107 protein-coding genes (1 of these 107 running past the window's edge) are annotated in these 103036 nt (G+C 70.9%); 20 read left to right on the top strand and 87 right to left on the bottom strand.

The window, feature by feature from the left end; translation table 11 throughout:
• Nucleotides 1-956: the 3' portion of a hypothetical protein gene (locus IT355_11485; protein ID MCC7053873.1), read on the top strand. It extends 229 nt beyond the left edge of the window; 956 of the gene's 1185 nt are visible here — the last part of the coding sequence; its start codon lies beyond the left edge, outside the window; the stop codon is at nucleotides 954-956.
• 1 nt (nucleotide 957) lies between these two features.
• On the opposite strand, the gene IT355_11490 is transcribed toward IT355_11485, so the two are convergent.
• From IT355_11490 to IT355_11505, 4 genes are read right to left on the bottom strand one after another with little or no spacing between them, the layout of a single operon-like run.
• Nucleotides 958-1581 (bottom strand): histidine phosphatase family protein, encoded by a 624-nt coding sequence (locus IT355_11490; GenBank protein MCC7053874.1) that lies wholly within the window; start codon nucleotides 1579-1581, stop codon nucleotides 958-960.
• Nucleotides 1578-2045, bottom strand: a complete 468-nt coding sequence (locus tag IT355_11495) for a DUF393 domain-containing protein (GenBank protein MCC7053875.1) — start codon at nucleotides 2043-2045, stop codon at nucleotides 1578-1580. The genes IT355_11490 and IT355_11495 overlap by 4 nt, the downstream gene beginning before the upstream one ends.
• On the bottom strand, nucleotides 2042-2572 hold the full coding sequence (locus tag IT355_11500) for a putative metal-dependent hydrolase (GenBank protein ID MCC7053876.1): 531 nt from the start codon (nucleotides 2570-2572) through the stop codon (nucleotides 2042-2044). The genes IT355_11495 and IT355_11500 overlap by 4 nt, the downstream gene beginning before the upstream one ends.
• A gap of 13 nt (nucleotides 2573-2585) precedes the next feature.
• The gene (locus IT355_11505) at nucleotides 2586-3131 is read right to left on the bottom strand and encodes a DinB family protein (GenBank protein ID MCC7053877.1); all 546 of its coding nucleotides are present in this window, start codon (nucleotides 3129-3131) and stop codon (nucleotides 2586-2588) included.
• Between the two features lie 89 nt (nucleotides 3132-3220).
• Here IT355_11505 and hrpB point away from each other — a divergent pair, with 89 nt between their 5' ends.
• On the top strand, nucleotides 3221-5770 hold the full coding sequence (hrpB, locus tag IT355_11510; protein ID MCC7053878.1) for an ATP-dependent helicase HrpB: 2550 nt from the start codon (nucleotides 3221-3223) through the stop codon (nucleotides 5768-5770).
• Between the two features lie 46 nt (nucleotides 5771-5816).
• On the opposite strand, the gene IT355_11515 is transcribed toward hrpB, so the two are convergent.
• The 6 genes from IT355_11515 to IT355_11540 all read right to left on the bottom strand — a co-directional run bounded on the left by IT355_11515 (nucleotide 5817) and on the right by IT355_11540 (nucleotide 9592).
• Nucleotides 5817-6404, bottom strand: a complete 588-nt coding sequence (locus tag IT355_11515) for a hypothetical protein (protein ID MCC7053879.1) — start codon at nucleotides 6402-6404, stop codon at nucleotides 5817-5819.
• A 22-nt stretch (nucleotides 6405-6426) separates the two neighbouring features.
• Nucleotides 6427-6873, bottom strand: a complete 447-nt coding sequence (locus IT355_11520; GenBank protein ID MCC7053880.1) for a hypothetical protein — start codon at nucleotides 6871-6873, stop codon at nucleotides 6427-6429.
• Between the two features lie 103 nt (nucleotides 6874-6976).
• The gene (locus IT355_11525; GenBank protein MCC7053881.1) at nucleotides 6977-7285 is read right to left on the bottom strand and encodes a hypothetical protein; all 309 of its coding nucleotides are present in this window, start codon (nucleotides 7283-7285) and stop codon (nucleotides 6977-6979) included.
• Nucleotides 7282-7956: a hypothetical protein gene (locus IT355_11530; protein ID MCC7053882.1), complete on the bottom strand. Its 675-nt coding sequence runs from the start codon at nucleotides 7954-7956 to the stop codon at nucleotides 7282-7284. Before IT355_11530 ends, IT355_11525 begins: the two co-directional genes overlap by 4 nt.
• Nucleotides 7957-8000: 44 nt before the next feature.
• Nucleotides 8001-8504: a hypothetical protein gene (locus IT355_11535; protein MCC7053883.1), complete on the bottom strand. Its 504-nt coding sequence runs from the start codon at nucleotides 8502-8504 to the stop codon at nucleotides 8001-8003.
• 332 nt (nucleotides 8505-8836) lie between these two features.
• Nucleotides 8837-9592, bottom strand: a complete 756-nt coding sequence (locus IT355_11540; GenBank protein ID MCC7053884.1) for an MBL fold metallo-hydrolase — start codon at nucleotides 9590-9592, stop codon at nucleotides 8837-8839.
• 568 nt (nucleotides 9593-10160) lie between these two features.
• On the opposite strand from IT355_11540, the gene IT355_11545 reads away from it, so the two are divergent.
• Entirely contained in the window at nucleotides 10161-10883 is a 723-nt protein-coding gene (locus tag IT355_11545; GenBank protein ID MCC7053885.1) for a hypothetical protein, read from the top strand.
• Nucleotides 10884-10893: 10 nt separating this feature from the next.
• On the opposite strand, the gene IT355_11550 is transcribed toward IT355_11545, so the two are convergent.
• Genes IT355_11550 through IT355_11560 form a run of 3 tightly spaced genes read right to left on the bottom strand, consistent with a single transcriptional unit; the run spans nucleotide 10894 to nucleotide 12455 of the window.
• Complete coding sequence (locus IT355_11550; GenBank protein ID MCC7053886.1) at nucleotides 10894-11478, bottom strand: hypothetical protein; 585 nt, start codon at nucleotides 11476-11478, stop codon at nucleotides 10894-10896.
• Nucleotides 11475-11849 carry a hypothetical protein gene (locus IT355_11555; protein ID MCC7053887.1) on the bottom strand — a complete coding sequence of 125 codons (375 nt, stop codon included), beginning with the start codon at nucleotides 11847-11849 and terminating at the stop codon, nucleotides 11475-11477. Before IT355_11555 ends, IT355_11550 begins: the two co-directional genes overlap by 4 nt.
• Nucleotides 11850-11906: 57 nt before the next feature.
• Nucleotides 11907-12455: a hypothetical protein gene (locus tag IT355_11560; GenBank protein ID MCC7053888.1), complete on the bottom strand. Its 549-nt coding sequence runs from the start codon at nucleotides 12453-12455 to the stop codon at nucleotides 11907-11909.
• Nucleotides 12456-12835: 380 nt separating this feature from the next.
• On the opposite strand from IT355_11560, the gene IT355_11565 reads away from it, so the two are divergent.
• Together IT355_11565 and infA are read left to right on the top strand one after the other, a co-directional pair.
• Nucleotides 12836-13048 (top strand): cold shock domain-containing protein, encoded by a 213-nt coding sequence (locus IT355_11565; GenBank protein ID MCC7053889.1) that lies wholly within the window; start codon nucleotides 12836-12838, stop codon nucleotides 13046-13048.
• 180 nt (nucleotides 13049-13228) lie between these two features.
• The gene (gene infA / locus IT355_11570) at nucleotides 13229-13450 is read left to right on the top strand and encodes a translation initiation factor IF-1 (protein MCC7053890.1); all 222 of its coding nucleotides are present in this window, start codon (nucleotides 13229-13231) and stop codon (nucleotides 13448-13450) included.
• A gap of 48 nt (nucleotides 13451-13498) precedes the next feature.
• Here infA and IT355_11575 read toward each other — a convergent pair whose 3' ends face one another.
• Genes IT355_11575 through IT355_11595 form a run of 5 tightly spaced genes read right to left on the bottom strand, consistent with a single transcriptional unit; the run spans nucleotide 13499 to nucleotide 18200 of the window.
• Nucleotides 13499-15517: a S9 family peptidase gene (locus IT355_11575; protein MCC7053891.1), complete on the bottom strand. Its 2019-nt coding sequence runs from the start codon at nucleotides 15515-15517 to the stop codon at nucleotides 13499-13501.
• A gap of 51 nt (nucleotides 15518-15568) precedes the next feature.
• Entirely contained in the window at nucleotides 15569-16180 is a 612-nt protein-coding gene (locus IT355_11580; protein ID MCC7053892.1) for a nicotinamide mononucleotide transporter, read from the bottom strand.
• The gene (locus tag IT355_11585; protein ID MCC7053893.1) at nucleotides 16177-16857 is read right to left on the bottom strand and encodes a class I SAM-dependent methyltransferase; all 681 of its coding nucleotides are present in this window, start codon (nucleotides 16855-16857) and stop codon (nucleotides 16177-16179) included. Before IT355_11585 ends, IT355_11580 begins: the two co-directional genes overlap by 4 nt.
• Entirely contained in the window at nucleotides 16857-17339 is a 483-nt protein-coding gene (locus IT355_11590; GenBank protein ID MCC7053894.1) for a DUF2721 domain-containing protein, read from the bottom strand. Before IT355_11590 ends, IT355_11585 begins: the two co-directional genes overlap by 1 nt.
• A gap of 42 nt (nucleotides 17340-17381) precedes the next feature.
• Nucleotides 17382-18200, bottom strand: coding sequence for an rRNA pseudouridine synthase (locus IT355_11595; GenBank protein MCC7053895.1), 819 nt, complete (start codon nucleotides 18198-18200; stop codon nucleotides 17382-17384).
• 177 nt (nucleotides 18201-18377) lie between these two features.
• Here IT355_11595 and IT355_11600 point away from each other — a divergent pair, with 177 nt between their 5' ends.
• Complete coding sequence (locus IT355_11600) at nucleotides 18378-19799, top strand: aspartate aminotransferase family protein (GenBank protein MCC7053896.1); 1422 nt, start codon at nucleotides 18378-18380, stop codon at nucleotides 19797-19799.
• Between the two features lie 134 nt (nucleotides 19800-19933).
• Complete coding sequence (locus tag IT355_11605; protein ID MCC7053897.1) at nucleotides 19934-20908, top strand: sel1 repeat family protein; 975 nt, start codon at nucleotides 19934-19936, stop codon at nucleotides 20906-20908.
• Between the two features lie 24 nt (nucleotides 20909-20932).
• Here the strand turns inward: IT355_11605 and IT355_11610 are convergent, their stop codons facing one another.
• Complete coding sequence (locus IT355_11610) at nucleotides 20933-21355, bottom strand: VOC family protein (GenBank protein ID MCC7053898.1); 423 nt, start codon at nucleotides 21353-21355, stop codon at nucleotides 20933-20935.
• 86 nt (nucleotides 21356-21441) lie between these two features.
• Nucleotides 21442-22323, bottom strand: coding sequence for a helix-turn-helix domain-containing protein (locus tag IT355_11615; GenBank protein MCC7053899.1), 882 nt, complete (start codon nucleotides 22321-22323; stop codon nucleotides 21442-21444).
• Nucleotides 22324-22622: 299 nt separating this feature from the next.
• Here IT355_11615 and msrB point away from each other — a divergent pair, with 299 nt between their 5' ends.
• Entirely contained in the window at nucleotides 22623-23093 is a 471-nt protein-coding gene (gene msrB, locus IT355_11620) for a peptide-methionine (R)-S-oxide reductase MsrB (protein MCC7053900.1), read from the top strand.
• A gap of 303 nt (nucleotides 23094-23396) precedes the next feature.
• Here msrB and IT355_11625 read toward each other — a convergent pair whose 3' ends face one another.
• From IT355_11625 to IT355_11650, 6 genes are all read right to left on the bottom strand, one after another.
• Complete coding sequence (locus tag IT355_11625) at nucleotides 23397-26780, bottom strand: glycosyl hydrolase (GenBank protein ID MCC7053901.1); 3384 nt, start codon at nucleotides 26778-26780, stop codon at nucleotides 23397-23399.
• Nucleotides 26781-26879: 99 nt separating this feature from the next.
• Nucleotides 26880-27626: a methyltransferase domain-containing protein gene (locus IT355_11630; protein MCC7053902.1), complete on the bottom strand. Its 747-nt coding sequence runs from the start codon at nucleotides 27624-27626 to the stop codon at nucleotides 26880-26882.
• Nucleotides 27627-27920: 294 nt separating this feature from the next.
• The gene (locus IT355_11635; GenBank protein MCC7053903.1) at nucleotides 27921-28754 is read right to left on the bottom strand and encodes a hypothetical protein; all 834 of its coding nucleotides are present in this window, start codon (nucleotides 28752-28754) and stop codon (nucleotides 27921-27923) included.
• A gap of 230 nt (nucleotides 28755-28984) precedes the next feature.
• Entirely contained in the window at nucleotides 28985-31393 is a 2409-nt protein-coding gene (locus IT355_11640) for a hypothetical protein (protein MCC7053904.1), read from the bottom strand.
• A 699-nt stretch (nucleotides 31394-32092) separates the two neighbouring features.
• The gene (locus IT355_11645; GenBank protein MCC7053905.1) at nucleotides 32093-32650 is read right to left on the bottom strand and encodes a gamma carbonic anhydrase family protein; all 558 of its coding nucleotides are present in this window, start codon (nucleotides 32648-32650) and stop codon (nucleotides 32093-32095) included.
• A gap of 5 nt (nucleotides 32651-32655) precedes the next feature.
• Entirely contained in the window at nucleotides 32656-34512 is a 1857-nt protein-coding gene (locus IT355_11650) for an N-acetylmuramoyl-L-alanine amidase (protein MCC7053906.1), read from the bottom strand.
• Nucleotides 34513-34661: 149 nt separating this feature from the next.
• Here IT355_11650 and IT355_11655 point away from each other — a divergent pair, with 149 nt between their 5' ends.
• The gene (locus IT355_11655) at nucleotides 34662-35801 is read left to right on the top strand and encodes a serine/threonine-protein phosphatase (GenBank protein MCC7053907.1); all 1140 of its coding nucleotides are present in this window, start codon (nucleotides 34662-34664) and stop codon (nucleotides 35799-35801) included.
• 10 nt (nucleotides 35802-35811) lie between these two features.
• Here the strand turns inward: IT355_11655 and IT355_11660 are convergent, their stop codons facing one another.
• From IT355_11660 to murQ, 3 genes are all read right to left on the bottom strand, one after another.
• A complete protein-coding gene (locus tag IT355_11660) occupies nucleotides 35812-37275 on the bottom strand; it encodes a hypothetical protein (protein MCC7053908.1) in 1464 nt (487 codons plus the stop codon).
• 81 nt (nucleotides 37276-37356) lie between these two features.
• A complete protein-coding gene (locus IT355_11665) occupies nucleotides 37357-38508 on the bottom strand; it encodes an anhydro-N-acetylmuramic acid kinase (GenBank protein MCC7053909.1) in 1152 nt (383 codons plus the stop codon).
• Nucleotides 38508-39461: an N-acetylmuramic acid 6-phosphate etherase gene (murQ, locus tag IT355_11670; GenBank protein MCC7053910.1), complete on the bottom strand. Its 954-nt coding sequence runs from the start codon at nucleotides 39459-39461 to the stop codon at nucleotides 38508-38510. The genes IT355_11665 and murQ overlap by 1 nt, the downstream gene beginning before the upstream one ends.
• Before the next feature lie 194 nt (nucleotides 39462-39655).
• Here murQ and ggt point away from each other — a divergent pair, with 194 nt between their 5' ends.
• On the top strand, nucleotides 39656-41458 hold the full coding sequence (gene ggt, locus IT355_11675; protein ID MCC7053911.1) for a gamma-glutamyltransferase: 1803 nt from the start codon (nucleotides 39656-39658) through the stop codon (nucleotides 41456-41458).
• Nucleotides 41459-41689: 231 nt separating this feature from the next.
• On the opposite strand, the gene IT355_11680 is transcribed toward ggt, so the two are convergent.
• The 3 genes from IT355_11680 to IT355_11690 all read right to left on the bottom strand — a co-directional run bounded on the left by IT355_11680 (nucleotide 41690) and on the right by IT355_11690 (nucleotide 48010).
• Nucleotides 41690-43045 carry a hypothetical protein gene (locus tag IT355_11680; GenBank protein ID MCC7053912.1) on the bottom strand — a complete coding sequence of 452 codons (1356 nt, stop codon included), beginning with the start codon at nucleotides 43043-43045 and terminating at the stop codon, nucleotides 41690-41692.
• A 31-nt stretch (nucleotides 43046-43076) separates the two neighbouring features.
• Nucleotides 43077-46805, bottom strand: a complete 3729-nt coding sequence (locus tag IT355_11685) for a carboxypeptidase regulatory-like domain-containing protein (protein ID MCC7053913.1) — start codon at nucleotides 46803-46805, stop codon at nucleotides 43077-43079.
• Between the two features lie 287 nt (nucleotides 46806-47092).
• Nucleotides 47093-48010 carry a hypothetical protein gene (locus tag IT355_11690; GenBank protein MCC7053914.1) on the bottom strand — a complete coding sequence of 306 codons (918 nt, stop codon included), beginning with the start codon at nucleotides 48008-48010 and terminating at the stop codon, nucleotides 47093-47095.
• 69 nt (nucleotides 48011-48079) lie between these two features.
• On the opposite strand from IT355_11690, the gene IT355_11695 reads away from it, so the two are divergent.
• On the top strand, nucleotides 48080-49867 hold the full coding sequence (locus IT355_11695) for an ABC transporter ATP-binding protein (protein ID MCC7053915.1): 1788 nt from the start codon (nucleotides 48080-48082) through the stop codon (nucleotides 49865-49867).
• Nucleotides 49868-49933: 66 nt separating this feature from the next.
• Here IT355_11695 and IT355_11700 read toward each other — a convergent pair whose 3' ends face one another.
• Nucleotides 49934-50383: a transcriptional repressor gene (locus tag IT355_11700; GenBank protein MCC7053916.1), complete on the bottom strand. Its 450-nt coding sequence runs from the start codon at nucleotides 50381-50383 to the stop codon at nucleotides 49934-49936.
• A 15-nt stretch (nucleotides 50384-50398) separates the two neighbouring features.
• Entirely contained in the window at nucleotides 50399-51346 is a 948-nt protein-coding gene (locus tag IT355_11705; GenBank protein MCC7053917.1) for a hypothetical protein, read from the bottom strand.
• Nucleotides 51347-51633: 287 nt separating this feature from the next.
• On the opposite strand from IT355_11705, the gene IT355_11710 reads away from it, so the two are divergent.
• Together IT355_11710 and IT355_11715 are read left to right on the top strand one after the other, a co-directional pair.
• Complete coding sequence (locus tag IT355_11710) at nucleotides 51634-52338, top strand: FadR family transcriptional regulator (protein ID MCC7053918.1); 705 nt, start codon at nucleotides 51634-51636, stop codon at nucleotides 52336-52338.
• Between the two features lie 5 nt (nucleotides 52339-52343).
• Nucleotides 52344-53558 (top strand): MFS transporter, encoded by a 1215-nt coding sequence (locus IT355_11715; GenBank protein ID MCC7053919.1) that lies wholly within the window; start codon nucleotides 52344-52346, stop codon nucleotides 53556-53558.
• On the opposite strand, the gene IT355_11720 is transcribed toward IT355_11715, so the two are convergent.
• Entirely contained in the window at nucleotides 53521-54630 is a 1110-nt protein-coding gene (locus tag IT355_11720; GenBank protein MCC7053920.1) for a carboxypeptidase regulatory-like domain-containing protein, read from the bottom strand. The genes IT355_11715 and IT355_11720 overlap by 38 nt on opposite strands.
• Nucleotides 54631-54720: 90 nt before the next feature.
• On the opposite strand from IT355_11720, the gene IT355_11725 reads away from it, so the two are divergent.
• Nucleotides 54721-55164, top strand: a complete 444-nt coding sequence (locus IT355_11725; protein MCC7053921.1) for an organic hydroperoxide resistance protein — start codon at nucleotides 54721-54723, stop codon at nucleotides 55162-55164.
• Nucleotides 55165-55192: 28 nt separating this feature from the next.
• Here the strand turns inward: IT355_11725 and priA are convergent, their stop codons facing one another.
• The 15 genes from priA to IT355_11800 all read right to left on the bottom strand — a co-directional run bounded on the left by priA (nucleotide 55193) and on the right by IT355_11800 (nucleotide 70523).
• Nucleotides 55193-57481 carry a primosomal protein N' gene (gene priA, locus IT355_11730; protein MCC7053922.1) on the bottom strand — a complete coding sequence of 763 codons (2289 nt, stop codon included), beginning with the start codon at nucleotides 57479-57481 and terminating at the stop codon, nucleotides 55193-55195.
• A 25-nt stretch (nucleotides 57482-57506) separates the two neighbouring features.
• A complete protein-coding gene (locus IT355_11735) occupies nucleotides 57507-58535 on the bottom strand; it encodes a dipeptide epimerase (GenBank protein MCC7053923.1) in 1029 nt (342 codons plus the stop codon).
• 10 nt (nucleotides 58536-58545) lie between these two features.
• Complete coding sequence (locus IT355_11740) at nucleotides 58546-59550, bottom strand: protein kinase (GenBank protein ID MCC7053924.1); 1005 nt, start codon at nucleotides 59548-59550, stop codon at nucleotides 58546-58548.
• Nucleotides 59551-59567: 17 nt separating this feature from the next.
• Nucleotides 59568-60233 carry a GvpL/GvpF family gas vesicle protein gene (locus IT355_11745; GenBank protein MCC7053925.1) on the bottom strand — a complete coding sequence of 222 codons (666 nt, stop codon included), beginning with the start codon at nucleotides 60231-60233 and terminating at the stop codon, nucleotides 59568-59570.
• Nucleotides 60233-61366 (bottom strand): magnesium/cobalt transporter CorA, encoded by a 1134-nt coding sequence (gene corA / locus IT355_11750; GenBank protein ID MCC7053926.1) that lies wholly within the window; start codon nucleotides 61364-61366, stop codon nucleotides 60233-60235. Before corA ends, IT355_11745 begins: the two co-directional genes overlap by 1 nt.
• 63 nt (nucleotides 61367-61429) lie before the next feature.
• Nucleotides 61430-62356 carry a histone deacetylase gene (locus tag IT355_11755; protein ID MCC7053927.1) on the bottom strand — a complete coding sequence of 309 codons (927 nt, stop codon included), beginning with the start codon at nucleotides 62354-62356 and terminating at the stop codon, nucleotides 61430-61432.
• A complete protein-coding gene (locus IT355_11760; protein MCC7053928.1) occupies nucleotides 62353-63729 on the bottom strand; it encodes a hypothetical protein in 1377 nt (458 codons plus the stop codon). The genes IT355_11755 and IT355_11760 overlap by 4 nt, the downstream gene beginning before the upstream one ends.
• Entirely contained in the window at nucleotides 63713-64321 is a 609-nt protein-coding gene (locus IT355_11765; GenBank protein ID MCC7053929.1) for a DUF4159 domain-containing protein, read from the bottom strand. Before IT355_11765 ends, IT355_11760 begins: the two co-directional genes overlap by 17 nt.
• On the bottom strand, nucleotides 64318-66444 hold the full coding sequence (locus IT355_11770) for a DUF4175 family protein (protein MCC7053930.1): 2127 nt from the start codon (nucleotides 66442-66444) through the stop codon (nucleotides 64318-64320). The genes IT355_11765 and IT355_11770 overlap by 4 nt, the downstream gene beginning before the upstream one ends.
• Nucleotides 66441-67658: a hypothetical protein gene (locus tag IT355_11775; protein ID MCC7053931.1), complete on the bottom strand. Its 1218-nt coding sequence runs from the start codon at nucleotides 67656-67658 to the stop codon at nucleotides 66441-66443. Before IT355_11775 ends, IT355_11770 begins: the two co-directional genes overlap by 4 nt.
• Complete coding sequence (locus IT355_11780; protein ID MCC7053932.1) at nucleotides 67655-68542, bottom strand: DUF58 domain-containing protein; 888 nt, start codon at nucleotides 68540-68542, stop codon at nucleotides 67655-67657. Before IT355_11780 ends, IT355_11775 begins: the two co-directional genes overlap by 4 nt.
• Before the next feature lie 14 nt (nucleotides 68543-68556).
• A complete protein-coding gene (locus IT355_11785; GenBank protein ID MCC7053933.1) occupies nucleotides 68557-69591 on the bottom strand; it encodes a MoxR family ATPase in 1035 nt (344 codons plus the stop codon).
• Complete coding sequence (locus tag IT355_11790; GenBank protein ID MCC7053934.1) at nucleotides 69591-69914, bottom strand: hypothetical protein; 324 nt, start codon at nucleotides 69912-69914, stop codon at nucleotides 69591-69593. Before IT355_11790 ends, IT355_11785 begins: the two co-directional genes overlap by 1 nt.
• A 71-nt stretch (nucleotides 69915-69985) precedes the next feature.
• Nucleotides 69986-70333, bottom strand: coding sequence for a hypothetical protein (locus tag IT355_11795; protein MCC7053935.1), 348 nt, complete (start codon nucleotides 70331-70333; stop codon nucleotides 69986-69988).
• A gap of 43 nt (nucleotides 70334-70376) precedes the next feature.
• Nucleotides 70377-70523, bottom strand: coding sequence for a CDGSH iron-sulfur domain-containing protein (locus tag IT355_11800; protein MCC7053936.1), 147 nt, complete (start codon nucleotides 70521-70523; stop codon nucleotides 70377-70379).
• Nucleotides 70524-70634: 111 nt separating this feature from the next.
• On the opposite strand from IT355_11800, the gene IT355_11805 reads away from it, so the two are divergent.
• On the top strand, nucleotides 70635-71114 hold the full coding sequence (locus tag IT355_11805; protein MCC7053937.1) for a DUF1269 domain-containing protein: 480 nt from the start codon (nucleotides 70635-70637) through the stop codon (nucleotides 71112-71114).
• A gap of 72 nt (nucleotides 71115-71186) precedes the next feature.
• Here the strand turns inward: IT355_11805 and IT355_11810 are convergent, their stop codons facing one another.
• A complete protein-coding gene (locus IT355_11810) occupies nucleotides 71187-72539 on the bottom strand; it encodes a glycine--tRNA ligase (GenBank protein MCC7053938.1) in 1353 nt (450 codons plus the stop codon).
• Nucleotides 72540-72740: 201 nt separating this feature from the next.
• Here IT355_11810 and IT355_11815 point away from each other — a divergent pair, with 201 nt between their 5' ends.
• From IT355_11815 to IT355_11825, 3 genes are all read left to right on the top strand, one after another.
• Complete coding sequence (locus IT355_11815) at nucleotides 72741-74201, top strand: carboxypeptidase regulatory-like domain-containing protein (protein MCC7053939.1); 1461 nt, start codon at nucleotides 72741-72743, stop codon at nucleotides 74199-74201.
• A gap of 175 nt (nucleotides 74202-74376) precedes the next feature.
• Entirely contained in the window at nucleotides 74377-75834 is a 1458-nt protein-coding gene (locus tag IT355_11820) for a carboxypeptidase regulatory-like domain-containing protein (GenBank protein ID MCC7053940.1), read from the top strand.
• A gap of 109 nt (nucleotides 75835-75943) precedes the next feature.
• Nucleotides 75944-77368, top strand: coding sequence for a carboxypeptidase regulatory-like domain-containing protein (locus IT355_11825; GenBank protein ID MCC7053941.1), 1425 nt, complete (start codon nucleotides 75944-75946; stop codon nucleotides 77366-77368).
• An 18-nt stretch (nucleotides 77369-77386) separates the two neighbouring features.
• Here the strand turns inward: IT355_11825 and IT355_11830 are convergent, their stop codons facing one another.
• The 9 genes from IT355_11830 to trpS form a co-directional block, all read right to left on the bottom strand.
• The gene (locus tag IT355_11830) at nucleotides 77387-78364 is read right to left on the bottom strand and encodes an MBL fold metallo-hydrolase (GenBank protein MCC7053942.1); all 978 of its coding nucleotides are present in this window, start codon (nucleotides 78362-78364) and stop codon (nucleotides 77387-77389) included.
• A complete protein-coding gene (locus IT355_11835; protein ID MCC7053943.1) occupies nucleotides 78357-79367 on the bottom strand; it encodes a YpdA family putative bacillithiol disulfide reductase in 1011 nt (336 codons plus the stop codon). The genes IT355_11830 and IT355_11835 overlap by 8 nt, the downstream gene beginning before the upstream one ends.
• Nucleotides 79367-80662: an adenylosuccinate synthase gene (locus IT355_11840; protein MCC7053944.1), complete on the bottom strand. Its 1296-nt coding sequence runs from the start codon at nucleotides 80660-80662 to the stop codon at nucleotides 79367-79369. The genes IT355_11835 and IT355_11840 overlap by 1 nt, the downstream gene beginning before the upstream one ends.
• A 175-nt stretch (nucleotides 80663-80837) precedes the next feature.
• Entirely contained in the window at nucleotides 80838-81011 is a 174-nt protein-coding gene (locus IT355_11845) for a hypothetical protein (GenBank protein ID MCC7053945.1), read from the bottom strand.
• A 92-nt stretch (nucleotides 81012-81103) separates the two neighbouring features.
• Complete coding sequence (locus IT355_11850; GenBank protein MCC7053946.1) at nucleotides 81104-81604, bottom strand: DUF456 domain-containing protein; 501 nt, start codon at nucleotides 81602-81604, stop codon at nucleotides 81104-81106.
• Nucleotides 81605-81664: 60 nt separating this feature from the next.
• Nucleotides 81665-82156 carry a TlpA family protein disulfide reductase gene (locus IT355_11855; protein ID MCC7053947.1) on the bottom strand — a complete coding sequence of 164 codons (492 nt, stop codon included), beginning with the start codon at nucleotides 82154-82156 and terminating at the stop codon, nucleotides 81665-81667.
• Between the two features lie 25 nt (nucleotides 82157-82181).
• Nucleotides 82182-84473 (bottom strand): TonB-dependent receptor, encoded by a 2292-nt coding sequence (locus IT355_11860; GenBank protein ID MCC7053948.1) that lies wholly within the window; start codon nucleotides 84471-84473, stop codon nucleotides 82182-82184.
• A 155-nt stretch (nucleotides 84474-84628) separates the two neighbouring features.
• Nucleotides 84629-85534, bottom strand: coding sequence for a dihydrodipicolinate synthase family protein (locus IT355_11865; protein MCC7053949.1), 906 nt, complete (start codon nucleotides 85532-85534; stop codon nucleotides 84629-84631).
• Nucleotides 85534-86520 carry a tryptophan--tRNA ligase gene (trpS, locus tag IT355_11870; protein ID MCC7053950.1) on the bottom strand — a complete coding sequence of 329 codons (987 nt, stop codon included), beginning with the start codon at nucleotides 86518-86520 and terminating at the stop codon, nucleotides 85534-85536. Before trpS ends, IT355_11865 begins: the two co-directional genes overlap by 1 nt.
• A gap of 25 nt (nucleotides 86521-86545) precedes the next feature.
• Between trpS and IT355_11875 the strand changes: the two genes are divergently transcribed.
• A complete protein-coding gene (locus IT355_11875) occupies nucleotides 86546-87367 on the top strand; it encodes an inositol monophosphatase (GenBank protein MCC7053951.1) in 822 nt (273 codons plus the stop codon).
• Nucleotides 87368-87371: 4 nt separating this feature from the next.
• A complete protein-coding gene (gene ftcD, locus IT355_11880) occupies nucleotides 87372-88889 on the top strand; it encodes a glutamate formimidoyltransferase (protein MCC7053952.1) in 1518 nt (505 codons plus the stop codon).
• A 5-nt stretch (nucleotides 88890-88894) separates the two neighbouring features.
• Here ftcD and IT355_11885 read toward each other — a convergent pair whose 3' ends face one another.
• The 27 genes from IT355_11885 to tuf all read right to left on the bottom strand — a co-directional run.
• A complete protein-coding gene (locus IT355_11885) occupies nucleotides 88895-89452 on the bottom strand; it encodes a hypothetical protein (GenBank protein ID MCC7053953.1) in 558 nt (185 codons plus the stop codon).
• A 21-nt stretch (nucleotides 89453-89473) separates the two neighbouring features.
• Nucleotides 89474-90016 carry a hypothetical protein gene (locus IT355_11890; protein ID MCC7053954.1) on the bottom strand — a complete coding sequence of 181 codons (543 nt, stop codon included), beginning with the start codon at nucleotides 90014-90016 and terminating at the stop codon, nucleotides 89474-89476.
• A 94-nt stretch (nucleotides 90017-90110) separates the two neighbouring features.
• Nucleotides 90111-90833 (bottom strand): type I methionyl aminopeptidase, encoded by a 723-nt coding sequence (gene map / locus IT355_11895; protein MCC7053955.1) that lies wholly within the window; start codon nucleotides 90831-90833, stop codon nucleotides 90111-90113.
• 32 nt (nucleotides 90834-90865) lie between these two features.
• Nucleotides 90866-91522: an adenylate kinase gene (locus IT355_11900; protein MCC7053956.1), complete on the bottom strand. Its 657-nt coding sequence runs from the start codon at nucleotides 91520-91522 to the stop codon at nucleotides 90866-90868.
• Nucleotides 91523-91589: 67 nt separating this feature from the next.
• Nucleotides 91590-92921 carry a preprotein translocase subunit SecY gene (gene secY, locus IT355_11905; protein ID MCC7053957.1) on the bottom strand — a complete coding sequence of 444 codons (1332 nt, stop codon included), beginning with the start codon at nucleotides 92919-92921 and terminating at the stop codon, nucleotides 91590-91592.
• Nucleotides 92922-92924: 3 nt separating this feature from the next.
• Nucleotides 92925-93371 (bottom strand): 50S ribosomal protein L15, encoded by a 447-nt coding sequence (rplO, locus tag IT355_11910; GenBank protein MCC7053958.1) that lies wholly within the window; start codon nucleotides 93369-93371, stop codon nucleotides 92925-92927.
• A 28-nt stretch (nucleotides 93372-93399) separates the two neighbouring features.
• A complete protein-coding gene (gene rpmD, locus IT355_11915; GenBank protein MCC7053959.1) occupies nucleotides 93400-93591 on the bottom strand; it encodes a 50S ribosomal protein L30 in 192 nt (63 codons plus the stop codon).
• Nucleotides 93592-93653: 62 nt separating this feature from the next.
• Nucleotides 93654-94406: a 30S ribosomal protein S5 gene (rpsE, locus tag IT355_11920; GenBank protein MCC7053960.1), complete on the bottom strand. Its 753-nt coding sequence runs from the start codon at nucleotides 94404-94406 to the stop codon at nucleotides 93654-93656.
• A 1-nt stretch (nucleotide 94407) separates the two neighbouring features.
• Nucleotides 94408-94758, bottom strand: coding sequence for a 50S ribosomal protein L18 (gene rplR, locus IT355_11925; protein ID MCC7053961.1), 351 nt, complete (start codon nucleotides 94756-94758; stop codon nucleotides 94408-94410).
• Between the two features lie 8 nt (nucleotides 94759-94766).
• A complete protein-coding gene (gene rplF, locus IT355_11930; protein MCC7053962.1) occupies nucleotides 94767-95306 on the bottom strand; it encodes a 50S ribosomal protein L6 in 540 nt (179 codons plus the stop codon).
• Nucleotides 95307-95318: 12 nt separating this feature from the next.
• The gene (rpsH, locus tag IT355_11935) at nucleotides 95319-95720 is read right to left on the bottom strand and encodes a 30S ribosomal protein S8 (GenBank protein ID MCC7053963.1); all 402 of its coding nucleotides are present in this window, start codon (nucleotides 95718-95720) and stop codon (nucleotides 95319-95321) included.
• A gap of 82 nt (nucleotides 95721-95802) precedes the next feature.
• Nucleotides 95803-96108, bottom strand: a complete 306-nt coding sequence (rpsN, locus tag IT355_11940; GenBank protein ID MCC7053964.1) for a 30S ribosomal protein S14 — start codon at nucleotides 96106-96108, stop codon at nucleotides 95803-95805.
• 10 nt (nucleotides 96109-96118) lie between these two features.
• Nucleotides 96119-96883 carry a 50S ribosomal protein L5 gene (gene rplE, locus IT355_11945; GenBank protein ID MCC7053965.1) on the bottom strand — a complete coding sequence of 255 codons (765 nt, stop codon included), beginning with the start codon at nucleotides 96881-96883 and terminating at the stop codon, nucleotides 96119-96121.
• 17 nt (nucleotides 96884-96900) lie between these two features.
• Nucleotides 96901-97299 (bottom strand): 50S ribosomal protein L24, encoded by a 399-nt coding sequence (gene rplX / locus IT355_11950; protein MCC7053966.1) that lies wholly within the window; start codon nucleotides 97297-97299, stop codon nucleotides 96901-96903.
• Between the two features lie 3 nt (nucleotides 97300-97302).
• Nucleotides 97303-97671 (bottom strand): 50S ribosomal protein L14, encoded by a 369-nt coding sequence (gene rplN, locus IT355_11955; GenBank protein ID MCC7053967.1) that lies wholly within the window; start codon nucleotides 97669-97671, stop codon nucleotides 97303-97305.
• A 15-nt stretch (nucleotides 97672-97686) separates the two neighbouring features.
• Nucleotides 97687-97971 carry a 30S ribosomal protein S17 gene (gene rpsQ / locus IT355_11960; GenBank protein ID MCC7053968.1) on the bottom strand — a complete coding sequence of 95 codons (285 nt, stop codon included), beginning with the start codon at nucleotides 97969-97971 and terminating at the stop codon, nucleotides 97687-97689.
• Between the two features lie 9 nt (nucleotides 97972-97980).
• Nucleotides 97981-98172 (bottom strand): 50S ribosomal protein L29, encoded by a 192-nt coding sequence (gene rpmC, locus IT355_11965; GenBank protein ID MCC7053969.1) that lies wholly within the window; start codon nucleotides 98170-98172, stop codon nucleotides 97981-97983.
• Nucleotides 98159-98590: a 50S ribosomal protein L16 gene (gene rplP / locus IT355_11970; GenBank protein MCC7053970.1), complete on the bottom strand. Its 432-nt coding sequence runs from the start codon at nucleotides 98588-98590 to the stop codon at nucleotides 98159-98161. Before rplP ends, rpmC begins: the two co-directional genes overlap by 14 nt.
• 13 nt (nucleotides 98591-98603) lie before the next feature.
• The gene (gene rpsC, locus IT355_11975; protein MCC7053971.1) at nucleotides 98604-99263 is read right to left on the bottom strand and encodes a 30S ribosomal protein S3; all 660 of its coding nucleotides are present in this window, start codon (nucleotides 99261-99263) and stop codon (nucleotides 98604-98606) included.
• Nucleotides 99263-99637: a 50S ribosomal protein L22 gene (rplV, locus tag IT355_11980; GenBank protein MCC7053972.1), complete on the bottom strand. Its 375-nt coding sequence runs from the start codon at nucleotides 99635-99637 to the stop codon at nucleotides 99263-99265. The genes rpsC and rplV overlap by 1 nt, the downstream gene beginning before the upstream one ends.
• A gap of 3 nt (nucleotides 99638-99640) precedes the next feature.
• Nucleotides 99641-99946 (bottom strand): 30S ribosomal protein S19, encoded by a 306-nt coding sequence (gene rpsS / locus IT355_11985; GenBank protein ID MCC7053973.1) that lies wholly within the window; start codon nucleotides 99944-99946, stop codon nucleotides 99641-99643.
• A 16-nt stretch (nucleotides 99947-99962) separates the two neighbouring features.
• Nucleotides 99963-100793 (bottom strand): 50S ribosomal protein L2, encoded by an 831-nt coding sequence (gene rplB / locus IT355_11990; protein ID MCC7053974.1) that lies wholly within the window; start codon nucleotides 100791-100793, stop codon nucleotides 99963-99965.
• A gap of 3 nt (nucleotides 100794-100796) precedes the next feature.
• Complete coding sequence (gene rplW / locus IT355_11995; protein ID MCC7053975.1) at nucleotides 100797-101084, bottom strand: 50S ribosomal protein L23; 288 nt, start codon at nucleotides 101082-101084, stop codon at nucleotides 100797-100799.
• Between the two features lie 2 nt (nucleotides 101085-101086).
• Nucleotides 101087-101740: a 50S ribosomal protein L4 gene (gene rplD / locus IT355_12000; GenBank protein MCC7053976.1), complete on the bottom strand. Its 654-nt coding sequence runs from the start codon at nucleotides 101738-101740 to the stop codon at nucleotides 101087-101089.
• A gap of 4 nt (nucleotides 101741-101744) precedes the next feature.
• Entirely contained in the window at nucleotides 101745-102428 is a 684-nt protein-coding gene (gene rplC / locus IT355_12005; protein MCC7053977.1) for a 50S ribosomal protein L3, read from the bottom strand.
• Between the two features lie 153 nt (nucleotides 102429-102581).
• Complete coding sequence (gene rpsJ, locus IT355_12010; GenBank protein ID MCC7053978.1) at nucleotides 102582-102890, bottom strand: 30S ribosomal protein S10; 309 nt, start codon at nucleotides 102888-102890, stop codon at nucleotides 102582-102584.
• A 15-nt stretch (nucleotides 102891-102905) separates the two neighbouring features.
• Nucleotides 102906-103036 (bottom strand): elongation factor Tu (gene tuf / locus IT355_12015; protein ID MCC7053979.1); only part of this gene is annotated, 131 nt, incomplete at its 5' end.

The following is a 103036-nucleotide window of genomic DNA, read 5'->3' on the forward strand; positions in this document are numbered from 1 at the left end:
CACGTCGCATGGCACTCGCGCACCGGCTCGCGCGGCCGTTCACGCGACACGCCTTCCAGGCGCTCGCCGCACGCCACGCCCCCGACGCGATCGTGAGCACGCACCCGCTGCTCACCACCCCGCTGCGGCGCGCCTTTCCGCAGGTGCCGATCGTGGTGGTGGTCACCGACCTCGTCTCGGGGCATGCCTCCTGGTACGACCAGGCTGCGGACCACCTCATCGTGCCGACGGCACACGCCCACGCGGCCGCCGTGCGATGCGGCATCCCGTCCGCCGCGCTGAGCCACCTCGGCGTGCCGGTGTCACGGGCGTTCGCGGCGGTGCCGGGTGAGCGCGCGGCGCTGCAGCGCAGCCTTGGCTGGGCCACCGACCGCGCCACCGTGCTGCTCGCCGGCGGCGCCGAAGGCGTGGGCACCCTCGAGGCACTCGCCGTGGCCATCGACCGTGCACAGCTGCCCTGCGACATCGCCGTGGTCACGGGTCGCAACACTGCACTCGCCGACCGGCTCGCCCGCCGGTCGTGGCAGGGCGTGGTGCACATCTACGGCTTCGTGGCGAACTTCGCCGACATGATGCGCGCCGCCGCGATGCTGGTCACGAAGGCCGGTCCGGGCACGATCAGCGAGGCCTGCGCCAGCGGCTGCCCGCTGATCCTGTCCGGCGCGATCCCGGGCCAGGAGACCGGCAACGTGGACTACGTGGTGGCGGGCCACGCGGGCATCTGGGCGCCGTCACCGCTCGCCGTGACGGCTGCCATGCATGCCTGGCTGGTGGGGCGCGATGCCCCCACCGCGCTGCGCATCGCCTCGATGGCGGCACTCCGGCTGGCCCGTCCGAACGCCGCCAGCGATGCGGCCGCGGTGATACGGCAGGTCGCCGAGGCGGCGCGGCACGACAGGGCTCCTGACACGCAGGCGGTGCACGACGATCCACGGCGTCGCACCGCCGCCGCCTGACTCAGCGCGGCGCCATCGCCCCGCAGGAGGCATCCACCGGATCGGCGGCACCGTACGTCGTGCGCGTGGCGACGACGCCGCCGCGCGCGTCGCCGCGCACCGTGAAGAGCTGGCTGTACTGGCTGTCGCAGAGCGCCGCCGATGGCGCACCGCCCAGCGCCTGCACGATGTCGGTGACCGTGTTGCTGTGGCCCACCACCAGCACCCCGGTGTGACCGGACAGCCGCGACAGCGCGCGCACGGTGTCGGCCACGGCCTTCACGTGCGCCGCCACCCCCGCGCTCCCGATCGGCACCACGTGCACCGGCACACCGGTGCGTGCGAGGAACGCCGATGCCGTGAGCCGCGTGCGCTGCAGGTGGCTTACCACCACATCGGTGATCGGCAATGACCGCACCGCGCCATCCAGCGCCGCCGCACGTGCCATCCCCGCCTCGCTCAGCACGGGATCGTTCGCCGGCAGCGGCGCCTTCTCGGCGTGCCGCACCACCACCACCAGCATCGGCGATACGGCCGGCGCCGCACTCGCCGCCACGGCACCCGCCGCCGGTACGTGGGCACACGCCGGCACGACCACCATCGTCAACAGGAGCATCGCCGCGAGCGGCAGCCGCCGGAACGTCATGGGAGGATCCTCGCGCGCCAGGCCGGCGGCCAGAGCTGGCACGCCTCCACGCGTCCAAAGAGTTGAAAGCGCCGCTTCGCGAACGCCTTGTATGCCGCATCGCGCAGCCAGCGCGGCACGACGTGGCCCAGCACACCGAGGACCCACCACGGCCCGCCCAGCAGCCGCAGCACCGACAGCGCCGCATCCGAGTGGACCTGCACCGACGCGCCGCGCGAGCCGGACGCAGGCAGGTAGAGCACCGTCGAGTCCACGCCGGTGAGCATCGCGGCGAACGGCGACAGCAGCGAGCGCGCCGTCTCCCCCGCCAGCGCCGCCGCGCGGATGCGGCCGTCGCGGTCATGCTCCATCGTGAAGCGCACTGCGCGATCGCAGAAGCCGCACTCGCCGTCGAAGAAGAGGATCGGCGACGTCGAGTCCGCCGCCGTCGTGAGGCCCGGGACCACGGCCGACACCGCGCTCACCACCCCATCCGTGAACGGAGCGACGTGATGTGCGCCACATGATGGCGCCCGTGCCAGTGGTACCGCAGCAGCGACAGTTCCACCGTCTGGGCGCCGAGTTCGGGGTGCACGAAGGTGCGTGCGAGCATCGAGGCATCCAGGCCGCGCAGGCACGCCACCCAGCGCGCGTGCAGCGCGTCGATCAGCGAGAGGCTCGTCGCCACCGGCACCGTCGAAACATCCGGCAGCAGCGCCCACGCGCCCTCGTCGTAGGGGCGGATCGTCGGGCCCTCTTCCGTGAAGGCGAACTTCACGCGCACGTAGGCGTGCATGTGGCTGTCGGCCACGTGGTGCACCACCTGTCGCACGCTCCAGCCGCCATCGCGGTACGGCGTCGCGAGCTGGGCCTCCGACAGCCCGTCCACCGCCGCGCGCATCGCCGACGGCAGTGCCGCGATCCCCTCGATCGACTCGGCGATAATCGACGCGGTGATGGTCGCCGGGATCTCGAACCGGCCGACGGGATACTGCAGTGACGTCTCGCGCATGCAGGCGGGCGGGTCAGGCGTTGGCGAAGTGGGCGGCGATCTCACGAAGCTGCGCGGCGTGCCGCAGCTCGTGGCCGCCGATGGTGTACACCCACTCGTAGAGATCGAGGTCGCCGAAGACGGGATGCGGGTGTGACACCGTGGAGAGTGCGAGCCCGTCCGCCTGGCGCAGCTGCGAGAGGAGCGAGCGGCGGTGCTCCAGCAGGGCGGCGCGCGCCTCGACGGCGGAGACTTCTCCGGTGGGCTGCACCCGGTCCGGCGCCATGATGCGGCTGCTGCGATCGGGCAGCCGCCGGAACCGTTCCACGTTCACGGGCACCATCTCCGGCCCCTCCATGGGCACCGCGGCCATCCCCCGCAACTCGGCGGCCTTGAGTTCCGTCAGCCGGGTCACGCCCTTCTCCACCCGGCAGAGATGCTCCAGCACCTCGGCCGCCGACCACGCGTCCTCCGATGGCCGCGCCTCCTGCAGCCCGGGCGGGATGGTGTCCAACGCCGCCAGCAGGTCGAGCCGCGCCCGGTCGGCATGCTCGATCACGGCCTCGAGTCGGGGATGCACGCGAAACACTCCTCCCGGCCTTGCCGGAGCCCTGCGGGGTCGATCCCAGCCTGGAACGTGGGGTGCCACCACCCGATAAAGTTAGCGCCGTGACCACGCCCACCGACCCTCGCGCCCCGGCTGCCACCTCGCTGCCGGTGCTCGCGGTGCTGCCGGAGCTGCTGGCCGCACTCGATGCCGGCACGGCGGCCGTCCTGGTGGCCCCACCAGGCGCGGGCAAGACGACCTGCGTGCCACCGGCCCTGCTCACCGTGCCATGGCTCGGCCGACACCGCGTGCTGCTCCTGGAGCCTCGACGGCTGGCGGCCCGTGCCGCCGCGAGCCGGATGGCGGCCCTGCGTGGCGAGACCGTGGGGCAGGTCGTGGGCTGGCGCATGCGCGGTGACACGCGTACGAGCGCTGCCACCCGCATCGAGGTCGTCACCGAAGGGGTGCTGACGCGGATGCTGCTGGACGACCCCACGCTCGACGGGGTGGGCGCAGTCTGCTTCGACGAGTTCCACGAGCGCTCGATCCATGGCGACACGGGACTGGCTCTCGCGCTGCACACGCAGGCGCTGCTCCGCCCCGACCTCCGGCTGCTCGTGATGTCGGCCACGATCGACGGCGCCCGCGTGGCCGCGATGCTGGGCGATGCCCCGGTGATCACGAGCAGTGGTCGCGCCTTTCCCGTCACCACGGCGTTCCATCCGCCGCGCCCGGGTCAACGCATGGAGGAGGCCGCCGCCAGCGCGGTGCGCGAGGCGCTGCAGGGGCACGACGGCGACGTGCTGGTGTTCCTGCCTGGGGCCCGCGAGATCCGGCGCGTGGCCTCGCTGCTGGACGCCGGCGTGGCCGACGGGGTGGATGTGCGTCCGCTGTTCGGCGCGATGGAGACGCGTGAGCAGGACGCCGCGATCGCCCCCTCGCCGCCCGGCCGGCGCAAGGTGGTGATCGCCAGTGCCATTGCCGAGACCTCTCTCACCATCGAGGGCGTGCGCGTGGTGGTCGATGCGGGATGGTCACGCGTCCCCCGCTATTCGGCGCGCACGGGCATGACGCGGCTCGAGACGGTGCGGGTGTCGCGCGCGAGCGCCGACCAGCGCCGCGGGCGCGCAGGCCGCGTTGCGCCGGGGCACTGCATCCGCTGCTGGCACGAATACGATGACGCGGGGCTCCGCGCGCACGGTGCGGCCGAGGTCCTCGATGCGGACCTGGCACCGCTGGCGCTGGACCTGGCCGGGGCAGGCGTGCGCGACCCGCACGAGTTGCGCTGGCTCGACACGCCGCCCGCGCCGGCGTTTGCCGAGGCGCGGGCGCTGCTGGCGGAACTGGGCGCGCTCGACGCGGAGGGCCGGCTCACCGCGCACGGCGCAGCGATGTCGGCCACGGGGGTGCATCCGCGCCTGGCGCACCTGTTGCTGATGGCACGCGAGCGAGGGTCGCTGGCGCTGGCCTGCGACCTGGCCGCCGTGCTCGAGGAGCGTGACCCGATTCGTGCGGCCGACATGCGGCTGGTGGACCCGGACCTGGGGTTGCGCATCGATGCGGTGCGCAACGGACGGCGCGCGCTGCCGGCGGGGCTGCACCTGGACGAGGCGGCGCTGGCGCGCTGCCGTGAGACGGCACGCACGTTGCGCGACCGGATGGATGTGCGCCGGAACGACGAGCGCGGCGTCGATGCGCCACTGGAGCTGGGGGCGCTCGTCGCGCTGGCGTATCCGGACCGTGTCGCCCGTCGCCGCGACGGCGCTGGTGCGCGGTACCTGCTGCGCAACGGCTCGGGTGCATTCGTGCGTGACCAGGGCTCGGTGCTGGCGCGTGAGGAGTGGATCGCCTGCGCCGGCCTGGATGACGCGGGGCGGGATGCGACGGTGCAACTCGCGGCGCCGCTGGACCTCGCGACGCTGCGGGCGCTCCATGCCGGCCAGGTCGCGCGTGTGCGGCGAGTGGTGGCCGAACCCGCCACGGGTCGTGTGCGCGGCACGGTCACGGAATCGCTGGGCGCGATCGTGCTGGTGGAGCGTGTTGCCGAGGACATCAGCGATGCCGAGCGTGGCGATGCGCTGTGCGCGCTGGTGCGCGAGGGGTGGCCGGCGGCGCTGCCCTGGACCGACGCGGCGATCCGGGTCCGGGAGCGGCTGGCGTTCCTGCACGCGCATGATGCGCGCTGGCCGGACGTGAGTGACGCGGCGCTGCTGGCGGCGCTCGACGGCTGGCTGGTGCCGGTGCTGCGGACGGTGCGGTCACTGGACGACCTGCGGCGAGCCGACCTTGGCGCGTTGCTGCTGGACGGGGTGGACTGGTCGTTGCGTGCGACGATGGACCGGCTCGCACCGACGCATGTCACGGTGCCGAGCGGGTCGCGGATTCCGGTGGACTACGGCGACGCGGCGGCGCCGGTGCTGGCCGTGCGGCTGCAGGAGTTGTTCGGCGCGCGTGAGACGCCGGCGGTGCTGGACGGTCGGGTGCCGCTGGTGGTGCACCTGCTGTCTCCGGCGCATCGCCCGGTGCAGGTCACGCGCGATTTGCCGGGGTTCTGGCGGACGAGTTACGCCGACGTGCGCAAGGACCTGCGCGGCCGATATCCGCGGCACTCGTGGCCGGAGGATCCGGCGACCGCGGTCCCGACGCACCGTGCAAAGCCGCGCGGGACATGACGGGGCTGCGCCGACGGTGTGCGACCACGCGGTGCGCCGCGGGTGGCTATCGGGCTGGCAGTCCGAGCTGGGTGCGGACGTAGCGCTGGATGCGGCGCTCGATCTCGCCGCGGGTGCTGCAGGTGACGTCGCTGCCGCTGGTGCTAGTGGCGCGACCGACGCCCGAGACGTTGGTGGTGAGTTCGGCGCCGCTGCCGGCGGCGGCGATGGTGCTTTCCACGGTGAGGCGGATTTCGTAGGTCTCCGCCTTCTCGCCCGTGAGGTCGCTGCCGCAGTCGAGCGCGGTGCGGAGCTGGAGCCCGTTGAGTGAGCGTCGCGCCTTGAGTGATTCGTTGCCGAGCCGGAACGAGGCCTCGTCCTTGTAGGTGAGGGGGATGCCGAGCGATGCGTAGGCGGCGGCGAGGTGGGGCCAGATCGCGTCGCGGGTGGCGGGCAGGGCGATGGTCTGGGCATTGCCGCCGACGACGAGCGTCATGCCGGGCATGCCCGTGTTGCCGCCGCCGCTCTGGACCGAAACCGGCACCGGCGCAGGCGTGGAGCCGGCGGGTGTGGCGCCGGTGGAGCTGCAGCCGGCCGAAAGGAGTGCGAGGGTGGCGAGGGGGGCGAGGGGGGCGAGGGCGAGGCCGTGGCGCACGCGGATCTCCGGGAGTGACGGGTCAGGTTGCGGCGACGGTGCGCGCCATTCCGGTACCTTTTCGGCGCAGCGTGCGTTCCCACGCGGCGACGCCGATGCCGGCGGCGACGGGCAGGAGCGCCCACGACACCACGTAGTACCACGCGGGCGCGGCGGCCCAGCGGACGGCGCCGATGAAGACGGCGGCGGCGAGGCCCAGCACGGCCATGGTGAGGGCGTGCCCCATGCGGTGATCCGGGGCGATGCGAGCCGTGACCCACCCGCCGAAGACGGCGAAGACGAGGGTGATGCTGAGCATCACGAAGAGTGCGACGCTGTTGGTGGTGTGTCCCTGTGCCGTATAGGCGGCTGGGAAGGCCATCGGCGTGGCGGCGGCGGCGCCGAAATTGCCAAGCCCCGTGAAGAGCAGACCGAGAGCGATCGCGGCCAGGTTGCGCATGGAGACCTCGGGAAGGGTGCGTCGTCGCAAGCTATCGTGGCACCGGGGGGCGGCAAGGATCGTCCGGCGCGGAAACGCGCGGGCATCATCGATCGTGCGCGGGGGCCTGCGTGCTGCGCCGCACTGGTGCTGGTCAGGTCGTGCGGACGAACCAGGCGCGCGGCCCGCCGAAGTCGTAGGTGAGCACGTCGGCGTCACCGCGCGTCACCGCCACCTGGACGGGGTTGGATCCATCCTCGTGTGCGGTGTGGAGGGTGGATCCGTGCACGGCCCAGCGCAGGATCACGTGCAGTGGTCCATTGGCGGTGGGAATCGAGTATGCGAGGCGGTGTGGGTGCTCGAACTGCATGCGGGTGCCGGGCTCGATGTCGAGGGGTGGTTCGCAGCGAAGCAGCTGCCAGGTGCCGAGGATCCAGTCGGCGTGCGAGGCGGTGTCGGTCATTGGCCGCGGAGTGGTGCCATGGCGGCCATCCACCGTCCGCCTTCGATGACATTGGCGGCGGCCTGTGCGACGAGTGCCGGATCGAGGGAGCCGCGCGCGAGGCGGACGGCGACCTGCACGAGGTCCAGCGGGCGTTCACTGACCAGCACCACGACGTGCGCGGACTTCACCGGTCCGCCGCCGGACATCACCGTCCGAGACGCGAGCCGGAACTCCCGTCGCGTCGAGTCGGGGTCGGTGTCGACAGGCAGCGGCACCGGATCGAATGCGGAGAGCCGGAGTGGTGCGAGCTGGGTGGCGCGGCCCATGCCGGACGGCGGGGAGGGAGACATCCCGGTGTACTGGCCCATGGCGATCGGGCTGGCGAGCCGGTCGAGGGGGTATCGATGGACGCCCTTGTCGGCGAAGCGGCTCTGCAGCTCGCCGCGACGGAATCGCACCGTGGCGCCGCGATCCGGATCGACGATGATGACGGTGACGTAGCCGGGTGCCTCGAGGGCCACGCGGAGGTCGCGTCCGGCGGGGGTGTACTCCACCGCCTCGATGAACGGGACGCCGACATCCTCGTAGCCGCTGGCGTCGTTCTCCGCGATCCGCAGCGGCAGACGATAGCAGGCGACAGCACCTGCCAGGAGGAGAATCGGCGAGACCAACCGGGTGAGGCGACCCATGCCTTCAGGTTACGTCATGGGTCGCCGCCGCGACATGCCCGGTGTCAGCGCCGTTCGGCGCTGGACATCATCGGGCGGGCGGGTGGATCGCTCTGTTCGTCGTGCTGCTCGTCGAAAGCCGAGTACGCCAGCTTCTTGATGGAGGAGCGGCGCTGGCGCTGGCGGCGCCGGCTTCGGGCAGCGAGGCCGGCCATGCCACCGATGATGGCGCCGATGATGCTGGTCAGTGCGAAGGTCAGGAGTACGAGCAGCGGCTCGGCTTCCGCCGGGAACTCGAAGCGACCCATGAGGACGAAGCTGCCGATTTCCCACGAAATGACACTCGTCAGTCCGAAGAGCAGGCCGCCGACGAAGGCGCCCCAGATCAGCGGCAGCCGGCTCACCGTGTCGAACCCTGCCAGAGCCACGAACCCGACCGACAGCGGCAGCCAGAAGAACCGGTTAATGCCGCTTTCCCGGTAGAAGACGAAGGTGATGTACTCGACGAAGAGCAGCATGAGCAGGATGCCGACCATGCGCATGCTGTAGCGGAAGAACCAGGGCATCATCAGCGAAGCCCTCCGGGGCAAGTGACGGGCGGCAGGTATTGCTGAGTTTGCTGCTGACCGTGGACAGACTGGGGCATGGCAGGACGTCGGGAAAGGATCGGGGAGCGGCGGCTGCCGTGGAGAATCCGACTGATGCATTCATCGCGCCAGAGCTCGCAACAAACAGACGAGTTCGCTCAATGCACCGATCGGTGTGGCCAGCGATCCCCTTCCCCTGCGGATGAGACGGATCGCGCGCGGTGTCGCAACGGCGTTCGGGTCGCGGCCGGGAGGAGGCGCGAGCGCGTTTCGGCACCATCCGGGTCAGGCGGTGGCCGGACCCGGTTTACTGTTCAGGCTGCTGAATGCAGCGCAGGATCCTGGCGGAGCCTGCGTTCGCGCACGCGGGCCGGAGCTGGCCCCGATGGCGCGTCGCCGGCGCGGGCGATGATGAGATCGCGCACGTCGTCCATCTGGAGCACATCGCCGGTGCCGGGGTGCAGCCGCTGCACGCCCAGCCGGTTGAGCAGCGCGAGGCTGCGAGCGACCCGCTGCGGCATTTCGGCCAGATAGTGGCGGGCCGGGCGTCGCGGCAGCAGCCGGCCGCCGAACCATCCACCCATCAGCAGGTCACCGACGATGGCATCCCCGGTGGGCAGCACGACCGAGGCGGAGCCGATCGTGTGGCCGGGGGTGTGGACCACGGTGCCCTCGGTGCCGAAGAGGTGCAGGGAGAGCGTGTGCCCGAAGACGACATCGGGGGGCGCCGCCTCGAACCGCGAGTCACCGAACCAGCGCATGAGCGAGCCCAGCGGCTTGGCGAATCCCACGGCACGATCGAGTCCGCTCGCGAGGATCGGCGCATCGGCGCCGTGCACGGCGAGTGGCACGTGGAACATGCGCTGCAGGTACGCGGCGTTGCCGACGGAGGTGGCGTGCGCATGGGTGGCGAGCACGAGCGAGAGGTCGTCCCCGCCGAGTCCGAGGCCGGCCAGCGCATCGAGGAGCTGCGTGCGCGATCGAGCTGGACCGGTGTCGACGAGCACGTGGTGCTCGCCGCTGATCACGTATGCGTTCGTTCCGTCGAGTGGCAGTCGGTGTACGCGCATGGTCGCTCTCCTCATAGGCCGGCGTCGGCCGTGACATCACACTGCAACGACACGCTACAGCACGCTGCGATTGCTATCCAGAGCCTGCAAGGACACCGCGCGGGAATCAGCACTCACTCAGGCCGTGCACTCCAAATCGCGCGCGACACGCTTCCGGACACATCCGCATCTCGTCGCACCGACCATATATGCAAATGACGTGCGAGCGTTCCTTCATTGGAACGCACACATCATCCATGCGCCGCGCTGCCCCGCACATCTGATGCGCCGAGTGACACGGCACGCGCACGCATGGCACCACGCCCGCGGAGAGGAGGCTCACACGAAAGCGCGCGCGGCGCAGCATGTGCATGCAGTCGGAGGCTGCACCCGATGGGATCGAGACCACTCCTGCCGAGGCGATCCCGGTCGCACCCGCCGTCATGGCGCAGACCTCGTGCTGTACAGTCTGCTCTGCCTGCCGATGCACGGATGGCGCAAACCGTGGAACCTGACCAGCCCGGTGGCCTATCTTCCCGGTGCGCCGCGGCGAACGCGGTGCATGCGCCACTTCACCCGGTCCTCCATCATGCCGTCGCTTTCATCCCGCAGGCTTGCCGTCCTGCTCGCCACCGCCGCGCTCCTGCCCGTCAGGATGCTCAGTGCGCAGCAGGGTCCCCCCGTTGCAACACCGGTGCCAGCGCCCGTGCCGACGCCGGCCCCGCCGGCCGCGCCATTCGTCATGCCGGCCTCGGCCGCCGATACGATCGAGGTCATCATCACCTCGCGCAGCGTCGACACCGTCCGGGCGGAGAAGGATCAGTTCCTGAGCGCACGGCGCGACATGGAAACGCAGTGGGCCGCCCTGCGCGACCAGACGCAGCGGCTCAAGTACAGCATCACCGAACTCGAGCGCGCAGTGGATGCGGCCAGCGAGCGCGAGAAGGTGGCGAAGAAGGAGAAACGCGACGCCGACCGCATCGCGGCCCAGGTCGAGAAGCGGCGCCTCGAACGCTCGCTCGAGATCGTCGAGGCGCGCGCGGCCCTGCGGCAGGCACAGTCCGAGCAGGCCCGGCTGGAGCGCGACCTGCTCGACGCCTCCATCCGCGCCGATGATGCCGAGCTCGCCATCGCCGAGCGTCGGACGCAGGTGCTGGCCGACGACCCGTCCCAGCGCGGGGCGTTCCAGGAGCTGACCAACCGCTGGCTGCAGGCGCTCCGTACCCGCGCCGCACGCGCCTACGACGTCGAGGATCGGCGGTTCAAGGTGGTCGAGGCGCAGCTCAACCTGCTCAAGCGCCAGCGCGACTGACGCGCGGGCGCTACGTCCCCGCCGGTCCCGCCAGCACGCGGGCGCGGAGGGCGCGGGCGCGGTCGGCGATCCGGTGGATGTCGGCGGCGGTGTCGAGAGGCACCGCCGCATCGTTCACGTTCTTCGACGTGGCCGACAGGCGCCCGGTGGAGTCGTAGCCGAAGGCAAGGCGCAGCCGGACCGGCACCTGGGTGCCTGAGGTCCGCAGCCGGTCGAGCGCCACGTAGTGCAGCCGGTCGCCCGTGAAGAGGTACCGTGCATTCTCCTCCACACCCACCGGCCCGCGCCGCGTCTCGTCCAGCACCACCAGCGTGTCGCCGGCGAAGAAGGCGAACCAGATCACGCTCGTGTCCCCGCTCATGTACCCGCGCGAATCACGCCGCAGCGACGGGAGCCGCGCCTCGGTCACCTCGGCCTCCTTCACGAGGTACTGCAGCATCATGCGGTCCTGCGCCGCCGCCGCGATCGCGGCCTTGTGCACGGCCCGCTGCTCCGGCGTGGGCGGGGGACCCTCCCGCTTCGCGCAGGAAGCCAGCACCAGCAGGCAGGTCACTCCGAGGCGGCCGAGGCCGGCGTGCGCACCGCGGTGGCTCATTGCGCCCCGTGTGTGACGGCGCCATCCAGCTCGAGCCAGCCACGCCAGCCGCCCGCCATCGAGATCACGTTCGTGTAGCCCATCTGCTGGATGGCATCGGCTGCCAGCGCCGAGCGGAAGCCGCCGCCGCAGTAGAGCACGATCGGCGCCGCCGGGTCGGGGACGGTCCGCTCGATGTCGCGCTCGATGACGCCCTTGCCCAGGTGCCGGGCGCCCGTCACGTGGCCGGCCGCCCACTCGCTCTCCTCGCGCACGTCGAACACCTGCGCCGTGCCGGCCGCGAGCATCGCCTGCACCTCGGCCGGGGACACTTCACGCACGCGGCGGCGGACGGCCTCGACGTGGGCGAGAAAACGCGGGGTGTGATCCATGCTGACGCTCGGGTGACGGGACGGCGCAGTGTACCCGTTCCGCCGCGGTGCGACCAGTCAGCGCGGCCCGGTGGGCGCACCGAGTGACAGGCGACGACCGCGTCCCGCCGCGAGACCCGAATGCCAGCCCGCATGAGCACCCCAGGCCAGGGCGGCGACCATGACGGCGGCACCGATGCGATGGGTGTCGAGCCCGATCTGCTCCGAGTGGGCGAGCAGGTTCCATTCGCCGAACAGGTAGCTCCAGTCATGCTCCCCGCCGCCGACCAGCGGGAGCTCCTGCACGACGGCGTCCGCCATGTAGCGGCCGATGTTCACGCCGTTCTGGCCCAGCCACCAGAGCATGACGCTGGCGGCGTGCCGGTCGCCCCGGGCGAGGAAGCTGCCGCCGAAGACGAGGGGGACGATGAGCTGGAAGAGGGTCCCGCCGAGCGCGGCGGTGTGCTCCCCGAACGGGCCGAAGACCAGGTGGCCGGTCTCGTGGATGGGCAGGTTGACGTTGTCGAGGGCAGACCACGTGTCCTGCGCCGAGAGAATGGCGACGGAGTACCAGGCGAGGGCGGCGGTGAGGAGCAGCCTGGGCCAGTTCGGTCGTGACGACGCCATCGCGATTCGGGGGCCGAGTCCGGGCGATCCGGACCGTTGCTCAGGGCACGGATCGCGGCGGTGCGTGCCTGCCCGGTCAGGTGACGACTGGCGGCGCGTGGGGGCACGAACGGGCGGGATCGCACGTCCGGCAGGACTGGTATATTTCGGCTGCCGGCCACTATTGACGGATTTGAATCTCGACTATACGGTTATGTCGCTGTGCTCCGCGCCGGGTGGCGCGGGCTGGGTTTCGGTCCACGGGTCCGCCTCCTACAGCGCGGGCCCGTCGTCGTTTTCCAGCACTCATTCGTGGGAGTAGTGTCTGTCCACGAGTCCCGTTGTCGGTCAGTACCGGATTGCCGGGCTCCGACGCGATCAATCCACAGGAGTCTGTAGCAATGCGTACGACCGGCACCGTGAAGTGGTTCAATGACGCCAAGGGTTTTGGTTTCATCACCCCGGCCTCTGGCGGAAAGGACTGCTTCGTCCACCACTCTGCCATCCAGATGAAGGGTTTCAAGACCCTCGCTGAAGGCGAGCAGGTTGAGTTCGACATCGTCGAGGGCGCGAAGGGCCCCGCGGCTGAGAACGTCACGAAGGCTTCGCGCTAAGCAACGCTTGTCGGCCTCCCTGTGAGGTCGTCGTACGAAGGGCTGGCCCGTTCGCGGGCCAGCCCTTCGCGCTTTCCGCCTCCGGATCGCTCCGCCGGCCCGGACAGTCGTTAGGTTTCCCGCATTCGTGCGGCTCCCCTCCCCGGGGGTCCGTCTTTCGTATCCCGTCTGACAGGGTGTATGGCCAAGGAAGAAGCACTGCAACTCGAGGGGACCGTGAGCGAGGTCCTGCCAAGCGCGATGTTCCGCGTCTCGCTCGACAATGGACACACCGTGCTGGCGACCATCGGCGGCAACCTCCGCCGTTTCCGCATCCGCGTCCTCGCGGGTGACCGCGTGACCCTCGAGGTCTCGCCCTACGACCTGACGCGCGGACGCATCGTCTACCGCCACAAGAACTGACTGGTTCCCGCGCGGCGGCAGCGACCACGCTGCGGTACCGCGCCGGTGTCAGGGCGCCGGCACCCCGGACACCTTCGTGAAGTCCGGGAGCGGGTCCCCGAAGACGTAGTGGTTGAACCAGCCCAGGTTGTGCTGCATCACCGCCCGCTGCGACTTCGGCTTCGTGATGCCATGCCCGTAGCCCTTGTACACGATCATCTCGACCGGCACGTTCCGGTCCTCCAGCGCCTGCCGCAACTGGTAGGCGTTCGCGATCGGCACCCGGCGATCGAGCTCTCCGTGCTGGATGAGCGTCGGCGTGCGGGCGTTGCGCACGTAGTCCACCGGTGACGTCTTCGCGTAGATCGCCGGGTCCGCCACCGGGTCGGCGCCGAGGTAGTTGATCGTGAACGGCGTGATGTCGGTGTTGTAGTAGTACGTGCGCCAGTCGGAGATGCCCGCGCCTACCGACGTCGCCACGAAGCGGCGGCTGCTGGTGGTGAGGAACGCGGAGATGTACCCGCCCTGGCTCCAGCCCATCGAGGCGACGAGGTCACGCTGCACCCAGCCGCGCTCGATCAGTGCGTCCACGCCGCTGATCACGTCCCACGCGTCGCCGACACCGAGGTTGCGGTAGTTCAGCGCGCGGAACCGCTCGCCGTAGCCGGCACTGCCGCGGTAGTTCACCTTCAGCACCAGTGCGCCGCGGTTCACCCACTGGTCCACCGGGTAGTACCGCGCGTCGGGCAGCGTGGGCCGGTCGATGCCGGTGGGACCGCCGTGGATCACGCAGAGCAGCGGGTAGCGGCGCGCCGGGTCGAAGTCGCGCGGCTTGATCAGGATTCCCTCGATCTCCGTGCCGTCGCGGCTCTTCCAGCGGAACACCTCGCGCGTGCCGAGCTTCCAGCCCGCGACCTGCGTGCTCATGTCGCTGACGACGCGCGGCGTGAACGACTCCAGCGGCGAGACCGCGAGCTCCGGCAGCGCCGTGGGCGACGAGGTGATGAAGGCGACCTGCGTGTGGCTGCGATCGAGGGAGAAGCCGGCATACATGCCGTCGTCCGGCCCCGTGAGCCGGATGATGGTGCCGCTGGACGGGTCGGCGACGTAGAGGTGGGAGGCCGTCTTCTGCAGTCCGCTGAAGTAGACCCCGCGCGGTCCCCAGGCCACATAGCCCGGCTGCTCGTCGAACGCCAGCGTGATCGGGCGGATCGCGCCTCCGCCGGCATCCACCACCGCCAGGCGCGTGTTGCGGAAGTAGTTCGTCCGCACCTCGCCCATCGCCGTGCTGAACACGAGCTGGCTCCCGTCCGGCGACCAGTGCGGATTGTCGTCGGCACCGGGCTGCGTGACCACGTCGCGCACGCTGTTGTCCGCCACGGTCAGCACGCGGATGTCGGCGGTGTTCGCATTCGGTGCATCGGGGCGCAGCGTCGTGCTGAAGGCGATGCGGGTGCCGTCGGGTGACCAGGCCGGGCTGCCCACGCTGTAGCGCGTGGCCGCCGGTGTGCGCAGCACGCCGGGCTGCGGGGCCTGCAGTGCGGCCGCCACGTCGATGGTGTAGAGCTGCTGCATGGCATGGTCCCGTCGCACCACCTCGAACCCGCCGAGAGTCGTGTCGCGCGCCTTGCGCTCGCCGGCGGAGGGGCTGGACGTGAAGGCGATTGCACCGGCATCCGGCCGCCAGTCGTAGGCACTCACCCCGCCGGCGGCGCTGGTGAGGCGCACCGGCTCTCCGCCGTCGATCGCGAGCGCGAAGAGCTGCGGCTTCTGGTCCACGCGCGTGCTGACGAACGAGAGCCACTTGCCGTCCGGTGACCACTGCACCTGCGAGACCCCGGCCTCGTGCCGGGTGAGCTGCCGCGTGCTGCCGCTGCGCAGGTCATGCAGGTGCAGCTGCGCCACGAACGCATCCTGCTGCCAGTCGGTGGTGGTGAGCAGGTACGCCACCCGGGCGCCGTCCGGCGACAGGCGCGGGCTCGCCACCGACTTCAGTGAGAGCAGCTCGTCGATCGCCGGCGTGCGGTCGGCCGCCTGCGCCTGCAGCGACGAGGCGAGGACGATGAGGGCGAGGGTGCGGCGCAGCATCGGGACTCCGTTCCGGTGGTCATCCGCACGGCGGTGCGGTACGGACAGCCGTCAGGCGGCGGCGACGCCCTGCCCCTGCTCCTCGCGGAGCCACTGTCGCCACCCCTGGACGGCCATGCCGAGCAGGATCAGGTAGATCAGCGACGAGACCCAGAGCTGCTGTCGCGGCAGCAGCCAGAACGCGTAGAGCGCGTTCACCAGCGTCCAGCAGGCCCAGTGCTCGATCTTCTTGTGTGTCTGAAGATACTGGCCGCTGACGCTCACTGCAGTGACCAGTGCGTCGGCCATCGACTGCTGCGCGCCGGTGAACGACATGACCCAGCCGAGGAGCGCGGCCAGCGGCAGGGTGGCGAGGGTCCAGAGGAGCCGGCCCCGCGTGGTGAGGCGGGTGATCGGCAGGTCGTCGTGGTGCGTGGGGCCGGCGCGGAGCCACACCCACCAGCCGTAGGCCTGCATCGGCAGGTAGTACAGCACCTGCAGCCCGGTGCTCGACCAGAGGTGTGCGCGCCAGAAGACGATGCCGTAGAGCACCACCGACGCCACGCCCCACGCCCAGGTCCAGATGTTGTTCTTCACCAGCAGCCAGACGTTCACCAGCGTCGCCACTGCCGCCGCCACCTCCAGCGGCGAGAGCTCGTGCACCACCCGTGGCCAGTCGATCACGCCGCCTCGCAGTGGAGCAGGAGCGAGAGCGGCATGCCGGTGGCGGGGTGCAGCGGCTCCTGCACCCGGGTCACGCGCAGCCCGGCGGTCGCGATCTCACCGAGCCACGAGGTCAGCGTGCGGTAGTACCACGGCATCGGCGTCGGGAACGGCACCGCGAAGGCGTCGAAGGCCTCGGTGCGCCAGCCGCTGGCGTAGGGGGCGTCGCCGCGCGCCGTCCAGGGATGCACGGTCTGGATCAGCAGCACGCCGCCGGCGTCGAGCCGTGCGCGCAATGCCGCCAGCAGCGGGTGCACGGGATCGGCGAGCAGCGAGAAGTTGCAGGCGATCACCGACCAGGGCCCCGCGGCCAGGCCGGCGTCGTGTTGCAGCGCCTCGTAGGTCGCCACCGCGAATTCGCCGCCGCCGAGGGCCGTGGCCTGCGCGATCAGCGGCGGGCTCACGTCCACTCCCGTCGCGCGCAGGCCGTGTGCCGCCACCGCCCGCACCAGCCACCCTTCCCCGCAGCCCACGTCCAGCAGCGTGCCGGTGCCGCAGGCCAGGCAGGCCTCCACGATCGCGGCGTCGGTCCCGGCCAGCCGGCTCGGCACCAGCCCCTCGCGCACGACCTTCGTCCAGGCGTCGGCGTTGTCGGTCCAGCTCTGCGCGATGCGCGCATCCGGCGACTCCGGGCGCATCAGCCGCCCGCTCCCGTGCCCTCGGCCGATACGCGGTCCCGCGGCGGGTCGATGCGCACGGTGCGGGTGGCGATGAAGATCTCCTGGAGGAAGGCGAGCAGGCCGCCGATCAGCGCCAGCATCGCGAGCACGAAGAGGCCGGCGATCCAGTACGCGCCGCTGACGTGCAGGACCGCGGACCCGAACAGCGCGATGATCACCAGGCAGACGAGGAGCGCACAGATGGTGCAGAGCGTGATCCCGCGGTTGGCGAGGCGGGCGCGGCCCGACAGGACAGCGAGGCGATCGCGCATCACCTGGCGTTCGTGCCCCACCGGGAGGTCGTGGTAGTCGATCTCGAACTGGCGCGCCCGGTCGATCACGCGCGCGAGCCGGTTCGTGAGCACGTTGAGCATCGCCGCCACGCCGGAGAGCAGGAACACCGGTGCCACGGCCTGCTGGATGACGTGCGCGATGTCGATCAGGGGAGCACTGGTCTGCATGCCACGAATCCTACTCGTCACGCAGGCGGCGGGCACCGGTGTTCAGCGATCGCCGCGGACCACGCCCCCTGCCGGCGGACGCACGGCCACGATCTCGTCCGGGAGCAGGTGGCGCCACGCCCCCTTGGCCAGCGTGCCGAGCGCCAGCGGACCGATCGCAACGCGCACGAGTCGCAGCACCGTGGTGTCACAGGCCTCCAGCATCCGTCGCACCTGCCGGTTGCGCCCCTCGTCGAGCTCGATCTCGAGCCACCCATGCCGCGCGCCGGCGCGCAGCACCGCCACCCGGACGGCACCGAGCCGCTCGCCGTCGTCGGTCGTCACGCCACGCTGCAGCGCCGCCACCAGCGCGGCATCCGGCACACGATCCACCTGCACGTGGTACGTCTTCACCACGTGCGAGGCCGGCGCCGTGATCGCATTCGCCCACTGCGTGTCGTTGGTGAAGAGCAACAGCCCCTCGCTGGCCTGGTCGAGGCGGCCCACCGGGCCGAGGAACGGCAGCGAGGGATCGTCGAGGCACTCGTAGACGGTGCCGCGCCCGCGTGGATCGCTGCGCGTGGTGAGCAACCCGCGCGGCTTGTTGAGCGCGATGTAGACGCGTGCCGTCGCCGCCGTGCGCGCGCCATCGAGCACGATCACATCCCGCTCCGGCACCACCCGTCGGCTGCTGTCGGTGACCCGCCGGCCGTTCACCGTCACGCGTCCGTCACGGACGGCGACCTCCGCCTGCGACCGGGAGCAGATGCCAAGCTTGGAGAGGGCGCGCGCGAGCGACACCGTGCCGCGTGCGGCGACGGTGTCGGTTCGTGCGACCGGCGTGGATCGAGCGGTCGGGGCGCGGCGGGGACGCGGGGGCATTCGGCGACGGCGACGGTGACGCTGACGGTGACCGTGACGGAGACGGTGATGGTGCGACAAAGATGGCACCGGGCGGCGTCCGGGCCGCAGGCGGTCATCTCCCCCGCCTCGCCACCCGATCGGCGCCCTGCCCGACAGGTATCTTGCGCCATCCCTCCACGCGAACCCCTCGGCAACGTGCGCTCCACCTCGCCCCGCGACGAACGCTTCCTGCTGCCCGTGTTGCTCGACACGGCGGCCGCGCTGTCACGGCAGTTCCTGGACGGCATCACGGACCGCCCCGTGCAGCCCGGTGCCGTGCCGCTCCCTGCCGTCGCGTTGCCCGAAACCGGCGAAGGCACGCAAGCCGTGCTCGAGCGGCTGCGCGACGACGTCCTCCCGCTGCTGACGGCGTCCGCCGGACCGCGCTACCTGGGCTTCGTGACCGGCGGGGGCACGCCCGCCGCACTGGCTGCGGACTGGATCACGAGTGCCGTGGACAACAACGCATCGGATGCGTCGAGCAGCGCGGTGGTGCAGCTCGAGGAGCAGGCGATCGCGATGCTCTGCGACCTGCTCTCGCTGCCGACGACGATGGCGGGGTGGTTCGTGAGCGGCGCCACGATGGCGAACATGGCCGGGCTGGCGACGGCGCGGCAGTGGCTTGGCGAGGCGCGTGGCGTGGATGTCGCCGCCGACGGCGCCGGCGTGCTGCCGGACCTCCGCATCCTGTCCGCCACGCCACACGCGAGCGTCGTGAAGGCGGCGGCGATCCTCGGCATCGGCCGGAATCACGTCAGGATCGTCGACACCGTCCCGGGCACGGAACGGGTGCACGTGCCGGCCATGGCGACGGCACTCGCGGCCAGCGACGTGCCGACGATCATCGTCGCGAACGCGGGCACCGTCACGACCACGGCGTTCGATGACATCGCGGCACTCGCGGCACTGGCGCGCGAGCACCGCGCCTGGCTGCACGTGGACGGAGCGTTCGGGCTCTTCGCGACGCTGCTGCCGGCGCACGCCGCGCAGCTCGCCGGACTGGCCGACGCCGACTCGATCTGCGGCGACGCACACAAGTGGCTCAACGTGCCGTACGACAGCGGGTTCGTGCTGACGCGGCATCCTGCGGTGCAGGCGCGCGTGTTCCGGAACGCGGCGTCGTACTTCATGCAGGCCGGCGCCCTGGCCGATCCCTTCCATCACACGCCGGAGAATTCGCGGCGATGGCGCGCGCTGGCGGTGTGGGCGACGCTGCTGGCCTACGGACGGTCGGGGGTCGCCGACGTGGTCGCGGAGTGTTGTGCCTGCGCGGCGAGCCTGGGGGCGTGGATCGAGGCGCACCCTGACCTGGAGCTGCTGGCGCCAGTCTCGCTGAACGTGGTGGCCTTCCGGCTCGGCGACCGGATCGTTGCGGGGCGAGACGGCGCGGCACTGACCCGCGTCTTTCTGGACGGGGTCGCGGCCAGCGGCGACACGTTCCTGACACCCGCCACGCTCTCCGGCCGGCCGGGCGTGCGGGCGGCGTTCAGCAACTGGCGCACCACGGCGGGTGACGACCTGCCCCGCATCCAGCGTGGTATTTCAGCGGGGGTGGCCGGGGTGTCGTCCGGCATCTGATGCTGAGTCCGTCACTTCCCGTCACGGATGGGCGTGACAGGGATGCGGACGGTGTGGTACATATTCATTAGCGTTCATTAGCGCGCGCGAATCGGCGCGCCCCCGCCCGCCTCCCTCCCGTACCCCGTCTTCCCATGCGACCCGCTTTCGGTCGAGTTCGCCAGAGCCGAACGGTCCTGCAGTTGCTGTTCGGCGTGACCCTGCTCGCGGCGTTCACCGTCACCGCCGACGCGCAGCAGCCGCGCACGCGACGTGCGCCCCGCGCCGCCCGGACCACGGCATCGGATACCACCGCGCTCCTCGCCAGCTGCGCTGCCGGCAAGAGTGCCGCCTGCCGCGCCATGTCCGGGATCTACTTCGCCGGCAAGCCCGCACCCGCCGACACCATCCGCGGCACCGAGCTCCTCGAGCGCGCCTGCCGCGCCGGTGACGCACGCGCCTGCGGACAGTCGGCCTGGCTCGTCCGTCAGGGCATCGGCCAGCGCGCCGACACCGCGCGCGCCTTTCGCCTCTTCGGCGCCGGCTGCACCGCCGGTGATGCCAAGTCGTGCACCTCGCTGGGCTTCATGCACGAGATGGGCGCCGGCACGGCGCGTGACATCGTGCAGGCTGCTGCCAACTACGATCGCGCCTGCCGTGCCGGTGACGCGCGTGGCTGCAGCAACCTCGCCACGCTCAGCGACTCGGTCACCGTGGTCGGCACCGATGCCGCACGCGCCACCTCGCTGCTCACCCGCGCCTGCGACGACAAGGACGCCATCGCCTGCAGCAACCTCGGCGCGCGCGTCGAGAGCGGGAACGGGGCGACGGCCAACCCGGTGCGCGCCGTGGCTCTCTACGCGCGCTCCTGCCGCGACAACGTGCTGGTGGCGTGCGTGAACCTCGGCACGCTCACCGCGCAGGGCCGCGGCACACGCGCCGACCCGGAGCGCGCCGCACGGCTCTTCACGCAGGCGTGTGACGGCAACGTCGCCGCGGGATGTGCGAACCTCGCCATCGCGCACCGTCGCGGCGCCGGCGTGCCGGTGGACAGCGCGCTCGCACGCACCCTGTTCGAGAAGGCCTGCCGGCTCGGTGACGCCGACGCCTGCCGCCGCGCGCAGCGCTGAGCGGGCTGCGCGACCGGTGATTCGTCACCCCGGCGTCTTGCCGTCCCACCAGGCGCCGGGCACGTAGGTCCCGAAGTACCAGCAGTTCCCCTCCGGGTCTCGCGCCTCGTAGCCGCGACTGCCATAGCTCGCGTCCTCCAGGCCCCGTTCGATGTACGCGCCCGCGGCCACCGCCTGCGCGTGGTGCGCGTCGGCATCCTCCACCGTGACACTCAGCGTCTGGTTCACGCCGGCCAGGTCCATCGGGCTCTGCCAGCCGCGCGCAGGCTTCGCGGTGCCCACCATGATCACCGAGTCGCGGAAGGTGAGCTCGGCATGTGCCACGCCGCCCTGTTCGTCCGGCACCTGCAGGCGCACGCGGAAGTCGAAGGCACGGACCAGGAACTCGATGGCGGCGTTCGCATCACGGTAGAAGAGGCAGGGTGCGATGAGTCCGATGGCATTCATGGGCAGGCTCCGGAGTGAGAGGTGTGGCCGTCAAGCTGCGGCGCCGTTCCCCCCGTGTCTTGAAGGATTGTTCACCCGCGCGGTCGTCAAGGTGCAGACACACCCGGCAGTATCGCGGACAGGCGCCGGTGGAACTCGGTGGGGGTGAGGCTGGCGAACTCGCGGAACTCGCGGACCAGGTGTGGCTGGTCTGCGTAGCCGCAGCCGAATGCGAGTCTCGACCAGACTGGTGACTCCCCAGGCGGCAGTGCCCGCACCTGCCGCACCACGCGGTCGAAGCGCACCACACGCGCCAGCGCCTTCGGCGTGAGCCCGACATGTTCGCGAAAGGTGGCCGCCAGCCTGCGCCGGCTCCACTGCAACTCGCGGGTGATGTCGTGCACCGGTGCCGCGCCGGGTTCACGCATCACCGCGCGCCAGGCCCACGCGACCGTCGCCGGCATCGCCCGCGCGCGCTCGAGTCGTCGCGCGAGGGCGACGTCCAGCAGGTCGAATCGCGCGTCCCACGTCGCCGCGTCGCGCAGCCGGCACTCGAGCTGCGTCGCGTCGCGGCCGAGCAGGTCCCCGAGGTGCACGGCACGGTTCACGAGCGCGTGCATTGGCACGCCCAGCAACCGCCAGGTGGCGAGGGGCGAGAGATTCAGCTCGATGCCTCGCGACCGGCCGGTGCTGGCCGTGACGGCCACGGTGTCGAACAGGCCGGCCACGAAACTCCCGAAACGCGCACCGGCCGGCTCCAGCGCGGGGGCATGCACGTCGAGCGGGTCGCCGAGGTTCACGATCACCGTCACGTTCGGGTGCGGCACCTCGAAGCGGCGTAACGGCGTGCGGGAGCATTCCTCGTAGCCGACGTAGGTCGCGACGCAATCGGCCACCGCCGGCGCGGCCGCCTGCGTCGCGAGTTCCCACCAGCCGTCGGCGTGCGCATGCCGCTGCAGGTGTGCCCGGGAGTGGTGCGACCTCAGCATGGCGCCGGGCTGGTGATGGAACCCCGGGCTCGGTTCCGGAATACGTCAGGCATGGGCGAGTCGGGGGGAATGCGGCGGGGGCGGTGCCGGGGGATGCGCGTCACGGCGCTGGCCCCGGGCCGGCGACAAGCTGGGCACGGGCGCGTCCACGTCACAAGGTGCGGCACGCCCTGCCCCGGTTGAAGTTTCCCGTACCGATGCCGCGCGAGCGGTCGGGCCCCCTGCGCACGGCGCGCCGTGCCGCTCTCCTCACCACCAGTCCCAGCGCGCCCACGGGCGCGGTGTACCCGATCCTTCCCATGACCACACCTTCCTTCGTGAAACCCACCGACGCCGAACTCCGCGCCCGCCTGACGGACGAGCAGTACCAGGTCACGCAGCAGGAGGGCACCGAGCGTGCCTTCCGCAACGCGTACTGGGACAACCACGAGGCGGGGATCTACGTCGACGTGGTGTCCGGCGAGGCGCTGTTCAGCTCCCTCGACAAGTTCGACTCGGGCACGGGGTGGCCGAGCTTCACGCGCCCGATCGAGCCCGCCAACGTGCGGACGAAGAGCGACCGGAAGTTCTTCATGACGCGGACCGAGGTGCGCAGCATGCAGGCCGACTCGCACCTCGGCCACCTCTTCGACGACGGCCCGAAGCCGACCGGCCAGCGCTACTGCATGAACTCTGCAGCCCTGCGCTTCATCCCGGTGGACCAGCTCGAGGCCGAGGGCTACGGGCAGTACGTCGCGCTCTTCCGTCCTTCAGCGGTCAAGCACGACTGAGCTGCAACGGGCAAAGCCAAGGAAAGTGCAACGGCGTTGACGCAATGGCGCCAAGGGACGCGAAGGACGCAAAGAGGTCGTTCCGCGTTGCGAGGCCTGGCCCGGACGATGATCGAAAGAATTGAAGGGAACTGCGGTGGCTGTTGCAGTTCCCCGCAAGAAACGAAGCCCCGGTGCGCATGGAGGATGACTCCGCACACCGGGGTTTCGCCGTCTGCAACTTCTTTGCGTCCTTCGCGCCCTTTGCGCCTTTGCGTCAAGGCTGTTGCACTTGCTGTTGACGCAAGGGACGCAGAGGATGGACTACATCGCGATCTTGGGCCGGTTCGGCTTGATCTCCTCGTTGCTCGGCACGAGCTCGGGGAGGCCATTCGCCTTGAGGATCGCGTTCAGGCGCGGCAGGTGGCCATCGAGCGACTTCTTGATGGCGCCGAGCTGCACCTCGAGCTTGCCGCTCAGCATCGTGAAGGCCTGTTGCGCCTGCACGGTGGGGCGGTACTCGCCGGAACCGACCGTGCCCGACAGTGCTGCGATCTGGTTGTTCAGCTTGATCGGGTAGTTGAGCGGGTCCTGGCTGCTCTGGTTCTTGGTCTGGTAGACCTCCTGCTCCGCGCCGGTGAGCTCGCCCATCATCTCGCCGGAGAGCTGCGTGAACTCCTGTGCCGCGGCGCCGGAGAGGCGCGGGGCGCGGTCGGACACCTGCCAGCGCATGTTGCGCACGGTGCGGACGGCCATGTTGGCGTCGGTCGTGCGGTCACGGATGGCCAGCAGGAGCTTGAACTGCGCGGCGATGTCGGCATCGGTCGCGTCGCTGCGCGGATCCTTGCGGATGCGGAACGGATAGGACTGCGTCACGCCGCCGGCCGTCATGCGGACGGCGTAGGTGCCCGGGGGCGCCATCGGGCCCGTGGTGGAGCCGGCCCACATGATCAGGCCGTCGAACCGGGCCGCGTCCGGGTAGCGCATGTTCCAGCCGAAGCTGTTCATGCCGGCCTTGTTCGGCACGCGCACCGGGCGCGGGCCGCGGGTGAACAGTTCCTCGAGGTCCACGGCACCGGGCCCCGACGTGCGTGCGGTCGCGACCTTCGTGGCCGAGTCGCGTGCGAGGCCGGCCTTGGTGACGAGCGAGTCGATCATCGCCGTCCGCATCGCGTCCATGCGGAGCGAGTCGGCCTGCGTGTCGGGATCCTGATCACTGGTGAAGCCCGTGATCACCTTGCCGGCGGCGTCGAGGAACTCGAAGCGCACCGTCTGGTTCGGGTCCTTGAGCCAGTACTGGAAGCGCGCGCCGCCCGGCGGGTTGCTGCCGATGCCCTCGGCGCCGCCCATCATCTGCGCGAAGAACCCGCCGCCCCAGTCCGTGCGCCAGGCGTCGGCCGGCGTGAAGAGGTGCGCGGTGGAGGCGAGGATCGCCGGCGTGACCTGCCGCAGCGCGCTGATGTTGTCCATCACCCAGAACGCGCGGCCGTGGGTGGCGGCGATCAGGTCGTTGTCCTTCACGCGCAGGTCGTGCACCGGCACCAGCGGCAGGTTGCGGCGCATCGAGCGCCAGTTCATGCCGTCGTCGAACGAGATGTAGACCCCGCGCTCGGTGCCGGCGTAGAGCAGGCCGCGGCGGACGGGATCCTCGCGCACCACGCGCACGAAGTGCTCACCGTCGATGCCGCTGATGATCTGCGTCCAGGTCTTGCCGAAGTCGGTGGTCTTGTAGATGATCGGGCGCTTGTCGCCGAGCTGGTAGCGGTTGGCGGCGACGTAGGCCGTGCCGGCCTCGTAGTGCGAGGGCTCGATGATGGAGATGCGGGTGAAGTCACCGATGCCGGGCGGGGTCACGTTCTCCCAGGTGCGGCCATCGTTCCGCGAGATGTGCACCAGGCCGTCGTCGGTGCCGACCCAGAGCACGCCCTGCTGCACCGGCGACTCGTCGAACGCGAAGATCAGCGCGTAGGTCTCGACGCCCGTCTGGTCCTTGGTGATCGGGCCGCCTGAGGCATCCATCGTCCGCGGGTCGCGGCGCGCGAGTTCCGGCGACACCTCGGCCCAGCTCTCACCCTCGTTGGTGCTGCGGAAAAGCCGCGACCCGGCGGCGTACAGCACGTTCGGGTTGTGGCGTGAGAAGACGATCGGGAAGGTCCACTGGAAGCGCACCGGGATGTCCTTGGACGACCAGCCCATGGGGTTCACCGGGTACACCGTGATGTTGCGCTCGAAGCCCGTGCGCATGTCCTTGCGCGTGAGCAGGCCGCCGTAGCTGCCGGCGAAGATGATCCACGGCTTGGTCGGGTGCGGCGTGACGTAGCCCGACTCGCCGCCGCCGGCGTCCTTCCAGTCGGCGAACTGCACGCGCCCGTCGCCGCGGCTCGGGCCGCAGAGGGTGGAGTTGTCCTGCTGGGCGCCGCAGATCGCGTACGGGTACTCGTTGGTCACGTCCACGTGGTACCACTGCGCGGTCGGGAAGTCCTCGTCGGTCCAGCTGCGGCCGCCGTCGGTGGTGACGGTGGCGCCGCCGTCATTCGCCTCGATCATGCGGTTCGGGTCGTTCGGCGCGATCCACAGGTCGTGGTTGTCGCCGTGCGGCACGCGGATGCCCTGCGGGAAGGTCTTCCCGCCGTCGCGCGAGCGGAAGAAGTTCACGTTCAGCGCATAGACGACGTTCGTGTCCTTTGGATCGGCCACGATGTTCGAGTAGTACCAGGCGCGCTGGCGCAGCTTGCGGTCGCGGTTGATGTAGCTCCAGGTGGCGCCGGCATCACTGGAGCGGTACACGCCGCCCGAGTCGTGCTCGATCACGGCCCAGATGAGGCTGGGCTTCACGGGGCTGACGGCGAGGCCGATCTTGCCCGTCACGCCGCGCGGCAGGCCGGCGGCGGTGGTGCTGAGGTTCGTCCACGTCATCCCGCCGTCGGTGGACTTGTGGATGCCGCTGCCCGGGCCACCCGAGGAAAGCGACCACGACGTGCGGTACGCCTGCCAGGTGGCGGCGTACATGATGTCGGGGTTGGACGGGTCGAGCTGGAGGTCGATGGCGCCGGTGGAGTCGTTCACGAAGAGCACCTTGGCGAACGTCTTGCCGCCATCGGTGGTCTTGAAGATGCCCCGGGTCTCGCCGGCCTTGAACGGGTTGCCGAACACGGCCAGCCAGGCGATGTCCTTGTTGGTCGGGTGAACGCGGATGGCGGCGATGTGTTCGTCGCGGAAGCCGAGGCGCGTCCAGGTCTTGCCGCCGTCGAGGGTCTTCCAGAGTCCGTCGCCGCCGGCGGTGTTGCCGCGGATGTCGGTCTCGCCGCCGCCGACCCAGACGATGTCCGGGTTCTGCGGATCGACGGTGATGGCGCCGATGGTGCCGCCGAAGTAGTTGTCGCTGGCCGCGGCCCAGTTCTGTCCGCCGTCGGTGGTCTTGAAGACGCCGCCGCCGGTGGTGCCCATCCAGTATTCGTTCGGGCGCTGGACGGAGCCGGTGGCAGCGACGGAGCGTCCGCCGCGGGCGGGGCCGATCTCGCGCCAGCGGAGTCCGCCGAAGGCGGTGGAGTCGAAGGTCAGCGGGCCCGACGGTGCCGGCTGCACGACGCGGCGCACGGCGGGCCGGGTGGCGGGCCGCGTCGCCTGCGCCTGCAGCGCCAGCGGGAGCAGGCCGGCCAGTACGAATGCACCGGTGCGCCAGGCACCGGAACGGGAAAGCGTGACCATCACGCGGGTCTCCTTGGGTGGGCAGAACGCGGGAGGGCGGCGTCGACGCCGCCATCTCATGCGCAGAAGAACGACCCGTATGCTACGCGGCGCAAGCGGTCAACGCTGCCCGCGGCCGGCGAGGACGGTGAGTGGCCACGTGACCGTCCGGTCCACGGCGTCCGGCCACACCGCCGCCAGCGCCGGCTCGAGCGCCAGGACGGGGTCGACGCCCTCGCGCCGGAGGTACTGGCCGACGGCGCTCCATGTCCGCAGGTAGGCCACCAGCTGCGCACGCGACCAGGTCGCCGACATCGCGAACGCCGGACTCGGCAGCGTCGCGTACGGGAACCCGATGTCGCGGTAGTGGGTGTCGCAGTGCGCGCGCTCCGGCGGCCAGTAGGGCCCGAGCACATCGCCGTAGAACGGGGCGATCACGGCGTCCACGTGGGGCGTGATCTGCGCCACGCCGTAGGTCCACACCGCCAGCACGCCATCCGGCGCCAGGACGCGGTGCGCTTCCGCCCAGAACTGTGGCCGGTCGAACCAATGCACGGCCTGTGCGACCGTGACGAGGTCCACACTCCGGTCGGCAAGGGCGGGATTGGACTCGCGTCCTTCGTGATACGAGACATGCGCGCCCGGTTCCGCCGCCGCGAGTTGCGCGGTACTGGCGTCGGTGGCGACGACGCGGTCGAAGTGTGCACCAAGCGCGGTACTCGCCTGCCCTGACCCGCAGCCAGCGTCCCAGGCGAGCCGGCGCCCGGGTGCGATTGACGCCAGCCACGCGAAGAGCGCATCGGGGTAGCGGGGCCGGCTGGCGGCGTAGTCGCCGGCGACGCGGGAGAAATGGTCGGGGAACGACATGTTCGATGGGTCGGACGTACCGGCGTGCCCGCCCCGTGACGTCGCCAAGGTCGGGGGAGAACGTTCAGGGGGGACAGCTTGAAGAGGGGACCAACGTTCAAGGAGCGTTCAAGGGGACGGGGATCTTGAACATGGCACCGTTCAAGGGGACGGGGATCTTGAGTTCAAGGGGACGGGGATCTTGAGTTCAAGGGGACGGGGATCGTGAGTTCAAGGGGACGGGGATCGTGAGTTCAAGGGGACGGGGATCCCGAACCACCGAACCACCGAACAAGCGGCCCGGCAGTCCCCGTCTCAGCGCAACTCGAACGCGAACCGCTGCCGCGCGAACGTGGGCACACGGCACCCGCCGCTCTGCGCTGCCTGGAACCGCGACGTCGTCAGCGCGGTGCGGATCGGGCCAATGAATTCCTGCCAGTCGGCGCGCCGGAACTGCACACTCTCCGGCATCACATGCGAGTCACTGCCCAGCACGAACCAGGCCTCGACTTCACCCGGCACACGCGCCGCGCGCGCCGCCTCGGGATACGCGGGCAGGTTCATCTTCACGACCATGGGCAGTGAGTCCACCACGAACACCGGCACCCGTGCCCGCATCAGCGGCAGCTCCGGCGGGGTGCTGTCGTTGGTGGTCACCAGCGTGATTGCGAGCGTGTCGTCGCCCTTCGCCCCCGCCGGTGCATGGATCTCGGCCAGCGCGCCGGAGTCCTCCGCTGCGCGAACAGCCGTGAGGAGTGCGTCGCCCAGCGGCGCCGAGAGCGGCTGCACCTGCCACGCGATCCGACGCAGGTGCCCGTCCGGCCGCAGCACCACGATGAACTCGGCGTGCAGCACCGAGCGCGCCACCGCCCGCTGCCGCGGGTCCCCCGACGACGCGTCACCCACCACCGGCAGGGCGCCGAGCGAGGGTGGCGGCACGAAGCGCGCCCGGATCGCGTCGGCGATGTAGAGGATGTGGAGGCGCTGCGCGGCGCTGTATCGCCGTCCCCGGAACTCCGGGCTTGGCGCGAGGCCGACGACGACGATGCTGCTGTCCACCGTCGGCGCGGCGCCATCGGGGCAGACGGGGACCATGGGCCCGGCCTGCGCGCCGGCTCCCGACGCGAGCGTGGCGACCGCCGCAGACACGGCGAGCACCTGGACACACCACCTGACGCGATCGATCACCCTGGCGCCCCCGCGAGGATTAGAGACGTTCCGGCCACAACGCAGAAGGAAGTCGAACGGTCTGCGGTCGGCAAGCGTGCGGGCCGGACAGATGGTCACGCGCTGTACGGGTTGGGCGACGCAACACGGGGGCCCCGCCACCCGGAGCCCCCGCGTCGTCCTGCATCCTGCACACTACACCCGCGTCCGGATCACACCAGGTCGCACGACCCGCCGGCGCAGGCCACGGTCTCCTTCAGCGACGTATAGTCCGCCGCCTCGCTCATCAGCGAGTAGTCGACCGGCGAGTAGGTCAGGCCGTTCCACTTCGTGATGTCGGCCGGCGTCGTCACTTCCTCGTTCGGCGCCTGCTGGTAGTCCTTGTCGCCCGTCGCGGCGAGGAGGCTGACGCCGGTGAAGTAGGCGCGGTTCTCCCAGATGAAGTCGGCGACCGGCTCCCACTCGCCATCCTTCACCGTCACCGTGTTGCTGACGTTGTGGCGGAGGCCCGGGTTGTACTTCTCGTGCGCCGTGCCGGGCACCACCCAGTTCTCCTGCACCAGCTTCACCATCGACAGGAAGTCGAGCGCGTTGATGTCCTTCTTGAGGATCGCGCCTTCGGGTGCCTCGACCGGGAAGGTGATGACGTCGGTGGTGTCGGCCTTCATGCCGTACACCTCGGTCATCTGCGGATTCCAGGCCTTGAAGAAGTTGTAGACCGGCTCCGTGCGCGCCGCCTGCACGCGACGGAAGTAGCGCTTCGCGTGATGCGGGTGGATGCCGCTGGCGGTGCCGAGCAGCAGGCTGGCGGTGCCTTCCGGCTTCACGCAGGTGACGCGCGCGGCCGGCGAGATCCCGATCGTCTCGGCCACGGCGCGGTTGGTCATCACGCAGGTCTCGGCGCCCTTGCGCAGGACCGCCGGGTTCAGCAGCACGTCCGGCCGCTCGAGAATGCCGCAGATGCTCACGCCGAGCAGCGACTCGCGCTCGTTGATCACCCGCGTCGGCGCGCCGAGGTAGTTCATCTGGGTGTAGGCGGCCTGCAGCGTGCCGATCGTGGCGGCGACGCCGCACAGCTCGTAGAACTTCTCGGGCGTCTCACACATGCGCCCGTTGATCGTGGTCAGGTTGCAGTGCTGCCAGCCGCTGACCACGTCGCCCACCGCCACCGGCTCGGTGTAGCCGTACTCCTGCAGCTTGAGCACCGCGGCCTCGTCCACGACCAGCGACGGCGCGAGCCCGATCTCGACGCACGGGTTGGCCCCGTAGTCGGCGTTCTCGGTGAAGTAGAAGCCCGGCTCGCCGAACTGGCGGATGGCGTTGAAGAGGGCCATGAACTCCTCCTTCGTCGCCTCGCTGCGCACCAGCATCGCGCTGTTGTTGCTGTGCTGGCGCTGCGGGTGGTGCTTCCACCACTCGCCGGTCTTGGCGTTGACCATCTCCTCGTCATCGGCACTGAAGAGCGCGATGGTGGCGGAGCGACGGATGCCGCCGCTGATGACGGCCGAGGCGGCGTACATCAGGATGTCGTAGGCCTCGATCGGGCGCATCTTGCGGCCCGGGATCGCGTCCAGCACGCCGCGGATCTTCTCCAGCGCCTTCTTCAGCGGCTGGTGGCCGGGGGCGCGGCCGCCGCTGGTGCGCAGCACCGCGCCCTTGGCGCGGATCTCCGAGAAGTCGAACTCCACGTAGGTGCCGTCGTAGTAGCTCTGCACCAGCGCCTGCATCGCATCCGCCCACCCCTCGATCGTGTCGGGGATGGTGAAGTGCTGCACCGGCAGGTCCTCGGCCGTGGCGCGGAGCGGGAACGGGGCGAGGCGCGCCACGTGCTGCTTCTGCACGCTGAAGCCCACGCCGGTGCCGCTGAGGAGCAGCCAGAGCGCCTCGCTGAACTTCCGGGTGTGGTCGATGTGGCCGAAGGTGCAGTTGTACATGCGGGCGTTGTTCACCTCGATCGCGTCGCCGCCGAACTGCATCGAGCGCATGCTCGGCAGCGCCTTGCGGTCGCGCACCGCCGCCTCGGCGGTGTCGATGAGCTGCCCCAGCGTGCGCTCCAGCCCGAACGCCTCCTCGTCGAGCAGGCGGGCGAAGCGCGCCCGGTGCATGTCGAACACGCGCTTGGCGGCCTCGGGCCACAGCTCACGGCGGCCCAGGTCCTCGCGGAAGCGGGCGTACTTCGACATCGCGATGTAGTCGCTGATGCCGCTGACGCCGTGGCGCGCGATGCGGGCATCGGACTTCTTCGCGCGATAGAGGACGTACCCCTTCGCGACGTCGAAGTGGCCGGCGCCGGCGATCATCATCTCGACGATGTCCTGGATCTCCTCCACCGACGGGCGGACGCCGCGCGTGGCGCGCAGCTCGACCGTGTTGATCACCATGCCGGCGATGCGGAGCACCTCGGCGTGATCCATCAGGCTCAGGCCGTAGTGCTTGGCCTGGTTGTCCCGGTGCGGGTTCTCCGCGCCCTTGTTGCGATGGGCGAAGAACGCCAGCGCGATCGCCCGGACGATGCGCTCCGGGTCCCAGTCGGCCGTCCGGCCGTCACGCTTCCGCACTGCCTTGTCGGCGGCCGACGACATCGCCGACACTTGAGTCTCCGGGTAAAGCACCGTCGTCATGTCACTCCCCACGGGTGGTTGGTCCTGCGTGCGCCGTTCCTGCATGTGAATCCGCCTCGGTTGCCCCTGCCTGCCCTGCCGGTTCCCGGCTCACGACCCTGCCGCATCCTTCCTCAGACCCCCGCCCGGTGGTGCATGTCCCCGATGCCGGGGACACTCCCGGGCCGGCAGCTGGCCATCGACCACCTGCTGCCGACCTGACACGACCGGGTGCTGCGAGGGCGAAAAACGACGCGGCGCTGCGTCACGACGGTGAAACGGACGGGCAACCTGCGCGGAGCAGGACACTACGGCCCTTCGTGAGTCCGCGCCAGCGTTCCGCGAACGCCCTTCACAGGAACAGTTTAGCGCATTTCGGATCACAAATGTACTGTTTTCCGCGTCACGATCCGGGGGCCGGACGGCGGCACATTTCAACAGACCCGAGAATCCTTTGAAGCGCCTAATCCCGTGTATCATCATGCGGGACAACCACTTAGGCAAGTCCCCCGAGCCCCGCGGCGGCGGCGACCGCACACTTTCCACACCGTCCACATCGCTCCACAGCAGTGGACATTGCCCGGGGACACGTCCCCGACCGCGACGGGGGCGCCAGCGGTCGTCCCACGGGGTGGCGTGCATGGGAGCAAGACCGGAGCCAGGCGGTCACAGCCCCCTGCAAACCGGGCCGCGCAGGCCCCTGCCGGCCCCGCCGCGGGACTAACGGTCGGCGGGTGGCGCGTGGTAGCGGATCCGGCCTTCCGCGTGCTCCACGGCCAGCCGGCGATACGTGGCTGCCGAGGCCGCCAGGCGGTCGCGCTCGGTCACCGTGGTGGCCCGGACGACCTTCCCGGGCATCCCCAGGACCATCGACCCGGGCGGGATCGCGACCCCCTGGGCCACCAGCGCGCCGGCGCCGATGATGCTGCCGCGGCCGATGTGGCAGCCGTTGAGGAGGATCGCACCCATCCCGACCAGCACGTCGTCCTCGATCGTGCAGCCGTGCAGGATGGCGCGGTGCCCTACCGTGACGCCGGCACCGACGGTGGTCGGGAAGCCGGGATCGGCGTGGACCATGGTCAGGTCCTGGATGTTCGAGCCGTCACCGATGGTGATCCACTCGGTGTCGCCGCGGAGCACGGCGCCGGTCCAGACGCTCGCCTCGCGGCCCAGCCGGACGGTGCCGCACACCGTCGCCGTCGGATGCACGAAAGCGCCGTCCGCCAGTTCTGGCGGCCCGCGACGCGCCGCGGCCGCGTCGCGGGGCGGTGGCGGCACGGCGCTCACGGGGCCTGTCCGGCCAGGGTGCGGAACCACGCCTCGAGCCCTTCCACGATGCCCAGGGCGTAGGCCTCCTGGAACGCCGGTGTGCGGAGCGCGGCCTCCTGCTCCGGCACGATCACGTACGCTCCTTCCACCAGCACGCCGGGCATCCAGGTGCCGCGGACGACGGCGAGGTTGTCGTACCAGGTGCCCTCGTCATCCAGGCCCATGTGTGCGACGATGCGCGACTGGACGGCGCGCGCCAGCCCCGCCGACTGCGGGTGGAAGTAGTAGGTGCCACTGCCGGTGTTGCGGTACGGATTGGCGCCATCCGGCTTCGCGTTGAGGTGGATCGAGACGAAGGCCACCGCGTCGGCCCGTCGCGCCATCACGGGACGATCGCCGAGCGGCACCGGCGCCGCCGTGGTGCGGGTCATGAACGGGTCGGCGCCCCGCTCGCGCAGCAGCCGCTCGACGCGCTGGCCGACGGCGAGCGTGACCTCGCCCTCGTAGAGCCCCGTCGGCCCGGTGGAGCCGATCGGCGGGTGCCCCGGGTCGACCGCGATGCGCAGCCCCCGCAACGGGCTGCCGGCGTCCACCACCGGCGGGCGGCGGATCCGCAGCACGAACGCGTCCCCGCGCCACCACGCGAACCAGCCGTAGACCTCGCGCTGGAGCTGCAGCGTGTACACCGCGCGGTCGCTGGCGTCGTTCGTCCACTGCAGGTCGCGCACGAGCGAGTCGCCGCGCTGGAACCAGCCGATGTCGGTGTTGCCGGTGGTGCCGTGCAGCGTGAGCCGCAGCGTGCGACCCTCGGCCTCCACGGCATACGCGGGTCGCGCCGACATCGGGAGTATGAGATCCACATATCCCGGGCCCGGCACGAGCCGGATGTTCGCGACGGTGCGTCGTGGCGCGACGGTGCCGGGGGGGAGCGGGGTGACGGACGGCGCGTCGACCCAGGCCTCGAGCCGGCTGTCGAGCTGCACCCGCACGGCGTCCCCCTGGCGGCCGGTGGCGCGCAGCACCGTGCCGGGCAGCAGGAACCAGCGGTAGGTGCCGCCCGGCACCGGGCGCGCGATCACGACAGCATCACTGTCCGCACTGGCCTGCCCCACCCGCACGAGGCCGAGGGAATCACCGTCGGCCACCGGTGGCAGCGTGCGCGTGACGGCAACACTGTCCCCGCGGCCGAAGACCGCCAGCACGGCGCCGCACCGCAGCGCTGCCGCGCGCACGTCGCGGGCGACGGTCTCGCCGCCGCCCTCCGGCGCCAGCAGCGGGAGCACCGGCGCCGGCCCGCCGCCGCACGGCGTGGGCCGCACCTCCGCCCGCGCGCCAGCGGCCAGCCGGACCGCCACGCGCACCGGCTCGGCATCGCGCAGCACCAGCCCGCCCCGCGGCACAACCGACGCCGTGTCGTGGTACGGCGGGCGCGCCGCATCGGGCGCCAGGCGCTCGGCCGGGAGGCGGATCGGCAGCACCAGCCGCTGTGGCGCCGCGTCGCCCACGGAGGCCACCACCTCGAACTGCGGCCGGCTGCGCGGCGGCATCGCCACCCACGCGAGGAAGGCCCCGTTCGGACGCACCGACACCGGCGCGCCGTTGATGGTGAGGGTGGCACCGCCGTGCCGGACCGTGCCGAGCAGGAAGGTCGAGTCGCGGGCGGCGATGAGCGCGTTCGGCGACGGGTACTGGATGCGGATCGCGAGCGGCCCGTCGGCACGCGGGATGGGCGGCAGTGGCCGCGCCGTTGCCGGGGTCAGGCCGGTGGTGGCGGGGGTGCGGCCCGCGCACCCTGCGAGGAGGACCACGAGCAACAGCGGCCGCACGGCGGGGCGTCCCGCGAAACCGGGCCGGAGCAGGGTGCGTAGCATGAAGAAACGTAGCGCTGCGCCGGGCCCCTCCGATTTGACCGTCTCATGCGCGCCGTCCTAGCTTCTGTGTACGCGCGCCACGTCCGGAGGGGGCGAGCGCGCGACCGGAACGCTGGCCTCACCCTCTTCACGCGCCGAATGTGCCCGTCATGACCCACCCCACGCCGTCCGAGGTGCCCGTGCCACGCCCCGGCGTGCGACTGCGGCTGGCCGGTCGGACGGACGTCGGCATCACGCGCGACCACAACGAGGACGCCTTCGCCTTCCTCGACCTCTCGAGCGGACAGGCGCACGACGACGTGGCCGACGGGACGATCGACGTCGGCCTGCGCGGGGTGGTGCTGGTGGTGGCCGACGGGATGGGCGGCGCAGCGGCCGGCGAAATCGCCAGCGCGATGGCGGTGGAGGCCGTGCTCGACACCTTCCGGGCGCAGTGGATGCAGGGGCAGGCGCGCGACACCGACACCTTCGTCGAGACGATCCGCGATGCGGCCGACACGGCGAACCACCGCATCTTCGCCTACGCCGGCGCCCACCCGGAGCATGCCGGGATGGGCACCACCGCCACCATCGCCGGGCTGCTCGGCAACTCGCTCTACCTGGCGCAGGTGGGCGACAGCCGCGCCTACATCGTGCGCGACGGCACCGCGCGACAGATCACGAAGGACCAGTCCCTGATGCAGCAGCTGATCGAGGCCGGCGAGATGACACCTGACCAGGCCGAGGTGAGCGAGCGCCGCAACATCATCCTGCAGGCCCTCGGTCCGGACAGCACGGTGCGGCCCGACTTCACGCAACAGCCGCTCGCCGCCGGCGACACGCTCGTGCTCTGCAGCGACGGCCTCACCACGCACCTGCGCGCCACCGACATCGCCCGCATCGTCAGCGCCAGCAGCGATCCCGAGGATGCGTGCGAGCACCTCATCGCCGCTGCGAACGCCGAGGGGGGCCACGACAACATCACGGTGGTGGTGGCGCAGTTCAGCGGCGACGGGCTGCCGGCGCACGACCTGCTGCAGCGCGAGATCGGGCACCAGACCTATCCGCTGCCCGACAGCGGCGCGCCGACGCTGGACCGGATGCGCGGCCGGATGCGCAGCGGCGCGGTGCCGGCGGTGACACGCCCGCCGACACCGGCGATGGGTGTGCAGGGCGTGACCGACGACCGGCATGCCGAAGCGCCGCCGGTCGTGCCACCGCGCGACCCGGGCAAGGCGTACGTCTACGTGGCGATCTTCGCGGTGCTCGTGCTGGTGGCCTGGGCGATCTGGAAGTTCGGCTTCAGCTGAGCGGCGGCACTCAGCCCCGCTGGCGCGCGAGCCAGCGCGCGGCCGCGGACTGCATGCAGCCGTCACCGCTCCAGGCGCAGAGCAGCGGGGCTTCGTCCCCGAAGGCACCGGCCAGGCGCGGATGCCCGAACCAGATGATCATCGCATCACGGCCGGCGGCGCGGGCGTCGGCGTAGAGCTGCATCGCGCCATCCCGGACGGCCGGCGCCACCTCGAGCGACCCGCGGCCCTGCACCGGCTCACCGAACGCGGTGATCACCACCGTGCCGCGGCTCGGGCCGTCGGCGCGTTCGGCCACGCGCGTGTCCACGCTGAGCTGGCGGAGCGCGTCGACGAGCGGCGCGCGCGGCGCGCGGAGGTCGTCGCGCTTGTCGCCGTCCAGCGAGCAGAGCTCGATCGGCGCCCGGATGCCGCGCGTGAGTGGACGCACGACCTTGAGCACGCGGTCGGCGAGCCCCGCGCACCAGAGCACGTCGGTGCCCGAGGGGCGGCGGTAGTCGTTCGGCGGCGAGACCCACTGCGCCCACTTGAGGCGCCGGCGCATCGACTGCCGCAGCCGGTCGCGCTCGATGCGGCCATCGGCCACCGCCGCCTCCAGCGCGGTGACGCACTGCTGCAGGTCACCCGGGGCCAGTACGAGGTCGCAGCCCGCGATCACCGCCCGCACCGCCGCCTCGCCCTCGTCGATGCCCTGGAGCACGGCCTGCATGTTCACCGAGTCACCGACGATCAGGTTCTCGAACTCGCAGCGCTGGCGCAGCACCCAGGTGAGGATCTCGCGTGACAGCGTGGCGGGCTGGCCGCTCGGGTCGAGTGCGGTGTAGGCCACATGGGCCGTCATGATCGAGCCCACACCGGCGTCGATCGCCGACCGGAACGGGAGCAGGTCGTCCTGCATCAGCACCGAGTGCGGTGTGCTCACGACCGGGAGCGTGAGGTGCGAATCCTCGACAGTGCGGCCATGGCCGGGAAAGTGCTTCGCACAGGCCAGCACCCCCTCGCTCTGGCAGGCATCGATGAACTCGGCCACGTAGTCGCCGACCTCGCTGGCCTGCGCGCCGAACGAGCGCGTGTTCACCACCGGGTTCGCCGGCTCGACGTCGAGGTCACCCACCGGGGCGTAGTTCCAGTTCACACCCATGGTCCGCGCCTCACGCGCCGTGTGGCGCGCCGCGCGCCGCACGGCATCGCGGTCACGCAGCGACGCGATCGCGGCGACGGGTGGCAGGCCGGTGGAGCCATCGAACTGCTGGCCGGCACCGCGCTCCATGTCGGCGCCGATCAGCAGCGGCGTGCGGGAGCGCTGCTGGAGGTCGCGGGTGAGGGCCCGCACCGCCTCCGGCGTGCCCCCGTACAGCGTGAACCCGCCGACACCCATGCGGAGCGCAGCATCGATGTGCGGACGCGCATCGCCATAGCCTCGTGCGGCATCCCAGCGGATGGCCGCAATGCACAGCGAGGCGGCCTCACTCATCGGTGACCTGCTGCTGGGGAGCGAATCGCGCACTCATGGCGAGGCCGAACGGCGGTCGGCAGGTGAAGGGCTGGCGGGTCATCAGGGAAGCGTGCGGACGCCGAGCACCCGGGGGCCATCGGCGCCGGTCGCCGCCGGCACGTTCCCAGGCTGTCCCAACAGATGTTGCAGTCCGATGTACGCGAACGCCACCGCCTCCTTGGCCTCGCCGTCGAAAAACAACTCGTCGAAGGTACGCACCGTGCGCAATGGGAGGGCGGTCCGGACTTGCCTGACGAGCTCCGCGTTGCGCGCCCCGCCACCGGACAGCACCACATCCACGAGTCCTGCACGCACGAAGCGGTCATAGCCGATGGCCATCGTGCGCGCGGTGAGCGCGGTGGCGGTTGCGACGATGTCGGCATCGGTGACGGCGTCCGATGCCGCCCGGCAGCGCGCGACGAGGTCCGCCACGTACGCCGCGTCGTACTTCTCCCGCCCGGTGCTCTTGGGCGGCTCGAGGGCGTACCACTCGTCCGCCAGCAGGGTCTCGAGCACCGCTTCCACGGGCGTCCCGGCCGCGGCCATGAGACCGTTCTCATCGTAGTGGCGCCCCGGCACCAGCGCCGCCACCACGCGATCGATCACGCCGCAGCCGGGCCCGGTGTCGAAGGCGAGCGCCGGCTCGCGGCTGCCGCGAGGCGGGACCACCGTGACGTTGCCGATACCGCCCAGGTTCTGCAGCGCGCGCCAGCCGTCGGCCGCGGCGAAGAGATGCAGGTCCGCGAGCGGCACCAGCGGAGCGCCCTGTCCGTTGGCCGCCACGTCACGGCTCCGGAAGTCGTGGATCACACGCGCCTGCAGCCGTTCGGCGAGCACAGCGGCGTCACCGATCTGCCAGGTGGAGTGCCCGGGCTCGTGCCACAGCGTCTGGCCGTGTGACGCCACGGCGGCCACGTCGCGGCCGGTGAGCCCGGCGCGAGCCATCACCAGCGCGGCCGCATCGGCCAGCCAGTGGCCCAGGTCCACGTTCAGGCGGCAGAAGTCGCGCGCACTCCCCTGCACCATGCCGGCGGCGAGGCGCGCGCGCTGCTCGGGGGTGTACGCCACCGACTCGAACGCCAGCAGCTCCGGCCGGTGCCCGTCCGGGGTGGGATGGAACCGCACCACCGCCGCGGCGATGCCATCGAGCGAGGTGCCGGACATCAGCCCGACCATCACCGGCGCGGCCGACAGGGGCGCATCGGTGGCCATCAGCGCCCCTCGCCGGCAATCGCCGGTGGCGGACGGTTCACGGCACGACGGATGACACCCTGCGCCGCATCGAGCGCTGTGTCGGCCGCCGCGGCATCGACGCCGAGCAGGTGCATGGTGATCGCCCGCTTCACGACGCCACCCGCCGCGGCCAGGAGTGCATGTGCCGCCGCGCGATCCAGGCTGCAGACCTCGGCCACGATGCGCTCGCTGCGATCCACCAGCTTGGCGTTGGAGGCGCGCAGGTCCACCATCAGGTTGCCGTACACCTTGCCGATGCGGATCATCGCGCCGGTGCTGATGATGTTCAGCGCGAGCTTGGTGGCCGTGCCCGACTTCATGCGGGTGGAGCCCGTCACGACTTCCGGGCCGACGACCAGCACGATCGGGATGTCGATGGCGTCGAGGATGGCGGCCGGCAGCGCGGTGCACGCGATCATGCCGGTGGTGGCACCAGCGGCGCGCGCGCGGCGCAGGGCGCCGTGCACGTACGGCGTGGTGCCGCTGGCAGCGATCCCGACGACGAAGTCATGCGCGCCGATGCCGACGGCCTCCAGGTCGCGTGCGCCGCCTTCGGGACTGTCCTCTGCCCCCTCCTGCGCGCGCAGGAGCGCTGGCGGACCGCCGGCGATGAGGCCGATGAAGAGGTCGAACCCGGCGCCGAAGGTGGGCGGGATCTCGCTGGCGTCGAGCACACCGAGCCGTCCCGACGTGCCGGCGCCGGCATAGATGACGCGGCCTCCGCTGCGCAACGCCTGCTCCGCGGCGGCGATCGCACGCGCGAGGGCCTCGCGCTGCGCCACGACCGCCGGCACGACGCCCGCATCCTCGGCGGTGATGATGTCGACGATCTCGAGCGGCGACGCGAGGTCGATCGCGACGGAGCGCGGGTTGCGCTGCTCGGTGATGCGCGGGTCCCGGACGGCCGGGGCGGTGTGGGGCTGGTCTGGCACGCGGTGCGGGATGGAGCGAAGCGTGGAACCGGCGGGCGCGTGCCTGCGCTGTCGGCCCCACGAGTGCCCGGGTAAGCTTCCGGTTGCGCAAACATACACCCCCGGCGAGCTGGACCAGCGGTACGGTCCGGGCACCGGAGGGTGTCTGTGCACAGGTCGTGCCTGCCCATCCGACACCTCCACCGACACCGCCGATGCTCCTGCCTCCCTCGACCCGCCGGTCGCTCGCCGCTGTGGCCGCCGCGCTGCTGGCCGCCTCCTGCCGCGCACCGCAGCCCGCGGGTCCGGCACCAGCGCCGATCCCGGCACCACCGGCCGCGGTCGTCACCGGTGCACGCGAGGACTCGGTGCGGCGCGACCCGGTGGTCTTCGCTGACGGCTGGCGGTTCGCCACCAACGCCCCTGCGACCTTCGCCGAGCATGGGATGGTGAGCAGCAACGCCCCGCTGGCCAGTGCGGCCGGTGCCGAGGTGATGAAGCAGGGCGGGAACGCCGTCGATGCCGCCGTGGCGACGGGGTTCGCGCTGGCCGTGGTCTGGCCCGAGGCCGGCAACATCGGCGGCGGCGGCTACATGGTGATCCAGATGGCCGATGGCCGGCGCGACGTGGTGGACTACCGCGAGGTCGCACCACTGGCCGCGTCGCGCGACATGTACCTCAAGCCGGACGGCACCACCGACGGCAGTATCATCGGCTGGCGCTCGAGCGGGGTACCGGGCGCGGTGGCGGGGCTGCTCGCGGCACACGCGAAGTACGGGCGGCTGCCCCGCGCGCAGGTGATGGCGCCGGCGCTCCGCATGGCGCGTGACGGCTTCGTGATCGACTCGGGGCTGAACACGAGCATCTCGCGCAGCCGCGCGCTGATCACGCGGTTCGCCGGGCGCAGCGTCTTCCTGCCCGGCGACAGCGTGCCGGCGATCGGCTCCACGTTCCGCCAGCCGGTGCTGGCGCGCACGCTCGAGGCCATCGCCCGTGACGGGGCGGACGTGTACTACCGTGGCTGGATCGCCGACAGCATCGCCGCCGAGGAGCAGCGCGGTGGCGGGATCATCACGAAGGCCGACCTCGCGGGGTACACGCCGCGCTGGCGCAAGCCGCTGGTCTGGACGTACCGCGACTACACGCTCGTCGGCATGCCGCCGTCGTCATCGGGCGGCGTGACCATGGCCGAGACGATGAACATCATCGAGCACGAGCGGCGCATGCCGGCGTTCGGCAGCGTGGCCTACCTCCACCTGATGGGCGAGGCGTACCAGCGCGCCTTCATCGACCGCAACAGCAAGCTGGCGGACCCGGACTTCTTCCCGGTGCCGATGGCGCAGCTCACGAGCAAGGACTACGCCGCGCGGCTCTTCGGCCAGATCGACCGCACCAAGGCGACGCCGACGCCCGTGACGACGGCGCAGATGGCGGAGGCGATCCACACCACGCACTACTCGGTGGTGGACGGCGACGGCAGCGCGGTGGCCACCACGACCACGCTCAACAACTCGTGGGGCAGCGGCGTGTACCTGGCGAGTGTCGGCTTCATGATGAACGACGAGATGGACGACTTCGCGGTGCAGCCGGGGAAGGCGAACATGTTCGGGCTGGTGCAGGGTGAGGCGAATGCGATCCAGCCGGGCAAGCGGATGCTCTCGGCGATGTCACCGACGGTGGTGCTGGATGCGCAGGGGACGGTGCAGATGGTGGCCGGCGCCGCCGGCGGCCCGCGCATCATCTCGGCCACCAGCCAGGTGATCCTGAACGTGATCGAGTTCGGCATGCCGCTGGCCGATGCCATGCGCGCCCCGCGCATCCACAACCAGGCCCTCCCCGACGAGCTGCGCCTCGAGACGAACGGCTTTCCCGCCGCCACCGTCGACTCGCTCCGCGCGATGGGGCACACCGTCGGCTTCCTCGGCGGCATCGCGAACGTCAACGCCATCCGCCGCGTGAAGGGCGGCTGGCACGGGGTCTCCGAGCCGCGCGCGTTCGGCGCTGCGATCGGCTACTAGCAACAGCTACTGCAACTGCTTCGACGCAAAGACGCAAAGGGCGCGAAGGACGCGAAGAGTACGCGCGTAGGGCAGCGGCTGGTGCAGCTCCAGCATCGAAATCGAGGGGAACTGCTCTGCAGTCGCAGTTCCCCTCAAGTACCCGCGCTGAAAGGCTCAGCGACCCTCGCCGTGGGAAAGACCCTTTGCGTCCTTCGCGCCCTTAGCGTCTTTGCGTCGAAGCAGTTGCAGTCAGCGGATGCGTGCGACCTCGAGCCGGGCGCCCGTGTCGTCGCGGACGCCCATGTAGACGATGCCGGGGCCGAAGCCGGCGATGACGCGGCCGAAGGGGAATGCGACACGGTCGACGAGCACGCCCTGCCGGTTGACGACGTCGTACACCGGGCCGCCGGCGTGCACCTTGCTCGTGCGGATCCAGAGGTTGCCATCGAGGTCGGCGCGGGTGGCGCCGGTGCCGAAGGCGGGGCGGTAGTCGGGGAGCTCCGACGGCGGGATCATGTTCACCGAGGGCATGGACAGCTGCATCGGCGGGCCACCGGCCGGCGGAGCGCCGCCGCCGCCAGGTGGGCCACCCTCGAAGCGCATCACCATCCCACCGCCACCGCCACCGCCACCACCACCACCACCCGGCGGGCCGCCAGCGCCCGCGGCCACGACGACATTCCCGCCACCGTTCGCCATCGCGCGGGCACGCATCGCCTCCATCGCCGTCTTCGCGGAATCGAGGAACACCACCTTCTGCTCATCGCTCAGGCGCTGCCACTCGAACGGGATCTTCGGTGTGCTGGTCCGCGACCCATCCGGGGCGAGCCAGTCCACGTGGTAGTCCGCGCCGCGCACCACGGCGAGGGTGCCATCGGGCAGCAGCGTCCAGTCGTCCACCACCGGCATGGGGTTCATCACCATCGTCACCGAGATGCGGCCGTTGTCCCCCTGCGTGACACTGGCGCGCGTCTTCGGGATCTTGAAGAAGCTGGCGGTGTCCAGCGTGCGCGTGCCGAGCGCCACGCGCAGGATCGGCGCCGAGTCGGGCTGTTCCGGCACGCGGAAGGTGCGTTCGCCGCCGGTGAGCGGCGGCGGCATGGTGGGCAGCGTGAAGCCACGATAGACGATGCGCCCGTTGCTGTCGAAGCCCGGCGTGCCGAACGGTCCACCGACCATGAACTGCGCATCGTTGGGGCGCGGCACGGCCATCACCCGGGCGACCTTGCCGCCACCATCGATCACGAGCATCGACAGGGAGGCGGGGTCGACGAACAGCGAGGAGTCGCCGCGGTATGGAATCAGGCCGCCGGCGCGTGCACCGTAGGCATTGGCGGTGGCGGCGGTGGTGTCGGCGACGATGGCCTCACGCGCGAACGCGGAGTCCAGCAGCACGAGCTGCCGGCGCGTGATGTCGTTCACCAGCACGCGGCCGCCGGGAAGCGGGCGCACCGCCGAGACGCTGCCGAGGACATCGGCGGGTGACACGCGCGTGACCGGCCCGAGCGCGCGGACCGGTGGCAGCGCCTGCGCGGCGACGGTGACACTCGCGACGGTGGTGAGCAGCGCGAGGCGCCGCGCCGTGCGACGGGAATGGAGCATCATGGGTGCAGCACCTGGAGCGGGGGCGAGGAGGTCAACGGATGATGATGGTCTGGCCACCACCACCCTGGGGAATGTTCATGCCGCCGCCCATGAATCCGCCACCGAACTCGCTGCCACCCACGGTGCCGGACCGGATGGAGGCGAGGTAGCGGAGGTCGAGGTGGCTGGCGACGAGGGTGGGCAGCCGGCGCCGCTGGTCTGCCGTCAGCAGGCCGCGCACGGCCGGCGCGAGCACGCGCAGCGCGTCGATCGACGCCTCGCGCGCGCGCTTGTACTGCCCGAAGGCGATGTCGTGATCGTAGCGGTCGTCCAGGCGCGCGAACTCCCGCACCACCGGCGCCCAGATCTGGCTCAGCCGGATGGTGTAGCTGCGGTTCATCGTCGCGATGCTGTCGGCCTGCAGCGCCGTGAGCTGGAGTGAGTCGGACTGGCGGAGGATCTGCGCCATGGGATTGATGGTCACGCCACCGCCGCCGTACATCGCCTGGAGCTGCGGCTCGGGAGCCTTCTGGCCAGGGGTGCGCCGGCCGCGGTCGAGCTGCTGCGTGAGCACCTGGCGTTCGCGCGACGGGCCGAGGTCGAAGCGCATCAGCGCGGTCACGGTGACCGGGGCCCGGAACGTGGTGACCGCCGGTCGCGTGGCCCCGAAGCGCTGGTTCACCTCGTAGCGGAAGGTCCGCGTGCCGGGATCGAAGCCGCGCACGTACAGCAGCGTGGCATCCGGCTGCGCTGGCTGCCCCCAGCCCCGCAGCTTGCCGGAGCCGTGCAGGAGCAGGTCGGCGGCACCGAGCGGGTTGCTCACCTGCAGGGAGAGTGTCGCGCGCTGCGGCAGGCGCAGCTTGAGGGGGTTGAACGACAGGCTGAGGAAGGCGTTCTGCGTCCATGCCCCGCGGCAGCTGTTGCGCGCGGCCAGGGTCCCGAGCTGCCGGGTGAGGCAGTCGCGCGCGTCGGCACCGGCACCGGCCAGCAGCGCGCCCATGTCGGCGGCCAGCTGGCCACCGGTCGAGGGGGCAAAGACGAAGGCGCGGTCGTTCTGGAGCCCATCGCCGTTCACGTCGCCGCCCACCACCGGCGTGTACGGGCTGCCGGAGCGGATGCTGCCGAACCAGGCCAGCCGCACGGTGTTGAACGCGTTGTAGCTCAGCGAGTACTGCCACTGGTGCCGCGTGTCGAAGCCGGAGCGCGACCACTCGATGGCCCGCGGGTCGCCGGTGGTGCTCTGGAAGCCACGGTACTGCTCGCGCACGTTGCCGTACACGTACGCCAGGCTCCATTGCACGCGCGTGTTGAACGTCGACGGGCTGAGTCGCACGCTCACCTGCCGCGACTCGCTGCGCAGGTCGGAGCGGTTCGCGTTCACCACGTTGAACAGCTGCGACACGCGTGAGTCGCGCGGGGCAGCGGCACCGGTGGCCGGGTCGATGCTCGCGACCGGGACGAACACCGGACGCCCCGCCTCCTCGGCCAGCGAGAAGCCCGTCTCGCCGGCGAAGTTCAGGTCGAACGTGCCCGGCTGGTTCAGGTTGCGCGAGTAGGTGAGGTCGATGCTGGCATTGAAGCGGTTGCGCAGCACGGGACCGTTCCACTGGAGGTTCGAGCGCAGGCTGCGCGTCGCGTTCCAGCCTGCGTCGAACAGCGTCACGTTCGGCGCGATGCTCGAGAACGACGTGGGCTGCAACCCGTCGGCACACAGCACCGGGATGGTGGACGGGTCGGTGAGCCAGGTGCCCCACTGCGGCACCGGCGCGGCGGCGCCGAAGCAGCCAAGCTGCTGCACCGCGCTGGCGAGCCCGGTGTTGTCCAGCGCCTGGCCGAGGAGCGTGGCCTGTGGCGTGTTCTGGAACACGCCCGCACCGCCCCGCACCACCGCCCGCGGGCCGCGCACCGCGCCGTCGAAGCCGCCGATCTGCGGTGCGGTGCCGTACGTCCAGCTGAAGCCGACCCGCGGGCTCACGTACACGCGGTTCGGGACTGCGGTGTTCCGCGTGCCGAAGAGGCGCTCGATGTCGGCGTTCGCCGCCGGCCCGCGATCGAACCGGTTGGCATCGACGCGCACGCCGTACTGCACCTGCAGGTCGTTGCTGCGGCGCCAGGCATCACCGAGCGACATGGCGGCGACCACCTGTCCCCCGCTCCGCAACCGCGGTTCGAGCTGTCGCGTGTACGACACGGCGCGTCCCGCCTCGAGGTCGGCGAGCGAGTTGAAGCTGTAGGTGCCGAACCGGTTCGTGGTCTGGTCGATGCGGAAGATGTCGCGCCGCAGTTCACTGGTGAGCTTCACGCGGTGCCGGCTCGAGCGCGAGAACCACGACAGGGTGTTGAGCACCCCGGTGCTGGCGTTCTCCTGGCTCGTGGCGAGGAAGGGGTTGCCGCCGAACGACAGCAACCGCAGCCCCTCGGTGCCGTCGGACAGCGCCGAGTTCACGCGCACCGTCGCATTCGGCAGCTCGAGGAAGCTGGTGCCGGCGTTGCGCGAGGCGCTGAGGTTGACGTTGGTCTCGGTGAGGATGCCGCTGCTGAAGTACGCGGAATGCCTGGCGGCCAGCCCGCCGTTCCAGTTGGTGCGCTCGCCACTGTGCGACGGCAGCTCGGTCACGGAGCCGCTCACCGGCGAGGTACGGTTCCAGGAGGCGTTGCCGGTGATGGTGAACGCCTGGCCGGTGCGTGACCCGGGGGGCGCGACGTTGATGGAGCCGAACAGCAGCCCCTGGTCGCCGTGCCGCACCTGCGGATTCCCGGCCGGCCGGGCCGGGATGCCGAGCGCCGACAGGATGCCCAAGAGCCGCGTCGCCGAATCAGGCGAGACACCACTCGTCAGCAGGCCGTCGGCGCCGGTGTTGAGCAGCGTGCGCAGGTCGTTGCTGCGGCGGCCCAACTGGTACGAGAGGTTGTAGAACGCCTTGTCGGGGCGGATCGGGCCGGCGACCAGCCCGCCGAGCGACAGGTTGCTGAACTCCTGCCCCAGCGCGCGCGCCGACGCGTCGGTGTACTGCAGCGCCGGTGCGTCCACGTTCAGGCTCGTGGAGCGCACCTTGAAGTTCGAGCCCCCCGACGTGCGGAGCTGGAACTGCGCGCCGCTGAATCCGCCGCGTGACACGTCGTAGGGTGAGGTGGCGAGCGCGCTCTGGATGCCGGCATCGCGCGGCAGGTTCGCGCCGCCGAAGCTCTGCCCGTTGAGCGTGGTGTTGTTCTGGTCGGGCGTGAGCCCCAGCACCGAGAACCCCGACGGATCACCCTCGGCGCCAGGCACCATCGTCACGCCGGGGAGCGACGCCGCCATCGCGGCGAGGTCTCCCGCCTGTCCTGCGGCGACGTTGCCGCCATTGACGCTCCGTTCGCTGCCACCGATGTCGGGGGTCCGGTCGTCGCGCGTGGCGCGCGGCCGGTCACCGATCACGCGCACCTCGTCGAGCTGCGCGACGGTGCGCGAGAGTCGTGCGTCGGCGAGCAGCACCTCCTGGTCCGCCGTGCGCTTCACCTCGAACCGCTTCGGCGCGAAGCCGAGCGCCGTCACCGTCACGAAGTAGTCGCCCTCGCCGCCCGGAAAGGTGATCGTGAACCGGCCGCGCGTGTCGGTGCGCGCGCTGCGATTGACGTACCCGGAGAGCGAGGTGGCGGTGACGCGCGCACCGGCGATCGGGATCGAGTCCGGGCCCGTGACCAGGCCGCGGATCACATCGAGCTGCTGGGCGCCTGCCGGCAGCGCGAACGTCATCGACAGCACGGCAATCCAGGACAGCGCGAGGTGGCGAAGACGCACGGAATCGGTCGGGCGAGGGAGGGGTGCACCGGGGGCGGAACTCCCCGGACCGGCCATCAGACGCCGGTGCCAGCCGGACGGTTTACTCCGGCACCGGAAACCAAGCACGGTCGGGCGGCCGGCGCATCCGCGCCCCCCGCGTCGCGCGCCCGGCGCGACTGGTGCCGAACGCAACACGCCCGCATCTGCAGGGGCAGACACGGGCGCGCGGGAGACTTGTCCGCCGGCCGATGGTGGCCGGACCGGCAGGGCGCCGTCGGAAGCGGTGTGGTCTCAGTGCGGGCCGGTCAGTTCCGCACCGTCATGGGAGCACCGAGGCGCACGGTCAGCGCCGAGCCCTCGGGCAGGCAGGCGAGGCGATCCCCGGTGACCGCAGCCGCCACGGCGCCGGCGGCACCACCCGCGGCGGCGCCGACGACCGTGCGCTGCGCACGGCTGCCGCCACCCACGATGTTGCCGATCACCGCACCGGCCGCCGCGCCGATGGCCACCTTCCGGCCGTCGCCGCCCTTGCGCTCCATCACCACCGCGCTCGTGCTCACCTCACCACTGGCCGTGAAGGTGTCCCCACCGAAGGTGATGTTCCGGACGTCGAACGCGAGCTCCGCGGCGTCACCCTGTGAGGCCGAGGTCTTCGCCTTCGTCACGACCAGCCCGACGCGCGCACCGGCGGGGATGCTGACGCCGTTGCTGGCGTCGATCGGCGACGACGTGGTGGCAGTGACGCGATCACCGACGGCCACCGTGTTCGAGCAGACCTTCGCGCCGCTCGTCACCGTGAAACTGGTGCCCGCCGCGACGGTGCCGGTCGCGCGAACCGGCTCGGGTGCGGGCGTCGGCGCGGGCGCGGGGGTCACGGCCGGCGCCGGTGTCGACGGCGCGCGTGACGGAACCGGCGTGCGCACCGGGGCCTTCGTCACCGGTGCCCTCGTCACCGGCGCCGTGGCGGGATCGGGCTCGGCGCGCTCCAGCGGCGCACGACCTGCCGTGAGCGGCGCCTGCGCGGTGGGGGCATCCACCGGCGGCACCGTGGACATCGCCGTCGCAGTGTCGGCGAACGCCGGCCGCGCCGCGGAATCCGTCGTCAGTGCCACGTCACGCGACGCGTCGTCTGCGCGGCCCCGGTCGCCGCAGGCCGCCAGTGTCAACAGGGCGACCGCCGTCAGCGGACGCATGGCGCGTGGAATAAGTTCAGTGGATCGCATGTTGTCTCCTTGTGCAGATGGTCGCGCCACGACGGGTGTGGCCCTGTCGTCGTCACGCCATCCGTCCTGATGAGCAAGCCTCGTACCAGCAGTCTCCGTGCCTTGCGTGCACTGGTGCCGTTTGTTCGCACGTATCGCGCACGCATGGCGCTTGGCCTGGCGTGCGTGATCGGATCGAGCGCGATTGCCAGTGCCATCCCGTGGCTGCTGCGCCGTGCGGTGGACGATCTGCAGGCGGGTGCCCCGCCACGCGACCTGTACGACATCGCGGCGGCCATGGTCGGCATCACCCTCGTCACGGGTGTGCTCAGGTTCCAGATGCGGAACATCCTGAATGCCATCAGTCGCCTGGTAGAGTACGACCTGCGGAGTGCAATGTTCCGTCACCTCGTCACGCTCGACGCCGGTTTCTTCGGCCGGAACCGCACCGGCGACCTGATGGCCCGCCTCACCAACGACCTCTCGGCCGTCCGCATGGTGGCCGGTCCGGCCATCATGTACCTCGTCAACACCATCGCCGGCGGGCTCTTCGCGCTGGTCTTCATGCTGCGGATCAGCCCGCATCTCACCGCCATCGCGGTGCTGCCGATGGTGCTGCTGCCGATCGTCATGGCGGTGCTCGGTTCCCTGATACATCAACGGTTCGAGGCCGTCCAGGAACACTTCGGCGTGATGACGACGCACGCGCAGGAGAACATCAGCGGTGCCCGCATCGTGCGTGCGTTCCGGCAGGAGGCAGCCGAGGCGGCGCACTTCGCGGCGCTCAACGACGAGTACCTGCGGCGCAACATGGGCCTGGCGCGGCTCTACGGGCTCATGTCCCCTGGCCTGCAGCTCCTCGCCGGCCTCGGCGCCGTCGCGGTGCTCGGCATCGGGGGTGCCGCCACGCTGCGGCAGGAGATGACGGTCGGCGACTTCGTCGCGTTCGGCCTGTTCCTCGGCATGCTCACCTGGCCGCTGATCGCGCTGGGGTGGGTGATCAACCTGTTCCAACGCGGCGCCGCGAGCATGGCGCGCATCAACGACGTGCTGCTCGCGGCCGCGTCGGTCACCTCACCGGCCACCGTCGCGGCACTGCCCGCGCATGCGGGCGCCGGACGCGCGCTCGAGTTCCGCCACGTCGGCTACCACTACCCCGCTGCCGAGGGTGACGCGCCGCGCTGGGTGCTGCGCGACATCTCCTTCTCGGTGCCGGCGGGTGCCACCGTCGGCATCGTCGGCGCGACCGGCAGTGGCAAGAGTGCGCTGATGGACCTCGTCCCGCGCTTCTGGAACCCGCAGGAGGGCGAGATCCTGCTCGACGGCGTGCCGACCGACACCCTCGACCTGGCCGCGCTGCGCTCCACCATCGGGTACGTGCCGCAGGAATCGGTGCTGTTCAGCGACACCATCATGGCCAACCTCACCTACGGCGGCAACGACGAGGACGCCGCACGCACGGCCGCCGGCGTCGCGCAGCTCGACGCGGCGATCGTGGACCTGCCCGACGGCTACGACACGCTGCTTGGTGAACGCGGCATCAACCTCAGCGGCGGGCAGAAGCAGCGGGCCGCGATCGCGCGGGCGCTCGCGCGCGATCCGCAGGTCGTGCTGCTGGACGATGCGCTGAGCGCGGTGGACACCGGCACCGAGGCGGCGATCCTGCAGGGGCTGCGCGACGAGCTCACCGGGCGCACGGCGCTGATCGCGTCACACCGGGTGAGTGCGGTGCGCGATGCATCGTGGATCGTGGTGCTGGATGAGGGGCGCATCGTGGAACAGGGCACGCACGAGTCGCTGGTGGCAGCCCGCGGGCGCTACTGGCAGTTGTTGCGGCGCCAGCAGGTGTCGGACGAGATCGACGCGGTGAGCGCCTGATCGCCCTGCTGCGTGCGACCGCGTGACCGGTGGGGTGGCTGGCGTCAGGTGGCGCCGGGACACCGGCTAACGCGGCCCGCCGCTGCGCTGGCACTCGGCGCACACGCCGTAGATCACGAGGCGGTGCCGCTGCCGGCTGAAGCCGTGCGACTCGGCGATGAGCGTGGTCATGCGCTCGAGGCGCTCGTCCCGGAACTCGTCCACGCGGCCGCACACGCTGCAGAGCATGTGCTCGTGGTGCGGGATGCCCCGCGCCGGCTCGAAGCGCCGGAAGCCCTCGCCGAAGTCGCGCTCGACCACCAGGCCGCTCTTCACGAGCAGGTCGAGCGTGCGATAGATCGTGGCCGTGCCGGCGTTGTCCCCCTGCTGCGCGAGCCCGGTGGCAACCTCCTCCACCGACAGGTGCTGGTCGGAGGCGAGGACGAGCGAGGCGATGGCGAGTCGCTGCGGCGTGATCGGCAGGTTGTGCTGCCGCAGGTAGGCGCGGAACCGGTCCAGATCGTTGCGCGGGTCCACCCGATGCGGTCCGCGCTACGCGGCGGGGGCGACGGCCAGCGGCGCCACCAGGTGTGCCAGCACGTCGTGCGGGATCAGCTCGGGGTCGGCCGGTTCACTGCTGCGATGGCGCACGCCGCGCAGCACCGCCTCCACCGCCTCCAGCGGCGCATCCGCCTCCTCGATGAGGTCCACGCTCCACTTGCCGCGTTCGACGCCCTTGATGGTGTGGCGGTAGCTGGCGGTGGAGATGCGCATGCGACGACGAGCGGGCGTGGCGGCACCGTCGGGCGCGGCATCGGTCATGGTGAGGCGGTCGTCCTGCGCGGCGGTGGCGGTGGTTGGCGGCGCATCGGCGGACGCTGGTTCGTCGGCGCAGGGCGAGTCGTCGGCGCCGTCGGCATCCGTCGCGGCAACCGGCGCAGGGTCACCGGATTCGGCGTCGTCCGAGGCAATGGGCGCACTGTCACCGAGATGCGCGGCTTCGGTGTCGTCCACCGCAATGGGTGCACTGTCACCGATTTCCGCACCGATCTCCGTGGCACCGATTTCCGCGGTGGCATCCGTGGCAATTGGTGCACTGTCACCGATTTCCGTTGGTGCACTGTCACCGATTTCCGTGGCACCGATTTCCGCGGTGTCGTCCACCGCAATGGGTGCACTGTCACCGATTTCCGACGTGGCAATTGGTGCACTGTCACCGGTTTCCGTGTCGCCGATTTCCGCGGTGGCATCCGCGGCAATTGGTGCACTGTCACCGGTTTGCGTGTCACCGAAATGCGTGTCACCGGTGTCGGCGGCGGCGATGTCGGTATCCGGGCCCACGAGGGTCGGCGGCTCGGGGGGGAGCGCAGTCACGACCACGGCCACGCCGGTCTCAAGGGTGCCACGCCGGATGGGCGGGAACAGGTGCAACTCGACCACGGAGTCGAGCGGCACACGGCCAAGGATGGTGCGGAGGAAGCGTTCCTGCGTCTCGGTCATGCACGAATCCAGAAGGGGCGGCAGCACCGCCGCGACACGCGTCGTCGAGCAGGGCTCGTCGAGAGGCACGGGTGGGAGGGTGCATGCGCTCCGGCCCGTGGGTCCTGCCCGGGAAGTACCCGGCACGATGACCTGAGGTCGGGACCCCCAGGCCATCGCACCGGGACAATTTGCCTGGAAGTACATACGGGCTCAATGGGATCGGCTGAGCCCGTCTGCGCCGACCTCGTCCGTCTGGTCCGACCGCGTCAGCTTGCGCCGCACGTCAGATCATCAGATGTTTGGCCATGTCCACGATCGCCCGACAGTCCCTCGCCGACGCCACCGCCGCACAGCTCGAGGCCCGCATCGCCGCCGCCGAATGGCCACTCGGCAGCCGCCTGCCAGCGGAACCGGAGCTCATGGCACAGCTCGGCGTCGGGCGCTCCACCGTCCGCGAGGCCATCCGGACACTCGCCCGCGTCGGACTCGTGCAGGTCCGGCAGGGAGACGGCACCTACGTCACCGCCCGGACCGCCAACACCGAGTCGCTCCTCACCCGCTGCCAGCGCGCCCAGCTCCAGGAAGTGCGCGACGTCCGCGAGGCCCTCGAACTGCAGGCCGCCCGGCTCGCTGCCGCGCGCCGCACCCCCGACGACCTCGCCACCCTCCGCACCCTGCTCGACCAGCGCGCCGACGCCATCACCCGCCGCGATGCCGCCGGGTTCGCCGCCGCCGACGTCGCGTTCCACCAGCGCATCGTCGCGGCCACCCGCAACGACATGCTGATCGAGCTCTGGCGCGTGCTCGGCGAGTCGCTCGTGCAGTCACTCACCGAACGCAAGCGCGAGTCGGCCTTCGACGACGCCGACTCCACCCGTGAGCACGAGGCACTCTTCGATGCCATCGCGGACGCCGACCCGGGCGCTGCCACCAGCGCCGTCACGGCGCTCTTCCTCACCGCACGACCGGCGCGGGACCGAAGCGACGCCGGTGCCGCGGTCGCCACGTGAGCGCCGTGACCGCATCGACCGCGCCGGTCGCGCCGGCCGCGAGCGACACCACGAGCGCCCCGCCGCGCTTCGACCGGCCATCGGTACTCCGGCTCATGCTCGGCCACGGCGCCACCGACTTCTACCAGGCGGCCGTGCCGGCGCTGGTGCCGTACTTCGTCGCGACCTTCCACCTCACCCTCGCCCGCGGCGCGAGTGCCGTGTTCGCCGCCACGATCCTGTCCGCCGTGCTCCAGCCCTTCTTCGGCTGGCTGGCCGACCGGCGCGCCACGCCCTGGCTCACGACGTGGGGCCTCGTCCTCGCCGCCGGCGGCGTGGCCGCGGCCGTGATGGCACCGAACTACACCCTCGCGCTCCTCGCGGTGGGACTCGCCGGCATCGGTGTGGCGGCCTTCCATCCCGAGGCCACCCGGGCCGTGAACATGTTCTCCGGTGACCGCAAGGGCACCGGGATGAGCTTCTTCACCATCGGCGGGAACATCGGTTTCGCCCTCGCGCCGATCATCGTCGTGCCACTCGCCACGCCCGCGTACCGCGGCGGGCTCGCCGCGCTCTGCCTGCTCTCCATCCCGTGCGCCTGGATCCTCAACCGCGCGATGGGCGCCCTGCCGACGGCGCGCGGCAAGGCGGCGCGAAACGCGGCGCACGATCGCACGCTGCCCAGCGACGCCTGGGGTGCATTCGCACTCCTCGGCGTTGCCATCGGCATGCGCAGCATGATGGTCGTGGCGATGAACACCTTCCTCCCCACCTATTGGTCGCAAGCGCTGCACACCTCACTGCAGACCGGCGCCTTCGCGCTGACGATGCTGCTGACCATCGGCCTCGCGGGCGTGTTCGTCGGCGGACGGATGGCGGACCGCATCGGTGCACGCGCCGTGATCCTCTGGAGCTTCGCCGCCGTCGCGCCGGCGTTCTGGCTCCTCGCGCGCGCGCAAACCGTGCTACAGGCCTCGCTCGCACTGCCGCTCCTCGCCTTCGCGCTGTTCGCACCCGGCGGCGTGATGGTCGTGCTCGGACAGGCCTACCTGCCCCGCCACCTGGGCACGGCGTCCGGCGTGACCGTCGGCCTCGCGGTGACCTTCGGCGGCCTGGCCGCGCCGCTGCTCGGGCGCATCGCCGACCTGCATGGACTGCACACCATGCTCCTGCTGCTCGCCGCCTGTGCGCCGGTGATGGCACTCACCGCCTGGCTGCTGCCCGACCGTCGTCACGCGTAGGCGGTGGCGGCGACGGCGCCTCCGGTGCATCCACCGTGCCGCCGCGCTCCAGGTACCCCGAGACCCCGACGCGGAACGTGTGCGGATCCAGCACCAGCAGCGGCATCCGGATCACCCAGTGGCTCACGATCCAGCGCCCGTTCAGGATGCGCTGCAGGGTCACGCTCCCGCCGGCGAACTTCGCCACCCGCGGAATGACGCGCGGCCCCGCCACGTAGCGGAAGTCGATGCTGCGCAACTCGCCGCTGAGCGTGTCCACGAACGCCGTGCCCTCCACATCCGGCAGCGTCCGGCCGCGCACCGGCTTGAAGCGCAGCTCGGCCAGCTCGCGGCCCGCATCGGCCGGCGCCGAGAAGCAGTGCGTGCGCACGAACGCCTCGCTCAGCAGCACGTTCTCGTCGGGGGCGAGGTAGGTGCGGGTGCTGTCACGCTCGTCGCGGATGTAGCCGTGGCTGGCGAGCGAATCCGGGTCGGCCGCCGAGAAGGGCCGGCCGAAGCCGGTCTCGTCGCGCAGCACGGTGCTGGCGCGTTCCACGAGCGTCGGCGAGAGTTCGCGGGTGAACTCCGTGACGCGCATCATCGGCGACTGCGCCGACGTCTCCCGCGAGAGCACCGCCGCGCGCAGCGCGAGCGTGATCTGCTCCCAGAGCACCGACACCCGGTCGCCATCGTCCGGGCGACGTCCGCACACCGCATCGGCGCGCACACGCACGGTGGCGAGCTGGTAGCGCAGGTTCTGCAACCCGACGCGCAGTGCCAGCGTGCTGCCGCTGTCCACGCGCACTGCCGCGAGGGTGCGTGGCTGCACGCCGATGCGCCGGATGCCCACCGTCCAGGACCCCGCGAATGGCAGGCGCAGTGTAACGATGCCGGCCGCGCTGCTGAGGCCATCGGCGCGTACACGTCCCGTCGAGTCCGACGCACTCACGAGTGCACCGGCCACCGGCTGCGCCGTCGCGGAGTCGCGCAGCGTGATGCGCACCGACTGCGCGCCACCCGCTAGACTCAGCACCAGCAGCAGCGGCAGCAGCAGCGCCACGCGCCACGGCAGCGTCAGGACCCGTCTCGACATGCCGGAACGTTCGTTGGGGAAGCCGGCCCGCATCGTTTGTGCGCGCCTGGTTTCGAAATCAACATCAATCTCCCGAGGTCAGGAACACCCATGGCAGCCCACACCATCAAGCCGCTCGTCACGGCGACCGCCAACTCCACCGGTGGCCGCAACGGCCACTCCGAGACGACCGATGGCTCGGTGAGCGTCAACCTGTCGGTGCGGAAGGAGATGGGCGGGCCCGGCCTGCCCGACACCACCACTCCCGAGCACCTGTTCGCCGCCGGCTACGCCGCCTGCTTCGGCGGGGCACTGGAGTTCGTGGCCAGCCAGGCGAAGAAGGACGTGTCGGGCACGGTGGTGACCTGCTCGACCTCCGTCGGGCCGCGCGAGGGTGGCGGGTTCGGGATCGCAGTGACGATGCACGTGACGGTGCCGACGCTGCCGACCGCCGAGGCGGAGGCGCTGGTGCAGGAGACGCACGACAAGGTCTGCCCGTACAGCCACGCCACCCGCGGCAACATCGACTTCACGCTGCAGGTCGAAGGGGCCTGACCGCAGCGCCCTCCCGTCACGCGGCGCATCAGAGCAGCGTGACGGGATCGCGGTCCCACGCCAGCCGCAGCCCGGCGGCCGAGGGGAGCGGACCCCGCTCCACCACATAGCGGCCGATGCGGCCGAGGGCGTCGGCGTCGGCGCTCTTCACCAGGAAGTGCCAGCGCCAGCGCTGCTTGATGCGCTCCACCGGGCACGGCGCGGCCCCCACGATCTCCACCAGCCCGGGCATGCGCGCCTGCACCAGGCGGCGCGTCCACTCGGCGAGCGCACGCGCCGCATCCGCCGTCGCGAGTTCCTCGGTGCCGCTCACGACGGCGTTGGCGAGAAAGAGCACCGGTGGATACGGTGGGCTGCGGCGGCCCTCGAGCTCCTCGGCCGCGAACCGCAGGTAGTCGTGCGTCACCGCGCAGGTCACGGCGTGGTGCGTGGGCTCACGCGTCTGGATGAACACCTCCCCGCCCTTCGCCCCTCGCCCCGCCCGACCGGCCACCTGGCTGAGCAGCTGGAAGCAGCGCTCGCTGGCGCGGAAGTCGGGGAGGTTGATGCCCACGTCCGCATCGATGACGCCAACCAGCGTGACGTTCGGAAAGTCGAGCCCCTTGGCGATCATCTGCGTGCCGAGGAGGATGTCCACCTCGCCCGATGCCACGCGATCGAGGATCGTGGCGTGTGCCCACTTGGCACCGGTCGTGTCCATGTCCATGCGCGCGATCCGCGCCTCCGGCCAGCGCTCGCCCAGCAGCCGCTCGAGCTGCTGCGTGCCCAGCCCGCGCTCGCGCAGCGGCGGACCGCCGCACCCGGCACACTGCGTCGGTGGCGCCTCGCGATGTCCGCAGTAGTGACAGGCGAGCCGCTCGGGCATGCGGTGGAACGTGAGCGCGATGGCACAGTTGGGGCACTGTGACACCGCGCCGCAGTCGTTGCACTGCAGGAAGTGCGCGTACCCGCGGCGATTGAGGAGCAGGATGGACTGCTCGCGCTGCGCGAGCCGGGCGCTGATCGCCAGCTCCAGTGCCGGCGTGATGGCGTGGCCGAAGGTGGTGCCGCTCACCGGCATGCCCCCGTTCGCGGCCAGCGGCGGCCGCGCGACGGGCGGCTCCCGGCGACGGTCGATCACGTGCACCGCCGGGAGTTGCGCACCGCCGGCGCGCTCGGGAAGCTCGAGCAGCCGCAGCTCCCCGCGTTGCGCCTGGGTCCAGCTCTCGAGGCTCGGGCTGGCGCTCCCCAGCACGAACGTCGCCCGCTCGGCGACGGCACGCACCCGGGCGAGGTCGCGGGCGTGATAGCGTGGAGACTCGCCCTGCTTGTAGGTGGCCTCGTGTTCCTCGTCCACCACGATCGCGCCGAGCCGGTGCACGGGCGCGAAGATGGCCGAGCGGGCGCCGACGACGATGCGCTTCTCCCCGCGCCGGATGGCGGCCCACGCGTCGTACCGCTCGCCATCCGACAGCGCCGAGTGCAGCACGGCCACCTGGTCACCGAACGCGGTGCGGAACCGGTCCACCGTCTGCGGGGTGAGGGCAATCTCGGGGACCAGCACGATCGCACCCTCGCCGCGCCGCTCGACGACGTCGCGCAGGTACTCGATGTACACGAGCGTCTTGCCGCTGCCGGTCACGCCGCGCAGCAGCGCCCCCTCCCCGGGGGGCAGGGCGGTCAGCGCGTCGATGGCCGCACGCTGACGGTCGGTGGGCACGAGGCGACGGTCGCCCGCGACGGCACGGGTGGCGAAGGGATCGCGTGCCACCGGCAGCAGGTCGATCGCCAGCAGCCCGCGCGTCACCAGCGGCTGGAGCACGGCGGCGGTGACACCGGCCTGCTCCAGCAGGGCGCGCACCGGGTGCGTGCCGCCGAGCGACTCGAGCAGCTCGTAGAGCACGCGCTGCTTCGGCGCACGGCGGAACAGCGTGTCGCGCTCCAGCAGGCTCTCGATGGTCGTCGTGACGCGGGCCACGCGGTGCGTCTTCACCACGGCGGTGGGCACGGTGGCCGCCGTGAGCGCGACGGGCAGCATCGCGCGCAGCACGATGCCCGGTGGGGCCGCATAGTGGCGCGCCATCCAGCGCCCGAGCTGCAGCAATGGGCCGGAGAGGGACGGCTGGACATCGGGGGCCGCCACGATGTCGCGCAGCGTGCCCTTCAGCGGCTGCGGCACGTCGATCGCGGTCACGATCCCCAGCAGCGTGCGGCCGCCAAGCGGCACCACCACGCGCGCGCCCGGCACCACGCGGGCACGCAGCGCCTCCGGCACCGCGTACACGTACGCACGCGGGACGGCGACGGGGAGTGCAACGGCGGCGAGCAGCGGGATCACCCGGGGAAACTACACTCCCGGCGCGCTATCGACGCGTGACGCCCAGTCCCGGTGCGGTTGGCAGCGTGACGATGCCGTTGGTGATGGTCGCGCCGCGGAACGGGTCGTCTTTCAGCAGCGCCGCACCATCGAGGTCGACGCAGTCCAGCAGCGGAGCCAGGTGTGCAGCCGCCGTGATGCCGAGGCTCGTCTCGATCATGCAGCCCGCCATCACCAGCATGCCGTGCGCACGGGCGGTGTGGATGATGCGGATGGCCTCACGCAGCGAGCCGCACTTGGCCAGCTTCAGGTTCACGCCGTCCACCACGCCGGCCAGCTTCGCGACGTCGGTCGCCACCAGGCAGCTCTCGTCGGCCACGATCGGCAGGTCGCAGTGGTCGCGCACGAAGCGCAGCCCCTCCAGGTCGTGGGGCGGCAGCGGCTGCTCGATGAACTCCACGCACAGGTCGCGCAGCAGCGGCGCCATGGCGAGCGTGTGCTTCGGCGTCCACGCGGCGTTCGCATCCACGCGCAGGATCGCCGCCGGCGCCTCGTCACGCACGAGCTGGATGATGCGCCGGTCCCGGTCGCTGCCCAGCTTCACCTTGAGGATGGGATAGCCCGCTGCCAGCGCCTCGTGCACCCGTGCGCGCAGGGTGTCGTCATCGGCGGCGATGGCGATGGTGAAGCTGGTGCGCGGGCTGGCGGCGGGCGACAGCCCCCAAAGCTTCCACAGCGGCACGCCCAGCCGCTTGCCCTGCAGGTCGTGCAGGGCGGCGCTCACGGCGCAGCGGGCGGCGGCGTTGAAGCGCAGCGCGCTCACCATCGCCACCTCGGTGGCCTCGATGTCGGACGGATCGGCCGACTCGATGATCGGGCGCAGCCGGTCGAGTGCCGCCAGCACGGTGTCGGCGGTCTCACCGTAGAACCGGCTCGGTGCGGCCTCACCCCATCCCTCCAGGCCGTCGGCATCCACGAGGCGCACCCACACCACGCGCCACTCGCTCGAGCCGCCGCGGGCGATCACGAACGGGTGCGTGGTGTGGACGGTGACGACTTCGGTCTCGAGGCGCATCAGGACGGGATCACTGGGAGAGGGCGGGCGTCATGCGGCCGAGCCGCGCGGCGCGGACACCGGGCGTCTCGAGCGGCACGCCGTCGAGGGTGCGGATCAGCGCATCCGCGAGGTCGGTGCCGCGCTGGTAGCGCTCGCCGGCCGGCTTGGCCAGGCAGCGCATGGTGATCTGCGACAGCGCGGTCGAGACCGACGGCGCCGTGACCTCGAGCGGTGTCGGCATCTCGTGCACGTGCTTGTAGCCGACGGCGTACGAATCCTCGCCGTCGAAGGGCGGGACGCCGGCGAGCATCTCGTAGAGCATCACGCCGCAGGCATACACGTCGCTGCGGCCGTCCACCGGCTTGCCCATCGCCTGCTCGGGGGACATGTAGTGCGGCGTGCCCATGGCGCGGCCGGTGCCGGTGAGTCCCTTGTGGAAGCCGGCGGTGGCGATGCCGAAGTCGGTGATCAGCGCGGTGCCGTCGGCATCGAAGAGCACGTTGTCGGGCTTCACGTCACGGTGCACGATGCCGTGCCGGTGCGCGTGATCGAGCCCGGTGGCGATCTGCGCGACGATCGCGGCACTCTCGGCAGGGGGCACGGTGCGATGGCGCGCCAGCCGGTCCGCGAGCGAGCCGCCACTGAGGAACGGCATCACCACGAAGGTGCTGTCACGCGTGACGCCGGCGTCGAGGATGGTGCAGACGTTCGGGTGGCTGAGCCGGCTGGCCGCCTCGGCCTCGCGGCGGAACCGCTCGCGCATTTCCGGATCGCGCGAGAGGTGCGAGTAGAGGACCTTGATCACGACGCGGCGGCCGAGGACCGCGTGCGACGCCTCGTACACGTGCGCCATGCCGCCGCTGGCGATGCGGCGCACGATGGCGAAGCGCCCGCCGGTGGCGCGGCGCAATGCGGTGATCTCGGCATCCGGCACGTCGACCGGCGGCGCCGCCACATCCGGCAGCGCCGTGCCGCACCGCACACAGTGCGGCGCCGCAGCGCGGTTCCAGGTGCCGCAATCGGGACAGAACATTCAGCGCGGGGTTCGGGCTAGAACTGGAGACGGACGAAATCGTACACGGGCCACGGTCCGGTGAGCTGCAGCGTGAGCCCTGGCGAGCGCACGTCCTCGGCCGTCACCTCGGCGGCGAACCGGTCCCAGGCCACCCGTTCCACCAGGTAGGCCTCGGTGGCGATGGTGGTGCCGTCGCCGACGGTCTCCGTGGAGACAGGCACCGTGGCACTGGCGTAACGCCGGAGGGCGCGGAACGACTCGATGGCGGCGGCCGACGGGGGGAGGACGGAGGGGTCGGAGGTGGCGCCGGCCAGGTCGCGGGAGGCGGTGACCCGTGCGCCACAGCGCCCGTCGACGTAGGCCAGGCCATTGGCCAGCGTCACTGCGTGCAGTTCCAGCCACTGCAGCACGCTGGCCGGTGTGCGGAAGTTGGTCAGCGGCGGCGCCGGCACCAGCGTCACCGACCTCGACAGCGAATCGATCATCGTGTGGTGGGCCACCAGCGCCGCGTCGCTCAGCGGATCCGGCTTCACCGGACAGGGCCGGACCACGGCGGCCACATCGCGGAACGGGATGGCGGAGGCACCGGCGCCGGCCAGCCGGACGGCGTCCCCAACCGACCCCGACTGTACGATACCCAGCAGGCGCAACGCCGTGTTCCGCGAGCCGGGGACCGCGCCCAGCACGCCGGGAGTCGCCATCAGACCAGCGACCACTTGCGGAGCAGCCAGACCAGGAACGCCCCCAGGCCGAGCTGCACCGCCAGCATGATCCAGAATCCGTGCACGTGGTGCGAGAGCGGGATGTCCTCGAAGTTCATGCCCCACATGCCGCTCACCACCACGAACGGCACGCTGAGGGTGGCGATCACGCTCAGCCCCTTCGTCACCTGCCCGAGGCGGTTGGACACCTGCGAGAGGTAGCTGTCCATCACGTTGGCGAGCAGTTCGCGGTAGGTGTCGAGGGAGTCGTTGATGCGCAGGACGTGGTCGAAGATGTCCCGGAACCAGACCTGCGACTCCACCGGCAGGAAGGGGCTGGGCCGGTTGGTGAGCACGCTGAACACCTCGCGCTGCGGCATGAGGTGCCGCCGCATGGCCAGCACCAGCCGCTTCACGGCGAACACGTCGCGCATGACCTCCTGGTCGAAGCGCTGGTACACGCGTTCCTCGAGCCCGTCCACGAACTCGTCGATCCGGTCCAGCACGGGGAAGTACTCGTCCACGGTGTGGTCCATCACCGCGTGCGCCACGCGCTCCACGCCGCGCTCCATCTGGTCCGGGTTCGCCACCATGCGCTCGAACACCGTGTCGACCGGCACACTGGGCCCGGCGTGCACCGTCACGACGAGGTTCTTCGCGAGGAATGCGCAGATGTTGTAGGTCTCGATGTCGTACGGGTCCTCGGTGTTGTCACAGAATCGCACTCCGCGCACGATCACGAACAGTGAGTTCTTGTACTCGTCGAGCTTCACGCGGCTCTGCGGGTTGAGTGCATCCTCCACCGCCAGCGGGTGGAAGTCGAACACCTTCTCCAGCAGGGCCACCTGGTGTCGGCTCTCGCTGTCGATGTCGACCCAGAGCACGCCGGCGGTGTCGCCGCTGGTCACGAGCTCGCGCAGCTCCATCGGGTGCAGGTCGGTGCGCAACGGCCTGCCGGGCACGGCGTAGGCGATGCGCGGCACGCTGCTGGGCGCCGCCGCCGGCCGCACGACGGATCCCGCCTCGTCCGGCGCCCGCCCCCGCTCCTCACTGTCGCGCTCTGCGGTCAGGCGCGTGTCGTCGCCACGCCGCAGGCGCGGCGCGGGCCGGTCACGCCGGCGGCTGCGACTCACGAGGCGGTCTGGTGCAGGTGGGGGAGTGGCAGCATCCGTGCAAGATACCGACCCGATGGGCCACTATCGCAACGCCCGCAGGTGCGTGACGCAGGCCTGCCCGAGCCGGTCCGGGTCGTACCCGCCTTCCAGCGACGACACCAGCCGGCCGCCGCACCAGGCCTCGGCGCGCTCCACCAGCATCCGCGTGAGCTGCTCGACGTCGGGCAGTTCCAGCGTGAACCCGCCAAGCGGATCTCCCGCGAGGGAATCGAAGCCGGCCGAGACGAGCACGAGGTCGGGAATCCAGTCAGTGGTGGCGGCATCGACGGCGGTCGTCAGCGCCGCGACGTAATCCGCCGCCGGGAGGCCAGCCGCCATCGCGACGTTCCAGATGGTGCCGTGTGGCCCGCGATCCGACGCGGCGCCGGTGCCCGGGTACCACGGCCACTGGTGCATGCTGATGAACCGGATGCCCGCGTCGTCCTGCACGAGGTCCTGCGTCCCATTGCCGTGGTGCACGTCCCAGTCCACGATCAGCACGCGCGCGGCGCCGTGGCGCGTGCGCGCGTAATGCGCACCGACGCCGACGTTGCCGAAGAGGCAGAAGCCCATGCCAGCCCCACGCAGGGCGTGGTGTCCCGGCGGACGCACCGCGCAGAAGCTGCGCGCCACCGAGCCGTCGAAGGCCCAGTCGATGCCGTCCAGCACGCAGCCAACGGCGGCGGTGGCGGCATCCCAGCTGCCCTCGCTCACCACCGTGTCAGGGTCCAGCCGACCGCCGCCGGCCTCCGCCAGGGCCCGCACCTGCGCCACGTAGGCCGGCGCGTGGGCCAGCGCGATCTCGTCCGCCGTGGCGTGGCGCCCTTCCCGGTGTTCGATGGTGTCGAAGAGGTCGAAGTCGTTGCGGAGGGCGCGCGGGATTGCGCGCAGCCGCCCGACGTGCTCCGGATGTTTCCACCCCGTGTCGTGGCGCCCGCAATCGGAGTGTGAGATGTACGCGACCGTCACGTGAACCCCCTCCAGCGGCGGATCAGCCACGACCCGGTGAACGAGACGAGCGCGAGTGCCAGCAGCCAGCGCAGGTCGAGTCGGGCCGCGAACGGAGGCGCCGGATCCGCGCGTCGTGCGCGTCCGGCGGCGGGCAATCCCAGGTCGCGTGCCAGTGCAGCCACCGGTGCGGCGTCGAGTGTGTCGTGACCGGCGAAGGCGGGGCGGGCAGCTCGCGGCGCGGTCACCGGCACGAGACCGGAGAGCAGCGTACTCCACCAGCGCCGATGCGCGGCGGGGGACTCATCGCCACCGGCCATGCGCCAGAGCCACGAGTTGTCGTAGCCCACCTGCACCACGCGTCCTGCGCCGAGGCGGCGCGCCGCCACGGCAACGCGGCCGTCCCGGAACTCGAGCGGCACGGCGCCCTGCGCCAGCGTCGTCACAGGCACGAGGTCCAATCCATGTCGCGGCTCCTCCGACGCCTCGGCACCCGCCTCGCCGTCGAGCATCACCCCCGGTGCCCCCGCGCGCAGGCCGGCCACCCCCGGCAACCGGGCCGCCTCGCCCACGATCACGACGCCACCACCCTCCCGCACGAACGCACCGAGTGCCGCCGTCACCGACGACGGCGCCCCGGGCAGCAGCAGCACGATCGCATGCCGCGCGCGTGACGGCCGCTGTGCACTCCCCTGCCCGACCGTGACCCGCGGCGACAGCGTCACCGCGACATCCACCGGCCAGCCAGCCTCCTCCAGTGCCGCCACGAGGAACTTCGACTCCCACGTCGCCGTGCCGGCCACCAGCACCCGCGCCACCTGCGGTGCCCCTGCCACCAGCGCGGTGACCGCGGGGTTCGCCCCGGCGAGATCGAGTCGCACTGCGCCCTGCACCGGTCCTGAACGCGTACGCAGCCCCGCCGTGTCCATCACCACCGAATCGAGCAGGCCGGCCCGATCGCCGATCGCACCACGCCACGCACCGTCCGACGCCACGGCGATGCGCGTGCCGCCGCCCGCCCGCCACTCCGCCTCAACGTCCACCGCCACCGCCGGCAGCGCCTGTGCGCGGCCAAGCAGCACCGAGCGCCCGCTGCCACGCAACGCGCGCAGCGTGGCACGGGCACGCGCCGACGGCACCGCGTCGAGTGTCACGTCCACCGTGTCGGAGGCCGAGACCACCAGCGATGCGAGCGCAGCGTCGATCGCGCCGTCCCGCTGCACCATCACGTGGTTGGGCGGCACCGGCGCCGTCGTCAGCAGTCGCCAGAGCACCAGCAGCAGGCACGCGAAACCGGTACCGTGGAGCACCGCGCCTGCGACGCGCGCGGTTCCCGCCGGCATCGCGATCCCGGCATCGGCATTCACCATGACCGGTTCAGCGCGTGAGGGCATACACCACCAGGTTCACCCCGAAGCGGGTGTTGTCCACGCTCAGGAACTTCTTGTTCTCCGGATGGAACGACCACTCCGAGCTGTAGTCCTTGCTGCTGTAGATCACCGCCAGGCGGCCATTCCGCTCGATGCCCTGCAGGTGGTCGTGGACGAGATTGTCGCCCCAGCCGTTGAGTTCATGCGACGTGGTGGGCGGGCCGTCGCGGAAGGTGAAGAACGCCCGGTACAAGGCGTGGGTGTTCGGGATCGGCTTCAGCGGACCGAGCACCTGCGTGAGCTCCTCGGTGCACGTCTTGTGGAAGACGCCGTCCACGTCGTGGTTGTGGTCGTCCACGAACAGCAGGCCGCCCCGCTCGCAGTACTTCCGCAGCATCGCACGCTCCGCCGCCGTGAAGCGCACCGGGAGGTGCCCGGTGAGGAATGCCAGCGGGTAGCGCAGCAGCGCCTCCGACGACAGCGGCACGATGGCGCCCGACGGGGCGATGTCCACGCTGGTGTAGCGCGCGACGGCATCGATCACGTTGGCCGCCAGCAGCGGCGCCGAATCCCAGTCGCCGGACTCGTACTGTACGGTCGCGAAGGTGAACCTCATGGCGCCCCGCCGCTCCAGAGCGCGCCGGCCTCGCGCCGTTGCCAGGGCGCGATCGCGAGTCGGCGCGCGCGCAGCAGCGGCTCTGTCGCGTCGCGACCGGCGTCGAGCGCGTCGATGGCCGCACCCACGGCCGCGGCGAGCGGCGGCGCGCTGCCCAGGGCATCCAGCCGGATGAGGCGGAGCGAATCGGTGGCCGCGGCATCACGTGACGCCACCAGTGCCAGCGCCTGCAGCACACGCTCCGCCAGTCGGCGCTCGGGGGCCGGGAGCGCCGCGATCGCGCGCCGTGCCTCGAAGTGGGCGCTGTCGGTGCCGATGAGGCGGATCTTCGCGATGTCCACCACCGCGGCCGGCGGCGTGCCCCGCAGGTACACGCGCTCCGCCGACCGCGCCCGCTGGATCGCGGCCACCGCGCGGCGCATCGGCTCCAGCGCATCACGGGGCACGCCACCCTGCAGTGCGCGGGTGGCATCCCACATCGCGTTGTAGGCCTCGAGCAGCGGGCGGTTCACCGCCACCACCGGTGTCTCGTCACCGTGCGAGTCGAGCATGCCGCTGACACCGCCGGTCGCGCGATCCGCCGCCGCCAGCACCGACTCCGGCGTGGACTGCGTCGCGAGCTCGGCGGCGTTGTGCTCGTGGCCATCGCCGGCGAAGTGCGCGTGCTCGCCGCTCGGGCTGTCGCCGAGCCGCGCGAACAGGATCTCCGACACCTGTTTGCGCAGCCGCGCCTGGTCGGTGCCGATCCGGTTCGACTCCGCCAGCATCGTCGCCCGGTCGATCCGCGGGATGCGCGCCACCAGGCGTTCGGTGAGCATGAGCAACTGCCGCTGGCTCAGGACACTCTTGTCCACCGGTGTCGGCGGCAGCTGCTCGATCGCCACCGAGTCGCGCTCCCCGGCGCGCGGGATCCGGATCGTGCGCGTCTCGCTCGAGCCAAGCGAGGGGCCCGCGATGGCGTTGCCGTCGTGTGCGGTGATCCGCACGTGCATCAGGTCACCGCCCCTGAGCCCCAGTGCCCCGAGGTCCAGCGTGGTGGCCAGCGTGACGTCGCGACCCAGCGGCGCGCGGCGCGCCGCCAGCACGCCGGAGCGGAAGGTGAACTGCTCCCCACCGCCGCTGGAGATGATGTACTCCACGCGGGCATCACGCAGCCCGATGTCGTCATGCACGGTGCCGGCGAGGCGGAGTGTCGCCGTGGTGTCGAGCACCAGCGTGTCGGCCTCGGGCAGGCGCAGCGTGGCCACGGGCGCGGAGTCTGCCACGGGTTGCACCAGCAGCCCCCGTTCGCCGATGCCGTCGCGCAGCCTGAGAGCCAGCGGCGCCGTGCCGACCCGCACCAGCCCGCGCCAGCCGTTGGGCCGCATCGCGACGTGCACGGCGCGCGGCGTGCCGCTGCCGCTGTCCGTCGACTCCTGTACCAGCAACGTGGCCCGGGCGCGATCACCCTCTCCGTCCACGCGGATCACACTCCCCGCGATCGCCGTGATGGTCTGCCCGAAGTCCAGCGTGCGCTCGCTGCGACCGGTGTAGCCCGGCGGCAGCAGCACGACCGTCGCCGGCACCCGTCCCGGCGTCTCCGTTGCGGATGCCGCACCCCGCGTGCCCTGCGCTGCGACGCCGGCAGAGACACGCCGCGCCTGCCACGGGTACGCCGCGACCATCAGCGCCGCGACTACCGCCGCGAGCCGCATCAGCAGCCGCGATCGTTCGCGTCGGATCGCCGCGCCCACCGGGACCTCCCAGCGCGTCGTCGCCATGAATGCCGCGAGCCGCGACTGCACGGGATCGGCATCGCTCACCGGCTGCTGCTCCGCCAGCGTGACGAGCGCATACCGCAGCGCCGGCGCCTGCGCTTCCGCCCAGAGTGCGGCATCCAGCGCGCCGATGCGCGAGGGAAGGCGTCGGTGCGCACGCCACCAGCCTACGGCCGCACCGGCGAGCAGCGCAACGGTCCAGAGCACCGCCAGTGACGGACCGCCGGTGGCGATGCGCGCCAGTGCACCAAGCGCAAGCACGACCGCGAGCGCGCCGAGCGCCCACGCCGCCACGGCGCCAAGGAGCAGCAGGTGCAGTGACCGCCGCAGCGCTTCGAGGCGCCCCGCGAGCTGGAGCGGCGTCATGCCGGCCTCCGCGCGCGCAGCAGCAGCTCGAGCGCCGCCAGCAGCAACGCGCCGCCGGCCAGCCAGGGTGCGAGCGTCGAGCGGCGCGTGTCACCGGCCGCGACGGCGGCGCGTGACGCGGGCGCCGGTGCCAGCCACGCCGGCACGCTGTCCACGCGGCGGTGATCCGGTTCGCAGGCGCCGAGCAGCGCCACAAGCCACGCCTGCGCGCTCAGGGACAGTGTCTGGTCACCCGCCGCCGGCAGCGTGGCGCGCACATGCAGGACACACCCCGTCCCGACACGGGCAAGCCAGACCGCGGGCTGTCCCCCTTCCCACCACCCGACGGGTGCAGCGCCGGCCGGCGTACCGGCGGTGTCGGGCGCCAGCGGTGCGACCCACGTCGTGCGCTGCACGGTGAGTCCGCGCAGTCCGGCGGTCGTGCTGGTCCATGCCACGGGCCAGTGCACCACCGTGCCGCCGCGGCGAGCCGCGGCCGAATCAGACGCGGTGAGGGCAGCGCCGCGCACGACGAGGCTGCCGGCGGGCGCCAGACTGTCACCCAGCAACTGCGCGGTGGCGGCGATGGGATCATCACCCTCGGCGCGCACCGTGATCCCGCCCCGAGGGCGTCTGTCGTCCGCCGTCTGCGGCACCGGCAGCACCGTGATCGGCTCGGGCAGCAGCGCGCGCATCGACTCGGTCGCCGGATCGAACATGGCGGCGTCCATTCGCGACGCGAGTGTCACGTGCAGTGCCGACGTGCCGCGCGCCAGCGAATCGCGCAGGCGGCCGAGCAGCGCCAGCGCGGCGCTGAGTGAGGCACGGCGCGCCACCAGCGCGGTGCTGTCCGCGAGTGGCGACAGCGCGGCGCTGGTGTCGAAGGCGATCACCGCATCGGTCGGGGCGAGCACGGCTCGCGCGGCGCGCTGGTCCGCGGCCGGCAGCGTGCGGTCGAGCAGCAGCACCGTGCGCCGCTCCACCGTCGCGCCGCTGCGCACGGGCTGCGCCACCGCCAGCGCGAGCAGCGCGAGGATGCCGAGGCGCAGCAGCATCCACCAGCGATCGCGCGGGACGGGCTGGATCGTCGTGGCCTCGAGCATGCCGGCCGGCAGGAACCGCGCCGTTGCCAGTGCCAGCGCGCGTGGCCGCTGTCGGCTCAGCAGGTGCGCAGCCACCACGCCCAGCATGCCGAGTGCACCGGCCGCCAGCGCCCACGGCGCCAGCCAGGTCATGCCACAACTCCACTGCCCGACGCCGCCCGGAGCATCGACCGCACGGCGTCGGCCGGCGGCTGGTCGTCCACCACCTCGAGGTAGCGCCCGCCGGTGCCGAGCCAGCGGTTGCGCATCGTGCGGCGGAAGTCGCCGAACGCCGCGTCGTACGCCCGTGACGTGCCGCGCGACAGCGGCCGTCGCAGCGCGGCATCCTCGGGATCCACCGCCACGGCACGATCGACGCCGATCGAGAGCTCGGCTCGCGCGACGACGTGCGCGGTGATGACCTCCACACCGCGGGCCACCAGCGACGCGCTGCGCGCCAGCAACGCATCGGCGTCGCCCAGCAGGTCCGAGACGACCACGATCCGTTCCACGCCGCGCAGCCCGTCGAGCATCGGCGCCAGCGGCGGCGACCCGGCGGGCGTCACCGCATCCACCACGCGGATCATCTCGCGCACCACGTCGCCGCGCGATCGTGGCGGGATGCGCCGCGTGCCACTCCCGTGTGCGATCACGAGGCCGATGGGGTCACCGGCACTGCGCGCCACTGCGGCGAGTCCGATGCAGAGCATCCGCGCCATCCGCCACTTCGCCTCGCCACCGAGTGCCGCGCCCATCGACGCCGAGGCATCGAGGAGCAGCAACGTGGGTGAGGTGGCGACGTCGGGCGCGAGGCGCACGTAGGCGCGATCGGTGCGCGCGAGCAGCTTCCAGTCCAGCCGGCGCGGATCGTCGCCCTGCCGGTAGGGCCGGTACTCCGTGACCTCGACGTTCGGCCCGATGCGGCGCGCCTGGTGCGCACCGACGTTGGTGGTGCGCGGACGGAGACGCGCCGTCCAGCGCGCGCCGCGCACCGCATCCAGCAGTGCGCCGTATTCGTGCAACCCCGACGGCGCCATCGGAGGCGGCGCGGTCAGCGCGGTACGGCGCCGCGTGGCGGCTCGATGCGCGCCACCAGTTCCTGCACGATCGCATCCGACGCCACGCCGTCCGCCTCGGCGGCGTAGTTCGGCAGCACGCGGTGTCGCAGCACCGGCAGCGCCACCCGCTGCACGTCGGCCGGCGACACCGCCACGCGGCCAGCCAGCAGCGCATGGGCCTTCGCGCCCAGGATGAGCGCCTGGCCCGCACGCGGACCGGCGCCCCAGCGCACGTACTTCGTCACCAGCCCGGGGGCCCGCGGGTCGCCCGGGCGGGTGGCGCGCACCAGCTGTGCGGCGTAGCGCAGCACCGTGTCGGAGGCCGGCACCTCACGCGCCATCTGCTGCAGCGCACGCACCTGCAGCGCGTCGAGCACCGGCGTGAGCGGTGCGGCGGCCGCACCGGTGGTGCTGCGCAGGATGCCCACCTCGTCGTCCTCACCCGGGTAGTCCACGCGGATGTCGAAGAGGAAGCGGTCGAGCTGCGCCTCGGGGAGCGGGTACGTGCCCTCCTGCTCGATCGGATTCTGCGTGGCGAGCACGAAGAACGGCGCCGGCAGTGGCATGGTCTGGCCGGCCGCGGTCACCCGGTACTCCTGCATCGCCTCCAGCAGCGCCGCCTGGGTGCGCGGCGGGGCGCGGTTGATCTCGTCGGCGAGCACGATGTTGGCGAAGATCGGGCCGCGCACGAAGCGGAAGCTGCGGTGCCCGGTGGCTGTGTCCTCCTCCAGCAGCTCGGTGCCGGTGATGTCACTCGGCACCAGATCGGGCGTGAACTGGATGCGGCGGAAGGCCAGCTGCATCGCCTCCGACACGCTGCGGACCATCATCGTCTTGGCCAGGCCCGGTACGCCGACGAGCAGCGCATGCCCGCCGGCCACGATCGCGAGCAGGATCTCGTCCAGCGCCGCCTCCTGCCCCACGATGCGTCGGGCCACCTCGGCGCGCATCGACTGCGCGGCGGCGATCAGCGCCGCGGCATCCTGTGTCTCCTGGCCCGGGTGCGTGCTGGTCGGGGAGGCTGCCATCACCGGATCGGCTGGCGACGGCGGAAATGCAGCGCCAGCGTCGAGCCGTCCGTCACGCCTGATTCGGCCAGCGATCGCGACTCGTCTCGGATCTCGAAGCCACCCAGCTTGGCGACCAGCTCGCCGGGATCGGGGACGTCGGGGGCGAGCACGGCGGCGGCGCTCGCCTTCACGGCGGCCACGGTCGTCCGCGGCTCCACCACCACCTTCACGGCGTCCCACGCCTCGAGCAGCTGGACGCGGATCGTGATGGCGGCGGCGCCGGCAGGCGCGAGCGTGATCGCCTCCGCGGGGGTGCGGAGCTGGGTGACGAAGGGCGGCATGTCTGCTGTGATGAAGCGGAAGGTCAGGCGGTTGCCGGGACGGCCGGCGGTGCGGATCCCTGACCCGGACTCTACGCGGAAGGTGCCGCGGAGGTTGCGTCGGCGGCGTCCGGGGCCGCCTCGGCAGGCGGCGGAGGCGGCGCGACGTAGGTCGGCAGCGTGGACAGGAACCGCGCGATCTGCTGGTCGAACATGTAGCTCGAGCCGGTCACGCGGGTACCGGCGGGAATGGCGGCCACGCCGAAGAGCACGTCTTCCCCGCCCTGGCCGCGCAGCGCCACGAAGGTCGGCCCCGACTTCTCCGGGAACGCGGCGTAGATGCCGCTGCGCTGCGAGAAGAAGTCCACCGCGGCCGCCAGCACCGCTGAGCCAACGAGGGAGGTGTTGGCTTCCTGCTGGGTCCGGATATGGGGTGCCATGCGCCAGAATCTAGCGAACGATGGCCCCCCCGGGACCAGCGCCTCAGTCGTCCCGGAACGCCGACACCCGGTGCGACCCGTCGCAGAACGGCGCCTCCCGTGACGCGCCGCACCGACAGAGCGCCGTGGACTCCGCCGCCCGCAGGAGGGTGCCATCCGCCGCCTCGATGCGGAGCGGTCCCGTCAGCACCAGCGGTCCGTGCCGCCGCAACCGGATCCTCAGCTCCACCGTAGTGTCTTCGTCCGCTGCATCCATGTCCGCAATTTATCTTGCGGTGGACACCACTACCACGGAGCCGAGATGACCGCACCTGCAGCATCCTCCCGCAAGATCCTGATCGCCAGCTTCGACGGGCCCACGGGCGCCGAGGCCGCGCTGAACCTCCTGAAGGCCGCCCCGGTCAGCCTGGGCAACGTCGCCATCGTCAAGCGCGGCACCGACGGCAAGGTCGAGTTCACCGAGACGCAGGACTGGGGCATCGGCAAGAGCGCGCTCGTCGGCGCCATCGCCGGCCTGCTCCTGCCGGGCGTCGGCACCATCACGATGGCCGCCGGCGGTGCCATCGCGGCGTACTTCATCGACCTCGGCTTCCCCGACCCGCTGCTCAAGCAGATGGGCGAAGGGCTGGATTCCAACTCGTCGATGCTGGTGGCGCTGGTGGACGAGACGGGACTGGGCCGCGCCAGCGAAGTCGTCGTCCAGTCAGGCGGCACGGTGCTGGGCACCAGCCACGAGACCGACCTCGCGGCTGCCATGGCCACGATGCAGCGGAAGGCCTGACGTCCCGCCGCACAGGCAGAACGGCGCCCCGCACTCGGGGCGCCGTTCTGTTGCCGGCCAACCACGCCGGTGTCACGCCGTGATGCGCTCCTGCACCCACCCGCGCACCTGGTCCAGCGACACCCGGACCTGCGCCAGCGAGTCGCGCTCGCGGATCGTCACACTCTGGTCGTTCGCGCTCTCGCCGTCGATGGTCACGCAGAACGGCGTGCCCACCTCGTCCTGCCGACGGTAGCGCTTGCCGATGCTGCCCGTCTCGTCGCTGTCGGTCATGAACGACTTCCGCAGCGCAGCGGCGAGCTTCTCCGCCATCTCCGGCTGGCCGTCTTTCTTCGTGAGCGGGAACACCGCCGCCTTGATCGGGGCCAGGGCCGGGTGCAGGCCGAGCACCACCCGTCCCTCGTCCTCGCCGGCGACCGACTCCTCGCGATAGCCATTCACCAGCGCGGCCAGCGTGGTGCGGTCGGCGCCCACCGACGTCTCGATCACGTATGGCACGTAGCGCTTGTTGGCCTGCTGGTCGAAGTACTCCAGCTTCTTGCCGCTGTACTGCTGGTGCTGCGTGAGGTCGAAGTCGCCGCGGTTGTGGATGCCCTCGATCTCCTGGAAGCCGAGCGTGCCGCCGAAGTCGAAGGTGATGTCGAAGGCCGCGCGTGCGTAGTGCGCCAGCTCGCCCGCCTCGTGCTGGTGGTACTGCAGGCGGTCGGCGCTCAGCCCCCGCGACTGGTGCCACGCCATGCGGTCCGCCTTCCAGCGCTCGAAGTGCTCCATGTCGGTGCCCGGCTCGACGAAGAACTGCATCTCCATCTGCTCGAACTCCCGGGTGCGGAAGATGAAGTTCCCGGGCGTGATCTCGTTGCGGAACGCCTTGCCGATCTGCGCGATGCCGAACGGCACCTTCTGGCGGCAGCTCTGCTGCACGTTGAGGAAGTTCACGAAGATGCCCTGCGCCGTCTCGGGGCGGAGGTAGATCGTGCTCGCGCTCTCCTCCACCGGGCCCATGAACGTCCTGAACATCAGGTTGAACATGCGCGGCTCGGTGAGCTGGCAGGCATCGTGCTGGCCAGGCTGCTTGCTCGGCTTCTGCGGGCAGCGCGCATCCTCGAGCTTGTCGGCGCGGAAGCGTCCCTTGCAGGTCTTGCAGTCCACCAGCGGATCGGTGAAGCCGGCCACGTGGCCGCTGGCTTCCCAGGTCTTCGGGTGCATGAGGATCGCGGCGTCCAGTCCCTCGACGTCGTCGCGGAGGCGGACCATGCTGGTCCACCAGAGCTCCTTGAGGTTCTTCTTCAGCTCCACGCCGAGGGGGCCGTAGTCCCAGACGCTGCCGGTGCCGCCGTAGATCTCGGAGCTCTGGAAGATGAAGCCGCGCCGCTTGCACAACGACACGAGCTTCTCCATCACGTCAGGATGGGTGCTGGGGGCCATGCGTCAGTCCTCGGTGTGGCGCTCCTGGATGCCGCGGACATCTGCCGCGACTGGGTGGGGCGCACTGGTGCCGGAAGCTAACGCGACCGGGAACAGGGCCCGCTTCGATGCCCGACCCACCACCCCGCGCGGCGCCTCGCTTGCGGAACCGCCGCCGATCCGGCATGGTACGATCTCGATCCCAACCCGGTGGAGCGAGTGATGCGCACAGTGCCATTCCGCAGGGCCCTCCTGCTTCTCACCGGCGCCGCGCTGGGCGCTCCGACACTTCCCGGACAGTCGCTGGTGACCGGCGTCGTCCGTGACACCGTCTCCGGCCGGATCTTCGCCGGCGCAGCGATCGAGCTCGTGCCGGCGAGCGCACCATGGCTGTCCGGCTTCAAGGCCCGCAGCGATTCCGTGGGTCGGTACACCATTCCCGACGTCGCGGCCGGCCGCTACATCGTCGGGTTCCTGCACCCGGACCTCGACTCCGTCGGGTTGTCGCAGGTGAGTCGACCGCTCGACGTGCGCGCCGGGAAGCGCCGCGTGAGCGTGGACCTGAGCCCCCCGGGCGGTATGGCGCTCATCGCACTGCTGTGCGGCCCCGCGGCAGGTGGTGACGGCGCCGTGCTTGGCCGCGTGCGGGCGGCGAGCGATGGTCGCGGCGTGCAGCGCGGGCGGGTGACGGTGCAGTGGGCGCTGCCGAACATCGACGCCACGGGACTGCGCACCGATCGCGTCGAGCGCGTGACCCAGGTGGCGGACGACGGACGCTTCCTGGCCTGCGGCGTGCCGACGGGTGTGCCGATCGTGGTGCAGGCGCACGCAGGCGATACGGGCCACGGCTCGTCGAGCGGCGCGGTGCGCCTCGAGGTGCCGGAAGAGGCCGCGCTGCTCCACCGTGACCTGCTCGTCGCCGATGCCCGCGCCGACTCGTCCAGCAGACCGATGCCAGCCGACTGGTCCGCCACGACGCCGCTCCGCGGAACGGCGCGCATCGCCGGGCGTGTGATCACGGTGAACGACGCGCCACATGCCGGCGCCCGCATCATCGTGCCGGATGCGCAGCTCGAGGTGCTGACCGACTCCAGCGGCACATTCCAGCTCGCAGGACTGCCGCCCGGCACGAGAACGGTGGAACTGGTGACCATCGGATTCGTTCCGCAACGACAGGTGATCGACCTGCGCCCTGGCCGGGACGCCGTCGTGCGCTTCCACCCGCTGGACCGGGTGCAGGAACTCGATGTCCTGACCGTCCGCGCCAAGCGCGACCTGACCGGCTTCCACCGGCGCAAGCGGACCTCCACCGGGACCTTTCTCACCGCAGAGGACATCGCACGCAAGAACGCGTACAGCGTCGGCGAGGCGCTGGTCGGCGTGAACGGCCTTCGCTACACCGGCATCGATCCGCAGACGCTCAAGCCTGCGATCGGCGGCCGCTTCAATTGCAGCGCGAGCTTCTTCCTCGACGGCGTGAGCGTCGCGTTGGCCGACATCGACGGCATGCTCGGCGTGCGGCAGATCGGCGGCATCGAGGTGTACACGAACGCCTGGGAAGCGCCGCCGCTCCTGACGACTGGCGCCCGGTTCCTGGGGCCGGACGGTCGCGACCGGGGGGCCCCGAACCTCAACTCGGGGTGCTCGACCGTCGTCGTCTGGACGAAGTCCTACGTGCCGTAGCGCCGGCACCGCCGTCGCATCAGCGTCAGCGGCGGGGAGGGTGCTGCACGTCGTACGGAATGCCGTCCGGGCCTGCCCTGTCTTCCATGACGTGCACACCTCCGTCTCGCGACGTTGAGTCACCGGTTGCCGTCCGCCACCGCATCCTCCCCGCTCCATCCACACCGAGCACCGCATGCGCCGTCACCCCGCGACCCGATGGCTGCCGACCGCGCTCGCCGCCCTGCTCGGTGTGTCGTCCGTGCACGCCCAGGCCCTCGTCACCGGCACCCTCCGCGACAGCGTCCACGGTCGCCCTTTCGCCAACGCCACCGTCGAGCTGGTCCCGGCACACGCCCCCTGGATGTCCGGCTTCACCACCCGCAGCGATTCCAGCGGGCGGTTCCAGATCGCCGAGGTCCCCGCCGGCAAGTACCTGTTCGGCTTCCTGCACCCGCGCCTCGATTCGCTCGGCATGGACCAGGTCACGCGCACCATCGACGTGAAACCGGCGCAGAGCCGCGTCACCGCCGACCTCGCCCTCCCCAGCGCGCGCACCCTCGCCGCCATGCTCTGCCACACCCGTCGCGACAACGCCGGCGTGCTGCTCGGCCGCGTCTACGATGCGCGCGACGGGCACCCCGTCACCAGCGGCACGCTGCTCGTGCGATGGGGTGAGCTGAGCGTGGGTGACAGCGGCCTGCGCAACGATGCCGCGCAGCGCACCGTCTCCCTCGGCGGCGATGGCCGATTCATGGCGTGCAACGTTCCCACCGACGCCCCGCTGCTGGTGCAGGCCGTCGCCGGCAACATCGCCGACCCGGCGTGGGTCACGCCGCGCAGCACCAGCGGACTGATCGAGCTCACGTTCGCGTACGACACGCCCCTGCTCCGCCGCGACCTCTATGTCGCACCACAGGCGCCCGACAGCAGCATCGCCACCGACACCACCGGCACGCGACGACGGCGCGGCACCGCACGGCTGGTCGGGCACATCATCGCGGATGACGGCACGCCGGTGGCCGGCGCCCGCGTGGTCGTGCGTGAGGCGGGCGCGGAGTTCGTCACCGACACCAGCGGGTCGTTCCGCGTCACCGGGCTGCCACTCGGCACCCACACCGTGGAAGTGATCGCGCTCGGCTACACCCCCATGCGCACCGCGGTGGACCTGCGCCCCGGCACCGACGCCGTGGCGATGTTCCACCCGTCGCGACGCGTGCAGGCGCTGGAGGAAGTGACCGTGCGCGACGCCGCAGACCACACCGGGTTCGCGCTCCGCCGGCGCAAGGGCAACGGTTTCTTCCTGGACGCGAACGCCATCGAGAAAAGCGGGCAGCTCACACTGCCGATGCTGCTCGTCTCGGCGCCCATGTTGCGCATGACTGGCCGCAACGGGTCGATCCGCGGGCGCGGGCGGTGCGAGCCCACCTACTTCGTGGACGGCCAGCCGTTGCTGATGCCTGGCGACGACCTGCCGGTGGTGCGCGACATCGGCGGGATCGAGGTGTACAGCAACGCGGCAGCCGCGCCGCCGCAGTTCACGGGGCCGAACCGAGAGTACCGGCCCGACGCCAACGGACGTGACCGTGGCGCCGCCAGCCTGAACGCCTTCTGCGCCACCATCGTGATCTGGTCCAAGGCGTACGTGCGCTGACGGCGGGGTATATTTCCCCTGTCGCCGCCGGGCGGACGTTCCCCGGCGTGCCTCCGGCAGGCCGGTGCCTGTCGCGTGACCCGCCCTGCAGAGGAATACGATGGAGTCCGTGCGGTTTCACAACAGGTTCGCGGCGTGTGCACTCGGCGCCCTGCTCCCCGCCGCACTCGCCGCCCAGACCATCGTCAGCGGCCTGGTGAAGGACAGCCTCACCGGACGCGCGCTCAAGGGTGCGGTGATCCAGCTCGTGCCCGCCGCCACGCCCTGGCTCGCCGGCCGCATGACGCAGAGCGACTCGCTCGGTCGCTTCCGCCTCGACACCGTCGCGCCCGGCCAGTACCTGTTCGGCTTCCAGCACCCGCGCCTCGACTCGCTGGGACTCGACGGCGTGACGCGCACCATCGACGTGGACCGCGCCGTGCGCGTGCTGCGTGCCGACCTCGCCGTGCCCAGTGGCCGGACGCTCGTCACCACCTTCTGCGGTGACCGCCCCGACAGCACCGGTGCCGTGATCGGTCGCGTGTTCAACGCCGCCGACGGTGAGGTCATCAGCGGCGGCAGCGTCGTGGTGCGGTACGCCCAGATGCGCATCGACGGCGGCGGCGTGCGCCGCGTGCCGGTGCAGGTCGTGGCACCGTTCGGGGCCGATGGTCGCTACGTCGCCTGCGGTGTGCCCCCCGATGCCGCCGTGATCCTGCAGGCGCGTGCCGGCACCGGCGACGCGACCACCCGGCTCGGCACCAGCGCCGAGATCGAGATCGCCTTCGCCCCGAAGGTCCCGCTCGTCCATCGCGACATCCTGATCGCGATGCGTGCCCCCGCCGTCGCGGCCGACGGTGCCGCCCCCTCCGGCCGCGCCGCTGCGGCCCTGCCACGCACCGGGACCGCGCGACTCTCCGGCCGGATCGTGGCCGGCGACGGTGCCCCCGTCGGCGGGGCCCGGGTCTCGGTGCAGGACACCGACGCCATGGCCACCACCGACAGCACCGGCAGCTTCCAGCTGTCCGGCCTGCCGGCTGGCACACGCGCCATCGAGATCGTCGCCATCGGCTTCACGCCGGTGCGGTCGTCGGCAGACCTGCGGCCCAACCGCGATGCGACCGTGGCGATCAACATCGGCGCCCGCATGTCCACGCTGGCCGAGGTGAAGGTCACCGCCCCCACCGATCGCAGCGGCTTCGCGGCGCGGCGCGCCATCGGCAACGGCTTCTTCCTCGACGCGGACGCCATCGCCGCACGCGGCTCGCAGAACGTCTCGTCCGCACTCATCACCGCGCCGAGCCTGCGTGCGAACGGCTTCAACCGGGTCGATCCCACGCGCCCCAACGTCTCCGGCCGCGGCAACTGCAAGCCGAGTGTCTACCTCGACGGCATGCCGCTCAGTGACGGGACTGCCGGCCTCGATGACATCCTGCAGGTGCGGCGTGTCGGCGGCATCGAGGTATATGCCAGCGCCACCGAGGCGCCGCCGCAGTTCCGCGGCCCCGGCAACTGTGCCACGATCCTGATCTGGTCGCGCTCGTACGTGCCCTGAACGCCGCGCCGCGATCGTTCAGCGCGCGCCGCCCAGTTCCCGGGCCCAGGCCGCGAACGCCCGCTCGTGAAACGTCGGCCCGAAGAGCGCCCACTCGCCGAGTGACGGCGACAGCCTGAAGGCACGACCCGCGTCCGCCGGTGCCGTCCCCGCGCGGAACGCCGCACGCGCCGCCACCTCGATCTCACCCAGCACCGCGAGGTAGCGATCGATCGCCGCGCTGTCGGCCACCGGGCCGTGACCGGGCACATAGGTCGTGCGGCGGTCCCGCCGCAGCGCACGCACCTGTCGCGTGAGCTCCGTCGGCAGCGCGTCCACGAAGTTCGGGATCATCCCGTTCCAGACCAGGTCCCCGGTGAACACCACCGACGGGTCATCCAGCTCGATGCTCACGTCACTGGTGGTGTGACCGGCGCGCGGCACGATGCGCACTCGCCGCTGTCCGAGATCGATGTCCGTCGCGGCATCCGGCGCCAGGATCAGCGCATCACGCAGCGCCGCCGTCCGCGACTCCACGGCCGGCAGGTTCTTCGCCAGCACCTGCGCGCGCGTGGCGGCGGTGGTGCAGACGCGCGTGGGGAACCCGGTCGCGATGTGCCCGTCCACGCCGTTGGCATGGTCACTGTGGTAGTGCGTGAGCACCACGTGCGTCGGCCAGCGCCCGGTGAGCTGGCGCGCCTGGGACGAGAGCCAGCGCGCGCCCTGCGACGTGAACAATCCCTCCACCACCATCACGCCGTTGCGCCCCGCGATGATGCCGCCGTTCGCGAGCGTGGTCCGGTCGCCACTGAGCGGGTCGGAGACCAGTGCCCAGGTGCCGGGCGCCACCTGCTCCAGCCGCCCCCACGGCTCCGCGGCCACCGTGACGTGGCGCGCGCGCCCGATCCACATCGCCCGCGCCGCCGCCGGTGCGCAGGCGGCCAGCGCCAGATGCGCCGCACAGCTCCCGAGAAAGCCGCGCCGCGAGGTGCCGTGACGGCCCCCGGGCTCAGGCACCGACGACCTGCTGCCGGTGCTCGAGGATGCGCGCCGTGATCAGGTCACCGTGGAACCGGCCGTTCTCGATGAACGTCTTGTTCGCGTCGAAGCCGGACGCCAGCACCCCGGCGATGAAGAGGCCCGCCAGCGGCGTCTCCATCGTCGCCGGGTTGTGCGTGGGAATGCCGGTGTCGGGGTCTATCGGCGCGCGCACCTGTCGCAGCAGCCCGGTCTCCGGCATGTAGCCCAGCATCGTGAAGACGTGCTGCGCGGCCAGCCGCTCGCGCACACCATCACACTCGACCTCCACCCAGTCGGCGCCGATCTCCGTGACCCGGGCGTTGAACCGGGCCGCGATCGCGCCGTCCTTGATGCGCGCCTCGATGTCCGGGCGCACCCACGGCTTCACGTTCGCATCGAGTGCCGGGCCGAAGTGCACCAGCGTCACCCGCGCCCCCGCGCGATACAACTCGAGCGCCGCATCCACCGCCGAGTTGGCACCGCCGACCACCACCACGTCCTGGTCGTACGCCATGTGCCCCTCGAGGAACCGGTAGTGCACATGCGGCTGCCCCTCCCCCGGCACGTCGAGCCGGTTCGGCAGGCCGAAGTACCCCGTCGCGATCACCACCGCCTGCGACTCGGTCACGCGCCGCGCGCCGGACCGCCGCGACGACTCCGTGCGCCAGCGGCCATCACCAAGCTGCGTGAGTGCGTCCACCGTCTCGTACTGGCGCACCCGCACGCCGAAGTGCATCGCGACGGTGCGGTAGTACGCCAGCGCATCGCGGCGGGTGGGCTTGGGGCCGCTCACCGGGAACGGCACCCCGCCGATCGAGATCTTCTCGGCCGTCGAGAAGAACGTCATGTCGGTGGGATACGACGCGATCCCGCTCACGAGGCAGTCACGCTCGATGATCACGTTCGTGAGCCCGGCGCGGTGCATCGCGATCGCGGCCGCGAGCCCGCACGGGCCGGCACCGACGATCACCACGTCCACCGGCTCCGCCGCGGCGGTCATCACGCCACCACCGCATCCATGCCGATCATCTGGTCACGGCGCGTCCCGACGCTCACGTAGGTGATCCGCGTCTCACACAGCGCCTCGATGCGATCCAGGTAGGCCCGCGCCGCCGGTGGCAGGCCATCCAGCGAGCGCACGTCGGCGGTCGAGCACTTCCACCCCTCGAACCACTCGTACACCGGCTCGGCGTGCTCCAGCAGGCCCAGGTCCGCCGGGAACTCGGTGTGGACCTCGCCGTCGATGCGATAGCCCGTGCAGAGGGCGATCCGGTCCAGCGTGTCGAGCACGTCCAGCTTGGTCACGGCCAGGTCGGTGAGGCCGTTCACGCGCGCCGCGAATCGCACCACCACGGCGTCGAACCAGCCGCAGCGGCGCGGCCGCCCGGTGGTGGCGCCGAACTCGGTCCCCAGCGTGCGCATCTGCGTCTGCATCGGCTCGGCGAACTCGGTGGGCAACGGGCCGGCGCCGACACGCGTCGTGTACGCCTTCACCACGCCCAGGATCGCATGCAGCGCCGTCGGCGCGATGCCGACGCCGATCGCCGCACCGCCGGACGTGGTGTTGCTGCTGGTCACGTACGGGTAGGTGCCGTGGTCGATGTCGAGCATGGAGCCCTGCGCCCCCTCCAGCAGCACCGCCGCGCCGGACCGGAGCGCGCGATGCACGGCCAGCCCCACGTCGTCGGCCAGCGCGAGCAACCGCGGCGCGAGCGCCGCCAGCGCCGCGAGTGTCTCCTCGACGTCGGCACGCGTGTCACACTGCATCATCGCGAGCCGGCCGTTGGCATTCGCCACACCCGCTTCCACCAGCGTGCGCAGGCGCGCCGGGTTGCGAAGGTCCAGCACGCGCACGCCGCGGCGCGCCACCTTGTCCTCGTACGTGGGGCCGATGCCGCGCCCGGTGGTGCCGATCGCCTTGCTGGCGGTGCTGGCACCATCCATCAGCTTGTGGTACGGCATCACCAGGTGGGCGCGCTCGCTCACGTAGAGGCGACCCGTCACGTCGATGCCGTCGGCCACCAGCCCGTCGATCTCGCCGAAGAGCTTCTCCGGGTCGAGCACCACGCCGTTGCCGATGGCGCAGCGGACGCCCGGGTGCATGATGCCGCTCGGGATCTGGTGCAGGACGACCTTCCGGTCGCCGATGTGCACCGTGTGGCCGGCGTTGGCGCCCCCCTGGTACCGCACCACCCAGTCGGCGCGCTCGGCGAGGACGTCCACCAGCTTGCCCTTGCCCTCGTCGCCCCACTGGGCGCCCACCACCACCACCGTGCGTCGTGACGCGTCGAACATCGGTATCTCATCCCTGGCGCGCCTGGTCGGCAGCGCACAACTGGCTCGTGTGCCGGCGTGGATGGAGGGCCGTGGACACGGCATCACCGCACGCAAAACGCCACGCGCGTGGAGCGGCGCGTGGCGTTGGCGAAATGTACGGTGCCGCCGGGGACCTGCCACCCCTGCGGGTCGCTCAGCGGTCCGGCTTGTCCCGCAGCGCGATGAACGGGAAGGCGCAGGCCAGCGCCATGCCGAGGATCGGTGCGACCACCGGCCCCATGTTGTAGACCACGTCCATCAGCAGGGACGGCACCACGAGGTACACCTTCACGAAGGCGTACATCCCGGTCAGGATCGACTCGATCATCAGGCGGCTCCGGTTTCAGGGGCAGGCGACGGGCGTGACGGACCGCCCTCGGCAGGCAAACTAACCGGGTTGCAAGCCGTTCCCGAGCCCGCTCAGCGTCCCGCCGCCGCCACCAGCAGCCACCCCCCGATCACGCACCCGGCCACACTCTTCAGCGCCGTCGCCACCGCCCGGCCCACCAGCGCCCCGGTCGCCGCCCGGGTCGCCTTGCCGTGGTTCCGCTCCACGCTGTACTCACCGAGCATCGCCCCCGCGAACGCCCCGGCGAACGCCCCGATCACCGAGCCGACCACCGGCACCGGGATCCCGACGAACGCCCCCACCAGCCCGCCGAGGATCGCGCCCCACGACGCACGCCGCGACCCGCCGTACTTCCGCGTGTACTTCCCCGCCACCGAGAACTCGAGCCACTCGGCCCCCACGGCGATCAGCGTGACCAGCACCAGCGTCACCCACCCGATGGCTGGCGGCGTCACCAGGAAGTGATGCGCCGCGCCAGCGAGGATCATCAGCCAGATCCCCGGCAGGCCGAGCGGGATCATGAGCAGGCCGGCCACCACCGCGGCCAGGAGCACCAGGACGTCAGGAGTCATGCCCGAACTTACGCAGCGCGGGGCGCGCAGTTTCCGGACTGCCTGCCTCACGCCACACGTTCAGCGCGCGGGCGTCGCGGCCAGCAGCGCCCGCAGGCGCGCCCGCACCGGCGCCGTGTTCCAGTCGGCGGCGCCACGATGCCGCTCCACGATCCGGCCCGACCGGTCGATGATCCAGGTGGTCGGCACCATCTCGAACCCGTACACCGCCGGCGGTGGCGCCGCCTCCAGGTACACCGGCAGGCCCGGCGCACGCCGCCGCACGAACGCCTGCACCGGCGCGGCGCGCTGCGGCGCGATCATCGCGAAGGCCAGCCCGGAATCGGGAATCGCGCGCCGCAGCGCACGGAACGACGCCAGCTCGGCCACGCACGGCTCGCACCAGGTGGCCCAGCTGTTCACCACGATCACCCGCCCGCGCAGCCCCGCCAGCGACGCCGGCCGGCCATCCGGCGTGAGCAGCTGCCACGACAGCGCGCCGGACCCCGACTCGGCGGGCACCGCCTGCGCCCGGAGCCGCGACGGCACCGGCAGCAGGACGAGCAGCAGCACGCCCACCCGCGCGACACCGCGCACCTCAGCGGCCCGCCGTGTGCCGCACACCCACCAGCACGCGCCGCCCCTGCAGCGGCCCGAACACGCGCGCGGTGTCGAAGCGGTCACCGAACGGGTTGAACGGGTCGATGATCGCGTCACGCTGCACGTAGTCGAACAGGTTCTTCACCGCGATGTACAGGTCCGGCCCACCGCGTGCGCGGTGCGTGAACTGCAGGTGCTGTTCCGTGAACCACGGTGAGCGCGACGGCAACCCCTCGAAGCGCGGCAGCGCCGCCGGTCCCTGGGCACGACCGGTCCAGTCCACCGTCAGGCCAAGCCGGTCGATCCGGTACGCCACCGAGAACACCAGCTGCGCCCGCGGCGCGAACGGCAGCGGGCGCGTGCCGCCACTGTCACGCACGTACACGTCCTGCAGCGTCAGCCCCGCACTCACCGACAGGGGCTGGCGCAGCGTGGCATACGCCGCCGCCGCCGACATACCACGCGTCACCGCGCCGCCGCGCAGGTTACGGTAGATGATCAGGTCGGGATCGCTGTCGAAGTCACCGGTGATGCGGTTGCTGAAGCGCGTCGCGAACAGGTCGAGGTCGAGCGTGAGCGCATCCTCCACCCCGCCCACGTCCACGATCCGGTTCACGCCGAACGTCAGCGTCGCCGATCGTTCGGGCTGCAGCGCCTCGTCCACGCGCACCTCGCGCGCGCCGGTGAGCGCCGCATGGTCCTCGGTGAACAGGTTCACCACCCGGAAGCCGGTGGCAGCGTTCACGCGCACCGTGGTGTGCGGATCGGCCATCCACTTCAGCGCCAGTCGCGGTGAGGGAATCACGCCATGTGCACGGTGATGGTCCACGCGCAGCCCCCCCAGCAGCGTGACCGCCGTGCCCAGCGCCAGCTCGTCCTGCGCCAGCACGCCCGGGATCAGCCGCGTGTCGCGGGTGCGCTGCGCCAGCGTGCTGTCCGCATACGCCTGCTCGCGGAGCGTGGCGCCCAGCGTGAGCGCATGCCGGCCCACCTGCGGTGACCACACGCCCTGCGCGAAGAGCACGCGTTGCCGCGCGACGTACGGGGTGCTGCCGTAGTGGCTGTCCTGCCGGTGCAGCGTGGCCGAGACATCCAGCCGCAGCGCCCTGTCCGGCGCGCCGGGCCGCCAGGTGCCCAGCAGCTCCGCACGCCGCGTGCGGATGTACTCCCCGTACACCGTCGACGAGCCCCGGTCCGCCGTCGTCCACGCCTGCACGCCGCCGAAGCGATCCTCGCCGTACAGGCGCGCCATCAGCTCCAGCGGCCGGCTGGCCGGTGTGCCCAGCGCCCACTTGTTCATCACCGAGAGGCGCCGCACGATCGGCAGGTCGGTGAAGCCGTCGGCATTGCGGTCGATGAAGCGCGCATTGCGGCTGCCGCTGATGCTGAGCAGGCTGCCGATGCCGCCGACACGCCGCGCCGCCGCGACCGACACCGTCGCCTCGCCATCGCTGCTCATGAACGCGTTCAGCGCATGCCTCGGCGCCAGCCGTGCGTCCTTCGTGATCACGTTCACGACGCCGCCCATCGCCTCCGACCCGTACAGCGTGGAGCCCGGCCCGCGCACGATCTCGAGCTGCTCGATGAGGGCCGGATCGATGGAGTTCAAGCCATAGACCGAGGCGAGCGCGCCCATCATCGGGGCGCCGTCGATCAGCACCGCCGTGTACGGCCCCTCCATGCCGTTGATGCGGATGCTGTTCGTGAAGCAGACACCGCAATCCACCTGCTGGCTGAGCCCCGGCAGGAACGAGACGTTGTCCATCAGGTTCGCGCTCACGTTGCGCTGCAGGAACGCCGGCGTGACCAGCTCCACCTTCACCGGGGAGTCGCCGAGGTAGCGCTCCTGCATGGTGGCGGTGGTGACGACGGTGCCGAGGAGCGAGGCGGTGGCCGCGAGGTCCACGGCGAGCGTGTCGGCGGCGCCGATGGGCAGGCTGAGCGTCCGGCTGGCCGGCGTGTGCCCGAGCGCGCGCACGCGGACGGTGACGTGTCCCGCGCGGTCGGCGATCCGGAGCCGGAAGATCCCGGCGCTGTCGGAGCGCGTGGAGACGACCGTGCCCGGGACGTCGATCAGGGCGCCGGCAAGCGGCAGCCCGGCGCTGGTCACGCGGCCGGCCAGCACCTGGACGCCGGCCACGGGGACGGTGTCGCGGGTCGCGGACGCAGGGAGCTGTGCAGGGAGCTGTGCGGGCACCTGTGCGCGCAGCGGGCGCACGAGACCGGCCGCGGCGAGCATCACCGAGACCACCACGAGTGCGTCCGTCCGCCTTCCCCTGACACCGGTCATCAGAATCCTTGATTTCGTTGAAACGAAATTCAGGATACCGATCGGCTGTCAACTCCGCAATGGACCACGGTGACGGTCGAGGCTGCCGGACGCGCCAGGGGCGCCGGACCAGTGGCCCGGCGCCCCGATTCCCCTCCCGGCCGCGCCCGACCCCGTCAGGCCACGGTGTTCGCGAGGCTGTGGACGACGGCCGCGACCGCGGCGCGCGCCTCGTCACCCAGCGGCAGCAGCGGAGCGCGCGGGTGGCCGCCGACCATCCCCGCCGCATCCACGGCCGCCTTCAGCCCCGGCACCCCATGCACCGCCGCCACCTCCGCCGTCAGCCGCCGCAGCCCGGCCTGCGCCTCGGCCGCGTCCTCCGGGTGCCCCAGCCCCACCCCGTGCCACACGGCCAGCGCCAGCGTCGGCACGATGCTCGCCGCCGCCAGCACGGCACCGGCGCACCCCTCGCCCAGCGCCTGCGTCAGCGACGGCGCATGCCCCGTCATCACCGCGAACGTCGGCCCCTTCGCCCGCAGGTAGCCCGCGCGCCACTCGGCGTTCCCGCTCGAGTCCTTGATCCCGATGATGTTGTCGTGCCGCGCCAGCTCGCAGACCACGTCGGGATCCAGGTGGTAGTGCATGAAGGCCGGCACCGAGTACAGCACCACCGGCACCGGCGACGCATCCGCCACCGCGAGGTAGTGCGCCCGCTGCGCCGCCGGTGTCATCAGCGCGGTGAAGTAGTGCGGCGCCACCACCAGCACCGCGTCGGCGCCGACCGTTGCCGCGTGCTTCGCGCGGGCGATCGTGTGGCGCGTGCTCTCGGTGCCCACGCCCATCAGCAGGAACCGCGACGCCGGCACCTCGTCACGCACCGCCTGCAGCAGGCCGTCGCGCTCCGTCTGGTCCAGCAGCGCGGCCTCGCCGGTGGAGCCGGCCAGCAGCACCCCGTGCAGTCCCGCGTCCAGCAGCGCACGCACGTTGCGGCGTGCCGAATCGCGGTCGAGCGTGCCGTTCAGGTCGAACGGCGTCACCGCCGCCGCGAACACGCCACCGAGCACTGCGCGGGGATGTGCCATCAGTCCGTGAGTCCCATGCGCTCGTACACCTGGCGCATCGTGTCCTGCGCCGTGGCCCGGGCGCGCGTTGCGCCGTCCGCCAGCACGTCGGTGACGTACGACGGCGTGGCCCCGATCTCGGCTGCCCGGCGCCGGATCGGCACCAGCACCTCCTCCATGCCTTCGGCCAGCACCTTCTTGCACTCGATGCAGCCCCACTTCGCCCCGCGGCAGTTCTCGGCCACGACATCCTGCGTGCCCGCGTCGCTGAAGGCCTTGTGGAGCGAGTAGATGTTGCAGATCTCCGGCGTACCCGGGTCACTCTTGCGCTGGCGCGCCGGGTCGGTCATCGCCGGCCGCAGCTTGTCCCAGATCTGTTCGCGCGTCTCCAGCAGCCCGATGGTGTTGCCCAGCGACTTCGACATCTTCGCCTGCCCGTCCAGCCCCATCAGGCGGCGCACCGGCGTGAGCAGCGCCTGCGGCTCGGGGAAGTAGGGCACGTCCGGGGCGAAGCGCGCGTTCCACCGCCGTGCGACCTCCCGGCTCAGCTCCAGGTGCTGGACCTGGTCCTCGCCCACCGGGACCCGCGTGGCGTGGTAGAGCAGGATGTCCGCCGCCTGCAGCACCGGGTACGTGAGCAGGCCGGTGACCACGCTTTCCTGCCGCGCCGACTTGTCCTTGTACTGCGTCTGCCGCTCCAGCTCACCCAGCGGGGTCACCGTGTTGAAGATCCAGGCCAGTTCCGCGTGCTGCGGCACCGCACTCTGGAAGAACAGCGTGCACCGCTCGGGGTCCAGCCCGGAGGCCAGCAGCGAGACCGCCATCTCGTGGCGGCGGCGCCGCAGGTCGGCAGGCTCGTAGTTTCCGGTGAGCGCATGGAGGTCCACGACGCAGAACCAGGTCGCGTCGCGCCCCTCCTGCAGGCGGACCCAGTTCTGCACGGCTCCCAGGTAGTTGCCGATGTGCAGCTCGCCCGAGGGCTGGATGCCGCTGAAGATTCGAGACATTCCGCCAAACTAACACCCCACGACGATGCACAGCGAACGACGGCCGCAGCCGGCCGGCCCCCTCGAGAGCGACCTGGCGCTGATGCACGAGATCGAGCGCGTCGCGCGGGACGCGGCGGCCTTCATCCGCAGCCACGATCCGCAGCACGCCGCCCTCGCCTGGGACATCAAGGGCGAGAGTGACTTCGTGAGCATCGTGGACCGCGGCACCGAGGCCCTCATCCGCGACGCGCTGGTGCCACCGGGCCGCGCCGCCACGTTCATCGGGGAGGAGAGCGCACCGGAGACACTCGTGGCCGACGGGCTGACCTTCATCGTGGACCCGCTCGACGGCACCACCAACTACCTCCACGGCTTCCCGGCGTACGCGGTCTCGATCGCCGCCATGGTCGACGGACAGGGGGCCGCCGCCTGCGTCCTCGACGTGCCGCGCAACGAGTGCTACACCGCGGTGCGCCACGGCGGCGCCTTCCGCGACGGCGTGCCCATCCACGTCAGCCGCATCACCAACCCCGCCCTCTCACTGATCGCCACGGGGGTGCCCTTCCGGAAGGCCGAGCAGATCGAGCGGTACCTGCAGCAGCTCCCGAAGGTGCTCGCCACCACCAGCGGCATCCGGCGCGCCGGCGCCGCCGCGATCGACCTCGCCCACGTGGCCTGCGGCCGGGTGGACGCGTTCTGGGAGCTGCGCCTGGCCCCGTGGGACGTGGCGGCCGGCCTGTTGCTCGTGCGTGAGGCGGGTGGCATCGTCACGGGGTTCGACGGCGTGGACTCGGTGCCGGCCTTCAGCGGCTACGTGGCCGGCAACCCGGCCATGCACCGCTGGCTCCTCGAGACGGTGGGCTGAGCGCATGGCGATACCGCTGGTGGAGTGCGTGCCGAACTTCTCCGAGGGGCGCGATCCGGCCGTGATCGACGCCATCGCCGCCGCGATCACCGCCGCCGGCGGCCGGGTGCTGGACCACTCGCTGGATCCCTGGCACCACCGCGCCGTGATCACCTTCGTGGCCGGTGTCGACGTGGCAGTGGCGGCGGCATTCGCGGCGATCCGCACCGCGCGCGACCGCATCGACCTCCGCCAGCACGCCGGCGTGCACCCGCGCATCGGGGCCGCCGACGTGGTGCCGTTCATCCCGCTGTCCGGCGCCACCATGGACGACTGTGTGCGCATCGCGCGCACCCTCGCCGATCGCGTCGGCACCGAGCTGCAGCTGCCGGCCTACCTCTACGACCGCGCCGCCCAGCGCGCGGCGTACCGCAACCTCGCCGACGTGCGCGCCGGCGGCACCGCCGCGCTCGAGGCGACCATCGGATCCACACGTCCACCGGACGCCGGTCCCGCCGCCCTGCACCCCACCGCCGGCGCCGTCGCCATCGGGGCCCGCGACTTCCTCGGCGCGTTCAACGTGTACGTCGGGCACGCCGCCCACCTCCCGCAGGCGAAGGCGATCGCCCGCGAGCTTCGCGCCGCCGGCGGCGGCCTGCCCGGCGTGAAGGCGCTCGGCTTGGTGGTGGACGGCCAGGCGCAGGTCTCGATGAACGTCACCGACCTCGCCGCCGTGTCGCTGCACGAGGCCTTCGACGCCGTCGCCCGCGCCGCGGCCGCGCGCGGCATCACCGCCACCCACAGCGAGATCATCGGGCTCGTGCCGCAGCACGAGATCGAGCGCGCGTTCACCGATCGCATCCGCCTGCGCGATGCGCGTGACACGGTGTCGCTGGACCTGCGCATCCACGCCACCCGTGACGTGACCGACCTCTCCGCCACCGCCGATGCCATCGCCGCGCTCGACGCGAGCGAGGCCAGCGGCACGGCCGCGGCGCTCTCGGCGATCCTCGCTGCCGCGACGGTGCGCCTGGCGGCCGGCGTGCATGCCGCCCGACGCGACAGCGAGGCGGCCACCGGCATGGCACGCGCGGTGGATGGCGCACGCACCATCGAGCGCCACCTGCACGCCGCCGCACGGGATGACGCCGCCGCCTGGCAGGGCGTGGTGCGCGCACGGCGCGCGCTGGCCGCCGACCCGCACGCCATGGGAGACCGGCACCGTGCAATAGACGCCGCGCTGCTGGGCGCGAGTGACGTGCCGCTGCGCATTGCGCGCCTCGCCTCCGACACGCTCGCGCTGGCCCTCGAGACGGCCACCGCCGGTGACGCCGTCACCGCCCCGGATGCGTGGGCCGGCGCCTGCATGGCGCATGCGGCGGTGCATGCAGCCCTCGGGCTCCTGCGCGGGAACCTCGCGATGCTCCGCGACCAGGCGCTGTCACATGCCGCACATGCCGAGTCGCGACGGCAGTCACACCGCGCCGACACGCTCCTGGGCGAGGTCCGCACGGCGGTGGGGCACGTCGCGGGACCCGGCTGAGCGCCCTACCGCGCTGCCGCCCGCTCCACCTGCCGCGCGCTCTCGATCACCCCGCGGACCTGCCGCAACCGGTCCTCGCGTCGCGTGATGAGCTGCATGAACAGGAACTGCCCGCCCATCGGTGGCACCCACGCCACGTCCACCCGGTAGAGCCGCGGCGCCTCCCGGAGCAGCGTGGCCTGCACCTTCACCGGCATCCCGCCCACCTCCACCTCGCACGACGCCGCGTTCATGGGGAGCACCGACGGGAAGGTCCAGCTCCCCCCCTTCCACACGTGCATCTCCTCACCGGTGCGCAGCAGGTCGAAGTCGATCTCGTTGATCGACTTGAATTGCGGGATCCAGCGCTCGGGCACCGTGAACGCGAGGTTGTCGAACGGGATCTGCCGCACCGGACCGGCGATGGCCGCATTGGCCGCGTTGCACGGCTGGTCGATCTCGCGCAATGTGCCGCTGGTCCGCGCCGGTGCGGCGGTCAGCGCCCCGTTGCCGACGCTGGTGCGTGCACACCCGAGCATGGTCACCGCGCCCAGGGTCAGCGCAGCAAGGGCAGTCCGTGTCATCGTGCCTCCGTTCTCGCAGGGTCAGGAACCGCCACCATCGCGCAGGTCATTGCCACGCACACTGTCCGCCGGGAATCGCACCGCCTCGACGATCGCCCGCATCTGCCGCAGGTGATCCACGTAGCGGGTCTGGAGCTGCATGTAGAAGCGCTGCCCGTCGATCGGCGGCTCCCATTCCACGTCCACCCGGTACTGCAGGCCAGCCACGCGCGATGCCTGGATCCGGATCGCGGTGTCGCCGCGCGTGATGGTGCAGCGCACCGAGTTCTGGGCCGGCACCGCGGGGAACACGAAGCGCGCCCCACGCCAGACATTGAGCTCGGCGTCGATGCGCGTCAACTGGAGCTCATTCGGCGTGCGCTCCCGGCTGGTCCAGCCCTTCGGGACGGCCAGCACCGCGGGGGCGAGCACGAACCGGTCCACGGGCCCGGTCATGGTGCCGTTCACCGGGTTGCAGGCCTCGTCCAGCGGCGTGCCGAACGGTGCCGGCACATACTGGCGCAGGCACCCGCTCGCACCGGCCACGCACGCCAGGCACAAGAGGGCGAAGGCACGGTGTGACATGATCGCTCCCGGTACCGGTGAGACAGGGCTGCCGCGCCCGCACGCCCCCGTGTAACCCAGGCGCCGCGGCACAGGTTCCGCCGCACCGCACCGGCTACGAATCGATGTTCGTCAGGATGCGTGGGCCGTTGGCCGTCACGGCCACGGTGTGCTCGAAGTGGGCCGAGTACTTGTTGTCGGCGGCCACCATCGTCCACTTGTCGCTCAGCGTGCGGATCGCGGCGGTGCCGATGTTCACCATCGGCTCGATCGCGAGCGTCATCCCCGCCATGAGCTTGGTGCCGCGCTTCGGCTTGCCGTAGTTCGGCACCTGCAGCTCCTCGTGCGGCACGAAGCCGACGCCGTGCCCCACCAGCTCGCGGACCACGGCGAAGCCTGCGGCCTCGACCAGCGTCTGGCAGGCATGGCCGATGTCACCGATGTGGTTGCCCAGCACCGTCGCGTCGATGGCGGCCTGCAGCGAAGCCTTTGTCACGTCCAGCAGGCGCTGGTGGAGCTCACTGATCTGGCCCACCGGATGTGACTGCGCGGCGTCGGTGAACATTCCTTCGTACTTCACGCCGATATCGACGGAGAGGATGTCACCCTCCTTGAGCACGCGCCTGGGTGACGGGATGCCGTGCACGATCTCCTCGTTGATGCTGAGGCAGACCGAGCCGGGGAAGCCGTACAGCCCCTTGAACGCCGGGGTGGCACCGTCGTGGCTGCGGATGAACTCCTCCGCGATGGTGTCGAGCTGCGCCGTGGTGACACCTGGACGGATCGCCGCGCGCACGACGTCGTGCGTGGCGGCGAGGATCCGTCCGCCGCGCGCCATCGTGTCGATCTCGCGCGCCGACTTGAGCTGGATCACAGGCCGAGAGCGAGTCGTGCGCGGCCGGTGACCTCGTCGATGGCCCCGACGGCGTCGATCGTGGCGATCCGTGCCCCGTGTTGCTCGTACCAGGCCAGCACCGGCGCCGTGGACTTGCGGTACGCGTCCAGGCGCGTCTGCACGGCGGCCGGATCGTCGTCCTTGCGCCGGACGAGCGTGCCACCGCCCTGTCCGCTCACGCAGCCGGCGACCTCGCACTTCTCGCCGGGCTCGCGACCGGTGAACGGCGCGCTGCACTTGTCGCAGGTGAGGCGCCCGCTGATGCGCCCGATGATCTCCGCGTCCGGGATGTCGAACACCAGCACGGCGTCGAGCGTTCGGCCGAGGTCCTGGAGGACGGTCTCGAGCCCTGCGGCCTGTGGCACGGTGCGGACGACGCCGTCGAGGACGGCCCCGTTGGCGTACTCGGGCTGCGACATCGTCTCTTTCACGATGCCGAGGATCACGTCGTCGGCGACCAGGTCACCGCGATCCATGCAGGCCTTGGCGGCGAGGCCCATCGGGGTGCCGGCGCGGAGCGCGGCACGGAGGGCTTCACCCGTGGCGAGGATGGGAACGCCAAGCGCCGCGGCGAGCCGCGGCGCCTGGGTGCCTTTCCCCGCTCCGGGCTTGCCGAAGAGGACGATAACCATGTTCGAGCGGGGTGTCCGGTGATTGGGCCGAAGAGACCGCGGTCTGGCGAGGCCGGCGAACGGCGGCTCAGATGCCGCCGGTCGCCTGCCGTCCGCGGTAGCGAACCTTGCCCTTCTTCATGAAGCCGTCGTACTGCCGCAGCAGCAGGTGCTGCTGCATCTGCGCCATCGTGTCCAGGGCCACACCCACCACGATCAGCAGGCTGGTGCCCCCGAAGCTGAACGGCACGTTGATCCACTTCGCAATCAACTGCGGGAGGAGCGCAATGACCGTCAGGAACAGTGCACCGGGCAGGGTGATCCGCGTCACGACCTGGTCGATGTAGTCCGCGGTCTTGGCGCCCGGCTTGATGCCGGGGACGAAGCCGCCCTGCTTCTTCAGGTTCTCGGACAGGTCGATCGGGTTGAAGATGATCGACGTGTAGAAGTACGTGAAGAACAGGATCAGGATGGCCGTCAGCCCGAAGTAGAGCCACGTGCCCGGCGCGAAGTACTCCGAGAACACCTTCAGGCTCTCGTTGCCGCTGAACTGGGCGATGGCGCTCGGCACCACCACCACCGACTGCGCGAAGATGATCGGCATCACGCCGGCCGAGTTCAGTCGCAGCGGGATGAAGTTCCGCGCTTCCTGCCGCATCCGGCCGCGACTGACCGTGCGCTGCGGGATCTGGATCAGGATGCGGCGGGCCGCCATCGTGATGGTGACGACACCGGCCACCACGGCCAGCATCACCACGCCGAGGACCAGCACCTGCAGCGGCCCGATGGCGTTCGTGCTGAGGAACTTGAACGTCTGGAAGATGCCCGGCCAGAAGCGCTCGACGATCGAGAAGAAGATGATCAGCGAGGCGCCGTTGCCGAGGCCACGCTCGGTGATCTGCTCACCGAGCCACATCGTGAACATCGCGCCCGTGGTCAGGAACAGCGCCATCTGGGCCTTGAACCAGAAGCCCGGCGTGGCCACCGCCCCCGGCAGCGACTCGGTGAAGAGGCCGAAGCCCCAGCCCTGGATCACCGCCAGGAACACCGTGGCGTAGCGCGTCCACTGCGTCAGCTTTTTCCGCCCTTCCTCGTCCTTCTGCAGCTTGTCCACCTGCGGCAGCACCGCACCGGCGATCTGCACGAAGATGGAGGCCGAGATGTACGGCATGATGCCCAGCGCCAGCACCGTGGCCCGGCTCAGGCCCCCGCCGGAAAACAGGTCGTACAGGCCGAGGATGCCGCCACCGCCCTGGTTCTGGAAGTACGCCGTGACGGCCAGCACATCCACGCCCGGGGCGGTGATGTGCGAGCCGACGCGGTAGAGCACCAGGCAGATGAACGTGAAGACGATCTTCTGCCAGAGCTCGGGCGTGCGATAAATGTTCGCGACGGTGTCCGTCGCGGAGGCCTGTGCCATCCGTTACTCCTCGATGCGACCGCCGGCCGCCTCGATCTTCGCCTTGGCGCTGGCGCTGACCTTCACGCCACGCACCGTGAACGCACCGGGTACTTCCCCGTTGCCGAGCAGCTTGGCCGGACCCTTGTTCACATTCACCAGGCCTGCCGCCAGCAGCGTCTCGACCGTGACTTCCGTCCCCGTCACCTTCGCCAGGTCGTCCAGGCGGACGATCTGGTTCACGATGCTGAACGGGTTCGTGAAGCCACGCTTCGGGATGCGGCGCGTCAGCGGCATCTGGCCGCCTTCGAAATGGGGCTTGCCGCCGCCCGGGCCGTGATGGCCCGCACGTGCCTTCTGGCCCTTGTTGCCCTTGCCGGACGTCTTGCCGGTGCCTGACCCGGGACCGCGACCGATGCGCTTCCGGTTGCGGTGCGAACCCGGTGCGGGCACCAGGTTGTGCAGGCCCAGCTTCTCAGTGGTCTCGCTCATGATTCCGTTACTCCGTGACCGGGGTCACTTCGAGCAAGTGACGCACCCTCTTGATCTGCCCACGCAAGGACGGACTGTCCTGCTGGATGACGACGTCCTGATGACCCTTCAGGCCGATCGCCTTCAACGTGTCCTTCTGGACCTGCGGCTTGCCGATCCCGCTGCGCACCTGCTCGATGCGCAGCTTGCCGTTGGTCATCGGGAGGGTCTTCGGCGTGTGCTTCGGACCCTTCGTCGGACTCTTGATGAACGTACGCGGCATTATGCCACCTCCTTCGACTTGGCGCGGCTCAGGTACTGGATCGAGCTGACCTCGATCCCACGCTCGCGGGCGATCTGGTCCACCGTCACCAGCTCGGCCAGGCCGGCCATCACGGCGCGGACCAGATTGTGCGGGTTGGTGCTGCCCAGGCTCTTGGTGAGGATGTCCTGGATGCCGACGCACTCGAACACGGCGCGGACGGCACCACCGGCGATCACGCCGGCACCCGGCGCAGCCGGCTTCATCAACACCTTGCCGGCGCCGTGCTTGCCGAGCACCTCGTGCGGGATCGTGGCACCCGTCAGCGGCACCGAGACCATGTTGCGCTTGGCGCCTTCGACGGCCTTGCGGACCGCCTCCGACACCTCGTTCGCCTTGCCGGTCGCGTAGCCGACCTTGCCCTTCCCGTCGCCAACGGCCACGAGGGCGTTGAACGAGAAGCGCCGGCCACCCTTCACGACCTTCGCGACGCGGTTGATCGCGACCACGTTCTCCACGAGGTCCGACTGCTCGCGCTCGCCACCACGGCTGTCGCCGCCGCGACCGCGCCCGTCACGGCTGCCGCCGCCGGGTCCGCCGTCACGACCGCCACGGTTGCCGCCGGGACCGCCCGGGCCACCCGGCCCGCCACGTCCGCGACCACCACCGCCACCACCACCACGCCCACCGCGCCCACCACCACCACCCGGGCCGCGACCTGCGGGACGCGACGTCTCACTCGACGCCGCCGGAACGTTCGGCTGATCTGCCATATCAGAACTCCAGGCCGCCTTCGCGGGCGCCGTCGGCGACCGCCTTCACGCGGCCATGGTACTTGTAGCCTGCACGGTCGAAGACGACCTTCGACACGCCCGCCGCCTTCGCCTTCTCGGCGATCATCTTGCCCACCTGCACCGACTTCTCGCTCTTCTTCCCTTCGGTGAGCGCGTTGCTGGTCACCGTCATCAGCGTGCGACCGGTCGTGTCGTCCACGATCTGGGCCGTGATGTGCTTCAGCGACCGGTACACCACCAGGCGTGGCCGCTCCGGCGTCCCCGCCACGTTCTTGCGAACGCGCAGGTGGCGACGGGCGCGCAGGTCCTGGCGCGTCTTCGGAATCCGCATCTTCGGCATTACTTGCCCCCGGCCTTGCCCGCCTTCCGGCGGATGATTTCACCCTGATACTTCACGCCCTTGCCCTTGTACGGCTCGGGGGGACGGAGGCTGCGGATTTCGGCGGCGATCTGGCCGACCACTTCCTTGTTCGCACCATCGATCACGATCGACGTCGGGGTCGGGGCATTCAGCTTGATCCCCTCCGGCGCCTTCACCTCGATCTGGTGGCTGTAGCCGAGCGACATCAGCAGGCCGTAGGGCTTGTTCTCCGCCTTGTAGCCCACGCCGACGATGTCGAGGTTCTTCTGGAACCCCTTCGTCACGCCCTCGACCATGTTCGACACCAGCGTGCGCGTCAGGCCGTGCATGGCCTTCGAGGCCGTCTCGTCGTTCGGACGCGTGACGTTCACGACGGCACCATTCACTTCCACGGCACAGATCGGCGGCAGGGCGCGCGACAGCGTCCCGCGCGGCCCCTTCACCGTGACCGTGCGGCCCGCCAGCGTCACCGTCACGCCGGCCGGCACGTCGATCGGCTTCTTTCCAATTCGCGACATCGCAATCTCTCCTTAGTACACGATGGCGAGCAGCTCGCCACCAGTGTTGGCGCGGCGCGCTTCACGGTCCGACATCAGCCCCTTGCTCGTCGAGACGATGGCCATGCCCAGCCCGTTGCGCACGCGCGGGATCTCCGTCACGCCCACGTACTTCCGCAGGCCAGGCGTCGAGATGCGCTTCAACTCGCGAATCACCGGCTGCCCGCCCGGCGCGTACTTCAGGATCACCCGCAGCAGCTTCCGGCCTTCCTCGGTGTCGATCACGCGGTAGTCCGTGATGTAGCTCGACTCCTTGAGGATGCGGGCCACCTGCACCTTCAACTTCGACGACGGCATGTCGACCCGGCGGTGGCGCGCGCCAATGGCGTTGCGCAACCGGGTCAGCATGTCGGCGATCGGATCTGTCATGCTCATGAATTGGTCCTGTGCGCCCTTCGTGTCCCGGCACCGCGGGACGTGAGGACTGGAAACGGAGATGAACTGCGGTCGACCGTGCTTACCAGCTTGCCTTCGTCACACCCGGGAGAAAGCCGTTGAGGGCCAGCTCACGGAACTTGTTGCGCCCGAGCCCGAACTGGCGCACGAACCCGCGCGGCCGGCCGGTCAGCTCGCACCGGTTGCGGAAGCGCGTCGCCGACGAATCGCGCGGCAGCTTCCGCAGCTTCTCGTACGCCGCATCACGCGCATCGGGATCGGTCTTCGGGTCCAGGATCACCTTCTTCAGCTCCGCACGCTTCGCCGCGTACTTGACGATCAGCGCCTTGCGCTGTGCGTTGCGGACCACCTTGCTCGTCTTGGCCATGTGTCGAAACTCAGGTCAGCGGGGGAATGTTCGGAGATTCGCCCTTGAACGGCATCCCCAGTTCGCGCAGCAGTGCCAGCGCCTGATCGTCCTTGGTCGATGACGTCACGAACGTGATGTCCATGCCGTGCACCTGCTCGACCATGTCGTAGTTGATCTCCGGAAAGATCATCTGCTCCTTGACGCCAAGCGAGTAGTTGCCACGACCGTCGAACGCACGCGTGCCGAGACCACGGAAGTCACGGATGCGCGGGATCGAGATCGTCACGAACCGGTCGAGGAATTCCCACATCCGCGCACCGCGCAGCGTGACCTGGGCGCCGATCTCCTGCCCTTCGCGCAGCCCGTAGTTGGCGATCGACTTCTTCGCCTTGCGACGGATCGGCTTCTGGCCGGAGATCAGTTCCAGCTCCTCGCAGACCGAGTCCAGCACCTTCGGCGTCTTGATCGCCTCACCGACACCGCAGTTGAGCACGATCTTCTCGAGCGTCGGGATCTCGTGCACGTTCGCGAGGCTGAACTGCTTGGCCAGGCGGTCGCGCACGGTCTCCGTGTAGTAGCGCTTGAGTCGCGGTGCGATCGGGGCAAGCGCCGCGCCGGTGTGCGGGCCACGCGCGGCCTTCTCGGCATTGCGGCGGCTGTTCTCCGCACCCTTCGAGCTCTTGCTGGCACCACCGGTCTTGCCACCCTTGCCACCGGCCGGTGCGCCGCCCTTTCCACCCTTTGCGGGGGTGGCATTCTTGCCGCCCTTTCCGCCCTTCTCCTTCGTCGCCATTCTCTATCTCCTCGCGGTCAGCGGTTGCGCGGGATGACATCCCCGCTCTTCACGCTCACCCGCTCCTTCGTGCCATCGGTGTCGATCCGCGCCTTGATGCGCGTCGCCTTGCCGGTCTTGGGGTCGATCAGCATCACGTTCGACAGCGCCACCGGCGCCGGCTTCTCGATGATGCCACCCGTCTCCTCGGGGCGCGTCGCGCGCGTGTGGCGCTTGACGATGTTGATGCCCTGGACCAGCACGCGGCCGGTCTTCAGGAACACCCGCATCACCTGTCCCGTCTTGCCCTTGTCGCTGCCGCGCATGACCATGACGGTGTCACCCTTGGTGATCTTCGTCGTCACGCGCACGGCATTGCCCGCATGCCGCTTCGCCAGCTTCTGGCCTTCCGTCTTGCGATACTTGAGAATGCGCATGGGTCAGAGCACCTCGGGCGCCAGCGAGACGATCTTCGTGTACTTCTTCTCACGGAGCTCGCGCGCCACTGGGCCGAAGATGCGCGTGCCGCGCGGCTCTCCGGCATCGTTGATGATCACGACGGCGTTCTCGTCGAAGCGGATGTAGGTGCCGTCCTTGCGCCGGGTCTCCTTGACCGTGCGCACGACGACCGCCTTCGCCACGTCCGACTTCTTCACCGTGCCATTCGGGAGCGCGTCCTTCACCGCCACGATCACCTTGTCACCAAGGCCAGCGTAGCGTCGGGCCGAGCCGCCCAGCACGCGGATCACGAGGGCTTTCTTGGCCCCTGAGTTGTCCGCGACCTTTACCACCGATTCCTGTTGGATCATTGTCGTCGCCTCCGATCAGCGCGCGCGCTCGACGATCTCGACGACCCGCCAACGCTTGGTCTTCGAGAGCGGTCGCGTCTCCATGACGCGCACCGTATCACCCTGCTTCGCCGAGTTCTCCTCGTCGTGCGCCTTCACGGTCTTCGTGAGCGTCATCATCTTGCCGTACTGCGGGTGCGGCACCTTGCGCTCGATCGTGACGACCACCGTCTTGTCCATCTTGTCGCTCGTGACGACGCCGGTGCGCACCTTGCGCGCCAGGCGTGCCTTCGCGTCTGCGTTCTGCTGGGTATCCGCCATTCTATCTCCTTACTGACCCTGCCGCTGACGCAGCACGGTCTTGAGTCGGGCGACATCGCGACGGATCGCGCGCTTGCGGAGCGGATTCTCCAGCTGCTCGGTCGCACCACGAAAGCGCAGGCGGAAACGCTCCTCCTGCAGCTCGGCGATCCGCTGCTGGATCGCGTCATTGGTCAGTTCCATGATCTCACTCGCCAGCATCGGTATGCGCCTCCTCACGCACGACGAACTTCGTCTTCACGGAAAGCTTGGCCGACGCCAGCGCCAGGGCGCGCTCCGCCGTCTCCCGCGTCACTCCTTCCAGCTCGAACAGCATGCGACCGGGCTTCACCACCGCCACCCACCCTTCCGGTGACCCCTTGCCCTTGCCCATGCGCGTCTCGGCCGGCTTCTTCGTGATCGGCTTGTCCGGGAAGATCCGGATCCACACCTTGCCGCCGCGTTTGATGAAGCGCGTCATGGCAATACGTGCCGCCTCGATCTGACGGTTGGAGATCCAGCCCGGCTCGAGCGACTGCAGCCCGAAATGGCCGAACGCCACCGTGTTGCCGCGACGGGCCACGCCCGTCGTGCGGCCCTTGAACATCTTGCGGAACTTGATCCGCTTGGGACTCAGCATTGGTCAGGTTTCCTCAGGCGCCGGTCGAGTAGGTCTTGCCGCGCCGGTCTTCCACCACTTCGCCCTTGTAGATCCAGACCTTGATCCCGATGGTGCCAAAGGTGGTCTTCGCGGTCGACTGCGCGTAGTCGATGTCGGCGCGCAGCGTGTGGAGCGGGGTCCGCCCCTCGTTGTAGCCCTCGACGCGCGCGATTTCCGCACCGCCCAGGCGCCCGCTGCACTTGATCTTGATGCCCTGCGCGCCCATCCGCATCGCGCTCTGCACCGCCCGCTTCATGGCGCGACGGAACGAGATGCGCTGCGCCAGCTGGTTGGCGACGTTGTCACCGACGAGCTGCGCGTCGAGCTCGGGACGCTTGATCTCCTCGACGTTGATGCCGATCTCCTTGCCGGTGAGCTGTGCCAGCTCATCGCGCAGCTTGTCGACTTCCGCGCCCTTCTTGCCGATCACGACACCGGGACGGCCCGTGTGCAGCGTCACCGTCGCCTTGCCCGGCTTCCGCTCGATGCGGATGTCGGACAGCGCCGCATGCTCGAGGCGCTTGTGCAGGTACTTCCGCAGCAGCGCGTCCTCCCGCAGCAGCTGCGGATAGTCGCGGTTCGCGTACCACGTCGAGCGCCACGTCTTGGACACGCCAAGACGGAAGCCGATCGGATTGGTCTTCTGACCCATTAGCGCGTCCCCCGCTCAGTCACCGTGATCTCGATGTGGCTCGTCCGCTTGATCATCGGCGTCGCCCGCCCCATCGCCGCCGGCGTGAAGCGCTTCAACTTCGGTCCCTCGTTCACCACCGCGCGCGAAATCACGAGCTGGTCCACGTCCACCGGGCTCCGGCTCTCACGGCTCGCGTACTCCGCATTCGCCACCGCCGAGTCGAGGACCTTCTTCACTTCCTTCGCCGCGTGCTTCTTCGAGAACTGCAGCAGCGCCAGCGCCTCGTTCACGCTCTTGCCGCGAATCTGGTCCACGACCAGGCGCACCTTGTACGGCGACTGCCGCGTGCCGCGCTGGATGGCCTTCGCCTCGTTCACGATCGTGCTCGCCATGGCTTACTTGCCTCCCTTCGGCGCGCCGCCGGTCTTCTTGTCCGCCGCCTTCTGCCCGACGTGCCCACGGAACAGCCGCGTCGGCGAGAACTCGCCGAACTTGTGGCCGACCATGTTCTCCGTCACGTAGACCGGCACGAACTTGTTGCCGTTGTGCACCGCAAAGGTGTGCCCGACGAAGTCAGGGAGCACCGTGCTCGCCCGGCTCCACGTCTTGATCACCTTCTTCTCGTTCCGCGCGTTCATCGCAGCCACCCGTTCCACCAGGCGCGTCTGCACGAACGGCCCCTTCTTCAGACTCCGAGCCATTGGTCATTCGCTCCGGTTACTGGGTTGCCTTGCCACGCTTGCGCCCGCGCACGATCAGCCGCTGCGAGGCCTTCTTCTTGTTGCGCGTCTTCACACCTTCCTTGTTGCCCCACTTGTCCACCACGTTGCGGCCACCGCGCGTGCGACCACCGTGCGGGTGATCGACCGGGTTCATGACTTCACCGCGCACCTTCGGACGCTTGCCCAGCCAGCGGCTCTTGCCCGCCTTGCCGTGGCTCAGCAGCTCGTGCTCGGCATTGCCCACCTCGCCGATCGTCGCCATGCAGGTGCCGTGGATCATGCGCATCTCGGTGCTCGGCAGGCGCAGCGTCACGTAGTCGCCTTCCTTCGCCATCACCGTCAGGCTGGAACCGGCCGAGCGCGCCAGCTGGCCACCCTTGCCCGGCTTGAGCTCGACGTTGTGCACCGCGGTGCCCAGCGGCATCTCCTTCAGCGGCAGGCAGTTCGCCAGGCGCACGTCCGAGCCCGGGCCGCTGACGATCGTGTCGCCGACGTTCAGCCCCTTCGGGTGCAGGATGTAGCGCTTCTCGCCGTCCGCATACTCCACCAGCGCGATCCGCGCCGAGCGGTTCGGGTCGTACTCGATCTCGCGCACCGTGCCCACGATGCCGAACTTGTTGCGCTTGAAGTCGATGATGCGGTACTTGCGCTTGTGCCCACCACCGATGCGGCGCATCGAGATGTGACCGTGGTTGTCGCGACCACCGCTCCGCTTGAGCGGCTCAGTGAGCGACTTCTCCGGCGTCGAGCGCGTGATGACGGCGAAGTCCGACACGCTGCGGAAGCGCGACGACTTGGTCACCGGCTTGAATTGACGGATGCCCATCGCTTAACCCTCGAAGACCGGGATCGTGTCACCGGCCTTCAGCCGCACGATCGCCTTCTTGTAGTTGGGACGCTTCCCCTTCGACTGGCCCACGGTGCGCTGCTTGCCGCGGCAGTTCAGGGTCCACACGTCGGTCACCGTCACGCCGAACAGGATCTGGATGGCGTTCGCGATGCCGTGCTTGGTTGACTTGGGGTGCACCACGAAGGTGTACTCGCCAAGGTTCTGGTACGCCGTGCTGCTCCGCTCGGTGATGATCGGGCGCACGATCGTTTCATGGATCGTCGGCATCGTTACTTCGCCTCCGCGGCGGGCACGTCATGCGCCGAGAGCGCCGACGCTTCGATGATGACCACGTCGGACCAGAGCACGTGGTACGTGCCGACGTCCTGGTACGGCATCACGTGGGTCGACGGGATGTTGCGGGCGCTGAGGAACGTCATCGGCTTCACGCCATCGGTGAGGAACAACACCTTGCGGTCCGCCACGCCCAGCTTGCCGAGCAGCGACAGCATCGCCTTGGTGCTCGGCGCCTTCATCTCGAAGGCATCGATCACCAGCAGGTCGTTCTCACGGGCGCGGACGTTCAGCGCGCTCTTCTTGCCCAGCGCACGCACCTTCTTCTGCACGCGCTGCGTGTAGTCACGCGGCGTCGGGCCAAAGACGGTGCCACCACCCGGCCAGTGCGGCGCACGGGTCGAGCCCTGGCGCGCGCGGCCGGTGCCCTTCTGCTTCCACGGCTTCTGGTTGCCACCCGTCACCTTGCCGCGCGTCTTGGTCGACGCGGTGCCCTGGCGCTGGTTGGCCAGCGTGGCCTTCACCACCTGGTGCATCACCGGCACGTTCACCGTCCCGTCGAACAGCGTGGCCGGCAGCGTCATCGCGCCCTTGGCCTTGCCATCCGCACCGAACGCGCGTGCCTGCACTGTCGTGTTCTCTGTCGTCATCGGATTAGCCCTGCTTCTTGACGAGGACGATTCCGTTGGTCGGACCCGCCACTGCGCCACGGATGTAGATCAGGTTGCGCTCCACGTCCACCTTCTCGACCCGGAGGCCGATCTGGGTGTGGCGATGGTCGCCGTAATGTCCGGGCATCTTCTTGCCCTTGATCACGCGCGACGGATCCGTGCCCGGTCCGATGGAGCCAGGACGACGGTGCTTGGTGTTGCCGTGCGTGTTGGGACCGCCGCCGAAGCCGTAACGCTTCACGACGCCCTGGAAGCCACGACCCTTGCTGGTGCCCGTGACCTTCACGATCTCGCCCGGGGCGAACAGCTCGACGGTGAGCTTCTGCCCCAGCTCGTAGGTCGGGATCTCGGGATTCTTGCCCGGCGCGTCATCGATGCGGAAGCTGCGAATGACCTCGGGCGGGTTGGTCAGGCCGGCCTTCGCCGCATGACCCACTTCCGCCTTCGAGGCACGCGCGCCACGCGGCGTGCGCTCATTCGGCTTCGACGCACGACGCACACGCTGCGCGCCATACCCGAGCTCGACCGACGCAAAGCCGGCCGTCGCCTTCTCCATCACCTTCGTCACCGTGTTCGGAGTCGCCTCCACCACGGTCACCGGGATCTGCTGCCCGATCTCGTTGAAGATCTGGGTCATCCCGACCTTTCGTCCAATGATGCCGATCATTTCTCTCTCAGCTCAGTCACTGCCCGGCGCGGCGTGCGGCCCGCGACGACAACGGCAGTTGGACTCTGGCTCCCACCGGCGAATTCCGGCGGCGAACCCGCACCGCGGTCCATCCTGGCACCGCAGACCTGCACCTGCACCCACACCAGCGGACTACTCGACCTTGATCTCGACGTCGACACCGGCCGGCAGGTCCAGCTTCGTCAGCGCGTCGACCGTCTGCGCCTTCGAGTCCAGGATGTCGATCACACGCTTGTGCGTCTTCAGCTGGAACTGTTCCCGCGACTTCTTGTCCACGTGCGGCGAGCGCAGCACGGTCCAGCGCTGCGTCTTCGTCGGCAGCGGGATCGGGCCCGACACCTGTGCGCCGGTCTTCTCGGCCGTGCGCACGATGTCTGCCGCGGCCTGGTCGATCACGGCGTGATCGAAGGCCTTCAAACGAATACGGATCTTGCCAGCCATTGCAGCTCCAGAGAGTTAAGCGAGGATCTTGGCGACGACGCCGGCGCCCACCGTGCGGCCACCCTCGCGGATCGCGAAGCGCAGCCCTTCGTCCATCGCGATCGGCGTGATCAGCTCGATCGTCATCTGCACGTTGTCGCCCGGCA

This window comes from Gemmatimonadaceae bacterium (assembly GCA_020851035.1).
Lineage (GTDB): Bacteria > Gemmatimonadota > Gemmatimonadetes > Gemmatimonadales > Gemmatimonadaceae > JACMLX01.

Bases quoted from the DNA above. Each gene is read 5' to 3' on its own strand.
- IT355_11490 (MCC7053874.1), bottom strand. From the start codon at position 1,581: ATGACGTTCCGGCGGCTGCCGCTCGCGGCGATGCTCCTGTTGACGATG.
- IT355_11500 (MCC7053876.1), bottom strand. From the start codon at position 2,572: ATGCGCGAGACGTCACTGCAGTATCCCGTCGGCCGGTTCGAGATCCCG.
- IT355_11525 (MCC7053881.1), bottom strand. From the start codon at position 7,285: ATGACCGACACCGCCTCGCACGCCGACTGGATCCTCGGCACCTGGCAG.
- IT355_11530 (MCC7053882.1), bottom strand. From the start codon at position 7,956: ATGGGTCGCCTCACCCGGTTGGTCTCGCCGATTCTCCTCCTGGCAGGT.
- IT355_11535 (MCC7053883.1), bottom strand. From the start codon at position 8,504: ATGATGCCCTGGTTCTTCCGCTACAGCATGCGCATGGTCGGCATCCTG.
- IT355_11540 (MCC7053884.1), bottom strand. From the start codon at position 9,592: ATGCGCGTACACCGACTGCCACTCGACGGAACGAACGCATACGTGATC.
- IT355_11545 (MCC7053885.1), top strand. From the start codon at position 10,161: ATGCCGTCGCTTTCATCCCGCAGGCTTGCCGTCCTGCTCGCCACCGCC.
- IT355_11550 (MCC7053886.1), bottom strand. From the start codon at position 11,478: ATGAGCCACCGCGGTGCGCACGCCGGCCTCGGCCGCCTCGGAGTGACC.
- IT355_11555 (MCC7053887.1), bottom strand. From the start codon at position 11,849: ATGGATCACACCCCGCGTTTTCTCGCCCACGTCGAGGCCGTCCGCCGC.
- IT355_11560 (MCC7053888.1), bottom strand. From the start codon at position 12,455: ATGGCGTCGTCACGACCGAACTGGCCCAGGCTGCTCCTCACCGCCGCC.
- IT355_11565 (MCC7053889.1), top strand. From the start codon at position 12,836: ATGCGTACGACCGGCACCGTGAAGTGGTTCAATGACGCCAAGGGTTTT.
- infA (MCC7053890.1), top strand. From the start codon at position 13,229: ATGGCCAAGGAAGAAGCACTGCAACTCGAGGGGACCGTGAGCGAGGTC.
- IT355_11575 (MCC7053891.1), bottom strand. From the start codon at position 15,517: ATGCTGCGCCGCACCCTCGCCCTCATCGTCCTCGCCTCGTCGCTGCAG.
- IT355_11585 (MCC7053893.1), bottom strand. From the start codon at position 16,857: ATGCGCCCGGAGTCGCCGGATGCGCGCATCGCGCAGAGCTGGACCGAC.
- IT355_11590 (MCC7053894.1), bottom strand. From the start codon at position 17,339: ATGCAGACCAGTGCTCCCCTGATCGACATCGCGCACGTCATCCAGCAG.
- IT355_11595 (MCC7053895.1), bottom strand. From the start codon at position 18,200: ATGCCCCCGCGTCCCCGCCGCGCCCCGACCGCTCGATCCACGCCGGTC.
- IT355_11605 (MCC7053897.1), top strand. From the start codon at position 19,934: ATGCGACCCGCTTTCGGTCGAGTTCGCCAGAGCCGAACGGTCCTGCAG.
- IT355_11610 (MCC7053898.1), bottom strand. From the start codon at position 21,355: ATGAATGCCATCGGACTCATCGCACCCTGCCTCTTCTACCGTGATGCG.
- IT355_11615 (MCC7053899.1), bottom strand. From the start codon at position 22,323: ATGCTGAGGTCGCACCACTCCCGGGCACACCTGCAGCGGCATGCGCAC.
- msrB (MCC7053900.1), top strand. From the start codon at position 22,623: ATGACCACACCTTCCTTCGTGAAACCCACCGACGCCGAACTCCGCGCC.
- IT355_11625 (MCC7053901.1), bottom strand. From the start codon at position 26,780: ATGGTCACGCTTTCCCGTTCCGGTGCCTGGCGCACCGGTGCATTCGTA.
- IT355_11630 (MCC7053902.1), bottom strand. From the start codon at position 27,626: ATGTCGTTCCCCGACCATTTCTCCCGCGTCGCCGGCGACTACGCCGCC.
- IT355_11640 (MCC7053904.1), bottom strand. From the start codon at position 31,393: ATGACGACGGTGCTTTACCCGGAGACTCAAGTGTCGGCGATGTCGTCG.
- IT355_11650 (MCC7053906.1), bottom strand. From the start codon at position 34,512: ATGCTACGCACCCTGCTCCGGCCCGGTTTCGCGGGACGCCCCGCCGTG.
- IT355_11655 (MCC7053907.1), top strand. From the start codon at position 34,662: ATGACCCACCCCACGCCGTCCGAGGTGCCCGTGCCACGCCCCGGCGTG.
- IT355_11660 (MCC7053908.1), bottom strand. From the start codon at position 37,275: ATGAGTGAGGCCGCCTCGCTGTGCATTGCGGCCATCCGCTGGGATGCC.
- IT355_11665 (MCC7053909.1), bottom strand. From the start codon at position 38,508: ATGGCCACCGATGCGCCCCTGTCGGCCGCGCCGGTGATGGTCGGGCTG.
- ggt (MCC7053911.1), top strand. From the start codon at position 39,656: ATGCTCCTGCCTCCCTCGACCCGCCGGTCGCTCGCCGCTGTGGCCGCC.
- IT355_11680 (MCC7053912.1), bottom strand. From the start codon at position 43,045: ATGATGCTCCATTCCCGTCGCACGGCGCGGCGCCTCGCGCTGCTCACC.
- IT355_11690 (MCC7053914.1), bottom strand. From the start codon at position 48,010: ATGCGATCCACTGAACTTATTCCACGCGCCATGCGTCCGCTGACGGCG.
- IT355_11695 (MCC7053915.1), top strand. From the start codon at position 48,080: ATGAGCAAGCCTCGTACCAGCAGTCTCCGTGCCTTGCGTGCACTGGTG.
- IT355_11705 (MCC7053917.1), bottom strand. From the start codon at position 51,346: ATGACCGAGACGCAGGAACGCTTCCTCCGCACCATCCTTGGCCGTGTG.
- IT355_11710 (MCC7053918.1), top strand. From the start codon at position 51,634: ATGTCCACGATCGCCCGACAGTCCCTCGCCGACGCCACCGCCGCACAG.
- IT355_11720 (MCC7053920.1), bottom strand. From the start codon at position 54,630: ATGTCGAGACGGGTCCTGACGCTGCCGTGGCGCGTGGCGCTGCTGCTG.
- IT355_11725 (MCC7053921.1), top strand. From the start codon at position 54,721: ATGGCAGCCCACACCATCAAGCCGCTCGTCACGGCGACCGCCAACTCC.
- IT355_11735 (MCC7053923.1), bottom strand. From the start codon at position 58,535: ATGCGCCTCGAGACCGAAGTCGTCACCGTCCACACCACGCACCCGTTC.
- IT355_11740 (MCC7053924.1), bottom strand. From the start codon at position 59,550: ATGTTCTGTCCCGATTGCGGCACCTGGAACCGCGCTGCGGCGCCGCAC.
- IT355_11745 (MCC7053925.1), bottom strand. From the start codon at position 60,233: ATGGCGACTCCCGGCGTGCTGGGCGCGGTCCCCGGCTCGCGGAACACG.
- IT355_11760 (MCC7053928.1), bottom strand. From the start codon at position 63,729: ATGCCCTCACGCGCTGAACCGGTCATGGTGAATGCCGATGCCGGGATC.
- IT355_11765 (MCC7053929.1), bottom strand. From the start codon at position 64,321: ATGAGGTTCACCTTCGCGACCGTACAGTACGAGTCCGGCGACTGGGAT.
- IT355_11770 (MCC7053930.1), bottom strand. From the start codon at position 66,444: ATGACGCCGCTCCAGCTCGCGGGGCGCCTCGAAGCGCTGCGGCGGTCA.
- IT355_11775 (MCC7053931.1), bottom strand. From the start codon at position 67,658: ATGACCTGGCTGGCGCCGTGGGCGCTGGCGGCCGGTGCACTCGGCATG.
- IT355_11780 (MCC7053932.1), bottom strand. From the start codon at position 68,542: ATGGCGCCGTCGGGGTTGCACGAATACGGCGCACTGCTGGATGCGGTG.
- IT355_11785 (MCC7053933.1), bottom strand. From the start codon at position 69,591: ATGGCAGCCTCCCCGACCAGCACGCACCCGGGCCAGGAGACACAGGAT.
- IT355_11790 (MCC7053934.1), bottom strand. From the start codon at position 69,914: ATGCCGCCCTTCGTCACCCAGCTCCGCACCCCCGCGGAGGCGATCACG.
- IT355_11795 (MCC7053935.1), bottom strand. From the start codon at position 70,333: ATGGCACCCCATATCCGGACCCAGCAGGAAGCCAACACCTCCCTCGTT.
- IT355_11805 (MCC7053937.1), top strand. From the start codon at position 70,635: ATGACCGCACCTGCAGCATCCTCCCGCAAGATCCTGATCGCCAGCTTC.
- IT355_11810 (MCC7053938.1), bottom strand. From the start codon at position 72,539: ATGGCCCCCAGCACCCATCCTGACGTGATGGAGAAGCTCGTGTCGTTG.
- IT355_11815 (MCC7053939.1), top strand. From the start codon at position 72,741: ATGCGCACAGTGCCATTCCGCAGGGCCCTCCTGCTTCTCACCGGCGCC.
- IT355_11820 (MCC7053940.1), top strand. From the start codon at position 74,377: ATGCGCCGTCACCCCGCGACCCGATGGCTGCCGACCGCGCTCGCCGCC.
- IT355_11835 (MCC7053943.1), bottom strand. From the start codon at position 79,367: ATGACCGCCGCGGCGGAGCCGGTGGACGTGGTGATCGTCGGTGCCGGC.
- IT355_11840 (MCC7053944.1), bottom strand. From the start codon at position 80,662: ATGTTCGACGCGTCACGACGCACGGTGGTGGTGGTGGGCGCCCAGTGG.
- IT355_11845 (MCC7053945.1), bottom strand. From the start codon at position 81,011: ATGATCGAGTCGATCCTGACCGGGATGTACGCCTTCGTGAAGGTGTAC.
- IT355_11850 (MCC7053946.1), bottom strand. From the start codon at position 81,604: ATGACTCCTGACGTCCTGGTGCTCCTGGCCGCGGTGGTGGCCGGCCTG.
- IT355_11860 (MCC7053948.1), bottom strand. From the start codon at position 84,473: ATGACCGGTGTCAGGGGAAGGCGGACGGACGCACTCGTGGTGGTCTCG.
- IT355_11865 (MCC7053949.1), bottom strand. From the start codon at position 85,534: ATGGCACATCCCCGCGCAGTGCTCGGTGGCGTGTTCGCGGCGGCGGTG.
- trpS (MCC7053950.1), bottom strand. From the start codon at position 86,520: ATGTCTCGAATCTTCAGCGGCATCCAGCCCTCGGGCGAGCTGCACATC.
- IT355_11875 (MCC7053951.1), top strand. From the start codon at position 86,546: ATGCACAGCGAACGACGGCCGCAGCCGGCCGGCCCCCTCGAGAGCGAC.
- ftcD (MCC7053952.1), top strand. From the start codon at position 87,372: ATGGCGATACCGCTGGTGGAGTGCGTGCCGAACTTCTCCGAGGGGCGC.
- IT355_11885 (MCC7053953.1), bottom strand. From the start codon at position 89,452: ATGACACGGACTGCCCTTGCTGCGCTGACCCTGGGCGCGGTGACCATG.
- IT355_11890 (MCC7053954.1), bottom strand. From the start codon at position 90,016: ATGTCACACCGTGCCTTCGCCCTCTTGTGCCTGGCGTGCGTGGCCGGT.
- map (MCC7053955.1), bottom strand. From the start codon at position 90,833: ATGGCGCGCGGCGGACGGATCCTCGCCGCCACGCACGACGTCGTGCGC.
- IT355_11900 (MCC7053956.1), bottom strand. From the start codon at position 91,522: ATGGTTATCGTCCTCTTCGGCAAGCCCGGAGCGGGGAAAGGCACCCAG.
- secY (MCC7053957.1), bottom strand. From the start codon at position 92,921: ATGGCACAGGCCTCCGCGACGGACACCGTCGCGAACATTTATCGCACG.
- rpmD (MCC7053959.1), bottom strand. From the start codon at position 93,591: ATGACCAACGGCAAGCTGCGCATCGAGCAGGTGCGCAGCGGGATCGGC.
- rpsE (MCC7053960.1), bottom strand. From the start codon at position 94,406: ATGGCAGATCAGCCGAACGTTCCGGCGGCGTCGAGTGAGACGTCGCGT.
- rplR (MCC7053961.1), bottom strand. From the start codon at position 94,758: ATGCGGATTCCGAAGACGCGCCAGGACCTGCGCGCCCGTCGCCACCTG.
- rplF (MCC7053962.1), bottom strand. From the start codon at position 95,306: ATGTCGCGAATTGGAAAGAAGCCGATCGACGTGCCGGCCGGCGTGACG.
- rpsH (MCC7053963.1), bottom strand. From the start codon at position 95,720: ATGAGCATGACAGATCCGATCGCCGACATGCTGACCCGGTTGCGCAAC.
- rpsN (MCC7053964.1), bottom strand. From the start codon at position 96,108: ATGGCCAAGACGAGCAAGGTGGTCCGCAACGCACAGCGCAAGGCGCTG.
- rplE (MCC7053965.1), bottom strand. From the start codon at position 96,883: ATGGCGACGAAGGAGAAGGGCGGAAAGGGCGGCAAGAATGCCACCCCC.
- rplX (MCC7053966.1), bottom strand. From the start codon at position 97,299: ATGCGCATTCTCAAGTATCGCAAGACGGAAGGCCAGAAGCTGGCGAAG.
- rplN (MCC7053967.1), bottom strand. From the start codon at position 97,671: ATGATCCAACAGGAATCGGTGGTAAAGGTCGCGGACAACTCAGGGGCC.
- rpsQ (MCC7053968.1), bottom strand. From the start codon at position 97,971: ATGGCGGATACCCAGCAGAACGCAGACGCGAAGGCACGCCTGGCGCGC.
- rpmC (MCC7053969.1), bottom strand. From the start codon at position 98,172: ATGCTGGCGAGTGAGATCATGGAACTGACCAATGACGCGATCCAGCAG.
- rplP (MCC7053970.1), bottom strand. From the start codon at position 98,590: ATGCTGAGTCCCAAGCGGATCAAGTTCCGCAAGATGTTCAAGGGCCGC.
- rpsC (MCC7053971.1), bottom strand. From the start codon at position 99,263: ATGGGTCAGAAGACCAATCCGATCGGCTTCCGTCTTGGCGTGTCCAAG.
- rplV (MCC7053972.1), bottom strand. From the start codon at position 99,637: ATGGCGAGCACGATCGTGAACGAGGCGAAGGCCATCCAGCGCGGCACG.
- rpsS (MCC7053973.1), bottom strand. From the start codon at position 99,946: ATGGCTCGGAGTCTGAAGAAGGGGCCGTTCGTGCAGACGCGCCTGGTG.
- rplB (MCC7053974.1), bottom strand. From the start codon at position 100,793: ATGGGCATCCGTCAATTCAAGCCGGTGACCAAGTCGTCGCGCTTCCGC.
- rplW (MCC7053975.1), bottom strand. From the start codon at position 101,084: ATGCCGACGATCCATGAAACGATCGTGCGCCCGATCATCACCGAGCGG.
- rplD (MCC7053976.1), bottom strand. From the start codon at position 101,740: ATGACGACAGAGAACACGACAGTGCAGGCACGCGCGTTCGGTGCGGAT.
- rplC (MCC7053977.1), bottom strand. From the start codon at position 102,428: ATGATCGGCATCATTGGACGAAAGGTCGGGATGACCCAGATCTTCAAC.
- rpsJ (MCC7053978.1), bottom strand. From the start codon at position 102,890: ATGGCTGGCAAGATCCGTATTCGTTTGAAGGCCTTCGATCACGCCGTG.